We start from the raw sequence: 82,354 nt of genomic DNA on the forward strand, positions 1-82,354 counted from the left end.
GGGGGGGGGGGGGGGGGGGGGGGGGGCGGGGGGGGGGCGCGGGGGCGGCCCCCCCCCCCCCCCCCCCCGGACCGGCCGAGGTGCTGATCGGCGGCAGGTACGCGGTCACCGGGGCGATCCGGCAGGCGAACAAGGGCGGCGTCTACCGGGCCCGGGACCTGCGTACCGGCGCCACGGTCCTGATCAAGGAGGCCCGGCCCTACGTCGGCACCGACGCGTACGACCGGGACGTCCGGGACCTGCTCGGACACGAGGCGCGGGTGTTGCGGCACCTGCTTCCGCTGGGCGTGACGCCCCGGCCACTGCGCGAGTTCGTGCAGGGTGATCACCGGTTCCTCGTCGAGGAACTGCTCCCGGGGCGGTCGCTCCGCGCCGACGTGCCGGACCTTCCGGTGGCCGGTCCGGGCCGGCCCGGCTGGCCGCAGCTGCTCGGTCGGCTGGCCCGGCTGGTCGGGGCGGTGCACCCGGTCGGCGTGGTGCTCCGGGACCTGGCGCCGGAGAACGTGCTGCTGTTGCCGGACGGGGAACTCCGGCTGGTCGACCTGGAGTCGGCCGCGTTGCGCACCGGGGGACCGGACGACTGGTCGTACCTCGACCTGCGGTACTCCGGCGCGGCCGGGTTCGTCGCGCCGGAGCAGTGGCGGGGCGCGGCACCGGATCCGGCGGCCGACCTGTTCAGCCTCGGCGTGGTGGCGCTGTGGCTGGCTGGCCGGATCTCCCCGGCCGGCATCGACGTGGCGGGCGTCGGGCTCGCCGCGACCGGGGGCGCCGGGTACGACGTGGCGAGCGCTGACGTGACAGGCGCCCGCTCGTCGGCCGGGTTCGCCGGCGCGTCGCCCGGGTCCGCCGGACCGCCGGTGCGGTCGGTGGAGGAGTGGGTGGCGGCGCTGCTGGAGCCGTCCTTCGGCGGGCCACCGGTTCCGGCACCGCTGCGCCGGATCGCCACCGGCCTGCTGCGTACGGAGCCCGCCGACCGGATCGGGCTGGGCGAGGTGGTCGGGCTCTGCACCGAGGCGTCCGACGACTGCGGTGGACGGCGAGGCGCCGAAGCTGCGACCGCCGCCCGTCGACCGGACGAGCCTGCCAGCTCGGGCGCCGGCTCCCGCCCCGACTCCGGTCCCAGTTCTGGCCTCGGCTCCGGCCCGAAAACCGGACTCGACACCGGGACCGGCCCCGAGCTCGGTCCCAGGACCGGTCCCGGACTCGGGAGCGGCACCGGTCCTGGGACCGGCACTGGTGCCCTGAGTGGCGCTGGTGATGGGAGTGGCGCTGGTCCTGGGATCGGCACCGGTGCCGGGAGTGGCACCGGTCGCGGTGCAGAGGCCCTTACCCTGCCCGGGGCTTCGCCGCCGGAGGCGGCGGCCACGCTGTCGGAGCCGGCCTGGTGGGGCCTGGTCGAGGAGAGCGTCCACCGACTACACCCGGCACCGGATCCACTGTCCGGTCTCGACTTCGGGGTCCGGCCGGGCACCCGGTCGAGCCCGCATGCCCGGCTGGCCGGTGCCGGCCGGCCCGGTCGGAGGCCGGGGCCAAGCTGGGCGGGTCCCGGGTCCGACCGACAGCTCGCCCCAGACCGGGGATGCGGCGGCCTCGCCCGATCGGTCGCGGCGCTGACCCGGCTCGTCGTCGTCGACGGGCGGGCGGCCGGCGAACCCGCTCGACAGGCCGGCGCGGCACCAGTGCTGGACCTCCTGCTGGACCGGCTGCTGCACTCGCTCGACGGCGAACCGCACCGGCTGCCCGGACTCTCCGCCGGATCCGCCGCAGCCGTCTGGGCGCTCTGTGACGCCGGGCGGCGGCTCGGCCGGCCGTACCTGGTGGACCGGGCCGCGGAGCTGGCGGTCCGGTTGCCGGTGCGCTGGCCGGAGCCGGGGCTCGGGTACGGTCTCGCCGGGCTCGGCACCGGCCTGCTGCACCTCTGGCAGCACACCTATCTGCCCGCGCTGCGGGACCGGATCACGGCGGTGGCCGGGCACCTGCTCGACACCATCGACCCGGGCGGCGCGATGGTGTGGACGGTCGACCCGTCCTTCGACTCGGTACGCGCCGGACTGCGGTCGTACGGCCTCGAGCACGGCACCGCCGGAATCGGCGCGTTCCTGCTCGCCACCGGAGAGTCGCTCGGTCGGCGGGACCTGACCGCCGCCGCGATCCGTTGCGCGGAGACCCTGCTGAATGCCGCCGAGTCTGTCGGCGGGACCGTGCACTGGCCGAGCCCACCCGTCGGCACCGGGCCCGAGCGGCCGCGCTGCCCCGACGACCCGGCCGGGATCGGCTCCTTCCTGTGCCGCGCGTACCTGCACACCGGCGACGCCGGGTACCGGGAGGCGGCGGTGGCCGCTGCCCGGGTGGTCGTCACGAGCCGATGGACCCGGCATCGTGGCGGCGGGATCGGACCGTGCGCTGGGATCGTGTCCGGGGTCGGCTCGGGGCCGGCCGGTGACGGGGAGTTCCTGCTCGACCTGACCCGGGCCACCGGCGACGCCCGGTACGCCGGCTGGGCCGAGGCCCTCGCCGCGAGGTGGTGGGCGACCGGCGCCGGCCCGGCCGGGGACGCCGATCGGCCGGGTTGCGGCGATCCCGATCCGGCCGGCCGACTCGCCTTCCTGCTCCGGCTCCGCCTCGGCGGTTCGCGGCTGTTCCACCCCGACCCGTCCGGGCAGTCGGGTTACCACGGGACGGACCGGCCCGTCATGACCCCGGCCGTAACGGCCGGGATCGGAGCCTGGCGGACCGGATCAGGTCGATCCGTCGCGCCCTCTGCCGGCGGCCCCGCCTGCCGATGCTGAGATCTCGATCGCTGACGACCCGGGCTGTGTCGACGGCCGGGATTCGGCTGACCGCCCCGGATGTGCCGTCGGCGCAGATCGTCCGGTACTGGACCCGCTTCGCGCACACCGGCAACCCGAACGGACCGGGCAGCCCCGGCTGGGCGCCGTACGACCGGTCGAGGTACGTCCAGTCACTCGCCCCGGGACAGGGCGGGATCCGGCGGAAGGACCTGGCCCGGGAACACCACTACGACTTCTGGCGGTCGCTGGGCTGACGCCCGGCGCGGTGCCGGAAGGCCACCGGCCGGCCGGCGTGGCAGTGGCTCGGGCTGGTCGGCGGGACAGAGGATCGGGGTCGCCCGGGGCGCGACCCCGATCCGTCGGATCACCCCGCGCAACGTCCCCGTCCTGCGGAGCGGAGCGGACTCGTCGGTGCCGCGCCGGGCCCCGACGCGCTCGCCGGCCGGGTGCGCCGCCGGACCGGGGCGCTGCCCGGCCAACCACTGGACGGTCGCACAGGCGGCCGCCCGGTCCGGATCGCCCAGCTCGTCGAAGAGCCGCCGGGCGGTCCGGGCCGCCGTCCAGGCCGCGGCGGACTCGGCCCGGGAGAGCAGCAGCAGGGCGTTGCCGAGCGACAACAGGGCCTGCGCACGGTCGGCAACACCGCGACCGCGCAGCGCGGCGCGCCCGTGCTCGACCGCGCGCTGCCACAGCTCGGTCAGCCCGCGCTGGTGCAGGAAGTTGGTCGGTGCCACGGCGAGCCGCCAGGCCAGCTCGGTGTCGCCGAGTGCGGCGGCGTGCTCGGCGGCGCCGACCACCAAATGCCGTTCGGCGCCGAGCCAGCCGAGTGGGTCGGCGTCGACGGCACGCAGAAGGTCGTCGTCCGGGCCGAAGCCCTCCGGCAGGCCGAGCGCGCCGGCCGGGAAGACGTGGTCGGGCACCTGCCGGTCGGCGCGCAGCGCCAGATCCAGCAGCCACCAGTACGCCCGGCGGTGCGCCGTCGCCCGGGTCGGTGGAGGATCGTCGAGGCTGACCCGCTCCCCGGCGTACAGCCGGACCAGCTCGGGCATCCGGTAGCGGGGCAGCCCCGGGCGGGGGTCCGGCGCGGGACGCAGCAGCCCGGTGTCGGTCAGGTCGGCGAGAGCCTGCTCGGCCGTGCTCCGATCGGTGTCCAGCAGCGGAACGGCGAGCCAGCCGGGGAACTCCGCCACCGGAAGTGTGCCGAGGCGCCGGAGCAGGGTCGCGGGGTACGCCGCCAGCCGCTGGTACACCCCGGCCAGCCCTCGCCGTACGTCCCGGTCGCCGTCGGCGAGCCGGTCGAGCCGGCGCGCGCCGTCGGTGAGCCGTTCGACGGCCTGGGCCAGCGACCGGTCGGCCCGGACCGCGAGTCGGCTTCCGGTGACCCGGATCGCCGACGGTAGCCGGTCACAGAGTTCGACCAGCCGGTGTGCGGCCGACAGGTCGCTGGCCACCCGTTCCGGCAGCATGCCGGTGAGCAGTCGGACCGCCGGCTCGACCGGCAGCGCGTCGAGGGCGACCGGGTGGGCGCCGTCCAGCCCGGCCAGCGGGCGCCGGGCGGTGACCAGCGCCGCCGAGGCCGGTCCGGTGGGCAGCAGCGGGCGTACCTGGACCTCGTCGACGGCACCGTCGAGCAGGACCAGGATCCGGCGTCGCGCCACCACCGACCGGTAGCGGTCACGCCGCTCGGTACGCCCGACCGGAATCGAGCCCTCGGGTACGCCGAGCGCGCACAAAAACGCGCCGAGTACCTCGTACGGGTCCACCGGTACGCCCCGGTCGTCGACGAGTTGGGCGTACAGGCAGCCGTCGGGGTGAGCGGGGCCGACGTCCCAGCCGGCCCGGACCGCCAGCGCCGTCTTGCCGATCCCGGGCAGGCCGGAGAGGACCACCACGGCCGGTCCGGTCCGGCCGGTGCCATCGCCGAGGGCGCGTCGGATCCGGGTCAGCTCTGCCTGCCGCCCGACGAAGTCGGCCACCGCGGGCGGCAGTTGCCACGGTGTGGCCGGCAGCTCTCCGTCCGACTGGCCGACCGCCGCCGCACCGAGCAGGTACGCCCGCACGACGGGCGACCCGGTAACCGCCGGCGCGGCCGCCGACGGTGTGGGCACCGCCGTTGCTCGGGCCGCCGCTGCGGTGCCAGGCCGCGCGGTGGCGACGGGTGGTGTGGTCACGGATGTGGCGGCGACCGGTGGTGCGGTGCCAGCGCGGGTGGCGGCGACCGGGGGCGTGGTCACGGTGGGTGCGGGCCGGGGTGGGAGAGTTCCGGTCGGGCCGGAGGTGTCGCCGGTGCAGTCGGCGGGCTGGCCCGGCGTACCGTCCCGGCCGCTGGGCCGGCGGCGGGCCGGGCCACCCGGTTGCCCGCCTGGCCGGCGACTTGGCGTCCCGCCCGGCCTGCGTCCCGGTCGTCCGGCCAACCGGCGGCGGGCCGGCGGCCCACCCGGTCGCCGGCCCGGCCGGTTCGGCTCGGTGCCGACCGGGTCGACGGCGGTTGCCGACGGATCTCCCGGCACCGCCTGCGTACCGCCCGGAACCGGAACCGGCACTGGCAGCGGAACCAGCGCCGGGTCGGCGCCCGGGGCGACCGGCAGTGCCGCCGCAGCGCCGGACAGGTCGGGCGTCGTGGCCGGGAGATCGAGCGCGGGATCGCGGTTGAGGATCCGGCGGTGCAACGCCGCCAGTCGCGGGCTGGGCTCGATGCCGACCTCGTCGGCGAGCCGCTGCCGGAATTCCTGGTAGGCCGCGAGCGCCTCGGTCACCCGACCGGAGCGGTAGAGCGCGAGTACCAGATTCTCCCGGAAGCGCTCGTTGAACGGATCGGCGACGGCCAGCCCGACCAGCTCGGCGAGCAGGTCGGCATGCCGGCCGAGGGCGAGTTCGAGTTCGATGCAGCGGGCCCGGACCGCGGCCCGCCGCTCGGTGAGCAGGGTGGCCGCCGTCCCGACCAGTTGGCCGGGCACCCCGGCCAACGCGGGCCCACGCCAGAGTTCCAGCGCGGACCTGAACCGCCCGACGGCTTCGGCGGGCCGGCCGGCCGAAGCCACCCGCTCCGCCTCGGCGACGTGCTGCTCGAACAGCAGCGCGTCGAGTTCGTGGCTCGTCGCGGCGAGCCGGTAGCCGGCGGTCTCGGTGAACACCACCGGTCGCTCCACGCCGGCCTGGTCGAGCAGCCCGCGCAGTTGGGACACCACGATGCGCAGTTGGGCGCGGGCCGTCGGCGGCGCGTGCCAGCCCCACACCGCCTCGACCAGCCGCTCGGTCGGCACCGTCCGGTTGGCCTCCAGGAGCAGGGTCGCGAGCAGGGTCGAGACCCGGGCGCTCCGGATCCGGAGTGGAGCACCGGCAACCTCGACCGACAGGGGACCCAGGATTCTGAACCGCATACTCGTCTCCGCCGCGTCGCCGCGCGACAGCCGTACGGCTGCCTGGGGCCGAGCCTTGTGCAACGTCCGGGGCCGAACCAGGGACAGCTGACCCGGCCGCCCGGGAGGATCGCCCGACACGCCGGGCCGGACTCGGGGCACCCGCCGCTCGGTGGAGCGGCCGCCGGCCGATCGGTGCACCTCTTCGAGCTGGACGGCGCCGCGCGTTTGCCCGGGTGCCGGCGATCCCGATCGGCTCGGCGAACCCCTTCTCCGGCTGAGGTGACGACGGACCGCGAGGTGGCGGAGACGTTCAGTTGAGGACCAGATTGACCAGTACGGTCAGTGCGATCGAGCCGAGGATGGAGATCAGGATCATCAGCAGGCAGCCCAGTCCACCGCCGAGCGGGCGGACCTCGACGCGGCCGAATCGCATCCCGATCACAGCTCCCGGAGCCGGGGCAGCAGCTCGTGCTCGGCCCAGTCCAGGAACATCGGCTGGCTGTCGACGCCGACCTGCACGAACGCCACGTCGGTGAAACCGGCGTCGACGTACTTCCGGAATGCCTCGACGTGCGAGTCCAGTTCCGGTCCGCAGGGTACGAGTTCCGCGATGTCCTCGGGGCGGATGGCTTCGCTGGCGCTGACGAAGGACTCCGGCCCGGGCAGCTCGGCCTTGACCGTCCAGTTCAGGGCGGCCCAGCGCCACTGGTCGTGCACCGTCTTGCGGCAGTCGTCGGCGTCCGGCCCGTAGCAGACCGCCGCCTGCCCGTAACGGGGCTTGCCGGCGCCGCCGCGCTCGTCGTACATCCTGACCACTGCGGCATCCGGGTTGTCGCAGACCAGCGCGTCGGCGTACTCGCCTGCCAGCTCGACCGAGTGCGGCCCGGAGGCCGCGAGGGCGATCGGGACGGGGGTGGCCGGCCGGTCCCAGAGGTACGCCTCGGGCACCTCGAAGTGGTTGCCGGAGTAGGAGAGGTTGTCACCGTCGAGCAGCGGCCGGATGATCTGCAACGCCTCCTCCAGCATCTCGTGCCGCTGGTGCACGTACGGCCAGGCGCCCGCCACGTGCTCGTTGAGGTTCTCCCCGGCACCGAGCGAGAGGGTGAACCGGCCGTCCGACATCACCCCGATCGTCGCCGCCTTCTGCGCGACCACCGCCGGGTGGTAGCGCCGGATCGGGCAGGTGACGTAGGTCATCAGCCCGACCCGGGAGGTGGCGTGCGCGACCGCGCCGAGCACCGCCCAGGCGTAGGGGGAGTGACCCTGCGAGGCGAGCCAGGGGTAGTAGTGGTCGGAGATGACCAGGTAGTCGAAACCGGCCTGTTCCGCCCGGACCGCCTGGTCGACCAGTTCCTTCGGTCCGGTCTGTTCACACATCAGCGTGTAGCCCACCCCGACCATGCCGGCCTCCTCCGTCGTCCGATTCCGGTTGTCTACCCCGCCTGGCGCGGGTAAACCCCCGTCGTCCGGGACGAAGGGGCAGTGATGTCCTTGACTATCTGTCAGGGGTGGAGGTAAGTTCCCTTAACCGGTTAAGAATTGCCGGTGCATCATCCTTGTGGTGGGGATGACGGCGCCCGTGGCGGTCGGTCATCGCACCGCCCGGGCGCCGCCCGTCCGTTCGGTCCTTCCCCGCGGGTCAGGGCCGTATTAATGTCCGACCATGGTGATCTCTCGACGGGTCGGTGCCGCGCTGGTGACGGCGACCGTCACGTTCTCGCTCGGTGTCACCCCCGCGTCCGCCACCGGCCGCGGTCACAGCGGCGCCGGGACGCCGGGCGCTCCGGGTGCCGGCGACGGCTACTTCCCGGCCGCCGGCAACGGCGGGTACGACGTCCTCCACTACGGACTCGAGATCCGCTACGAGCCGACCAGCCGGGCTTTCGCCGGGATCGCCACGGTCAGCGCCCGGGCCACCGACCGGCTCTCTCGGTTCAACCTGGACCTGCGCGGCTTCGAGGTGCGTTCGGTGACCGTCGACGGCCGGCCGGCCCGGTACGACCGGGACGGCCAGGAGCTGCGGATCTCGCCGAAGTACGGCCTGTCCCGCGGCGAGCGGTTCACCGTGCTGGTCCGGTACGACGGCACCACCGGCCGGCCGACCGACATCGAGGGCGCGCTCTACGGCTGGGTCTCCACCCCGGACGGCTCCTTCGTGGCGAACGAGCCCGACGGCGCCCCTACCTGGTATCCGGTCAACGACCACCCGACCGACAAGGCCAGCTACGACTTCCGGATCACGGTTCCGGCCGGCAAGACCGCGGTCGCCAACGGCGAACTCGTCGCGCAGCGGACCAGGAACGGCTGGACGACCTTCGTCTGGCGGGCCCGGGACCCGATGGCCAGCTACCTCTCCACCGCCTCGGTCGGCGACTACGACCTGCGGCGCAGCACCGGTCCGGGTGGACTGCCGATCATCGACGCGGTCGACCGGGACCTCGGCCCGGACGCCGCCGACGGGCTGGCCCGGACCAGGGAGATGATCGAGTACTTCTCCGACCTGTTCGGCCGGTACCCGTTCACCTCCTACGGGGCGATCGTCGACGACGACTCCGACGCCGGGTACGCGCTGGAGACGCAGACCCGGCCGATCTACTCCGGACCGCCCGGCGAGGGTACGGTGGCGCACGAGCTGGCCCACCAGTGGTACGGCAACAGCGTCAGCCCGGCCCGCTGGCAGGAGATCTGGCTGAACGAGGGGTTCGCCAGCTACGCCGAGTGGCTCTGGGAGGAGCACACCGGCGGGCGTACCGCCCAGGCACGGTTCGACACCAACTACGCCCGTCCGGAGACGGCGAGCTTCTGGAACCCGCCGCCCGGTGATCCGGGCGCCACGAACCTCTTCGCCGGTTCGGTATACACCAAGGGCGCGATGACGCTGCACGCGCTGCGTACGAAGATCGGCGACCGGGCCTTCTTCACCCTGCTCCGCACCTGGTACGCGGCGAACCGCGACGACACGGCGACCACCGCCGACCTCGTCCGGCTGGCCGAGAAGGTGAGCGGGCGGCAGCTCGACGCCTTCTTCCAGACCTGGCTCTACACCCCGGGCAAGCCCACCGCCTGGTGACCGGCGGCTGTCCACCCCTCCGCCCGGCACCGGGGGAGTGTTACTTAACCGGTTGCGTTAACCGGTTCATCAGCCTACCCTGATCGGTGCCGCCGCAGGGAGTCGGGCGGTAACTGTCGGGCTGCAGTTACCGATCCCCTCACTTCTGTCCCCGTCCCGGGGCCCTCCCTGAGGTAGGTCATGAAAAGACGAATCTTCGCCGTCGGATCGGCGTTGCTCGCGCTCGTCGCCGCCGCGGCCGTCTCGCTGTTCGTGGTGGCCCCGCCGGCACAGGCGGCGGCCGGCTTCACGGTCAGCGGCGGCCGGCTCATCGACGCCCGCGGCAACGAGTTCATCATGCGCGGCGTCAGCCACCCGCACACCTGGTACGCCAGCCAAACCGGTTCATTCGCCAACATCAAATCCCTGGGTGCGAACACCGTACGGGTGGTGCTGAGCAGCGGTGCCCGGTGGACCCAGAACAGCGCCAGCGACGTCGCCAACGTCATCTCGCTGTGCAAGGCCAACCGGCTGATCTGCGTACTGGAGGTGCACGACACCACCGGGTACGGCGAGGAGGGCGCGGCGATCACCCTCGACCAGGCGGTCAGCTACTGGATCAGCGTCCAGAGCGCGCTGGCCGGCCAGGAGAACTACGTCATCCTCAACATCGGCAACGAGCCGTTCGGGAACAACGAGAGCGTCAGCGCCACCTGGCCGACCGCCACCCGCAACGCGATCACCCGGCTGCGCAACGCCGGCTTCGACCACACCATCATGGTCGACGCGCCGATGTGGGGTCAGGACTGGCGCTTCATCATGCGGGACAACGCGCAGAGCGTCTTCAACTCCGACCCGGACCGCAACACCGTCTTCTCGATCCACATGTACGGCGTCTTCGACACCGCCGCCGAGATCACCGACTACCTCGGCCGGTTCCGCCGCGCCAACCTGCCGATCGTGGTGGGGGAGTTCGGGCACAACCACTCGGACGGCAACCCGGACGAGGACACCATCATGTCGTACGCCCAGCAGAACGGGATCGGCTACATCGGCTGGTCGTGGAGCGGCAACGGGGGCGGCGTCGAATACCTCGACATGGTCACCAACTTCGACCCGAGCCAGTTGACCTCGTGGGGGCAGCGGATCTTCAACGGGGCGAACGGGATCCGGCAGACCGCCCGGGAGGCGACGGTCTACAGCGGCGGCAACCCGACGACTCCGCCGGCGACCCGTCCGCCGACCGGCAGCCCGACCACCCGCCCGCCGACGACCCCGCCCACGACCACCCCGCCGGCCGGTACCCGGGGCTGCACCGCCACGTACGCCATCGCCGGGCAGTGGCAGGGCGGCTTCCAGGGCGACGTCCGGGTCACCGCCGGCAGCGCCGCGATCAGCGGCTGGACCGTCACCTGGACCTTCGCCAACGGGCAGCAGGTCAACCAGTCGTGGAACGCGACCGTCACCAGCAGCGGGTCGACCGTGACCGCGCGGAACGTCTCGCACAACGGCAGCCTCGCCGCCGGGGCCAGTACCGCGTTCGGGTTCATCGGGACCTGGAACGGCAGCAACAGCGCACCGGCGCTGAGCTGCACCGCCGGCTGACCGCGCGGTTCCCGGGTGGCCGGGCCCGCGCGCTGCGGACCCGGCCACCGCCGCTGCGGATATTGCGGGCTCAGACCGACACGCGCTGGAGCCGTTCGCAGACGATCGTCACGGTCTCCATCAGCACCTCGCCGGCACCCGCCTTCACCGCGCCGATCTCCAGCTTCGACGGCCAGGCGTGCTCCAGGTGGTAGCGGGCCACCGGCGTGCCGTCGGTGGCGTACATGACCAGGGAGCCGTTCCGGGCGGCCCCCGGGTCGCCGGAGATCGCCAGCGCCTGCCAGTTCCACAGTTCCAGCGAGCTGTTCTTGCCGCGTTTCAGGACCAGGGTCGCCGGCTTCGCCTTACCGGGAAGTCTCCTCGTCCCGGCCTCCCGGCCGGTCGACTCCAGCTCGGCCGGGAGCACCTCGCTGCTGATCCCGGAAAGCTCCGGGAAGGCCGCGATCTCGACGCCGTCGATCTGGAGCGAGTACCGTGCGGCGCTCAGCGCCTTGTCGGGCTGTGCGGATTTCGGGGTGATCGACATCGGCCTCTCCCGTCGGATGGTTGGTACCGATGCCGGGTGACCGGCCGGGCTGGCGCGGTCACCGGCGGATGCAGGATACGCCGCAACCACGCGTCGACCAGTCGGCAACTACTCAGCGCATCCGAGCCAGATGGCGGCGTGCGCGGCGGGGATCGTCAGGTTGAGCGCCGTCCGCACGTCCGGTGCGTCCGGACGGGACGGTCAGCTCCGGCCGGGCAGCCGGGGCAGTACCTCGCTGGCCACCTCGGCGAGGATCGCCTCGTCCCCGGCGTACCAGCTCGACTCGCGCGGCCAGTGCGTGACGACGTCGGTGAAGCCCAGCTCGGCGGCCCGGCCGACGGCCTCGGTGAAGTGTCCGACACTGGACAGTGAGAAGACCGGCGCGGAGTCCAGCGAGAGATAGCGGTCCAGACTGCCGGGATCACGTCCGGCGGCGGCGAGGATCCCGTCCATCCGGCCGGCGAGGTCGGCGACGGATCGCCACCACGCCGCCAGGTCGTCGCCGTCCCGGACGCCGGTGGTCACCCAGCCCTGGCCGTACCGGGCGGCGAGCCGCAGCGAGCGTGGCCCGTTCGCGGCGACGACGAACGGCACCCGGGGCTGCTGGACGCAGCCGGGATTGCTCCGCGCGTCGACCGCCGCGTAGTAGTCGCCCCGCCAGTTCACCCCGTCCTCCCGGAGCAGCAGGTCGAGCAGTTCGGTGAACTCGGTGAACCGGTCGACCCGGAGCCGTGGCGAGAGCGTCTCCGCACCGAGTACGGCCGAGTCGAACCCGATCCCGCCGGCGCCGAGCCCGAGCAGCAGCCGGCCGTCCGAGACGTCGTCCAGCGCGGTGATCTGGCGGGTGAAGTGCACCGGGTGCCGGAAGTTGGGCGAGGCGACCAGGGTGCCCAACCGGATCCGGGAGGTGACCATCGCGGCCGAGGTCAGCGTGCCCATCGCGTCGAACCACGGCCCGTCGACCAGGTCACGCCAGCCGAGGTGGTCGTACGTCCAGGCGTGGTCGAAGCCCCACTCCTCGGCCTGGCGCCACCGGCGCTCGGCCACGGACCACCGCTGGTCGGGAAGGATCACGATGCCCACGCGCATGATCCCAGAGCTTACGTCCCCGTGCCGCCGCCTGGGCCGCCCGCGTGGTGCGGCGGCACATGGGGGTGGACGGCGGGCGTCGGCCGAGTCGGATTCGTGTCCGGGCAGGTCACCCGAACTGATGACGGGCGAACGCTCCCAGCCACCTCACAGCTACGGTGAATACTGTCACCGGAGTGGCGTGTTGATCCATCGTGGAAAAATGCGCGCTGACACCCGCGGCACCTATCCGCCGTAAACAGGAGTATCTCTATGGTCTTCAAGAAGATGTTGAGCGCCCTCGGCGTCGGCGGTCCGAGCGTGGACACCGTGCTGACGAACCCGAACACCCGGCCGGGCCTGGTGCTCGACGGGCAGGTGAACCTGCGCGGCGGGGATTCCGCGGCCGACATCGAGCAGGTCACCGTCGCACTGGTCACCCGGGTCGAGATGGAGGCCGGGGACAGCGAGTACGCCGGCACCATGGAGTTCTACCGGCTCCCGGTCAGCGGTGCGATGCGCCTGGAAGCCAAGCAGGAAATCTCGATCCCGTTCCAGCTCCCGATGCCCTGGGAGACCCCGATCACCGATGTCTACGGTCAACGGCTGCGCGGTATGACGATGGGGCTGCGTACCGAGCTGGCGGTGGCCCGGGCGGTGGACAAGGGCGACCTGGACGCCCTCGCGGTGCACCCGCTGCCGGTGCACGAGAAGATCCTGGAGGCGTTCGCCCAACTCGGCTTCCAGTTCAAGAGCGCGGACCTGGAGCGCGGACACATCTACGGCGTGCAGCAGACGCTGCCGTTCTACCAGGAGATCGAGTTCTTCGCCGCCCCGCAGTACGCGCACGCGATCCGTGAGGTCGAGCTGACCTTCGTCACCAACCAGCACGGCGTGGACGTCATCATCGAGTGCGACAAGCGCGGCGGGATGTTCAGCGGCGGGCACGACACCGTCGGCCGCTACACCGCCGAGCACGCCGGGGTCGACCAGGTCGACTGGCGGCAGCGGGTCGAAGGCTGGCTGGCCCAGACGGTGCAGAGCTACGGTCGGCACGGCGGGATGGGACAACATCACGGACATCCCGGCAAGCAGGGGCACCACGGCGGGCACGGCATGGGCGGCATGGTCGCCGGTGCCGGGCTCGGTCTGGCCGGGGGCATGATCGCTGGCGAGATGCTGGAGGACGCCTTCGAGGGCGACTTCGGCGAGTAGCGGGCAAAAGGCCGCGGTCCCCGCCGTCTCCGGCGGGGACCGCGACCCCCGTGGCAGGTCGCCACTGCTCGGGACACTCCGCTGCGCCCGACGTGTCAGGCGCCCGCAGCGTCGTTACCTGTTCGCCCGATCGGCCCGTCGCCAGGCGCTACCAAGCTTCGCCAGACCACGGCTACCCAGGTAGGCGATGGTCAGCAGGGTGATGAAGAACCACGCGTTGTCCGCGCGGAACACGTCCACACCAACCGAGTTCCGGCCGACCAACTCGGAGGCGAGCAGAACGCCACCCACCGCGGCCAGGTAGATATAGAACTCGGTCGTCTTGTATGCCGGCTTGGTCTCGCTACCCGGGTTGCGCCGTGCCGGCTCGTCCATCCGGCGCTGCATCTCCGACAGGGTCTGCTGTATCTGCTGGTTGGAGATGTTCTGGGCACCCATCTCCCGGGTCGGTGCCGACTGCATGTCCGTCGCCTGCTGGCCCATCGGCTGCCTGGACGGGGTCTGCGTGCTCATCTTTTCCTCCTCGGATTCGATGAGATCTCTTGCGACCGCCCCCGGTCACGGCACCGCCGCGCCGGTGGCACCCGTTGGCTACCCGACCGGCCCTGCCACAAACAGCCGCTGACCAGCCAACTACCGGCCCCGGGCCGCTCGGGGCGGCCGGTGCGTTTGCCGACCCGGGCACCGGGGACACCCCGGACAACGACAACTCGGCGAGGTGGTGGACGTGCGCGGCGAGGACGAACGGCGGGAGTCGGCACGGCGGACCGAAGACCGGATGGGGCGCGGCAAATACGGGCCCGGCGCGATGGAGGAGGTCACCCTCCCGGTCGACGAGGGGCGCGAGGCGCACGAACGCGACATCGAGGACCCGGCGGACCGGGCGCGGGATCCGGACGTACTGCGCAACGGCGGTCCGACCCGGAACCGGGGGGTGAGCACCACCACCGGTACCGACCGGCGGGCCGGACCGGCGAACGTACGCCGGCAACCCCGCCGACCGGGCGGAAAGGTGGCACCCACCACCACCGGGGACGCCACGACCGGCGGGACCAACCCGTCGGCGGCCGGGTCGACCAGCGACGCCTCCGGACAGGCGCGGCAGATCGGCAACTTCACCGACAAGTGAACGGCGGGCGGCCCGCAACGGCGAGCGGGCCCGACCTTTCTCAACCTCCCCTTGCGGTCGGTGGACCGCAAGGTCGGGCGCGGTGCGTGCGCGCCGCGCGGTTCAGGTCGAAAAAGGTTCAGTGACCCGGCCGCCGCGCCGGGCTCAGTCGACCCGGAGGATGCCCAGCCGCTGGGTCGCCCGGGTGAGCGCGACGTAGAGGTCGCTGCGCCCACGGGGAGACTCGGCGACGATCCGGTCCGGGTCGACCACCAGGACCGAGTCGAACTCCAGCCCCTTGGTCTGGGCGACGGTCAGCAGCACCACCTGGCTGGTCAGCTCCGGGTCGTCGCCGAGCGCCACCCCGGGCTCCGCCTCGGTGGCCGCCCGACCCAACTCGTCGACCAGCCCGGCCGGCACGATCACCCCGACCCGGCCCGTACCGACACCGGCCGCCTCGGCCCGGATCGCCTCGACCAGCCGCCCGGCCAGCTCGGCGGCATGCACCCGGGAGTCCCAGGGCTGCTCGCCGGTGTCGCGTACCGCCCGGGGAGGGGTCAGCGTCGGGTCGATCTCGGCGAGCACCTTGGCGGCGACCGCCAGGATCTCCGACGGCGTACGGTAGCTGACCGTCAGCTCCTCCAGCCGCCACCGGTCGCCGACGTACGGCTCCAGCACCGGCCACCACGACGAGGCGCCGGCCAGCGCCCCGGTCTGGGCGACGTCGCCGACCAGCGTCATCGAGCGGCTCGGGCAGCGGCGCATCAGCACCCGCCAGGCCATCGGGGAGAGCTCCTGCGCCTCGTCCACGATCACGTGCCCGAAGGCCCAGCTCCGGTCCGCCGCCGCCCGCTCGGCGGTGCTCAACTGGTCCCCGTCGGTCTGCCGCTCGGCCAGCCGGTCGGCGACGAGCAGGTCGGTGACGTCCAGCATCCCGTCCTCGGCTTCGGGCTCGTCCTCGAAGTCGATCGACTTGGAACCGGCGGCGATCTCCAACACGCCCTCGGCGTACTCGATCTCGGCCTGGCGCTGCCGGGCGGCGCGGGCCTGGGCCGCCCGGTCGTCCTCACCCAGCAGCTCCGCCGCCTCGTCCAGCAGCGGTACGTCGGCCGGGCTCCAGCCGCCCCACGGCTCGCGCCGCAGCGCCGCGCGCTCGGCCTCGTCGAGGTTCGCCGCCGCGACCGCGAGCCGCTGTTCCGAGGCGAACAGCCCGGCCACCACCTGCTGCGGGGTGAGGACCGGCCAGAGCCAGTCCAGCACTGCCTGCACCTCGGGCTCGGCCCGCAGCTCGCGCCGGAACTCGGCGAGGTCGGCCTCGTCGAGCAGGTTCTCCCCGCCCAGCGGGTCGGCGCCGAGCCGCTCGGCGAGCTGGTCGGCGAGGGCGTGGATGATCTCGATGTCGAAGAGCGGCCGGGCCAGGTTGTGTGGCCGGTCGGTGCGGCGGACCCGCTCCCGGGCGGCGGCGACGGTGGCCGGATCCAGCACCAGGCTGTCCCGCTCGATGCTGATCTCGATCGGCTCGTCCGGTACCCGCTGCCGGTCCCGGATCGCGGCGGCCAGCACCTTGACCATGTCGAGCCGGCCCTTGAGCTCGGCGACCTCCGCCGGCTCGGCGCGGGTCGCGGTGATGCCGGGGAAGAGTTCGCCGACGGTACGCAGCAGCACGCCGGTCTCGGCGAGCGTCGGCAGCACCTGCGAGATGTAGCGCAGGAAGGTCGGGTTCGGGCCGACCAGCAGCACGCCCCGGGTGGAGAGGATCTGCCGGTGCGTGTAGAGCAGGTACGCCGCCCGGTGCAGCGCCACCGCCGTCTTCCCGGTGCCGGGGCCGCCCTGCACCACGAGCACCCCGTCGAGGTCGGTCCGGATCACCCGGTCCTGCTCGGCCTGGATGGTCCGGACGATGTCGGTCATCCTGCCGGTACGGCTGGCGTTGACCGCCGCCAGCAGCGCCGCCTCGCCGGTCAGCCCGCCCCGGTCGCCGGCCTGCCCGGCGGTGTTCAGGTCCAGCACCTCGTCGTCGAGGCCGACCACCTCGCGGTCCCGGGTCCGGATGTGCCGGCGCCGGCGTACCCCGTCCGGGGCGGCCGCGGTGGCGAGATAGAACGGCCGGGCCGCCGGAGCGCGCCAGTCCAGCAGCACCGGTTCGTAATCGCCGTCTCCGTCGAATATGCCGATCCGGCCGATGTAGCGGCGGGTACCGTCGTCGAGGTCCAGCCGACCGAAACAGAGGCCCTGCTCGACCGCGCCGAGCCGGTCGATCTGCTCGGCGTACATCCGTACGGTGCCGTCGCGCTGTGAGCGCTCCTGCTGGGTGCCGCCGGCGTTGCCCAGTGCGGTGCGCAGTCGCCGGGTGGCCTGGGTGCGCAGTTCGTCGAGGCGCCCGTAGAGCATGGAGACGTACCGCTGCTCGCCGGGAAGGTCGTCCTCGGTGGGCTCGGTGGGCCGGGGCCGCCCGCCCGGCACCGACCCGTCGGCGCGGGAGGGCGCGGCAGGTCCGATCGACTCGTCGACCGGCTCGTCGAGACGCTGGTCGGCCGAAACACCGGATTGCTTTGACAAACCGTCTCCCCGTTGTTAGAATTTGCGCAGGACGGCATTGTGCCGTTCTTTTTTATTTCTGAACTGAGAAACGATAGCGCGTTTCTTCGCCGGCATCCATCAGCCGCACGATCCTCCGGATTACACGCTCTTCGGCGGCGTCGTTCAGGCGGGCGGGAGCCGATCGAGCGGCCCGAGGAAGCTGGCCGGACGTCAGTCGCCCACGACGCCGGTCCGGCTCAGCCGGTCACGTCGCGGCCGCCGAACCGCGCCCATGCTGCGGTGAGGAACACCACCACGTACCCGGCCGCCGAGAGCAGGCCGGGGCGGAGCGCGTCGACCGAGACCGGATCCCGGAGCAGCTCGACGAAGGCCGGCCAGTGGTGGGTCAGCAGGTAAGGGTGCAGCCAGTCGAGCTGCGGGATGCTGTCCAGGACGAAGCTGGTCACCGCGAGCATCGTGGTGGCGATCGTGGCACCCATCGGCTGCTCGGTGAGGGTGGAGACGAAGAGCCCGACCGCGCCCAGTGCGCAGAGCCCGATCGTCAGATAGGCACAGACGCCGAGCAGCCGCAGCAACCCCTCGGCCAGGCTCACCTGGCTGCCGGAGAGCAGCGTCACCGGCCCGCCCCCGAACAGCGCCAGCCCGGCGGCCAGGCCGACCGCCGCGACCAGCAGGGTCACCGTGGCCGCGAAGACGACGACGGCGCCGTACTTGACGGTGAGCAGCCGGGTACGCCCGACCGGTACGGTCAGCAGATAGCGCAGGGTGCCGAGGTTGGCCTCGCCGGCCACGCTGTCCCCGGAGATCGCCGCCACCGCGATCGGCAGGAACAGCCCGAGTTCCGCGCCGAGGGCGGCCAGCGCCACGAAGAACCCGTTCCCGCTGATCGCCGAGAAGAAGCCCGGATCGCGTCCGGCCTCGGTGGGACCGTCGGTGACCCGCATCGCGATCGCGATGATCAATGGTACGGCGGCCAGCGCCGCCATCCCGGCCTGGTTGCGCCGACGACCGAAGACCAGCCGCAGTTCGGAGCGGAAGAATCTGGCCCGGACCGGCGGCCCGGACTCCCCGGCCAGCATCGGCGCGTCAACCGCTGACATCGAAGCCCTCCCCGGTCAGCGAGACGAAGAGTTCCTCCAGGTCCGGGGCATCCACCGCGAAGCCGCGTACCGGTACGGCGGCGTGCACCAGGGCGGCCACCACCTTCTCCGGCGGCACCGGCCCGAGCACGGCGCTGACCTCCCGGGACGCCTCGGTGATCTCGGTGAGGCCCAGTTCGCGCAGCACCTGGGCGGCCGCGACCGGACGGTCGGTCGTCACCCGGGCCCGGGGTGTGGCCGCGGCCCGCAACTCGGCCAGCGGTGCCTGGGCGACCAGGCGCCCCTGGTGCATCACACCCACGTCGGTGCAGACCTGCTCCACCTCGGCGAGCAGGTGGGTGGAGAGCAGCACGGTAGCGCCCTCGGCGGCCAGCGTGCCGACCAGCGCCCGGACCTCCCGGGTGCCCTGCGGGTCGAGCCCGTTGGTCGGTTCGTCCAGGATCAACAGATCCCGGGGGACCAGCAGGGTCGCGGCCAGCGCCAACCGCTGCCGCATGCCCAGCGAGTACGCGCGGTAGCGCTTGCTCGCCGCCGCTGTCAGCCCGACCCGGTCCAGCGCGGCGCCGATCCGTGCCGTGGAGGTGCCCGGATCGGCGGTCCGGTCCGCCGCGTCCAGCCGGCGCAGGTTCTCGGCGCCCGACAGGTACGGGTGGAAGGCCGGTCCCTCCACCAGTGCCCCGACCCGGGGCAGTACCTCTGCCGCCCCGTCGGGCATCCGCCGGCCGAGCAGCGTGTGCCCGCCCGAGGTCGGCCGGACCAGGCCGAGCAGCATCCGGATGGTGGTGGTCTTGCCGGAGCCGTTCGGGCCGAGGAAGCCGTAGACGGCGCCACGCGGAACCGCCAGGTCGACGGCGTGCACCGCGACCTGGCGGCTGAACCGCTTGGTCAGTCCCGCGCTCTGGACCGCTAACTCCGGCACCGGCCGGCTCCTAACTCCGGCACCGGCCGGCTCCTCCGCTCCAGATCACCACGGTGCCGGACCGGCGCCCTCGAAGCACCGCGCCGGACGAGTGCCCTCCCGGTACGGCGCAGGACGGGTGCGCTAGCGCCACGGCGCCGGACGAGTGCCCTCCCGCCGGCACCGCGCCGGACGAGGGCGCCGCCCGGAAGCCGCTCACCTGGTGCTCTGCGCGACTTCGTAGAGCCGTTCCGGCTTCACCGCGCCGACGAACACCCGGCCGTCGTCGGTGAGCAGGGCGCTGAAGAGCTTGCCGGTGACGAGCCGGCCGCTGCCCCACTCGCCGCTCACCTCGGGCAGTCCACCCAGCAGGCCCCGGAGCAGTTCGGCCTCCGCACCGTCGGTCTCCGCCCCTGCGGTCCCGGCGAGCTGCGGAACCTTCGCGACCAGTACGCTCGTCCATCCGCTGCCGACCACCGTCGGCCGCTCCAGCCCGGTCGGCAGCGCCGGCCGGCCCTCCGGACGGGTCGCCTCGGTCACCACCGCGCCAGGCGGCGGGTTGAAGACGAACTGGGCCGGGTCCGGGCGCTCGAAGTCGACCTGGGTGAACGCCACCTCGAAGGCCGGCTTGCTGGTGCCCTCCGGTACGACCTGGAAGCGCAGCGGTACGTGCTCGGCGGCGTCGATCGCGATCGTGATCTGGCCCACCAGCGAGGTGGCGTCACGGGGTTCGAGCACCAGTTCGTACGCGTCCCGGCCGGCGATCGAGGCCGACCGTCCGACGCTGACCTCGGTACTCGGATCCACGGCCGCCAACGCCTGCTCGGCGGCCTCCTGCGGCGTGATCGGCAGGTGGTCGGGCCGGGTGGTCGGGCCGGAGCCGTCCAGGGTGGCGTGCTCGGCCTTGTTGGCCTGGCTGTCCCAGATCCAGACGTCCTTGCCGTTGCGGATCACGTCGGTCTCGCCGAGCGTGCCGAGCAGCGCGACCCGGGTCTGGTCCGGGCCGGCGTGCCAGACCCGCAGGGTGTGCGTACCGGAGACCAGCGAGGTCAGCTCGGCGCTGCCTCGTCCGCCGATGCCGGGCAGGCTCGGCAGTCCGAGGTCGGCGCGCTTGATCACCGTGCCGGAGAGACCGTCCAGGCGGGCGGTCTGCAGGTCGACGAGGAGTTGGGCGGCACTGCGCTCGGGCAGGTTCGGCTCGGCGGCCGAGGCGAAGGTGCCGACCGCCGCACCTCCACCGAGAATTGCCAGGGCCGCCCCGGTCGGGACCAGCCACCGCAGCGCGGGCCGGGATTGTAAAACCGACATGTTCGTACCTCCTGGTGTCCATCCTGCGCCCTATGCGCTGTGAAACCACTGAGAACCGGTGTCGTCGTACCCGGCCGGGTGTGGTTACCGGGGTCGGGGATGGCACGCTTGTCCGGTGCGGTTGCTGGTGGTGGAGGACGAGGCCCGACTGGCCACGGCGTTGCAGCGCGGCCTCCAGGCCGAGGGCTTCGTCGTCGACGTGGCCGGCAGCGGGCCGGAGGGGCTCGACCTGGCCCGGCACGGCGGATACGACGCGATGGTCCTGGACGTGATGCTGCCCGGGCTCTCCGGCTACCGGGTGGTGCGCCAGTTGCGGGCCGAGAAGCACTGGTTGCCCGTGCTCATGCTCTCCGCCAAGGACGGCGAGTACGACCAGGCCGACGGGCTGGACTGCGGGGCCGACGACTACCTGACCAAGCCCTTCTCCTACGTGGTGCTGCTGGCCCGGCTGCGTGCCCTGCTCCGCCGGGGTGCGCCGCGCCGGCCGGTGGTGCTGGTCGCCGGTGACCTGAGTCTGGATCCGGCCCGCCGCCGGGTCACCCGGGACGGGGTCGAGGTGGAACTCACCGCCCGGGAGTACGCCCTGCTGGAATACCTGCTCCGCCGGGCCGGCGAGGTGGTCTCCAAGACGGAACTGCTGGACCACGTCTGGGACGCGAGTCTGCGTACCGCGCCGAACGCCGTCGAGGTCTACGTCGGCTACCTGCGCCGCAAGATCGGCCGGGACCGGCTGGAGACGATCCGGGGGGCCGGCTACCGGCTGGTGACATGACCCGGGCCGAGCGAGGTCACCGCAGGGCCGGGATGCCGGCCGGAGCGGTCGGCCGGCCGGGGCGGGCAGCGGTCGGGACCGGTGGACCGCCGTGATCCGACTCAAGGGGCGGTTCGGCCGGCGTGGCTGGCGACGGCCGTGGCTGAGGCTGAGCCTGCGGGCCCGACTCACCATCATCAGCGCGGCGGGTCTCGCCGCCGGTCTCGCCGTCGGCGGGCTGGTGCTGATCGGCGCGCTCGGCTACGCGCTCCAGCGCACCGTCGACACCGAGGCGCTGAAGACCGCCGAGGCGGTGGCCCGGCTCGCCGGCCAGAACGCGTTGCCGGACCCGCTTCCGGTGGCCGGGGGCCAGGTACGCGTACAGGTGCTCGACGGGCAGGGCCGGATCCGGGCCGCGTCGATCGACGCCGACCGGCTGGTCCCGATGCTCTACCCCGACGAGCTGCGGCGGTTCCAGGCCGGGGAGCGGGACCGGTTCTACCTGCCCGGCCGGCGGCTCGGCCTGGACGGCCCGATCCGGGTGGTGGCGGTACCCGCCGGGCCGGCCGCCGACCCGCAGACGGTGCTGGTAGCCAAGTCCACCGCGGACGTACGGCACAGCGTGACCGTGGTCCGCAGCATCCTGCTGGTCAGCTTTCCGCTGCTCCTGGTCGCGCTGGCCGCGGTTGCCTGGCGGGTGGTCGGCGCCACGCTGCGCCCGGTCGAGACGCTGCGGGCGGGTGCCGAGGAGATCACCGGCGGGGCCCGGCCGGGCCGGTTGCCGCTGCCCGCCTCGCACGACGAGATCCACCGGCTGGCGGTGACCCTGAACGGGATGCTGGGCCGGCTGGAGTCGGCCCGGGCCCGGCAGCGCGCCTTCGTCGCCGACGCCGCGCACGAGCTGCGCAGCCCGCTGGCCAACATGCGGACCCAGCTAGAGGTCGCGCAGCGGCTCGGCCCGGCGACGGAGTGGCCCGCGGTCGCCGACGACCTGCTCGCCGACACCCAGCGGCTCAGCCGGCTCGTCGACGATCTGCTGCTGCTCGCCCGCTTCGACGAGGCGGCCGCCCGGCCACCCCGGGCTGCCGAGCCGGTCGAGCTGGGGGAGTTGCTGACCGCGGTCGCCGAGCGGTACCCGACGCCGCCGTTGCGGGTGGTGACACCGAGATTTCCGCTCTGGGTGCTGGCCGAGCCGGACGCACTGACCCGGATCCTGGGCAACCTGCTGGACAACGCGCTCCGGTACACCACCAGTGAGGTGGTGCTGGAGGCCGGGCCCGGCGGTTGGACCGGTCCGGCGTACCACCTGCTGACCGTGACCGACGACGGGCCCGGGATCCCGGCCGGGGACCGGGACCGGGTCTTCGACCGGTTCACCCGGCTGGACGACGCCCGGGCCCGGGACGCGGGCGGCGCCGGCCTCGGCCTGGCCATCGTCCGGGAACTGGTACGCCGCCAGGGCGGCACGGTGACCCTCGGCGACGCCGGACCCGGACTGCGGGTCGAGGTACGCCTGCCGGCCGAGCGCCCGGTCCCGGACGGCCACGACGAGCGGGTACCGCCGCAGCCGCTGGCCGGAGGTCAGCGCGCCGACGGCGACCTGCCGGGCCGGTCGGTGCAGACCGGATCGGCCTCGCCGACGACGCTCTCGGAATAGACGACCGCGACCGAGAAGCAGTAGTTGCCCTGCGTCTGGAGGCCGTACACCACGTATCCGGTGGAGCCGGCCGGCAGTTCCTGGAACGGCCGGAGTTCCTGACCGGCCCGCCCGCCGGCCAGCACCACCGGACCCTCGGCACCGTTCGGATAACTCCAACCCAGCGTCACGCTGCTCCGGTTGTCGGCCAGGGTCACCGCGCCGGGCGGGGTGCCGGGGGAGGCGGGCGGCGGTGTACTCGGCGGCGCGGCCGGAGCGCTGGTCGCCGGCCCAGGCGCCGCTGACTCCGGCTCGTCGTCCCCGGTCAGCCCGAACCCCAGCACCACGGCGGCGGTGCCGAGCAGGACCAGCACCACCAGGCCGGCGACGACCGCAGTCGACAGCCGCCGACCAGCGGGCGGCGGCCGGTGGATCCGCACCGGCAACCGGGACGACCGCCGCTCCGGCAGGTGCCGGACCTCGGGTACGCCCCCGGTGCCGCCGAGGTCGACGGCGTGACCGTCCGGGAGTTCCGGGTGCGGCCGCTCGGCGACCGGGGTGGAGCCGGAGCGGCTCTCCGGCTGCCACGGCTCGGCGGCGGCCGGCGTGGGGTGCCGCCCGGCCTCCGGGTCGTCGTCGCCGTCCGGCGTGCGGCGGACCACGTCCGGCGGCCACCAGCCGTGCTCCGGATCGTCGTCCGCATCGCCGGTCGGCCCGGCACCGGTGGCGAATCCGGATCCGGACCGGTTCGCCGCGTTCCGGGGTGGCGGGGCCGGCGGCCCGGCCGGCGGTGGGGTGCCCCACCGGGGCGGGGGTTCGACGAGCGGTGCGGGTGGCAGCCGGGGCGGCGGCACCTGCGGGGCGTCGGTGCCGGCTCCGGCGGACCGGGGTGGCGGTGGAGGCGGAAAGCGCAGCGGTGGCAACTCGTCGCGGGGTGGCAGCTCGGCGTCCGGCGGGTGCTCCCCGCCGTCCGGAAACCCGGCAGGATCGTCCTGGTACGGCTGGTCGTGCTGCCCGGGCCGCTGACCGGGCGCGGTCGGGTACGGCGACACCGCTCCGAGCGGCGGCGACGCCGGTCCGGCGGGCTGCGCCGGTCCGGCGGGCTGCGCCGGTGCGGCGGCGGGTGGCGGCGGTACCGCCGGATACGACGAGGCCGCGTGCTGCGGGCCGCCGTGTGGCGGATATTCGCCGTGCTGCGGACGACGTGCGTGCTGTCCGTACCCGGTGTGCTCCGAGTGCTCGGTGTACGGTGCCGGCTCGGCGTGCCGAGGCTCCGGGTGCCACGGCACGGCGTACTCCGGGGCGCCCGTCCGCCCGGTCGGCGCGTGCGGTTCGTCCTCGGACTCCGGCCCGGAATCGGCGCAGACGTGGTCGGGATCGGCTGCCGCCCGGGCGAGCGCCGCGACCTGGGCCGCCAGCGGATGGTCGGCCGGTAGGTGCTCCCGGCACAACTCCCGGGCCAGGGCCAGGTGCTCGTGCGCCCGGGTGAAGAGTCCACAGTCGCGCTGCATCGCGCCCAGCCGGGCGAGCATCCGGATCCCGCCCGGGTGCCCGTCGCCGTAGACCTCCCGGTGCAGTTCCCAGGCGTCCTCCAGCCGGTTCCGGGCCAGCGTGCACTCGCCCTGGGCGTACTCGACGGTGGCCAGGTCGGCGTGTGCGGCGAGTACCCGCAGCGACTCCGGGCCGTCGTTGGCGGTGAGCTCGATGATCACGTCCCGGTACAGCCGGGCGGCCCGGGCGTGGCTGCCGACCCGGTGCAGTACGGCGGCGAGGGTGGCTGCGGTCGCCACGGTCCGTTGGTCGGCGGCGCCGTAGAGCCGGGTGGTCGCGGAGTAGGCGAACGCGGCCCAGCCCCGAGCGGCGTGCGGGTCGCCGAGCGCCACCAGCACCCGGGCCTGGAGGCCGGCCGCCTCGGCCAACTCGGCGGAGGCGTGTCCGGGGCTCGGGTCGGCGGCGTCCAGCGGCGGGCCGAGCAGGTTCCGGGCCCCGGCCAGGTCACCGGCTGCCACGAGCGCGTTCGCCTGCTGGGTGAGTTCACCGAAGCCGGAAGCCACGCCCCATCGTGCTCGCCCGGCGACGTTCAGTACAAGAGGGCAGGTGGGGGCAGTTTCGTCGTCATCTCGGGCATCCGAGGCGGCGACTACGGTGGAGCCATGGCGATCCACCGGCTCAACCACGCCGTACTCTTCGTTCGCGACCTCGCCCGCAGCGTCGCCTTCTACCGGGACGTCCTCGGCTTCCGTCAGGTGCCGATGACACCGGAGGGGTTCGACGGCGCTGCCTTCCTCCAGGCGCCCGACTCCACCAACGACCACGACCTCGGCCTGTTCGAGGTGGGTGCCGCCGCCGGCCCGTCCGGTGCCGGCCGTACCACGGTCGGGCTCTACCACCTGGCCTGGGAGGTGGACACCCTGGACGAGCTGTCGGCGATCGCCGGCCGGCTCTCCGAGGCGGGCGCGTTGGCCGGCAGCTCCGACCACGGCAGCACCAAGAGCCTCTACGGCAGGGACCCGGACGGGCTGGAGTTCGAGGTGGTGTGGCTGGTCCCGGGCGACCGGCTCGACGAGCAGACCCTCGCCGCGCGCCGCCGGATCTCCCGGCTCGACCTCGACCGGGAGAAGCAGCGGTACGGCGGGCAGACCCGGGGCGGCGTCGGCGTCTCCGTCCCGTCCTGACCGGTACCGGCCGGCGGGGGCCGGGCAGGGCGGTCAGCGGCACCGCACCGTCGAGGTTCCGTGCTGACCGGCATCGGCCGGCGGCGGCCAGGCCGGGACGACCGCCGAGGTGACACGGGCGGGTCGGGCAGGGTACAACCGCAGCATGTCCACCGACCCGATCGGCGCCGTCAAGCGGGAACTGCTGGTACGCCAGCTCGACTCCTGGGTGCCGGCCGCGCTGCACCGGTCCCGGCGGGCCACCTTCGCACAGGCGTACCCCGGAGCGGACGGTGGTGCCGCGGACGCCGCGCTGCGGGTCTTCGGCGAGTTCGCCGACCTGCTGCGCGGGCGGCGAATGGCGGCGCTGACCCTCGGCAGGGCCGGTGACCAGGACCTCGCGGCACGCCATGCGGCGGCCCAGTCGGAGCTGCCCGCCGGGCTGGCCGCGCACCTGGTGCCGGGCGGTGTCGAGCGGTTGCCGGTGGCGCTGCGAGCGGCCGCCGCGAACGGCGCTCCGGTCTTCGCCTACCTGGACGGCACCGGCGGTCCCGAGCCGGATCCGGAGGTCCTCGCGGCGGTGGCCGGCGGCCGGCCGGCCGAGCTGTTGCTGGTGCTCGATCCGCCGGTCTGGTCCGGGGCGGACCACCGGCGTCGACTGGCCGGGGCCGGGCTGCCGCTGGTGACCGAGGTGGAGTTGGTCGCCGACGCCGGCGCCGAGGTGCTGGTCTTCGCCACTGCCGCCGGCAAGCGGCTGGACGCCTTCAAGAACGCGCTGTGGGCGGTGGACGAGTACGCCGGGGTGCGCTACCGGGATCCCGGCGACCCGGAGGGGCACCTGCTGGACATCTCGCTGAGTCCGCATCCGGGGCCGCTGCGACGGGAACTCCTGGCCCGGCTCGCGTCGGTCGGCGCCGCGTCCGTCACCGAGCTGCGCCAGTTCACCGCCGAGCGGACGGTCTATCGTCCGGCGGACACCAACCGGGTGCTCACCGCGTTGCTGGCAGCCGGGCTGGTGAGCCGGGAACCCGAGGCGGGCCGGCTCGGCGGCGACGTCACCATCACCGTCACACCGTCAGGCTGAGCACGTAACAGGGACGCCGACGGCCTGGCCGGCATCCCTGTCCGTCACCGCTGCCTCAGGACCGTGACTTGTCCTGCTTCCAGGACAGCGGGCCGGGCAGGTCGACCCGGTGCGCGCGGGCCCGCGAGTTCCACGACCAGCGACCGATCCTGATACTCCACGACGAGAAGCCGTTCTCGGTGAAGTTGAGGATCAACGGACCGATCTTCCTGCGCTTACGGAACATCAGACCCACGGCCATGCTCCCTTCGGGACAACTGCTCTCTTCCGGGGGTTGCCAGGAAGTTCCCTTCACGGGTGTCCGGCAAACGTGCGCCGGCACCGCTGGCAGCCGCCGACGTTCCGCAAGGGACGGTCCGGGACGGCCGGCGCCGCCCGGCCCTCGGCGCGGCTGCCAGGCGTCCGGCCGGGTGGTCAGCTTGCGTACGTGCGCCGGCATCCGGCCGCCGGGACGGCCACCCAGAGCCGGGGCAGGTCCTGCTCGGCGGCGAGCGCCTGGGCGGACATCAGCGCCGGGTACGCCGCCGCGAGACCGAGTCCGGCCCGTACCGCGTAGTCACCGCGCGCCGAGATCTGCACGCCTCCATCACCCACCGTCGGGATGGCCGGCCGATGACGGCGGGCCGACGACGGCGGGAGCGATGGCGGGCGGCGGAGGCGGTCAGCCCTGGACGGCGGGGCTCCGGCCGGGCAGGCCGGCCCGGAAGGCGCCGGGACTGCGTCCGACCTCCCGCTGGAAGAACCGGCCGAAGTTGGTCGGCTCCGGAAAGCCGAGCCGGCGGCCGACCTCGGCCACCGACAGGTCGGTCGCGGCGAGCAGCCGCCGGGCCTCCAGCGCCACCCGCTCGTCGATCACCTGCTTGGCGCTGCGGCCGGTGGCCGCCAGACAGGCCCGGGTCAGGGTACGCACCGAGCAGTCGAGCCGGCCGGCGTAGTCCTCGACCCGCCGGGTCTGCCCGTACGAGCGCTCGACCTCGTGCCGCAGCCGCCAGAAGGTGCCGGTCGGGTCCGTACCGTCCGGGGCGCCGCCGTTGCGGGTGTGTGGAGGGGCCGGCACCGCAGCGGGGTCGGCCGGGTCGCGCGGCAGCAGGGCCAGCCGCAGCAGCAGTACGGCGAGCTGGTGCCGCAGCAGGTCGGTGGCGAGGGCGCCGCCCCGGTGCCGCTGGCAGTCCACCACCAGTTGACTGACCTCGTTGATCACCGCGTCCTCGTCCTCACCGGCGAGCTGCCAGAAGCCGGCGGCGAAGGGCGGGCCGATCGGCGAGACGTCCAGATCGCGCATGGTCTGCGGCGTCCAGCAGACCAGCACCGCGTCGAGTCCGCCCTGCCCACCGTGCTGGACGACCTGCCCGGGCCGCACCCAGAGCAGCGATCCCGGCCGGCACGGGTACGTCCGGAAGTCGATGTCCTGCGTGCCGTGTCCGACGGTGACCAGGATGAGCAGGTGCCGATCGACCAGCAGCGGTCCTTGACGGGACCGATCGAAGAAGTAGTCGCGCAGGGTGAGGGTGCGGATACCGGCCCAGCCGGGCTGGGCCGGCGCTGCGCCCGGATCACCTGGAAGCTGACCGAATCGGACCATCACCTGCGACGTTAGCCGCCGTCGGCCCGCAGCGCACCCCTCGGGCGGCCCGGGTCCGGAACCCGACCGCGCCGCCATCCGGGCAGGTGGCGGCGGTGGCCGGGCCGACGGGGGGCGGAGATCGGACAGCCAGACATCGACGTTGACCGTGGAGTCGGCCGGTCGGTAGCCTGTCCCCGGTCCGGGCTACGACCACCGCGTGATCGGTGCGCCGAGCACCCCACTGACGGTGCGGCACCGCAACCTGGACCGTTCGCCCACGGATGCCCGGATCCGCCCGGCGATCGAGCGGGACAATCCCCGGCCGGGTGCCGGTCGACCTGTCCCGGGTGACCATGGCCGGTACCGAGCCGTGATCGCCGGTACCGAGCCGTGATCGCCGGTACCGAGCCGTGATCGCCGGTACCGAGCCGTGATCGCCGGTACCGAGCCGTAGTGCCGCCGTACCGGCCGGAGTTGTCCGGTCGGTACGGTCAAGGCTAAGTTACCGCACAGTAAACCGATCCGGTCGGTCCGCATCCCGGCGCCGATCGACCCACAATCTGCAGGGGTGTGCATGCCAGGTCTGTTCTCGGTCGAGGGCAAGGCGGTGCTGGTCACCGGTGGCACCCGGGGAATCGGGCTGATGATCGCCCGGGGATTTGTCGAGGCGGGCGCCCAGGTGATCATCTCGTCCCGCAAGGCGGAGGTCTGTGCCGAGGTCGCCGAGCAGCTTTCCGGGTTCGGTCGCTGCGAGGCGATCCCGGCGGACATCTCCAGCGCGGCCGGGGCGGGTCGGCTCGCCGAGCAGGTCCTGCAACGGGTGCCGGCCCTGGACGTACTGGTCAACAACGCCGGTGCGACCTGGGGGGCACCGCTGGAGGCGTACCCGGAGAGCGCCTTCGACAAGCTCTGGGCGGTGAACGTCAAGGCGGTCTTCCGGTTGACCACCGCCCTGCTGCCCGCCTTGCGTGCCTCGGCCAGCGCAGACGACCCGGCCCGGGTGATCAACATCGGTTCGATCGACGGCATCCGGGTGCCGTGGATGGAGGTGTACGCCTACTCGGCCACCAAGGCGGCGGTGCACATGCTGACCCGGAGCCTGGCCCATCAGCTCGCCCCGGAGCACATCACGGTGAACGCGATCGCCCCCGGTCCGTTCGAGAGCAAGATGATGGCGTTCGCGTTGGACGACCCGGCGACCCGGGCGACGATCGAGCACCAGGTGCCGCTCGGCCGGATCGGCCGGCCCGACGACATGGCCGGGGCGGCGATCTACCTCGCCTCGCGGGCCGGGGCATACCTCACCGGAGCGGTCATACCGGTCGACGGCGGAATCACCACGCACGGCTGACCAGACCGACGTCGGGCATCGCGAACGCCGCGCGGACCTCGGCAGGGTCCGCGCGGCGTGGCCTTCCAGCGGCGACGTGCCCCGCGCACGCAGTCGCGGGAAACGCTCAGCGACCGGCCAGCAGTCGGTTGACCGCCGTATCGACGTCGAGGTGGTCTCCTTCCCGGCCCCGGGGGACCACCACGTACGTCCGGCGCAGGAACCTGACCAGGACGCTACGTGGCACCTCGAACAGTGCGTTACCGTCCGGTGATGAGAGCGCGAGCGCGACGAAGTCGCCCCGGGGTGTGGCCCAGGGCCAGACCCGGACGTCGCCGATCCCGGCCGGCTCGTCGAGGCCGGTGACGAGCAGCTCCCGGGCGAAGGACCAGCTGACCGCTTCGCCACCGGCAGATTCCGCATGGAACAGGACATGGACCGCATACGGGTCGGCTGGGTCGTAGCGCAGGCTGGCACGCACGGGCAGGGCCGTGGCGTCAGGTGCAACGAGCCTTAACGACGTCTCGACCTCGACCGTGGTCGGTCGGATGACACTCATGGACGTTCTCCCCCCGGCACCGCTGCGGGACGTATGTGTCCCGCCTTTCCCATCCTCAGGTGCTACTCATGGTTACGCTCCGCCATACGCTGATATCACCCAGTAGTGGGAAGAGGCTTCCTAGCCGCCGATCGAAATCGAATCTTTATGTAGGATGTCCAGTTCTGCCCAGGTACTCGATCCCACCCGACGCCGGATGGTTCAGCCGTCGACTCACTCCGGTAACGTCCAGTCGTCCTGTTGAGTGACGGGCCGGGCCACACTGGGGGTTGAAATGGCTACGAATCCATCCTCAATGGAGAAAGCGGCTCTGCCGAGCGCGTCGAGGGTGAACGGGGCCGGACCCGGGGTCCGCTCCGGCGTCGCGGGGGCGGTCGAAGAGCGGAGGTACGACGTGCCCGACGACGAGCGCGTCCCACGGGGGGACCGGTCCGGATCTGCGACGGAGTCCTTCACGGGCGCCGGCGCGGAAGTGCCGCTCGAGCCGTTCGTGACACAGAACCGGCGGCAACGGGTACGCCGGACGCTGGAGATCATCCGAGCCAATCCGACCGGTCGGATCGCGTTGAAGGTGTTCGTGGCGGTTGCCGGTGCGATCGTCGTCACACTCGGTCTCGCATTGATTCCGCTTCCGGGGCCGGGTTGGCTGATCGTCATCGGCGGGCTGGGTATCTGGGCGGTGGAGTTCCATTGGGCCAAACGGCTGCTCAACTTCACCCGTCGGCACGTACAGGGCTGGGCACGTTGGGTACGTGAACAGTCCCTCCTGGTCCGGATCATGCTCGGTTCGGTCGGGCTGGTGTTCGTGGCGGTGGTGTTCTGGCTGTCGGTACGGGCCAGTCTCGGCATCGACCTGATCGCCAGGTTCATGCACTACATCGCGACGCACTGACCCCGAAGTCGCGCGGACTCCGGCGGATCAGGTACAGTCGTCCGCGCTGAGGGCGATTAGCTCAGCGGGAGAGCGCTTCGTTCACACCGAAGAGGTCACTGGTTCGATCCCAGTATCGCCCACCACGCTTGGCAGTGCGCGAACCGCGTTTCTGCTGTCCGAAAGGGCTGGTCCGTCGAGGACCAGCCCTTCGTCGTTGCTGGTGACGGGGAGTGTGGAGGCGGACCGGACGGTGTCGCCGGCGATGATCAGGCTGACTCGCCCGTCAGGGCGTTCTCGATCTAGCTCGAGGTCGACGCCAGCCGGAACTCCGAGATGCACCCTGGCGCGGTGGTCCAGGGTGAGATAACGGAGGGTGGACCGACACGCCGGCTAGCCGGGAGGCCAGACAACCATGACCGACGCCACCGCACTCGTCACCGTCTTCGCGGAGCGCGACGCCGAAACCCTCGGCCTCACCGTCCGGGTGCTCGCGGACGGCCGGATCCAGATCGTCACCGGGGACCGCGAGTGGACACTGCACCGGGACGACTCGTACACCATCGCCTCCACGGTCATGTCGGCGATGGAGGGCTCGCGATGACCGACGACCTGCTCGGATGGCTCCGCAGCACGCGAGGTGAGTAGCGTTAACCTTGGCTATGACACGTGCCCGGCCGACCGGCCACCATCACGGTAACCTGCGCAGCGCCCTGCTACGGGCCGCTCTGGAACTGGTGGCGGAGCGGGGAGCCCGAGGATTCACCCTGGCCGAGGCGAGCCGCCGGGCCGGCGTCAGCGTGGCGGCACCGTACAAGCACTTCGCGGACAGGGAGGCACTCTTGGCCGAGCTGGCGCGCACAGGCTACGAGCAGCAGTACGAGTGCTTCTCCGCCGCCATGGCCGCCGAGGAAGACCCGACCGAGCAGCTCGCCGCGTTCGCTGCCGCGTACGTGCGATTCGCCGCGAACAGCAAGGCGCTGTTCGACATCACGTTCGCCGCCGGGTTGAACAAGCAGCTCCATCCGGATCTGGGACGGGCCGGTGACCGGGTTCTGCACCTGCTCAGCCAGCCCGCCGGGCGGCTCGTCCCCGACCCTGACGAGGCGCTCGACCTCATCCACGCGGTCGGTGCCACGGCACACGGCTTCGCCGCTTTCCTCGCCGAGGGCGTCTTCGGCGACCCTGACGAGGCGCTGGAGTCCACCACCCGCCGAGCCCGCTGTGCGGCCCGCAAGCTGGTGACCGGCCGAGCCGACCGGCCAGACACCTCGACACAGACCCCTTGAGAACTCTGTCGCGTTCGGCGGAGGCGTGATCAACTACCGCCGCGGTGTCCACCCGGGACACCCGGCGGGGGCGCCTGCTACGTCACGGGCATCAGGGCCACCAGCGGCGGCCGGCGCAGCGTGCACTGTCGGTGGACGGCGCGCTCGGCAATGCCCCGGAGGGCTTCATCCGGCGGCGACATGCGACCGACGAGCTGGTCGAGAACGCGCTGTGCGGGCCGGGCGGCGCAGGTACCATTCGGCCACGGCAAGGTTGATCAGCCAACCGGCGAGCACCAGCCCGGCGCGGACGTTCCCGTCCGGCTGTTCGCCGGTCGCCGCGACGTACGGCGCATGCGTGAACGCCTGCGTGCCGGCGCCGAGGCCGATCGCGTAGCCTCGCGCCATCCACGCCCGGTGCCGGGTGAAGTCGCGGCGCAGGGCGGCGGCGAGGCCGAGCAGGATCGAGGCGGCCATGGCCGAGCCGAAGACGAGCCGCATGCCGGCGAGCACGTCGTTGTCGTGGGCCGGCAGGTCGTACGCGAACGCCATCCACAGGCCGGTGAGGGCGACCGTCAGCCCACAGGGAACGAGCAGCCGGCCGGCGAGGCGGTGCCAGCGGCGGCGGCGCAGGCCGGGTACGAACTGGAAGGCGCCGAGGATCGTGTAGACCACCGCGCCGACGATGTGCAGTACCACCGGCAGCGGGTCGGCGACGAAGCGGGCGTTCGCCGGGGTGACCTCCGGGCCGGTGCTCAGCTCGGTCACCCGTGCCGCGCCGGCGATTATCGGTATCAGGGCCAGCAGGATCAACGCGGCCGGCAGCCGCCACTCACGCCTCGTCATGCCATCGATGGTGGCCGCCGCACCCGCCCCGGCTCATCGGCAGATGGGCCGCGATCGGGCCGGCCCATGGTCGTACGGCGTCGTCGTACTTTCAGCGGTCGCCGTCCACTCGTCGTCGGCCCCTGGCGACGCGCGGGACGGTGATTCAGCCTGCGGGAAGATGCTCGCCGTAGCCTGTGGCGAGCCTTGGGGTGGTCGTGCGTCGCGCGCTCCGCCGGGTCGGCGCGGGTACCCGAGGCAGTCGACCACCACCGAGGCGACGAGGCGCGACGCGAGCAGCAGGGTGTGGCCGTGGACCGGGGGCGCCGTCAACCCCGCGCCCGGTTGCGGTTGGTCTCGTACGCCCACATCGCGATCTCGACCCGGTTACGCACGCCGAGCTTGGTCATCAGGCTGGTGACGTGTGACTTGACGGTGCTCAGCGTGATGTAGAGCTCGTCGGCGATCTCCTTGTTGGTGCGCCCCCGCGCGACCGCGACCAGCACCTGCTCCTCCCGGTCGGTGAGCGCCTCGATCGGCTGCTTCGGCGGCGCGGCGGGACCGGCGTCGGCGAACGCCTTCAACAGCCGCGTGGTGACGCTCGGTGCGATGAGCGCGTCCCCGTTGGCAGCCGCGTGCACGGCCTGGGTGAGTAGATCGGGGCCGGCCTCCTTGAGCAGGAAACCGCGGGCGCCCGCGCGCAGTGCCGCGTACACGTAGTCGTCGAGATCGAAGGTCGTGATGACGACCACCGCGAGCGGCTCCGCGACGGATGGCCCGGCGAGCGCCCGGGTGGCCTCGATGCCGTCCATGCCGGGCATCCGGATGTCGAAGAGGCAGACGTCGGGGCGGAGCCGCCGGGCCAGCTCGACGGCCCGGCGACCGTCGCCGGCCTCGCCGACGACCTCGATGCCGGGCTGCGCGTTCAGAATCATGGTGAGGCCGGTGCGGACGATCTCCTGGTCGTCCGCGACGAGCACGCGCACCGTCACGCGCCAACGCCCGCGCGCGGGAGCACGGCCGTCACGGTCCACCCGCGCTCGGGGTCGGGGCCGGCCTCGCAGGTGCCGCCAAGCAGGTCGGCGCGTTCCATCATGCCCATCAGACCGAACCCGGGCGAGCCGGCCGGGCGGGCGACGCCGGTCTCGCCGTCGTCGCTGACCCGCAGGCGCACGGAGGTGTCGTCGGCCGCGACGCTGATCTCGATGCGGGTGGCGTGCCGGGCGTGGCGGCGGGCGTTGGTGACCGACTCCTGGGCCAGGCGGTAGAGCGCGGAGTCGACCGTGGGTGGGAGGTTGTCAAGGTCGCCCCGGAGCTCCACGTCGACGTCCGGCCCGGCGCGGAATCGGCCGGCGAGCCGCTCGATGTCGGCGACCCGCGGGCTGGGCGCCAGCTCGGCGGGCTGGTCGCGGCGCAGGACGCGGACCATCGCGCGCATCTCGGCGAGCGCGCGGGACGCCTCGGCCTCGATCACGCGGAGCGCCTCGACGGCGGCGCCCGGCTGGCTGGCCGAGGCGGCGATGCCGGCCTGGGCGCGGATCGCCATCGCCGAGACGTGGTGGGCCACGGTGTCGTGCAGGTCGCGGGCGAGGCGCTCGCGCTCCAGGAGCTTGACCCGGTCGAGCTCGCGCAGCCGGGCGGTGGCGCGGAAGCGGACCGCGGCGCCGAGCGTGGCGGCGGCGAACATCACCGCGAAGCCGGCGACCACCTCACCGCCGCCGATCGAGCCGGCCATCCCGGCGGCGGCAACCTTGGCCGCCACGAACGCCGAACCGATCACGGCGTCCCGGCCGGAGCCCCAGCGGATCAGCGCGTAGCAGAGCAGGACGAGGAAGCTCGTCGTGTACATGTGGCAGGGGTCGCCGGGCAGCACGAACGGGGCGGCCGCCGTGAAGCCGAACGCGATCGCCACCATCGCGAGCGGCTGGGTGCGCCGCCACAGCAGCGTGGGCAGCAGCGAGAGCGCGATGACGACGCAGCCGACCCGCCACGGCAGGTCGGGCCGGAAGATCCCCTCCAGCACGATCGCCGGCCCGAAGACGGTGAGCAACGCCCAGTCGCGCCACACGCGGGCCGGGGCATGTGGGGCACGCGGCTCGGCCAGCACGGCGCGCAGACGAGGGTGCACCGGACCATCGTACGAACGGTGGTGCGGCTTCCAGATCAGCCCAAAGTACGACCGATTCGTCCCGCCGGAGTGTTTCGGGGTGGGTGCTCCCGCGGGAGGGCCGCGAAGCGAGGTCAGCCACTGACCGGGGCGGTGGAGTCATGTCATCGATCACATTGACATTCACCAGTGCATATTGCCGTCCGGGCACTGCTCGGTCGGATGCGGTCGCTACCTTCCCACCGCCCTGCAAGGCGTACTGGCCGACCCAACCGAAGACAAGCGCGCCGAGCTGCCGGACTGGTTGAACTTCGCGGGCACCCGTGACCAGTACCTCACCGGGCTGCCTGAACACCTGCGCACGCTGCACCCTCCCGAGTCGTGGCACCTCGACTGGGAGCGCATGAGCCGACCCGGCAACATCGATGCGCAGTTCGTGCTGTACGGCGACCACGCCAGCCACGTCGCCCGCTTCGATGAGATCGCCGAGTACGACCGGGCTCACCAGCCGCCGGCGCTCGTGCTGTGGGGACGGCGCGACCCGTACTTCGACGTTGACGAGGTCCTCGCCTACCACCGTGCCCCCGAGCGCATGGACGCGCACATCTACGACGGCGGGCACTTTTGTTGGAGACGCACGCGGCCGAGTGCGCCAAGCTCATGCGGGCGTTCGTGCTCGACACCGCTTGAGCTGATCCGCCGCTTCTCGTGGACGGTCAGCAGCGCTCCGCCCAGTGTCGCGCGCGGTCACGCGGGTCGTCAGCGGTCGACCCGGGGCAAGCGGTGAGCGGTGAGCACCAGCTCCCATTCGACCTCACCGCCGGCCGGTACCACCGCGGCGTTCCCGCCGGGCGCGGCGTCGAGGTCCGCCTCGGCCAGGTCGAAGACCCGGCCGAGCATCGGCTCGACCCCGATGCTCCGGTACGGCGCCGCAGCCGGCCAGCCCCGCAGGTTGCGCCAGAGCGCGGTGGCGCGGGGCTGGTCCGGACAGTGCAGGCGCAGCCGGAGCACATCGGCGCCGTCCACCACCCGTACGTCGTCGGCACCGACCAGGACGGCGCCGAGCGCGGTGCCGTCGTCCGGACCGAACCGGTCCAGCGGCAACCCGGCCGGGTCGGGCCAGGCGCCGGTGTGCCACCGGTCCCCGGTCCGCCACGTCTCCGGTTGCAGCAGGTCGGCGGCCTCCGGATAGAGCCGGGTGGGGGTGCCCGGCGGGGCGACCAGCCGAGCCGACGGTGACAGGTCGAGCAGGGCGTGCGCGGCCCAGACGAACCGGTAGCCCGGCTCGGCGACCAGTCGGTAGCGGGCCTGTACCGCGCCCTCCTCCTCGGTGATCCAGCGGGCGAGGGTGAATTCGGCACAGTCGACGACCGCGCTGCCCGGACCGGTCGTCCGCCAGGGGCGGGACCAGGCGTCGCCGTGGTCCGGGGTGCCGCGTACGGTCGGCACGCACTCCTCCAGGCCGCCCGCGTCGACGAACGCGTCGCCCGGGGCGACCCGGTCCCGGCCGGTCGCGCCGCCCCGCCAGAGCCACTCGCGCCCGCCACCGGCCAGGCTGGTCCACCGTCCACCGTGCCGGTGGTCGACGGCGACCCGCAGCGGTACGGCGACCGGTGCGGAGCCGCCCGTCCCGCTCAGCATTCCGTCCCGCCGGCTGGTCCTCCCACTGCGCGGGCTCGCCGCGCTTCGTCCCGGCTCACCATTCCGCGAAGGAGCCGTCGTCGTGCCGCCAGACCGGGTTGCGCCAGGCGTGCCCCTGCCGGGCCGCGGCGCGTACGGCCTGCTCGTCGACGGTGATGCCGAGCCCGGGCGCCTCCGGCCGGCGCAGGTGCCCGTCGACGAACCGGAACGGCTCCCGGTCCAGCACGTAGTCGAGCAGTTCCGAGCCGGAGTGGTAGTGGATGCCGATGCTCTGCTCCTGGATCAGGAAGTTCGGTGTGGCGAAGGCGACCTGGAGGCTGGCGGCGAGCGAGATCGGCCCGAGCGGGCAGTGCGGGGCCAGCACCGCGCCGAACGTCTCGGCCAGCGCGGCGATCCGGCGTACCTCGGAGATGCCGCCGGCGTGCGAGAGGTCGGGCTGCACCACCGCCACGCCCGCGCGCAGCGGCCCGAGGAACTCGTGCCGAGCGAAGAGCCGCTCGCCGGTCGCGATCGGCACCGGCGACGCGCTGACGAGATCGCCGAGTTGGTGGTTGTGCTCGGGGAGTACCGGTTCCTCCACGAAGAGCGGCCGCAGCGGGGCGAGTTCCGGCAGGATGCGGCGGGCTGCCGCCGGGCTCGCCCGGCCGTGGAAGTCCAGCGCGATGTCCCGGTCGTCGCCGAGCACCTCCCGGACGGCGGTGACCCGGCGCACCACGGCCGCCACCTCGGTGGCGCTGGGGATGGCGGCGAGCAGGCCGGAGGCGTTCATCTTGATCGCCGTCATGCCGGCCTCGACCTGTGCGGCGGCGGAGTCGGCGAGTTCGGCCGGCTCGTCGCCGCCGATCCAGGAGTAGATCCGGACCCGCTCCCGGACCGGACCGCCGAGCAGCGCGTGCACCGGTGCGCCGTACGCCTGGCCGGCGATGTCCCAGAGTGCCTGGTCGAGGCCGGCGACCGCGCTGGAGAGTACCGGACCGCCCCGGTAGAAGCCGCCCTTGGTGAGTACCTGCCAGTGCTGCTCGATCCGCAGCGGATCCTCCCCGAGCAGATACTCGGAGAGCACCTCGACGGCGGCCCGGACCACTTCGGCCCGGCCCTCCACCACCGGCTCACCCCAGCCGACCAGCCCCTCGTCGGTCTCCACCCGGCAGAAGAGCCACCGGGGTGGGACGAGGAAGGTCTCGATTCGGACGATCTTCACTGGACGCCTCTCTGTAATCGCTCAGCCCGTGCTCGCGCACCGTCGGGCAGTGCTGCTCACTCGCTGTCGCCTCGGTGTTCGCCCGGCTCGGCTCCGCGCTCGCTCCGCTCCTCGGGCCGTGGCCGGCCCTGCGATGCTCACTCGCTGTCGCCTCGGTGTTCGCCCGGCTCGGCTCCGCGCTCGCTCCGCTCCTCGGGCCGTGGCCGGCCCTGCGATGCTCACTCGCTGTCGCCTCGGTGCCGGCGTACCTTCTGGACGTCCCGGATGGCCTTGTCCAGCAGGTCGCGCATGGCCTGCTCGGCGGCGGTCGCGTCGGTGCGCCGGATCGCGTCCACCACCGCGCGGTGGCTGGGCACCGGGTCGTCCTCGGGTGCCACACCGTGCACCAGGCGGTCCCGTTCGGCCAGTCCGGTCTCCATCACCACCTCCATGCGCTGCACCAGCTCGTTGTGGGTGGCGGCCAGCAGCGCGCGGTGGAAGCCCAGGTCGGCGCGGACGGCGGTGACCGGGTCGGTGGCGGCGGACATCTCGGCCAGCGCCTCGTCGAGGGCGGCCAGGTCGGCGCCGGTGGCGCGGTCGGCGGCGAGTCGCGCGGCGGCCGGCTCGACGATGGTACGCACCTCGTGTAGCTGGTCGAGCAGGTGCTGCCCGGCGCCCTCGGCGAACTGCCAGCGGATCACGTCACCGTCGAGCAGGTGCCAGTCCGCCCGGGGGCGTACGAAGGTGCCCCGCTTCTGCCGGGCGTCCACGATGCCCTTGGCGGTGAGGACCTTGAGCGCCTCGCGCAGCGCGGTGAGGCTGACGTCGAGCTCCTGCTGGAGTGCGGCCAGGTTCAGAGTGGCGCCCTCGGCGATCTCACCGGCGAGGATGCGCCGGGCGATGACCTCGACGGTCTGACCGTGGACACCGCGACGTGCGTACTGTGCCAATGCTCTCCGCGCCTTCTCGTTCGTCCGATGGTGGTCTGTGTCAGGCCGAGGCTTTCACCGCGGTCCAACCGCCGTCCACCACCAGGGTGGTGCCGGTGACGTAGCCGGCGTCCGGCGAGGCGAGGAAGGCGATGGTCGCCGCCACCTCGTCCGGGGTACCGAACCGGCCGGCCACAGTCTCCGCGACGCTGCGCTGCCGGTCCACTTCGGACACCCTGTCCCAGGCGGCGGTGAGGATCGGGCCGGGCAGGACGGTGTTGACCCGCACCTCGGGGCCGTACTCGACGGCGAGCTGGCGGCCGAGCGCGACCAGCCCGCCCTTGGCGGCGGCGTACGCGGGGTGGCCGGGCAGCCCGACCATCGCGTGCACCGAGGAGACGAGGACGGCAGCGCCCCGGCCGGCGCGCAGGTCGTCCAGGCATGCCTTGAGGCCGAGGAAGGCGCCGGTGAGGCTCACCGCGAGCTGCCGGTCCCAGGACTGCCGGCTGGTCTCGTGCGCCGGGGCGACCTCGCTGAAGTAGGCGTTGCTGACCAGGATGTCCACCGGGCCGAACTGATCACGGAGTGTGGTCGTCGTGCCGGCCCAGTCGGTCTCGTCGGAGACGTCGGCGACGATCGGACAGGCCCGGCCGCCGGCTGCGGCGATCTCCTGGGCGACCTGCTCCGGCGCCCGGAGGTCGACCAGACCGACCGCCGCGCCCTCGGCGGCGAGCCGCCGGGCGGTGGCCGCACCGATGCCGCCGTAGGCCCCAGTGACCAGGGCAACCTTGCCATCCAGTCGACGCATTCGCTGGCTCACCACCCGTCGCCGCCGCAGATCAAAACATTAATTAGGAAGAAATCTTGACAGGCGCGACCCCTGGATGCAACCTTCTGGATCACACCGTTTACCTGAGCGATACACCCGCGACCCGGCCCCCGGGTCGATGAGGAAGGGATACTCCCCGTGAGCGACTTCGACCCCGGTCGTCGCCGGTTCCTCGGCCACCTCGGACTCGCCGGCCTCGGCGCGCTCGGTGCCGGCAGCCTGCTCGGCTGTGCCAGCTCGGCCAGCACCTCGTCCGGTGGCGGCGGGAGCGACGGCCCGGTCACCGTGCAGTCCAACCTCTCCTCGCCGCAGGCGAAGGTCGCGATGGAGAAGATCATCGAGACCTTCAACAAGCAGGGCAAGGGCAGCGCGACGCTGAACACCGTCGCGGCCGAGACCTACCGTACCCAGCTTCCGACGTACCTGACCTCGGCGAACCCGCCGGACCTCTACACCTGGTACGCGGGCTCGGTCGCCAACGACTACGCCAGCAAGGGCCTGCTGCTGGACGTCTCCGACGTCTGGCAGGGCCTTACCGACTATCCCGAGCCGCTGCGCACCATCTCCACGGACGCCTCCGGCAAGAAGGTCTTCGTGCCGATGACCAACTACTGGTGGGGCTTCTTCTACCGCAAGTCCAACTTCGCGAAGTGGGGCGTGCAGGAGCCGAAGACGTGGACCGAGTTCGTCGCGCTCTGCCAGACGTTGCAGGGCAAGGGCGTCCCGCCGATCGGCATCGGACTCGGCGACACTCCGTGGGTGGCGTCGGCCTGGTTCGACTACCTCAACATCCGGATCAACGGGGCGCCGTTCCACCGCGAACTGCTCGCCGGCAAGCAGCGCTTCGACGACCCGTTGGTCAAGGCGGTCTTCACCCGGTGGCGCGAGGTGCTGCCGTACTTCGACCCGAAGGGCAAGGCGTACCCGTTCCAGGAGGCCACCGCCGCGCTGCTGGCGGGCAAGACCGGCATGTTCCTGATCGGCACCTTCTTCGCCGACGCCGCCCCGAAGGACGCCCTCGGCGACCTCGACTTCTTCCGGTTCCCGATCATCGACCCGGCGGTGCCGGTCGCCGAGGAGGGCCCGACCGACGGCTTCTTCGCCAGTGCCAGGACCGGCAACCCGACCGACACCAGGGCGCTGCTGAGCTACCTGGCCTCGGCCGAGGCCCAGGAGGAGTACATCAGGCACAGCTCCGGGATCGTGCTGCCGGCCAACCCGAAGGCCAAGGCCGCCGACTCCCCGCTGGTCGCCAAGGGCAAGGCGATGCTGGACAGCGCCCAGGAGCTGACCCAGTTCTTCAACCGCGACTCCAGCGACGCGCTCCAGCCGACCGCCGACACCGCGCTGACCAAGTTCATCGACAAGCCCGACCAGATCGACGCGATCCTGCGCGAGTGGCAGGCGGGAGCGGAAAAGGTCTTCAAGGGCTGATGACCGCACTCGCCCCGACCGAGAGCCCACGGCAGCGGCGGGCACCGGACCGGAAGTCGTCCCGGCGGCGCCCGGCCCGGCGCCTGTCGCCGCTGCTGGTGGCCTTCGTGCTCGTACCCTTCGCGGTGGAGAGCATCTGGGTCTTCTGGCCGGCCCTACAGGGCTTCTACTTCTCGCTCACCCGCTGGGACGGTCTCGAACCGCCACAGTTCATCGGCCTGGACAACTACACCGAGCTGGCCGGCGACTCGGTCTTCCGGGGCGCCCTGCTCAACACCGTGATCTGGCTGGTGCTCTTCGGCGGGCTCTCGGTCGTCGGCGGGTTCGGCATGGCGCTGCTGTTGCAGAAGGAGCGGCGCGGCATCGGCTTCTACCGGGCCGCACTCTTCACCCCGGTGGTCTTCTCGCTGGTGGTGACCGGGCTGGTCTGGCGGGTCTTCTACCAGCCCGACGGGCTCGCCGATCAGTTGCTCCGGGCGGTCGGCCTGGAGCAACTGATCCGACCCTGGCTGGCCGACCCGCAGACCGCGCTCTACGCGGTCATCCTGCCCGCACTGTGGCGGCAGATCGGGTACGTCATGGTGCTCTACCTGGCCGGTCTCAAGGCCATCGACCCGGCGCTGCACGAGGCGGCCCGGGTGGACGGTGCCAACGGCTGGCAGCGGCTCTGGAACGTCACCGTCCCGCAGCTACGCGGGGTCAACGCGGTGGTGCTGTCGGTCATCGTGATCGACTCGCTCCGCTCGTTCGACATCGTCTGGGCGCTGACCAGAGGCGGGCCGTACCACTCCTCCGAACTGCTCAGCACCTACATGTACTCGACCGCGTTCCAGAGCCTGCGGCTCGGCTACGGCTCGGCGATCGCCGTCGTGATCTTCGTACTCGCGCTGGCGGTCATCCTCGGCTACCTCGTCCGCGCCTTCCGGGAGGACGACTGATGATTCGCAAGCTCCGGACCGGCGGCTTCCACCTCGGGATGAGCCTGGTGGCGCTGCTCTGGCTCGGCCCGATCCTCTGGGTCGTCAGCATGTCGGTCCGCTCCTTCGACGACATCGCCGCGAACGGGGTGGGCAGCCTGCCGCGCTCGTTCACCCTGGACACCTACCGCCAGGCGTGGACCGACGGCGGGGAGATGCGGGCGCTGGTCAACAGCCTGCTGGTGACCGTACCGTCGGTACTGCTCAGCCTGGCGCTGGCCGCGGTCGCGGCCTTCGCGCTGGCCCGGTTCCGGATCCCCGGCCGGCGCACCATCCTGCTGCTGATGCTCGCCGGCAACCTGCTGCCGCCGCAGATCCTGCTCATCCCGGTGAACAAGTTCAGCGAGCTGATCGGCCTCTACGACACCCTCTGGGCGCTGATCGCGGTCCAGGTCGGCTTCGGGCTCGGCTTCTACACGTTCGTGCTGCACGGCTTCATGCGTGACCTGCCGGGCGAGATCCAGGAGGCGGCGCTGATCGACGGCGCCGGAGTCGGGCAGATCTTCGCCCGGGTGATCCTGCCGTTGACCCGGCCGGCGCTGGCCGCCCTCGGCGCGCTCTCCTTCACCTGGATCTTCAACGACCTGCTCTGGGCCATCACGGTGCTGCGTACCGACGACCGGATGCCGGTCACTCCGGCCCTGCTGGGCCTACAGGGTCAGTTCGTCTCGTCGTGGAACGTGATCGCCGCCGGCACGGTGATCGCGGCGGTGCCGACCGTGCTGGTCTTCCTCCGCTTCCAGCGGCACTTCGTGTCCGGCCTCGCGATCGGAGCCGTCAAGTGAACGTTTTTCGACCTGAACAGCGCGGCGCCTCCGCCCGGCCTTCCAGCCGGGGTGCCGACGGACCGCAAGAGGAGGTCGAGAAGGGTTCGTTGAACGCTTCCCGACCCCGGCGCTGGACGCTGCGCGGCGCGCGGAGCGAATACACCGTGGCGGTGCCCGAGCACGGGCGCTGGCTCGAACTGGTGGCGTGGGGGCCGCACGATGTCGGCGAAGGGCCGTCGCCGGTGGAATACGCCGGCCCGGTGCCGTTCCTCACCGCCGGGGACGCCGCGCCGATCGAGTACGCCACCGACGCCGCCCGGCCGTTCACCGGGGCCGACCTGGTGGTGGAGACCACCGGCGGGGACCGCCGGATCGGCTTCGACTATCTCGGCGCCGAAACCGGTGCCGAGACCCGGACCGGGACCGGGGCCGGTGCCGAAACCGGGACCGGTGCCGACGGCGGGCCGAGCCGGCTGGTGGTGACCTTCGCCGACCCGGTCACCGGGCTGCACGCCGCCCTGCACTACGAGATCCCGGACGGCACCGACGTGCTGCGCCGGTGGGTCGAGCTGACCAACACCGGGCCGGAGCCGCTGCGGCTGCACCGGGCCGACTCGGCCGGCTTCTGCGTACCCACGCCGCACGGGGCACGGTTGAGTTACCAGTGGGGGCAGTGGGCGCAGGAGTTCCAGCTCGACCACGTCGACCTCGGGCACGGCGAGTTCACCGTCGGCAGCGCGCAGGGCGTACCGGGGCACGCGTACGTCCCGTGGCTCGTCGTCCGGGACCAGGCCGAGCCGACCGGCTCCGCCTGGGCGGTGGCGGTGGACTGGACCGGCTCGTGGGAGATCACCGCGACCCGGGACACCGGCGGGCTGACCCGGGTACGCGCCGGCCGGCGCCTCGTCGACGGCCCGCTCGACCTGCCCGCCGGGGCGCGGATCAGTCTGCCGGCGGTCACCGGCGCCTACAGCCCGGATGGGCTCGGCGGGCTGGCCCGGGTCTGGCACGACTACCAGCGCCGGCTCGCCGCCGACCGGCTCACGCCCCGGCCGGTGCTCTACAACTCGTGGGAGGCGACCTACTTCACGGTCGACGCGGATAACCAGCTCGCGCTGGCCCGGATCGCCGCGGACCTCGGTGTCGAGACCTTCGTGGTCGACGACGGCTGGTTCGTCGGCCGGGACGACGACACCGCCGGCCTGGGGGACTGGACCCCGGACCCGGCGAAGTTCCCGGCCGGCTTCGACGCCTTCGTCACCGAGATCCGCGGTCTCGGGATGAACTTCGGGCTCTGGGTGGAGCCGGAGTGCGTCAACCCGCGCTCGACGCTCTACGCCGAACACCCGGACTGGGTCTACCAGGTGCAGGGCCGGCCGCTGACCCCGATCCGCAACCAGTACCTGCTGGACCTCGGCCGTCCGGAGGTGGCCGAGTTCGTGCACTCCACCGTGGACGGGCTGCTCCGCCGGTACGACATCGGCTATCTGAAGTGGGACTTCAACCGGCCGCGTACCGAAGCGGGCCGGAGCTTGCCGGCAGCCGCCGGTGCGGCCGGGCAGGTCGACCTCGACGGCGCGCACGTGGCCAACCTGCACCGGATCTACGAGCGGCTGCGCCGCGACCACCCGCACGTACTGCTGGAAGCCTGTGCCGGCGGCGGGGCGCGGACCGACCTCGGCATGGCGGCCCGGGCCGACGTCTTCTGGCCGAGCGACAACACCGGCCCGCTGGACCGGCTCGCCATCCAGTACGGCTTCCTGCACGCCAACGCCCCGCACCTGCTCAGCTCCTGGGTGACCGACTCGCCCGGACTCTTCGACCCGCGCCCCCGGTCGTTGGCCTTCCGGTTCGTGCTGGCGATGGCCGGGGTGCTCGGCATCGGCGCCGACATCCGGCACTGGACGCCGGAGCAGCGCCGCGAGGCGGCCGGCTGGATCGCCCGGTACAAGGAGATCCGGGACGTCGTCACGCACGGCACCGTGCACCTGATCGGCGGCCCGGACCAGCCCCGCTGCGCCGTGCAGTACACCGCGCCCGACGAGCAGACGGTCGTGGTGCTCGCCTGGCACACCGGCCGGCTCGACGGCGTCGGCCTGCTGCCGTCCCGCCCGGTCCGGCTCCCGCTGGCCGGTCTCGACCCGGCCGCCGCCTACCGACACGACGAACGGCGCTACTCCGGCAGTCACCTGACCACCGTCGGGCTGCCGGTCCGGTGGACGCCCGACCACGACGCGGAACTCGTCGTCCTCCGGCGCGCCTGATCCACCACCCCCGTTCCCCGACAGTGAAGGAAACGATGTGAGACGACATGCGCTCGTCGGCGTACTCGCCCTCGCCGGCGGTCTGCTGGTCGCGCCCGTCCCCGCCCAGGCACAGGGCCCCGTCGCCGAGCCCGCCGGCACCGCTTTGACGGACTCCCGGGAGGTGCTCAGCCCGACCCCCTACCAGGGCTGGAACACCTACTACGGGCTCGGCGGGGAATTCTCCGAGGAGTCGGTGAAACAGGTCGCCGACGCCCTGGTCGACCGGGGTTTCGCCGAGGCCGGCTACGACATCGTCTGGCTCGACGGCGGCTGGCAGGACCCGGAGCCGCGTACCGCGGCCGGTGACCTCCAGGCCGACCGGACCCGGTTCCCCAACGGGCTGGGGCCGCTGGTCGACTACATCCACGGCTTGGGGCTGCGGGCCGGCATCTACACCGACGCCGGGCCGTACATCCCGGGCAAGTGCGGGCTCGGCAGCCACGGCTACTACCAGCGGGACGCGGACCAGTTCGCCGCCTGGGAGTTCGACGCGGTCAAGGTGGACTACCTCTGCGGGATCGCCGCCGACCTGGACCCGAAGACCGTCTTCACCGAGTTCGCCGCCGCGCTGCGCGACAACGCCAGCAAGCGGCCGATCATCTTCAACCTCTGCAACCCGGTGACCTCACCGGACTGGGGCAACTACCCGGAGGAGCAGCAGTCCACGTACTCCTGGAGCTACGCGCCGGCGATCGCGCAGTCCTGGCGGACGTACACCGACGTGGGCTTCGTCGGTGAGGTCAAGTACAAGGACGTGCTGCGCAACTACGACGCGAACGCGCGGCACCCGGAGGTCGCCGGGCCGGGGCACTTCAACGACCCGGACTACCTCGGGCCGGAACTCGGGATGACCGACGAGGAGTTCCGGACCCAGATGACCCTCTGGACCGTGGCCGCCGCGCCGCTGGTGATCGCCAGCGACGTACGCAAGATCAGTCAGACCTCGGTGGAGATCCTCACCGACCCCGAGGTGCTGGCGATCAACCAGGACCCGGCCGGGGTGCAGGCGGTCCGGGTCGGCCCGGCCGGCACCACCGAGACCTGGGTGAAGCGGCTCGCCGACGGTGACCGGGCGGTGGTGCTGCTCAACCGGGGCGACAGCCCGAAGACCCTGACCACCACGGCGAAGGCGCTCGGCCTGACCGGCAACCGGTTCACTGTCGAGAACGCCTGGACGAACCAGGTCACCGAGAGCGCCGGCACGATCAGCGCGGCGGTCCCGGCGCACGGCGCGGCGCTGTTCCGGGTCGGGACGCACCGGGGGCTGCCCGGCGTACCGCACGTCACCGCCGGCCTGCCGCAGGTGACCGAGGTCGGCGGCGTCGCCACGCCGGACGGGTCGGCGCCGGTCGCCGCCGGTGGGGACCAGGCCCGGGTCGAGGTCGCCGTCCGCAACGACGGCCTGCTGCCGGTGCTGGTGCCGCAGGTGACCCTGGCGGCACCCGCCGGCTGGACGGTCCGGCCGCAGGGCCGGGCGGCGGTGCCGGTGCTGGGCGGTGGGCAGAGCAGGACCTTCGGCTTCACGCTGACCCTGCCGGCCGGCGCTGCCCCCGGTGCCGCCAGCCTGACCGCCACCACCTCCTACCAGGTGCCCGGGCACGGCCGGCTGCGGCAGGCGACGGTCGGTACCCTGACGGTCGCACCGGCGCCGCCGGACGGTGAGGTGGTGCTCTCGCACCACGACTGGATCAGCGCCACCAGCGGTTGGATGAGCCCGACGGTCGACGCCAGCGTCGGGGGCGGCTCCCCGATCAGCGTGGTCGGCCAGGTGTACCCGACCGGGATCGGCGTCGCCTCGCCCTCCACGGTCCGCTACTACCTCGGTGGCCGGTGTACCCGGCTCTCCGTACTGGTCGGACTGGACGACGCGGTCCGCAACGTCGGACCCGAGGGCGCGACGGTGACCTTCCAGGTGGTCGGCGACGGCCAGGTCCGTTACGACAGCGGAGTGCTGACCCGGGACGATCCGCGTCAGGTCGACGTCGACCTGAGCGGGGTACGGGTCCTCGACCTGGTGGTCGGCGACGCGGGCGACGGCGGCTACAACGACCGCGCCGACTGGGCGGGCCTGACCGCCACCTGCTGACGCCGACTGCGGACGGTCCGCGCCCGGGTGGCACCCGCATCCGGGGGCGGACCGTCCAGTCGGTGAACTGCACCGAGACACCGCTACCACCTAAGTGAAGACGTGCCCCGGCTGCGGGGAGGAGCCGAAAACCGCGTTCGTTCCGAGCCGGGCCAAGCGCGACGGGCTACCGGCGTACTTGCCGGGACCGCAACCAGGCGCGGCAGCAGGTATACCGCGACAGGTATACCGCGAGACGCACCGGGAGAGCATCCGGGAACGCCAGCGATCGAGCTGCGGGCCGCCGGAATGAGTCTAGGGGAGATCGCCCGGAGAGCTGGACGTAAGCAAGAACGCCGTATGGGGAGTGGTGCGCCGCGCGGCCTAGCTGCACCGTTTACCCGGACAGCACCCGGGCCGCCGTTGTGGCGCCCCGGGGTGCTTTCATCTTCGTTTTACCCTCGACTACCGCGTGGGACTGCTGCTAGCGGCGGCGAGGGAGTCGTCGAGCCACTGCGCGGTGAGCTCGTCCGGGTTGACGTATGCCGGGGTGGGCACGGGCAGCCCGAACCGGTCCAGGGCGGCGGCGAAGCCGTCCTACCGGTCGGCCTGCGGTTCGTACCGGGAGCTTTCGCCGAGGTACCCGAACGACCGGTGGCCGAGGGCGACCAGGTCGTCGACGATCCGGCCGGTCGCGGCGCGGTAGTCGCCACCGACGTAACAGATCTCGACGCCGGGGACCTCCCGGTGTCCGATGTAGACGAACTGGTGGCCGTCGGCGGCGAGCCGGGCGAGGTCGTCGAGGTGTGCCCGGTGGCCGAGGATCAGGCTGCCGGCCGCCTGGCCGAGTCCGTTCACCCCGTTGCGGTAGATCCGGCAGATCTTCGAACGGCCCGGCTACGCGCACTCGAACTCACTGTAGCGATCGCGCCGCTCTCAGTGATGAATCTCAAGCATGTCCATGCATCCATTGATCTACCCGCCTTCTGATGTCGAGACTGGACGGACCGGCCGATTAGCGAGCACGGGGGGCGACGTCCAGCCTTCCGTGGACGCGCTATCCCTGATTGGAGAGTCATGTCTCAATCAATCAGCCGACGCCTGAAGAGACGCTGGATCCTGCCCGTCCTGGCGGCAGTCGCCACGGTGTCCGGCACACTGCTTATCCCTGCTGCGGCCTCAGCGGGGCCAAGAGAGGGGCTGTCCGAGCCGACCATTGCCACTCGATCTGTCGGGAAGAGTCCCGATCAACTTCGCAGGTTCTGGACGCCTGAGCGTATGGAGCAAGCGGCCGCGAACCCTGCCCCCGCTCCCAACATTCGGCCGGGAGGTCAACCGGATACCGGAAGGGGAACCGCACGGGCACGGAAAGAGGACCCATCGACGGCTTGGGCCGCTCCGGTGGCACCTAAGAGCTTCGCAGGTGCCCAGCCATCCCCGTTCGTCTCGACGATGGCCACGGTCAGTGTCTCTCAACGGGTTTCCAATGTGACCACCTGGCCGACGAGCGCAGTGGGCCGCCTGTACTTCTCCAATCAAGCGGAGACGGAATGGTATAGTTGCAGCGCGACTTCCATCATTGCCGACAGCCCCAACGCCGTATGGACGGCAGCGCACTGCCTTCACTCCGCTTCGGGCGGCGATGCGGGATGGTATAGGAATCACATATTCGTGCCGGCCGTCAGTGGCTCGACGCTTCCGTACGGATATTTCCCCGGCGTCAACCTCATCGCCCACAACGAGTTCATCAGCGGCGACCCGACAGAAGACAAGACGCTGACATGGGGGTCGTGATCGTTACGCCCGGAACGGGACAATCGCTGAGCCTTAAGGACACCGTGGGAGCCTGGGGCTACCGGTTCCTCGGAGAGACAGATTTCAGCAACGTCCGCTCGTACGGGTACCCTTCAGATGGCTACAACAGGCCCGACTCCGACTTCGCGCAGGGCGATTACATGATGTATTGCGAGGGCAACACGGCGGATGCCGCCGATGGGGATCCCCTGGACAATCGGCTCGAGCTGGCCTGCGATATGGGCCATGGAGCAAGTGGGGGGCCTATGGCGATCAACATCGGAACAAACCCTCAGATCGTCGGCACCAACTCCCATCGTAATGTTGACAGCAACGGCAACTTCATCGACATCGGGCTGCTCTCATCCAACCATGGACTTGTGGCCACGGTAATAATCAGGCACGTCAACGATAATTGGTGATACCGTTTCGCGGGGTCCGTCGCTCGCTGGCGGACCCCGCGAAACGGATTGCAATGCCGCCGATGGCGCGATTCGATGACGGCCCCATTGGTCCCCATTTACTGAAGGGTGGTCAATACTGACTTTTGAATTCCGGCGTCGGGGGCACTTCCCTGCTCTTTTCAACGAACTCGACGCTTGAGTCATCCTGCCAGTGCCGGAATTCATATCAATGATCTAGTCGACCGCGCGCACCTTCCCGTCAGCGCTGACCGTGATCTGGCCCTGCGGTCTAATTCCGCCACACTCCCCCGGGGAATCGACCATCTTCGGATCGAGCGTCAGCGTCTCATTGACAATCCGACTTCCTGTCAGATCGGCTAGGGCCACGGTCACATCGACGGGGCCGGGCGGCATGTCGGGGAGACGGACAAAGCCCGCTTCCTCGCCTGTGGGCTCTTCACGTGCAGCACAGACGGTATCAGGTCCGCTTTCGATGCAACCGTCGTCGACGGTCCGGGAACTCTTTCGTAGAGCGACCGGTTGCGTCTGGCAGGAACCGTCCCAGCACACGGTCATCTCCGCTGTGTCAACCCGCTCCGCGATCGTCGCGTCGACGGTGATACCGATCCCCTTCGGGGTATCAATTAAATCGCAGGTCTTCTCTCCGGTCCGGGTGCAACCGGCCAGCGCCGTCAGTGTCAATGTTGCGACCAACAGGGGCCTAATCCTCGGCATGAGCACTCCAATCGGGTGGACACCGTGGATACGACGATGGGCTTGCCGCCTCGATATCGTCCCAGAGCGGCTTCGTCTCCATCAACGGGGGTCTGTGAGCCTGGCACCTGACCCGCTTCCGGGTGTGGGCCGACGCCACCCGAGACGCAACGGGCCGTGCATCGGATCGCCACGCCTAGTGAGTTGATCTCAACAAGGATCCAGGCTCGGGTTGGATGACACGGGCATCGCGTCCATAACGGATGATGCGGAGACAGAGCGTGGGGCCCTACGGTAGACAGGTTCTTGCGGCGGAATCTGGCCTACCAGGAAGGATCTCTCCGTGGCCATCGCCAACGGGAGAGCGGTGACGCGGCGCCGGGATCGGCCCGGGCCATCACAGACGGGGCACCCGCTGGTGCCGTTGTCATGGATCTCCCCCTGCCCCCGGCACGCCGGCTCCGGCCCCGGGCCGCTGTATGGGGAGAACCAAACAGCGACCCGGGGTTTCCATCGCGGACCGCCGAGAGCGCGGTCCCGTTCCGCCCGCACCCGTGCCGGAGGAGGAGAGCGCGGACGGAACCAGGAAGGTTGGGACCGACCCCGGAGTGCTTGGAAGGCAGGGCCGCTTCCAACGGGCTTCTAAGGTGGCTAACGGCGCCGGGGTACCCAGTAGATGATCTGACCGACGATCAGTGCGGGGTGTCGGTCGGGCAGTGCTTCCAGGGCGCGGGTGAGGTGCGCGGCGAGGTACATCATCAGCCCGACCCGGTTGCCCTGGAAGGAGATCAACAGCGCCAGGCGGGCATCCTGGCACGGCCAGTCGTGATCGCAGTCTCGACAGGCGTACCTGTCCGTGGGCAGGTGCAGCCCGGCCGGGGTCTCAGGCACCTGCCGTGCGGCCTGGCGCTCACGCACCCGCCGTCGGGCGACGTGCCGTTCCCAGCGCGCCCACGGCCCAATCACGATCTACACCCGCTCGGCGTGCCTGGCCCGGTGGTGCTGTGCCGGCGTCAGGTACCCAGCACGGCCGTTACGCAGCGCGGGATAGCACCCGGCCCGCCCGTTCCATCCGTCGTAGCGCCGCCGGTGCGCCTGCCCGTGCGGGTCGGGCCAGCCGGGCCAGGTCGGCTGGGGCGGCCCGTCCGGCCCATCCGGTCCGTCCGGTGGCGGATCGGTCTGGACCGCCCGGGACTGCCGTTCGACGGCGATCCCGCTTGCCGCTTCCCGGACCGCTTCGCGGAAGTCGTAAGGGCTGATGGGCTGCACCCTCGGCGGTTGGTACGGACTCGGTATCAGCTCGATGGAGTCGGGGCAGATCCATCGGTGTCCGCATCGGCAGTACAGCCAGAGGCGCCACCACGCCCGGCGATGGCTCGGTTTGATCCCACGTACCCGTCTCAATGTCCTTCCCTCCCGTTTCGGCTAACAGACAGGGCGGGGGCAGCGTCCGTTCGGGTATCAGACGCCGCACCCGCTGTCTGGAGAGACGTGGAGAATGTAAGGAGTAGGGACTGTGGCCGGAAGCGAATATCTGATCAAGGAGCTGCGGCGCGTCCGTGAAGCCTTCGGCCTCACTCAGGAGGCGTGGGGGCAGCGGATCAAGTTCTCCGCACAGCACGTCAGCTCGATAGAGCGCGGGACGCGAGCCGCCCACCCGCGCTACCTGGAAGCCGTAGATCGGGCGTTCGGTACGGCCTTTATCGAGTTCTATCGCGAGTTCATCGTCGGCGAGGCCGCGCCAGTCTGGTTGAGGTCGTTCATTGAATACGAAGCCCGCGCCAGTCTCGTCCGAGCCTTTCAGCCGATCGTCATTCCTGGCTTGCTCCAGACGGAAGCGTACGCGCGGGCGGTACTGCTTGGCCACGGGCGCCGTGGGGAAAACATGGACGCCGCTTTACTGACTCGACTTCATCGGCAGGACATTTTGCACCGCGAACCCGAACCCTGTCAGTTCGTCGCCGTTCTTGATGAATCGGTGCTACGTCGGCGGATCGGGTCACCGGACGTGATGCGCGACCAGTTGAAGGCGGTCGTTGCAGCCTGCGACAGCCCAACCATCGGAGTACAAGTCGTGCCGGCGGATGTCGGAGCGTATCCAGGGCTTGACGGACCGTTCGCGCTGGCAAGCGTCGAGGGGCGCCCGATCGGCTACCTTGAGGGCCATCTGAAGGGGCGCGTGATCGAGGCACCGGATCAAGCGGCGGACCTGGAGGGGGTTTGGGAAAGCATCCGGGGGTACGCTCTGCCCGTACAGCAGAGCCTAGACCTGATCATGAGGACGGCGGAAGAATGGACATAGGCGGCATCCCTCGGTGGCACAAGTCGACCCATAGTGACAGCTCCGGATGCGTCGAGGTAGCCGACAACCTCCCCGGCCGGGTGCTGGTGCGGGACACCAAGGACCGTGACGGGGGAACCCTGACCTTCGAGCCGACCGCCTGGCAGGCGTTCGTCAGCCTGGCGAAGCAGCACGCCTGACGGTTCGCGCCTCTCGCGCCCTATAACTCGGTCGAGCACCGGGCCGAGCTGGCGACGCTCCGGCAGGGCGGCACCGACTGTCCGGGCATGCGGGGTGTAGACGATCAAGACGCTCGGCCGCTCCGTCATGCCGCCGAGGCCACATACGGAGCTGCCCCAAGAGGCCACATACGGAGCTGCCCCAACGGGCCGGCCATAGACGGGCTCATCCGGCCAGCAGTGCCCGCCCCCGCCGGTCGAGTTCGGTATTGTCGATCTTGCCGTTGGGTAGCCGGGGCAGTGCCGCCACCAGCTCGATCCGGGCCGGCAGCGCGGCCGCCGGCAGGAGCGCGAGCAAGTGTTCCCGCAGCCGCCGCCGGTCGAGCGGGTCGGCCGCCGGCACGACGAACCCGACCAGCCGGTGCCGCCCGCCCCGGCCGCCGGGTTCCGGATCGGAGACCACCCCGACCCCGGCCGCGGTCACCCCGTCCGCCGTACCCAGCGCGTGCGCGATCTCGGCGCGCTCTACCCGTACCCCACCGAGCTTGAGCTGGAAGTCGGCCCGGCCGTGGAAGTCGAGTGCGCCGTCGGCCCGGACCGACACCAGGTCACCGGTCCGGTACACCCGCTCACCGCCCAGCACACCGAACGCCTCCCGATCGCCGCTCTCGGCACGGCCGTCGGGGTCGCCGTCGCCTGGCTGGCCGACACGGTTGCCGTCCGGGTCGCCGTCGCCGGTATGGTCCGTCGGGCCGTCGGCCGGCTCGCGGGAGACCGCCAGCCCGGGACCGCCGATACACAGCTCACCGATCTCGCCGGCGGGGACCGGCCCGCCGTCCTCGCCGCAGACGTAGACCCGGGTGCCCGGAATCGGGCCGCCGATCGGCACGGACCGGCCCTCGGCGTCCGCCGGCCGGCAGGCGTGCACGGTGCTCCACACCGTGCACTCGGTCGGGCCGTACTCGTTGTAGAGGCGGGCCTGCGGCAGCGCCGCCAGGTGCCGGCCGACCAGCTCGGGCGGACAGGACTCCCCGGCCACGATGACGGTACGTAGCGAGCCGAGCTGCCGGGCCAGCCCGCCGCGCAGCGCGACGCCGTACAGCGACGGGACCATCAGCAGGTGCGAGGCGGCGTACCGGCTCGCCGCCTCGCCGACCGCGACCAGGTCGGTGGGGCGGTCGCTGGGTACGACCAGGGTGCCGCCGCAGGCCAGCGTCCAGTAGATCCCGGCGACCGAGCTGTCGAACGAGATCGAGGAGCAGAGCAGGTACGCCGTCACCGGCTCCGGGTAGTAGCCGAGCCGGGCGGCGGTGGAGTAGGCCAGCGCGGCCGCGGAGATCGTCACCCCCTTCGGGCGCCCGGTCGAGCCACTGGTGAAACAGGTGTAGGCGAGCGTTCCCCGCCTCGCCGCCCGGGTGGTGGACGGGGTGGGAAGCGCGTCCAGCACGAGCGTGTCGTGCCGGTCCGGCAGCGGCGGCAGGCCGGGCTGCGCCAGCACGACCCGGGCACCGGAGGACTCGGCGAGCTGGTGCTGCCGCCGGACCGGAAAGGCGGCGTCGACCGCGACGTACCGGGCGCCGGCCCGGAGCACCCCGAGCATGCCGACCACCGCCCACCGGGACAACCGGGTGTGCACCAGCACCGGCTCGTCCCGGCGTACGCCCCGGTCCCGCAGCGCCGCCGCGACCGCGTCGGACCACTCCCGCAGCTCCGGATAGTCGAGCCCGCCGTCCCGGTCGACGACCGCCGGCCCGGCACCGGCCAGCCGCGGTTCGAGCAGGTCGAGGACGTGTGCCGGGTACGTCAGCGCCGGGCCGGTCAGGTCTGGCCGCCGGGACCCGGTCAGGTCTGGCCGCCGGGATGTCACCGGACCGCCGCCAGGATCCGCAGGGACTGCTGGAAGGTGGCCGCCCGCTGCCGCACCCAGCTCTCGCCGAACAGCTCGGTGTCGTAGGCGACCAGCCCGGTCAACGAGTCGTCCGAGTACATCGTCCAGAGCAGTGGCCCGGGGATGACCGCCGGTGCCCGGCGGTCCGTGGCGACCGGGGTCAGCCGCAGTGCCGGCGGCTCGGGCGGCGGCGGCACGGGGGTACGCGGGATGAGCTGGAAGAGCGGCAGCACCCGGTCCCGGCGGGGCAGCATCTCGAACAGCTCGGGTACGGCGCGCAGCACGGTCAGCAGCGGGATGTCGTTCGCGTACGCCTGCCGGCAGCTCCCGTCCACCCGTCGACGCAGCTCGGCCAGGTCCGGCCCGCCGGACCGGTCCACCCGGATCAGCAGCGTGTTCAGCAGGAACCCGACCGTCTCCCACTCGCTCGGGATCCGGCCGGCGGTGATCACCGGTACCAGTGCGTCACCCGGGCTCGACCCGTCCTGCGGGTACATCGCGGCGGTGAAGGCCGTGAGCAGCAGGCTGAACGGGGTGGTCCGGGCACGTCGCGCCGCCTCGGTGACCGCCCGCCGCAACTCGTCGTCGACCGTGAAGTGCACGGTGGCAATCGTCCCGGAACTGCCCGGCCGCCCCGGCGTCTCGGCCGGTACGCCCAGCCCGGTCGCCCCGGCCAGCCGCTCCCGCCAGTACGGCTGCACCTGCCTGATCCGGGCCTGCCACTTCGCCGACCGGTCGTCCTCGGCGATCGCGGTGTACTGCATGACCGGCTCGCTCCACGGCGCCCGCCCGGCCAGCCGGGCGGTGTACGCCACCGCGACGTCCCGGCCCAGCACGGTCATCGACCAGGCGTCCGCCGCCACGTGCTGGGCGACCAGCACCAGCAGCGCCCGCTCCGGGCCACGCCGGCCGAGGTGTGCCCAGAGCAGCGGCGCGGAGTCGTCGGGATGGTCCCGCTCGCAGACCTCGGTGACGAACTCGGCGGGCGGCGTCACCGGGTCGAGGTCGCGGACGGCGAGCCGGGCCGGCATCGGTGGCAGCACCCGCTGGTACCGCCGCCCGTCGGTGTGCCGGACCAGCACGGTACGCAGCGCGCCGTGCCGGGCCACCACGTCGTCCAGCGCGGCCCGCAGTACGGGCACCTCGACCGGCCCGTCCACCTCGAACGCGGCGTGCACCAGGAACCGCGGATTCAGCACCTGACCGGGCAGCCATCCGTCGATCTCGGTCAGCAGCTCCAGCGCGTACGTCAGTGGCGCTTCCTCGACCACCGTCATCACCGCTCCCTCCGTGGCTGCCCGGCCACGGGCAGCCGCTTGATCCCCGTTAGGAATGTCGACCGGACCCGGACCGGCTCGCCGACGACCGCCACCGACCGGAACATCCGGAACAGTTCGGCGAAGAGCAGCCGGAGCGTGAGCCGGGCAGGTGCGAACCGATGCAGTAGTGCCGGCCGCTGCCGAACGCGAGGTGCCGGTTGGGCCGGCGGCGGATGTCGAAGACGTCGGGATCGGCGAAGACCGCCGGATCGCGGTTGGCGGCACCGAGCCAGGCCACCACCGCGGCGCCGGCCGGGATGCTGCGGCCGTGCAACGACACCGGCCGGCGGGCGACCCGCATGAAGTGGCTCGCCGGGGACGCCCAGCGCAGCGCCTCCTCCACCCCCGGGTCGAGCAGGTCGGGGCGGTCCGCCCAGCCGGCGTACCGGTCGGTGCCGGCCAGCTCGACCAGCGCGGCGGCCGGTACGTGCGGCAGCGTGACGCTGGCCCCGAGCAGCAGGCTGTAGCAGTTGGAGACCACCGCGCCCGGCCGGGCCCGCTCGCCGTCGGTCCGCATGCCGAGCAGCAGGCTGACCAGGTCGTCGCCGGGCGAGCGGGTCCGCTGCCGGACCACCTCGGAGAAGTAGCCGAAGAGTGCCCGGTGCGCCTGGTCGAGCGTGCGCGCGCTGCCGGCCGGCAGTTGGTAGTCGGGATCGTCCTCGGCGGTGCACATCATCGCCAGCCGGGACAGCTCCGGCCAGTCCCCGGCCGGCAGGCCGAGCAGCGGGCCGATCGCCACCAGCGGCAGGCCGGTCAGCGCGGCGGCCAGGTCGAACGGCTCGCCGCCGGCACCCGGGGCGAGCAGTTCGGTCACGCCGGCCCGGATCCGCCCGGCATGCGCCTCCACCGGTCGGGCGTTCATCGCGCGGTACAGCGGGGCCCGCATCCGGTCGTGCCGGGGCGGGTCGGTGGCCGCCAACTGCTGCCCGCCGGCCGGGTCGCCCCGGCCGAGCAGGTTGAGCAGGGTGCCCTGCTCGGAGCTGAACGACTCGTGCTCGGCGAGCACCCGGGCCACGTCCGGATACCGGGTCACCGCCCAGAAACCGAGGTCGGCCGGGAGCCCGGGCCGGGACACCGGCTGCCAGTGCACCGGGCTGCGCTCCCGGAGGATCCGCCAGACCGCGTGCGGGTCGCCCTCCGCGTGCAGGCCCGGGTCCGCCAGGTCGATCGTGGACAGCTCGTCAACCATGCCCGTCGCTCCCGCGCAGCGGGCCGAGGGCTTCGGCGAGGGCGGCGACGGTGGGCAGCAGGAACAGGGTGCCGGTGGTCGCCTCCACGCCGAGTTCGGTGTCGATGTCGAGTTGCAGGTCGGCGGCGAGCAGCGAGTCGCCGCCGAGTTCGAAGAAGTCGTCGTGCACCCCGATCGGCGCGACGCCCAGCTTGGCGCTCCACATCCGGATCAACCGCCGCTCCAACTCGGTGCGCGGCGGCACGTACTCCGACGCCATCTCCAGGTCGTCCCGGGAAACCGTCACGGTCACCGTGCCACCTCCATCGCGGCGCGGGCGCTCCGGACGCTGATCTGCGGGGCGGTGACCAGCAGCCAGAGCGCCCGCTGGAAGTCGTCGGCCAGCCGGACCACGCTGGCCTCGTCGAACATCCGGGGGTTGTACATCACCCGGACCACGAACGAGGTGTACGGCTCCATCACCCAGAGGAAGTCCACCGGCATCACCGGCTGCTCCGCGACGACCTCGGGCGGCAGCTTCATCCGCTGGTAGCGCACGGTCGCGCGGTCGTCGGCGAAGTCCGGGATCGGCTGGCAGAGCTGGATCGGCGTCGGCACCACGGTGCTGCTGTCGAAGGCCGAGGCGGCGACGTTCGGCAGCGCCTCCAGCACCCGGATCAGGGGTACGTCGTTGGTCTGCGCGGCGATCCCCGCCCGGTGCACCCGGGCGAGCACGGTCGCGAGGGTCTGCTCGGCGGGCACGCCGAGCCGCAGTACGTGGCCGTTGACGAAGAAGCCGACGGTGTCCCACTGCTGCCGGCTCCGGCCGGCCCCGAGCACCGGGATCGCGATCTCGCTGCCGCCGGTCCGCCCGGTGAGACTGAGCGCGTACGCGGTCAGCAGCATCGTGAAGAAGGAGGTCCGGGCGGTCCGGGCGGCCCGGCGTACCTCCTGCACCGTGCGGTCGGACAGCTCGAAGGTGTGCAGGGCGCGTACCCCGCCGGTGCCGTCGACCGGGCGGGGGCGGTCGGCCGGAACGCCCACCGCCGGCAGGTCGCCGAGGGTCCGTTGCCAGTACGGCAGCGCCGACCGGATCTGCTTCTCCCGCTCGGCCGAGCCGTCGGCGAGGGCACACTCGACGTACTGCGGCAGCGGCGTGCGGTCCGGGGGCTCACCGCGCAGCCGGCGCTCGTACCCGGCCATCACGTCCCGGATGGCGACCTGCATCGTCCAGCCGTCGGCCGCCGTACGGTGGATCACCAGCACCAGCGCCGAGGCGTCCCCGAACCGGGCCAGGTACGCCGCGAGCAGCGGTACCCGGTCGCTGGGCTGCCCGTCGGCGAGGGCCCGGGCGGTGATCCGGGCCACCTCCGCGTCCCGGTCGTCCGGCGCGGTCCCGTGCCGGTCCAGGACGGTGAGCGGCACCGGGGCGGGTGGGCGTACCCGCTGGAACGGAAAGCCCTGCTCGCGCACCACCACGGTACGCAGCGCGCCCTGGCGTCGTACCATGTCGTCGAGCGCCTGACGCAGCACGTCGACGTCGACCGGTCCGGTGAGCCGGTGCGCACACCAGTTGACGAAGTTCGGGCCGAACACGCTGCCGCCCTCGTGCACCGCGAACGCGGCCAGCAGCTGCTGCGCGTACGACAGCGGCGCCTGGACGCCGGTGAGCCCGTCGTGTTCGGTCGGGGGAGCAGCCACCACGTCTGACCCGGTCATGCCGGATCCGCCTTCAGCACCATCGGTTTCCCATCGTCGAGACCTCCTTGCTCCGGAACCTGCGCAGCGGTTGTCAGGCCCTCGGTCCGCGCCTGGTAGTCCACCGAGGCGACGAAGGCCCGTTCGATCAGGGCGGTGGTCGGCGCGGGCGGCCCGCCCGGGATCGTGCCGAGGCCGGTCGGAAACCGGCCGGCGCCGTCGAAGAGGCTGGCCAGGGCCATCAGGTTGGCGAACCGGCGGCGCTGCTTCGCCGGCAGCGGGTCGATGAAGACCGGCCGGATGACCCGTTCCACCATGGCCGGCGGCGCGAACCGGGGCAGCGACACCCGCAGGCCGAGTTCGCCGCACCGGGCGACGACCAGGTCCACCAGCCGCTGCACGGTCGGCGCCGCGGCCCCCGCCGTTATCCAGTACTCGGCGACCGGTCCGGTGCGGTCCGCCGGCGCCGGCCCGCCGGACACTGGCCCCGGGCCGCCGGACGTCGATGCCGGGTAGCCGGACGCCGGGTCGCCGGACGGTGGCGCCGGGGCGGTGGACGGTGGCGCCGCGGCGCCGGACGTCGGTGCCAGGCCGGTGGACGGGGTCGGGGGCAGGGCGAGGGCGACCAGCGCCTCGGCCACCAGGTCCCGGGGCAGCACGTCGATGGTGGCGCCCGGGCTGAACGGCAGCACCGGCAGCAGGCTCCGCATGATCGCCGAGGTGGTGCTGTGCAGGCCCTGGAACCGGCTGGTCTCACCACCGGCCGAGTCGCCGATCACCACCGAGATCCGGGCGATCGCGGCCGGCAGGCCGCTGCGGCGTACGACCTCCTCGGCGGCGAGCTTGCTGGCCAGGTACCGCCGGGGGTCCACCGTGCCGCCCGGTTCCTCGGCCCGGGCCGGCCGGGCCAACTCGTGCCGGGCCACGAACGCGGTCGAGGAGAACACCAGCCTCGCCCCGGCATCGGCGGCGAACCGGACGATCTGTTCGGTGCCCCGGACGTTCTGGGTCCGCATCGTGTCGTCGTCCGCGCTGAAGTCGGTGACACCGGCGCAGTGCAGTACCACGTCGACGCTGGCGGCCAGCTCCGCGTACCGGCCACGGTGCAGGCCGAGCCAGGGCCGGGTGACGTCGCCGCGTACCGCCCGGCCGGGCACCTCCGCCCGGTAGGTCAGGGCGGTCACCCGGTGACCGGCCAGCCGGTGCAGCAGGGCGGCACCGATCACCCCGGACGCGCCGGTGAGCAGGATCGAAGTCATCCGGTACCTCCCGGGGGTGGTCGTGGGATCGCGCCACCGCGCGGATCGGCACCCCCTGCTGCCGCGCGGCGTACGGCCGGAAAGCCCGCCCACGGGCTACCGCCCCGACCGCGCCCCGTCCGCTTCAGTCAGCAAAGGACGGTGCGGCCGGAGACGCCAGGTCTGGCCCCGTTCGAGGGTGTGCGGATCCGCTCCGAACGGGTCCGAACGGGCGGATCGGGGCTCCGGTGCCCGGTGTACGCCCGCCCGCTCGTCCGCCCCCGGACCCCCGACCGTCGACAAGCCTGGCCCGTACCACGGCGATCCCGGCCGGACGACGGCCGTCCGTGCCGGAGCCAGCGCCGGCTCGACGACGGCCCTCCGGAAGGGAGTCAGCGCAGCGGTGCGGGCCGGATGTCCGGCGGTGCCGGTTCGACCAGGAACACCTGACCGGCGTGCCGCGGATCGCAGGGTAACTGGAGCAGTTCGGCCCACTCGGCGTCGACGTCGTCGACGGTGACACAGAGCCCGCTGTGCACGAGACGGAGCCGGAAGCCCTGCCCGGGTGACCCGACCGGGTCCAGGTGGAACTGCTCCCCGGCCCCTTCCTGGCCGCAGTAGTCGTCCTCGACCCGGGCGCCCACCTCCCGGCTGCCCTCCCGGATGCCCATGCAGCCGGGCCCAAACTCCGGATGGTCGGTCCGGATCAGATAGCTGGTGGCGCCGCCGGTGGCGGTGATCGGAGCGCTCAGGCTGCGTACCGGAAACGCCCCGGCGCAGCTCGCCTGGAAGACCTGCCCGTCACCGTCCCCGGCGCGTTCGGAGAGGCAGAGCCCGGAGTGCGCCACCCGGATCCGGGTCGCGCCCTGCCCACCGGCGACCTGCGTGCCCAGGTCGCCGCCGGTCGGAGCGGATTGGCTGGTCACGGTCGGGTCCGGCCGGGCGGTGTCGTCCCGGTCGGCCGGTTGCGACAGCCACCAGCCGGCGAGGACGGCCGCGATCGCGACCACCGCACCGGTCGCGGCGGCCAGCAGCAGCAGGCCGGGGCGGGGTCGCCGATCGGCTGGCTCCAGCGGTTCGGCCGGCTTCGGTGGTTCGGCCGCCGCCGGCGGTGTCGCGGCGGTGTCCACGAGACGTCGGCGCGCCGCCAGCCACCGCTCCACCGACTCCGGGGATTCGCCGCAGGCCCGGGTCAGGGCCCGGACCAACTCCTCCCGGGGCAGGGTGTTGCGGCCCAGCATGGTGGCGAGGGTGCTCGCCGGCAGGTTGTCACCGGCGGCCCGGGCCGACCGCTCGATCCGCCGGAAGCTCAACCCCGATCGGTCGCGCAACTGCCGGAGCAGCCCGACGAGGTCGGCCGGCGTCCGGGCGCGGCCGGGATCGAGGTCGTCGGTGCCATCGGGCATCAGAAGGTACCTCCGGCGGACGTGCCACGGGCCGCCGGCAGGACGGGCAGCCGGTGCGGATGGGTGCGGACCGGAGCCTCGGCACGGCACCGATCGCCGATCGTCGACATGTTAGCGCGGGTCGCCTCCACGCCCAGGGGCCACCGTCCCGCCCAGGCACGACTCCGCGCGTTGTGGCCCGGACCGGTGAGCGGCCATACTGACAGCCTTCCGCCGGTGCCGAGACCGATACGCGTTTCCGGCGTGGCGGTGCGGCAGCGTGCCGGGAAGGTCGGCGGCGAGCACAGGAGGTGGCGGCATCAGCGCCCGCAGGGTTCTCTTCGTCGGCGGCAGCGGGATCATCAGCTCCGCCTGTTCCCGGCTCGCCGTCGAGCACGGCATCGAGCTCACGGTGCTCAACCGGGGCACCACCACCCGACGACCGCTGCCGGCCGGGGTCACCGTGCTCCGGGCCGACATCCGCGATCCGGACGCGGTCCGGGCCGCCCTGGGCAGGCGGGAGTTCGACGCGGTGGTCGACTGGATCGCCTTCACCCCGGCACACGTACGGACCAGTGTGGAGCTGTTCCGGGACCGGACCGGCCAGTACGTCTTCATCAGCTCGGCGTCGGCCTACCAGACCCCGCCGGCCCGGCTGCCGATCGTGGAGTCGACACCGCTGCGGAACCCGTACTGGCGGTACTCGCGGGACAAGATCGCATGTGAGGACCTGCTCGTCCGGGCGTACCGCGAGGACGGCTTCCCGGCCACGATCGTGCGCCCGTCGCACACCTACGACCGGACCCTGGTGCCGTTCGACGGCGGCTGGACCGTGGTCGACCGGATGCGCCGGGGCAGGGAGATCGTCGTACACGGCGACGGCACATCACTGTGGACGCTCACCCACCACACGGACTTCGCCCGGGGATTCGTGCCGCTACTCGGGCATCCCGCCGCGATCGGTGACGTCTTCCACATCACCTCCGACGAGGCGCTCACCTGGAACCAGATCGCCGAGGCGCTGGCGGCGGCGGCCGGCGTACCGGCCCGGATCGTGCACGTGCCGTCGGACGCGATCGCGGCGGCGGATCCCGAGTGGGGTGCCGCGCTGCTCGGCGACAAGACGCACTCGATGGTCTTCGACAACACCAAGCTGCGCCGGCTGGTACCGGACTTCGTGGCGACCGTGCCGTTCGCGCAGGGCGCCCGGGAGATCGTCGACTGGCACGACGCCGACCCGGCGCGGCAGCGGGTCGACGCCCGGCTGGACGCGCTGCACGACCGTCTGGTCGAGACGTACCGGATCCGCGACCTGGTCCCGGCCGGCTCGGAGGACTAACGCCCGGGCACGGTGGCCAGCCGGATCCGGACCAGCAGGTCGTGCAGGGCCGGCTCCGCGGTCGGTCGTTCGGGGAGCCGGGACGCCTGCCCCGCCTCGTCCAGCGCGGCGTGCAGGGCCGTGAGGTCGGCGTCCAGCAGGTCGGCTCCGGGCGCGTCGGAGACCCCGGCGAGCAGGTCGTGCTCGCCGGCCGCCTTGGCCGCGACCAGCGTGCCGAGGTAGTCCGGCGCCTCCGGCAGCTCCGCCGCCAGGGTAGGCAGGTGGGCCACCAGCCGACCGGTCCGGATCAGGTGGATGCCGGTGAGCAGGGTCCGGAACGTGTAGAGCAGCGGCTTCAGCTCTCCGGTGCGGTCGAACAGCCGGCGCTGGGTGTGCGCGAAGCCCCGATAGTGGTGCGCGTGGTGCCGGGTGAGGCAGTCCGGCGCCAGCGCGACCAGTTCGGCGTGCGCCTCCCCGGTCAGCACGACGAGCGGGGAGAGGAGCTGCTCCAGTACGTAGCCGTTGCGCCGCAGCAGCAGGTGGCCGAACTTCGCCGCGTCGTGGGTGACCAGGTCGATCTCGACCCCGTCCCGGATCCAGCTCCGGCCCACCGTGGCCGGCCCGTGCCGCAGCCCGACCACTTCGGCGGCCGGCAGCAGGTGCACGCCGCGCAGGTCGACGTCGGAGTCCCGGGACGGAAAGCCGTACAGGTGCGCACCGGAGACGGTGGCGAAGAGCAGCGGATAGGGCTGGTCGGCCAGCACGTCGCGCAGCGCGGCCGGCTCCAGCCGGGTCAGGTCGGGCGCGGGTCCGCTCCGGCCGGTGCCTACCGTGTCGTCGGTCGTCCGGGTGCCTTCCGTGCCGTCGGTCGTCCGGGTGCCTTCCGAGCGTGTCATCCGAGTGCCTCCCGGGCGCTGCGGGCGCGTACCGAGTAGAGCCAGGCGTCCACCCGGGCCGTGTCGGGCACCGCCGGCAGCGGAGTGTGTGTCACGGCGTCGTCCAGGTCGGCGTGCAGGGCCAGCCGCCAGCGTTCCACCTCGGCCCACCCGACCTCGCCCCGGCGTACGGCCAGCAGCCGTTCGCGGTGCGGCCCCACGTCCAGTTCCAGCCGGCCGTGCCGGAGCAGGTCACCGGCGGCGATCAGCAGCCGGAGCAGGTGCATGACGTGCTTCCACCGGGGCTCGCCACGCTGCCGCAGATCCGCCTCCAGCTTCTTGAACTGACTCAGCACGTAGCCGGAATAGGTCTGGTAGGTGAGCTGGGACAGGAATGCCGGCCGCAGCTCCAGGAGTTCCTCGCCGACCGGGGTGACGGTGAGCACGGTGTGGGAGTGCAGCACCTCCAGCAGGTTCGGGTTCGCCTTCAGGGCCAGCTCGCAGAAGCGCTCCACCTCCCAGGAGAAGCGTTCCGGCTCGGGGCCGTCCAGGTGGCTGGGCGGCTTGGCCAGCGACCAGAAGGCGGTCGCGGGAGCGGCGTAGACACCACGGACGTCGGTATCCGATTCGTCGGTGGCCAGTCCGAAGGCGCGGGAGCCGACCACCGCGGCGTAGATGGTGTGCCGGGCGACCAGGCCGGGGCCATCGACCGCCGCCGTCCCCGCGTCGACCGCCAGGTTCTGCTGGTACGCCTTGCGCAGCGCGAGCTGCCCGCGCGGGCTGCGCAGCCGCCGCCCGTCGGTGAGCTGGACCAGGTAGCAGTCGTCGGCCGGGTCGTAGCCGAGCACCCGGCCGGTGGCGCCGCGCTGCACCCGTATTCCCGCCAGGTCGGCGGCGGTCTGCCGGAGCACCACCTGGGTCCCGTCGGGTAACCGGGGAGCAGTCGATCGCCTGGACATGGCGGACATCGTGCCGTACCGGAGATCCCGGCCGCATCCCAGATCACGCCGGCACCGCCGGCACCAGCCGTGCCAGGCGGGGCGCGGCGGGCCCCTCGAACAACTCCTGTCGTACCCGGCGGCGACAATCGGGTGATGTTCCTCGCCACGCGGCCCGGCCGGGTCGGACTATGTCGGTCCCCGGTCTGCCCAGTGGGTACGCTCGCTACCGGCGTGGGGCCCGCCCCGGCGCCCAGCCCGCCGACCAGCGGCACACGACCGGCGACTCTGGGAGTTCACCTCGTTGACTGCACAGCCTGAAATCCTGTATGGGGCCGATGACCTCACCCACCTCGAGGGTCTGGACGCGGTCCGGAAGCGGCCCGGCATGTACATCGGGTCGACCGACGGCCGTGGCGTGGGTCACCTGTTCAACGAGATCGTGGACAACTCCACCGACGAGGGCGTCGCCGGTCACGCGACCCGGGTCGAGGTCACCCTGCACGCCGACGGCTCGGTGCAGGTCGACGACGACGGCCGGGGGATCCCGACCGACGTGCATGCCAAGTCCGGGCTCTCCGGCGTCGAGCTGGTGCTGACCCGGCTGCACGCGGGCGGCAAGTTCGGCAACTCCGGCTACAAGACCTCCGGCGGCCTGCACGGGGTGGGCGCCTCGGCGGTCAACGCCCTCTCCCGGCGGTTCGACGTCACGGTGCGCCGGGACGGCAAGATCCACCAGATGTCGTTCCAGCACGGCGTACCGGGAATATTCGACGGGGCCGGCGCCGCGGCGACCTTCGCCGCGCACCCGGGGCTGCGCCTGCTGGGCAAGATGAAGCGGGGCGAGTCGACCGGCACGTCGATCCGCTACTGGCACGACGCGCGCTACTTCGAGACCGGGGCCACCCTCGACGTCGAGGCGGTCCGCACCAAGCTCCGGCACACCGCGTTCCTGGTGCCCGGCGTGACCTACGTGCTGCGGGACGCCACCGGCGGGGCGATCAGCGCCGAGACGTTCCACTTCCCGAACGGCCTGGCCGACATGGTCGACTACCTGGCGCCGGCCGCCGACAAGCCGGTCTCCGGCACCCTGCTGGTCACCGGCGAGGGCACCTACCGGGAGAACGCCGCCGACGCCAACGGCGTGATGCGCAGCAACGTCGAACGCCGGGCCGAGGTCGAGGTGGCGTTCCGCTGGGGCACCGGCTACGAGCGGACCGTCGAGTGCTTCACCAACACCATCCGCAACGTGCACGGCGGCACCCACCGCCGGGGCTTCGAGCGGGGCGCCACCCGAGCCCTGGTCGACGCGATCCGCAACGCCCGTGGCCTGCTCAAGCCGAAGGAGGACGCCCCGGTCCTGGACGACATCCTCGAGGGCCTCACCGCCGTCGTGCACGTCCGGATCCCGGAGCCGCAGTTCACCTCGCAGACCAAGGACGAGCTTTCCACCGCCCCGGTGACCAAGGTGGTGCAGACCGTCGTCGAGCAGCACATCAAGGCCTGGCTGGAGGACCGCAAGACCAAGGCCGAGGCGCGTACGGTGCTCCAGAAGATCGTCGACGCGGCCCGGGTCCGGCTGACCCAGAAGCAGCAGAAGGACGCCGCCCGGCGCAAGACCGCGCTGGAGGGCGCGGCGATGCCGCCGAAGCTGGTCGACTGCCGCTCCACCGGGGTCGAGCGCAGCGAGTTGTTCATCGTCGAGGGGGACAGCGCGCTCGGCACCGCCCGGCTGGCCCGCTCGTCGGAGTACCAGGCGTTGCTGCCGATCCGGGGCAAGATCCTCAATGTCCAGAAGGCGAGCCTCCAACAGGTGCTGGACAACGCCGAGTGCTCGGCGATCATCCAGGTACTCGGTGCGGGCTCCGGGCGCACCTTCGACCTGGCCTCGCTCCGGTACGGCCGCATCCTGATCATGGCCGACGCGGACGTGGACGGCTCGCACATCCGTACCCTGCTGATCACGCTCTTCGCCAAGTACATGCGGCCGGTGATCGAGGCGGGCCGGCTCTACGCCGCCGTGCCACCGCTGCACAAGATCAGCACCAAGGGGAAGAACCCGGAGACCCACTACACCTACACCCAGGCGGAGATGGTCGCCACCGTCGGCCGGCTGGAGAAGGCCAAGAAGCAGGTGGTCACCCCGATTCCCCGGTTCAAGGGTCTCGGCGAGATGGACGCCGACGAGCTCTGGGACACCACCATGAACCCGGCCAGCCGGATGGTCCGGCGGATCACCATGGACGACGCCGAGGCGGCCGAGCAGGTCCTCGAACTGCTGATGGGCGAGAAGGTCGAGCCCCGGAAGAACTGGCTGATCGACTCGGCGAACCGGGTCGACCAGGAGGCGATCGACGCCTGATCCGCCGGGCGGACAGGCACGCGGAACCGACAGCGGCCGGGGCACCGGCCGGGCGAGGGAAGAGAGCGCTCTAAGTCATGGCACGCCGTACGGGTAAGGGACCCAAGGTCGACCTGTCCTCCTTCGACCAGGCGGGGGCCCGGGTCCTCGACAACCCACTGGCCACCGAGGTCGAGGACTCCTACCTGGAGTACGCCTTCTCGGTGATCCACTCCCGCGCGCTCCCGGACGCGCGGGACGGCCTCAAGCCGGTGCACCGGCGGATCCTCTACTCGATGAGCGAGCAGGGGCACCGCCCCGATCGGGCGCACGTGAAGTCGGCCCGGGTCATCGGCGACGTGATGGGCAAGTTTCATCCTCACGGTGACGGGGCCATCTACGACGCGATGGTCCGGCTGGCCCAGGACTTCTCGCTGAACGCCCCACTCATCGACGGGCATGGAAACTTCGGGTCCCCGGACGACGGACCGGCGGCGGCGAGGTACACCGAGGCCCGGATGTCCCGCGAGGCGATGCTGCTGGTCGGCGAGCTGGGCGAGGGCACGGTCGACTTCAAGCCCAACTACGACGGCTCCCTGGCCGAGCCGACGGTGCTGCCGGCCGCGTTCCCGAACCTGCTGGTCAACGGCACCTCCGGGATCGCGGTCGGGATGGCGACCAACATGATCCCGCACAACCTCGGCGAGGTGGTCGCGGCGGCGCGTTGGCTGATCGACCACCCGGACGCCGACCTGGACAAGCTGATGGAGTTCGTGCCCGGTCCCGACCTGCCCACCGGTGGCCTGCTGCTGGGGCTGGACGAGGTGCGCAAGGCGTACGAGACGGGCCGGGGCGTGGTGCGGATGCGGGCCCGGGTGGAGACGGGTCCGCTGGAGGGGAGCCGGGGCCGGCAGGCGATCACCGTGGTCGAGCTGCCGTACGGGGTCGGCGCCGAGAAGATCATCGAGGCGATCACCGACGAGGTACGCGGCAAGCTGATCACCTCCGGCCCGCGCAAGGGGCAGCGGCAGGCGGCCCGGCTCCAGGGCATCGCCGACGTCAAGGACCTCACCGACCGGGAGAACGGCACCCGGCTGGTGATCGAGTGCAAGGTCGGGGTCAACCCGCAGGCGCTGCTGGCCGACCTCTACCGGCTCACCCCGCTGGAGCAGTCCTTCGGGGTCAACAACCTCGTCCTGGTGGACGGCCAGCCGCAGACCCTCGGGCTCAAGCGCCTGCTGGAGGTCTTCCTGGCCCACCGCTACGAGGTGGTGACCCGGCGTACGACGTTCCGCCGGCAGAAGCGGGCCGACCGGCTGCACCTGGTCGACGGACTGCTGATGGCGCTGCTCGACATCGACGAGGTGGTCCGGTTGATCCGGGCCAGCGAGAACGCCCAGGCGGCCAAGGACGGGCTGATGAGCCAGTTCGGGCTCTCCGAGATCCAGGCGACCTACATCCTGGACACCCCGCTGCGCCGGCTGACCAAGTTCGACCGGATCGAGCTGGAGGTGGAGCGGGAGCGGCTGCGTGACGAGATCGCCGCGCTGACCGAGATCCTGGAGGACGACCGGGTGCTCCGCAAGGTCGTCTCCGACGAGCTGGCCGCGGTGGTGGACGAGTTCGCCGCGAAGCGTCGTACCACGCTGATCGACGGGGACCTCAAGGAGGTGCTGGCGGCCTCGGCGCCGGCCGGGCCGCTGGAGGTCGCCGACGACCCGTGCCAGGTGATCCTCTCCGCCACCGGGCTGGTCGCCCGGACCGCCGCCGAGTCGGAGGAGGCCGCCGAGGGGCGGCGCCGCAACGGCCGGACAAAGCACGACGCGGTACGCGCGGTCGTGCACACCACCGCGCGGGGCCAGGTGCTGCTGGTGACCAGCGCGGGGCGGGCGTTCAAGACCGACGTACTGCCGCTGCCGGTGCTGCCGGAGCAGGCCGGCACGGTCTCGCTCTCCGGCGGGATGTCCACCGCCGAGCTGGTGCCGCTGGAGCCGGGGGAGTCGGTCGTCGGGTTGGCGCCGCTCGGCGAGCGCGGTGCCGGTTCGCCCGGCCTGGCGCTCGGCACCCGGCAGGGTGTGGTCAAGGTCTGCGCTCCCGACTGGCCGGTCCGGTCCGACGAGTTCGAGGTGATCGGGCTGCGCGACGGTGACGAGGTGGTCGGGGCGACCTGGCTCACCGACGGCGCGGAGACGCTCGCCTTCGTCACCTCGGACGCCTCGCTGCTGCGCTTCCCGGCCACGCTGGTCCGGCCGCAGGGTGTCAAGGGCGGCGGCATGGCCGGGATCAACCTCGGCTCCGGTGCCGAGGTGGTCTTCTTCGGCGCGGTCCGCACCGACGAGGCGGAGCACGGCGAGCCGATGGTGGTCACCTCCAGCGGCAGCGGTGTGAAGGTGACCCCGTTCGCGCTCTATCCGGCGAAGGGCCGGGCCACCGGCGGGGTACGCGCCCAGCGCTTCCTCAAGGGCGAGTCCAAGCTGGTCGTCGCCTGGATCGGGCCGCGACCGGTGGGCATCAGCAAGCGTGGCGAGCCGATGGCGCTGCCCGAGCCGGACCAGCGCCGGGACGGGTCCGGGGCGGCGATGTTCGGCCCGGACAAGGTGGGCCACCTGATCGAACGCGGCTGAGCCGTGACACTTCCGTCCCGGGTCTCGCCACAGCGAGGCCCGGGACGGGCACGTGTGCCGACGCGGGCAGGTGTGCCGACGGCCGATCCGCCATCCGGCGTACCGCCGGGCTTCACATGATCTTCAAGAGCTGGGCGACCGCCCTCTCCACACTGGCCGACGACATCGTCGGTGGTGAGGGCAGGTGCGGCAGCGATGAACGTCTTTCCGATCAGCAGGCGGCGGTTCCTGACGGTCGCCGGTGGCGCCGCCACGGTGGTGGCGGTGAGCCAACTCGTCGCCGAGCTGCCCGAGGCGTACGCGGCGGAGCTGGATGCCGCCCCGTTCACCCTCGGGGTCGCTTCCGGTGAGCCTCGGCACGACAGCGTGGTGCTCTGGACCCGGCTCGCCCCGGACCCGCTGGACGCGGTCGACGGCGGGATGCCGGCCGAGCCGGTGCGGGTGCGCTGGGAGGTGGCCCGGGACCCCGGGTTCCGGCACCTGGTCCGGACCGGTGAGGTGACCGCACTGCCCGAGTCCGCGCACGCGGTGCACGTGGTGGTGCCGCACCTGAGCCCGGACCGCTGGTACTGGTATCGCTTCCGGGTCGGCGAGGCAACCAGCCGGGTCGGGCGTACCCGGACGTTGCCGGCACCCGGCGCGAAGGTCGACCACCTGCGGTTCGCCTTCGCCTCCTGCCAGTCCTGGGCCGGCGGCCCGTACCCGGCCTACCGGGACATGGCCGAGCAGGAGCTGGACTTCGTGGTGCACCTCGGCGACTACATCTACGAGACCACCGACGGCAGCCTGACCGAGTTCCGCCGGCTGCACGCCCTCTACAAGACCTCGCCCGACCTGCGGGCCGCGCACGCCCGGTTCCCGTTCATCCTCACCTGGGACGACCACGAGGTGCAGAACAACTACGCCGGGCCGGTCGCCGGGGCGGCCGGGGACGGGCGGCCGTTCCTGGAACGCCGGGCGAACGGCTACCAGGCGTACCACGAGCACCTGCCGCTCCGCCCCGAGCAGCGGCCGGACGGGCCGGACATGCTGCTCTACCGCCGGTTCGACTTCGGCCGGCTGGCCCGGTTCAGCGTGCTGGACACCCGGCAGTACCGTAGCGACCAGGCCCTCGGCGACGGCCGCAAGGAGCCGACCGGCGAGGTCTTCGACCCGACCCGGACGATGACCGGCCCGGAGCAGGAGCGCTGGCTGCTGGACGGGCTGCGCCGGTCGAAGGCGCGCTGGAACGTGATCGCCCAGCAGACCATCATGGCCGCCTTCGACTACGACCTCGGACCCGGGCGGATCGTCAACCTGGACCAGTGGGACGGCTATCCGCCGGCCCGCTCCCGGATCCTCGACTTCGTCGCCCGGCACCGGATCTCGAACCCGGTCGTCCTCAGTGGAGACTGGCACACCCACTGGGTCAACGACCTGAAGTCCGACTTCGCCGACGCCCGGTCCCGGACCGTCGCCACCGAGTTCGTCGGCACGTCGATCTCCTCCGGTGCCGGCTGGGACGCGGACGTCCGGGCCGGGCTGGCCGCCAACCCGCACGTGCGGTTCTACAACGGCAGCTACCGGGGGTACGTGATCTGCGACGTCACCGAGCGGCGCTGGCGGGCCGACCTGCGGATCGTGCTGGACGCCCGTGACCCGGCCTCGCCGGCGTACACGATCGCGGCGTTCGAGGTGCGCGACGGGGTGCCGGGGGCGCGCCGGATCGACGCCGGGGACGGGATCGTCGGCCGGGTCGCCGACCAGGTCACCGGCGACCCACTGCCGAACGTCGAGGTGGCGGTCTTCCGCGCCGACGGCAGCCGGCTGGTGGCCAGCACGACCGATCCGTCCGGCGAGGTGCTGGCCTTCGCGCCGCCCGGCGACTACACCGTCAGTGTCAACGGGGTCGGCTACGAGCCGCTGACCCGGCAGGTCGCCGTCCGGGCCGGTACGCCGAGCCGGCTCGACCTGCGGCTGACCCGGGCGGCGACCCGGGCCGGAACGGGTCGGACGGTACCCGGGCCGCAGTCCTCGGCCGGCGTGACCGACCCGGTGCTCGGTAACGACCTGGTGGCGCTGGCCGTCTCGGCCGGTACGGACGACCCGCAGCTTGCCGGGGTGACGGTCGGCAAGCCGTTGGACTTCGCCGCCGTCGGCCACCTCGACCAGCTCGACTGGATCAACCTGCCGTACGCCTCGGCGGCCCAGCCGCGCGGCGGCAACGCCTGGCAGCAGCGCACCGTCCGGTCCACCGCCGTCGAGGTGCTGGACGGGCCGGTGGCGGCGGTCCGGGCCACCGGGGTCAGCACCGCCGTGCCGGACATCGCGGTGGTGACGACGTACAGCATCCGGCCGGGTGAGCCGTGGGTGGCGGTGGAGAGCGTCTTCCGCAACGGCGGGAGTGTGGCACGCACGTTCTGGATCGGGGACGCCCTCGACCACGACGGTGCCGGGCAGCGCAGCGGGGTACCGGGGCACGGCACCATCACCAGCGGCACCCCGGCCGACTATCCGCCGGCCGCGCCCTGGATCGGGATGACCGGCTCGGACCGGCAGACCTACGGGCTCTGCTACGAGGAGACCGGGTTCGTCGCGTACGCCGCGTACAACTGGGTGATGAGTCAGCGGCAGGTGACGCTGGAGCCGGGCGCGACGTTCACGCTGCGGCGGCGGATCGTGGCGCTGGACAACGGCGGGGCGGCCGACCCGTTCGCCGTACTCGAAAGGGTTTGACGGTCCTTTTCGCCGAATTCGGTTGTGAACCACCGGTCTGGCGGGAATGGGGGGAGTACCCCTGTCCCGGCACTTGAGCAGACCGATGGAGGTTGTCGTGGCCACCACCAGCGACAGCAGCGATAGCGCTCCGACGAAGGCTGATGTCGAGAACAAGACCGATGTGGACAAGGCGCTACTGGGCGGAAGCACCTATCGGAGCCTCGGGGAGCAGCGGCTCTCCCCGGCCGAGGAGCGCTTCGAGCGGGGCCGCCGGACCACCGGCCTCTGGCTCGCCCCGCTCGTCTCGGTGGTCTTCCTGGCGCTGCCGCTCGACATGCCCGGCAACCAGCAGACCCTGGCCGGCATCCTGCTCGGCGTCATCGTGCTCTGGGTCACCGAGCCCGTGCCGATTCCGGTCGGTGGGCTGCTCGGCGTCGCCGCCGTCGTCGTGCTCGGGGTGGCACCCGCCGACGACGTACTCGGGCCGTTCGGTTCGTCGACGGTCTTCACCTTCATCGGTGCGTTCATCCTGGCCCAGGCGATGCTCAAGCACGGGCTGGCGCGGCGGTTCGCGTTCCGGATGCTGTCGCTGCCCGGGGTCGGCCGGACCACCGGCCGGGTGGTCGTCACGTTCGGTCTGATCACCGCCCTGCTCTCCGCCTTCGTCTCGAACACCGCGACGGTGGCGATGCTGCTGCCGACCGCGCTGGGCATCCTCGCGGTGATCGCGAAGCTGCTGCAAGAGCGGGGTATCGCCCGGGCGGACTTCGACCCCACCCGGCTGCGGGTCGGCATCGCGCTGATGCTCATGCTCGCCTACGGCGCCAGCGTCGGCGGCCTGCTCACCCCGGTCGGCACCCCGCCGAACCTGATCGGACGGGACCTGATCGCGGAGGCGACCGGGGAGCGGATCTCGTTCACCGAGTGGATGGCGGTCGCCTTCCCGATCTGCGCGCTGATGTTCGTCGCCCTCGCCACGGTGCTGCTGCTGTTGAACAAGCCGGAGATCCGCCGGATCGACGGCGTCGCCGAGTACGTCGCCAGCGAGCGCGCCCAACTCGGCCGGCTCTCCAGGGCCGAGCGCAACACCCTGGTCGCCTTCACCGTCACGGTGGTGCTGTGGATCACCCCGGGCGTGGTGGCACTGGTCTGGGGCAGCGACTCCAGCCAGTACGAGTGGATCGGCGGGCGGCTCGACGAGGGAATCGTGGCGGTGTTCGGCGCCGCGCTGCTGTTCCTGCTCCCCACCGACTGGAAGAGCCGGTCGTTCACCCTCACCTGGTCGGACGCGGCCCGGATCGACTGGGGCACCATCCTGCTCTTCGGCACCGGCATCATCTTCGGCGCGCTGCTGGAGAGCAGCGGCCTGGCCAAGACGATCGGCGACGGCAGCGCCGACCTGTTCGGGCTGAGCAGCGCGGTCGCGATCACCGCGTTCGCCGTCCTGCTGGCCATCGTCATCTCCGAGACGACCAGCAACACCGCCTCGGCCGCCGTGGTGGTGCCGATCATCATCCCGGTGGCGGTGGCCGCCGGGATCAACCCGTTCGTACCGGCGCTGGCGGCCACCTTCGCCGCCTCGTTCGGCTTCATGCTGCCGGTCTCCACCCCGCAGAACGCGATCGTCTACGGCTCGGGCGTCGTACCGATCACCCGGATGATCCGCTCCGGGTTCTCCTTCGACATCCTGGGCGCGATCCTGATCATGCTGCTCCTGCCGCTGATGGTCGCGCTCGTCGGGTTGGGGGCGTGATGGCGGCCCCGGGGTCCGGCCCGGAGGTGCGGCGCATCGCGGTGATTCCCGGCGACGGCATCGGCGTCGAGGTGACCGAGGCGGCCCGACAGGTGCTCGACGCGGTGGCCCGGCGGCACCGGATCGCGCTGGCGTACGACGAATTCGACTGGTCCTGCCGGCGCTGTCTCACCGAGGGCGCCATGATGCCGGCCGACGGCCTCGACCGGCTGCGCTCGGCGGACGCGATCCTGCTCGGCGCGGTGGGCTGGCCGGGCGTACCGGACCACGTCTCGCTGTGGGGGCTGCTGATCCCGATCCGCCGGACGTTCCGGCAGTACGTCAACCTGCGCCCGATCCGGGTCTTCCCCGGAGTGCCCAGCCCGGTCCGGGACGCCCGGCCGGGCGCGGTCGACCTGGTGGTGGTCCGGGAGAACGTGGAGGGCGAGTACAGCGAGATCGGTGGTCGGTTCAACCGGGGATTTCCGGACGAGATGGCGGTGCAGGAGGCGGTCTTCACCCGGGCCGGGGTGACCCGGATCGTCGACTACGCGTTCGGGCTGGCCCGGACCCGCCGGTCGTACGTCACCTCGGCCACCAAGTCGAACGGGATCGTGCACACCATGCCGTTCTGGGACGAGGTGGTGGCCGAGCGGGCCGCCGAGCATCCCGACGTGCGGTGGGACGCCGAGCACATCGACGCGCTCGCCGCCAAGCTGGTGCTGCAACCCGACCGGTTCGACGTCATCGTCGGGTCCAACCTCTTCGGTGACATCCTCAGCGACCTCGCCGCGGCGGTGGCCGGCAGCATCGGGATCGCACCGTCGGCGAACCTGGATCCGACCGGTACCTTCCCGTCGATGTTCGAACCGGTGCACGGCTCGGCGCCGGACATCGCCGGTCAGGGCATCGCCAACCCGCTCGGCGCGGTCTGGTCGGCCGCGTTGATGCTCGACCACCTGGGATATCCGGCGGCTTCGGCCGAGGTGGTCACCGCGATCGAGGCGTGCCTGTCGGATCCGGCCACCCGGACCCGGGACCTGGCCGGCACCGCCACCACCAGGGAGGTGGTGAGCGCCCTGCTCGCCCGGCTCGACTGAGCCGGCGGTAGCTGCTCAGCAGACATGGCCCATGCCCAGAAAGGTGTCCACGACTTGGCACAGGGCCATATCGATGGGATCTGACTCGGCTTCAGTAGGGATGGTGTCCTACTGGCGGGTGTCTCGCTGTTCCCGCGCTCCCGGTGGTGGACTGGCCTGCTGCTGGTGGTCAGCCACGGACGGGCGGCACGCCGGTTACGCTGAGGCTCCCGCCATCCCTGGTGGGGACCCATTGATCATCGCCGTGGGCTGGACCGGTAGCGTCCCGGACCGTTCGGTGCCGATCGATGCTCTCGTGGGCCCCACGCAGTTGCCGTAGCTGGGCACCCAATTGGAGCCCGCCGTGCCGTCGGACCACCGCCCCACTTGCGTGACCGCCCCACTTGCGTCACCGCCCCTTCGGTGCGGAAGAATGCCCTCATGACCGAGGACCGGGAGTTCCCCTCAAGCTCCAAACTGGACACCACGGTTCCGCACTCGGCGCGGATCTGGAACTACTGGCTCGGCGGCAAGGATCACTTCGCGGTCGACCGGGCCGCCGGCGATGAGGTGATCGCACACATCCCGGACATCCCCATCGGGGCCAAGGCCGAGCGCGCGTTCCTCAAGCGCGTGGTCAGGTTTCTCGTCGAGGATGCCGGCATCCGTCAGTTCCTCGACGTCGGCACCGGGCTCCCCTCGGCGGACAACACCCACGAGGTCGCGCAGTCCCTCGACCCGCACTGCCGGGTGGTCTACATCGACAACGACCCGCTCGTCATGGCGCATGCACGTGCGCTCCTGACCAGCGCGCCGGGAGGCAGCTGCGACTACGTCGAAGCCGATCTACGGCAGCCGGACACGATACTCGCGTCCGCGCGGCAGACGCTCGACTTCTCGCAGCCGATCGGGCTCATGCTCCTCGGCGTCGTGAACCACCTCATGGACGACGACGTGGCGTACGGCTCCGTCGCGCAGCTGGTGCAGGCGATGCCCACCGGTAGCTACCTGGTGCTCACCCACTCCACCGCGGAAATCCACGGCGAGCCGATGCTGCGCGTGATGCGGGAAACCACCGAGCGCGGCGGCACGCCAATCCGCGCCAGGACGAAGACGGAACTCGAACGCTTCTTCGACGGCTTGGATCTGCTGGAGCCCGGTGTCGTTACATGCTCGCGCTGGCGCCCCGACCCGGAGTCCGACGAGCCGGAGGTCTACCTGTTCGGCGGCGTCGGCCGCATCGGCTGAGCTGAGCCTCTCGACGCCGGTCAGCCACGAGGGCAACCTATTCGCGGGCACGGGGGGTGTCCCTACTGCCCACCTGCACAAGCTGGGCGTCGACACGTTCGGCATCGACCTGTCACCCGCGATGATCGACCTGGCCCGGCGTGAGCACCCCGACCTGCGGTTCGAAGTGGGCTCGATGACGGACCTGCAACTCGCCGACGCTTCGATCGCCGCACTCCTCGCGTTCTGGTCGTTGATCCACATCCGCGACAACGTGGTCCCCACGGTGTTCGGCCACTTCCATCGGGTGTTGCGTCCCGGCGGACCGCTAATGCTCGGCTTTCACGTTGGCGACGAGTCGCGGTTGAAGACGCAGGGCTACGGCGGCCACCCGATGAAGGTCTACGTCCACCGCCGCCAGCCTGACCAAGTGGCCGCGTGGCTACGCGACGCCGGATTCACGGTCAAGGCCCAAATGGTTCTCGACCTCGACCAGAGCGTCCCAGGCGCGATCATCTTCGCATACCGCCAGCCCTAACCTCGGCTGCGATCCGGCCGGCGCCCGCGACATTCAATGAGACGACGTGCCACATCCGGCGCCACCACGCCACCTTCGATGAGACTTCACCCGAAGCCGTCTCACCGATGTTGTCGTCCTCCGGGTCAGCGCCCTTGCGCCGCGCCAACTCGGCTGGGACGGGACACTCGGCTTCAGTAACGACGGGATCGAACTCGGCTTCAGTAGTGGCGCCGGCGAGGGTACGCCGCGGCGAGCACGAAGCCCGCCAGCCCGATCCCGCCGCCAGCCCAGCCGAGCCATCCGGGGACCCTGCCGAGCGCCACGGAGCTGTCGGGCCGCGCGCCGAATCCGACGCTGGTGGCCCGGTCGCCCAGGATCCGCGCGTCCAGTGCGATCGGCTCGCTGGGCTCGGCGGAATACAGGACAGCGTCGTCTCGGAGCCGCTGGAGTTCCTCCCTCGACAAACGGATCGTGACGGGCGTTTCGGTGCCGTCGGAGGCCCAGGAGCCGTCGCACTCACGACTCTGCGTGCAGAAGAGCCTGGGGTTCATCTCGACCTGCCCCGGCTCGCCGTACCTCCAGACGTATTCGGGCCCGCCGCGCTCGAACCATCCCATGCACGCCAGCACGCCGACGGTCAGACCTATCCCGGCCAGGAGCAGCGCCCATCCGGGTGCGTCGCGGAAAGAAGCGATCCGGCCCTCAAGGTTGGCGATGACGAGTACGGGGATCACGAACACCCCGGCGAATCCCAGCATGGCGGCCAGCAGGATCATGCCGGCCAGCCGGGTCCCCGGGTCATCGAGAAGGACCCACACGATCAAGGATGCCGCCGCGACGAGCGGCAGGGTCCAGAGCGCCAGCCTCCGTTTTGACACGCCTCCATCTTGGCACCCAATCCCGTACGCGTCGCTCCTGTGTCGGGCAGGGGTACGAGGCACAGCCTCCGGTGCGCGGCCTCGCAGCAGCTCCAGCTCAATTGGTAACGCGGGCGACAACCGGCAGGGAGACGGGGTCAGCGCAGCGGTTCCGGCTCGGTGACGTCGGCGACCCGGCCGTCCAGGGCGGCGACGGCCGCGTCGGCCTCCAGCGCCACGGCGGTGCCCCGCTCGCCGGTGCCGAGCGTGATAGTGCGGCCCCGGATCCGTTCGTCCGCCACCACCGGCCACGCCGTGCGGGAGCCGAACGGGGTGATGGTGCCGCGCTCGTAGCCGGTCGCCGCCTTGGCCTCGTCGGCGTCCGGCAGGGCGAGCCGGTTGACCCCGAGCAGGGTACGCAGCTTCGGCCAGGAGATCACCCGGTCGCCGGGGACCAGGACGAAGACGAAGTCCTGCGCGCCCCGGCGTACCACGATGGTCTTCACCACGTCCGGGACCTCGACGCCGATCGCCTCAGCGGCCTCGGCGACGCTGCGGACCGGCCCGTGCCGGATCACCCGGTGCGGGATACCAGCCGAGGTGAGGGCGGCGATCGCGGACATGGCGTCACCGTACCCGCCGGCCGGGCGGTGTCGCGGCGGCTCCGGCGACGCGGGCCGCGACGAGCAGCAGAGCGGCGACCGTTCATGCAGGCGGGCGACCAGCGCCCTTGGGGCGAGATCAAGCCGGGAGTTGCGGCCCGGCGCACAAAGGCCCGCCCCGGACCGCTGCGGGGGGAGAGGGCAGCGACTTGGCGATGGACTGCGCGCGGCGTACGCGGATAGTCAGGTGGAAGCGCACATCGTCGAGCGGGCCGAGGACGTTGCTACCCTGGCGGGTAGATGGGAGAGAATCCGCAGTCACGCCCTCCCAAGCTCTGCCTCACTGGCACTGATCAAGGAAGCAGCCCAGCATGGATGTCCTGACCGGCGCCCACTGGCGCAAGAGCACCCGCAGTGGCAACAACGGCGGCGCATGTGTCGAGGTCGCCGACAACCTTTCCGGCGTCGTCCTGGTCCGCGACACCAAGGACCGTGACGGCGGCACTCTGGCCTTCGCCCCGGCGGCGTGGCGCGTGTTCGTCGGCGAGGTAGCCCGCCGGCCGTAGCCGCGCCAGAGGCACGTCAGTGCCCCGCACCCCGGACAGCCCGGGCGCGGGGCGCTGCGCCTTTGTCAGCCGACCGCGATTGCGTACCTACCAGGAGCACCGGAAGGAACAGCCCACATGTCGATCGAGGCCAGCAGCGGAGAGCCGGAGAACAGTGGCGGGGTCGGCTCCGCCGGCCCGGAGCTGACCGGTCGGGAGATCCGGCTCGCCGCCCGGCCGCACGGTGAACCCGGCCCGGAGAACTTCGCACTGGTCAGCACCACTGTGCCCGCTCCCGGACCGGGCCAGATCCTGGTGCGGAACACCTGGATGTCGGTCGACCCGTACATGCGGGGGCGGATGGACAACCGGAAGTCGTACATGCCGCCGTTCCGGGTCGGTGCCGCCCTGGACGGCGGGGCGATCGGCGAGGTCGTCGCCTCCGCAGCCCCGGCGGTACCGGTCGGGACGACCGTGTCGCATGTCCTCGGCTGGCGCGAGTACGCCGTACTCGACGCCGCCGCCGCGACCGTGGTCGACACCTCGGTCGCGCCGGCCGAGGCGTACCTCGGGGTGCTCGGCATGCCCGGGGTGACCGCGTACGTCGCGCTCACCGACACCGCTCCGGTCCGGCCCGGGGACGTGGTCTTCGTCTCCGCCGCCGCCGGTGCGGTGGGCTCGGTCGCCGGGCAGCTCGCCCGCAAGCTCGGCGCGGCCCGGGTGATCGGCTCGGCCGGCGGTCCGGAGAAGGCGAGGCGGCTGGTGGAGGAGTTCGGCTACGACGTGGCGATCGACTACCGGGCCGGTTCGATCGGTACGCAGTTGGCGGCGGCGGCGCCCGACGGGATCGACGTCTATCTGGACAACGTCGGCACCGACCATCTGGAGGCCGCCCTGGCCGCGCTGCACGTCGGTGGCCGGGTCGCGCTGGTCGGCGCGATCAGCGTCTACAACGCGACCGCGCCGGTGCCCGGCCCGACCAACCTGGTGCTGGCGCTGACCAAGCGGCTCAGCCTGCGCGGCATGCTGGTGACCGACCACCTGGACCGGTTCGCCGAGTACCTCCCGCTGGCGGCGGGCTGGCTGGCCGACGGCACGCTGCGGACCGCGACCACGGTCCGGGACGGGATCGAGGCGGCCCCGGGCGCCTTCCTGGAGATGCTCCGGGGCGGCAACGTCGGCAAGATGCTGGTGCGGCTCGCCGACCAGGTCCGTTAGCGACCGACCGCGCCGCGTCCCAATGCGGGGTCCGGGAGGCGGCGCGGTGCTGGCTGGACCGGACGTCCTCGACCCGTCCCCACCGGGGTCCACGATGGTCGGTGCGGGCGGAGGGTGAGGTAACCGGACGGACATGTCCGAACCGGTCGCTCGACCCCTCCGGCCTGCCCGGGCCGGTCCTGCCGGCGCCGGTCCGGAAACAAATCGGCAACCTTCTCTGTTCCGTCGCGGAAACACACCCCTTACAGACTCGGCGTCCCACGGATCTTCCTAGGGGGACGGCATGAGCGAAAGCGGTGGGCGATTCAGGCAGCTCGGGCTCCGTGGCCGTGCCGACGGGCGCGGCGAGGAGACGGCATGAACCAGCAGGACCAGTCCACAGTCAGCCGGCGGGGCTTTCTCCGCGCGGTCGGGGTCAGCGGCGGGGCGGGCGCGATGCTCGCCACGATGGGCGCGCTCGGGCTCGCCCCGACCGCCGCCTCGGCGGCACCGCCGTTCCGGGCACCGGCCCGCTCCGACTTCAGCCTGACCGGCCGGTCAGGCGCCCGAGTGGTGGTGCTCGGCGGCGGCGTCGCCGGCCTCGCCGTCGCGTACGAGCTGGGCAAGGCGGGGTACGACTGCACGGTGCTGGAGGCGCGCGCCCGGGCCGGTGGCCGGAACCTGACCGTCCGGGGCGGCGACGTGGAGACCGACCTCGACGGGCGTACCCAGCGGGCCAGGTTTTCCGACGGGGTCTACTTCAACGCCGGCCCGGGCCGGATCGCGCAGTGGATGGTCACCATGGACTACTGCCGCGAGCTTGGCGTACCGGTGGAGGTGTTCACCAACGCGAACGCGGACGCCTGGATCTACAACGAGTCGGCCGGGATGACCGCGCCGGTCCGCTACCGCACCGCCAAGGCGGACGTCTACGGGTACGTCTCCGAGCTGCTGGCCAAGGCGACCGACCAGGGAGCGCTGGACGACCGGCTGACCGGCGACGACAAGCAGCGGCTGCTCTCGTTCCTACAGAGCTACGGCGCGATCGGTGGGCGCACCAGCGGGTGGGCGTACACCGGTACCGGCCGGCGGGGTTACGCCAGCTATCCCGGCGCGGGCAACGACGCGGGCGTACCGCTGGGTGCCCCGCCGCCGCTGTCCGACGTCTTCGCCAGCAACGTCGGCCGGTACTTCTCCTTTGAACTGGGCTACGACCAGGCGATGCTGATGTTCCAGCCGGTCGGCGGGATGGACCAGATTCCCCGGGCCCTGGCGAAGGCGGTCGGCACGCACCGGATCCAGCTCGGCGCCGAGGTGACCGGGGTGACCGACCGGGACGGCAAGGTCGAGGTGACCTACCGGCGGGGTGGCCGGGAGCGTCTGGTCCGGGCCGACTTCTGCGTGGCGACACTGCCGCCGCACCTGATGGCCCGGATGCCGCACAACCTCGGCACCGACGTGACGGCGGCGCTCGGCAGTTTCCCGACCACCGCCTCCGGCAAGATCGGTCTGGAGTACCGGAGCCGCTGGTGGGAGCTTGACCAGCGAATCTACGGCGGTATCACGGAGACCGACCTCGACCTGTCGCACATCTGGTATCCGTCGCACGGCTTCCACGGCCGGCGGGGCCTGATCGTCGGCTACTACAACACCGGGGCGAACGCCCGGGCGTACAGCGCGCTGACCCCGGCGCAACGGCAGGAGCGGGCGGTCATGCAGGGCGTGAAGATCCACGGCGAGAAGTACCGCTCCGAGCTGGTGACGGCGTACTCGCACGCCTGGGACCGGACCCGCTACCTGGAGGGTGCCTGGACCTCGCCGCCGCACGGCACCGCCGGCTACGACCTGCTGCTCCGGCCGGCCGGTCGGGTCTACTTCGCCGGTGACTGGCTGAGCCACGAGGTGGCCTGGCAGCACGGTGCGTTCGTCTCGGCCCGCTCGGTGGTCACCGCGCTGCACCAGCGGGTGATGGCGGGCTGACGCCGTCACGTGGTTCAGCGGTTGGTCGACAGAGACGCCGCTGGCCGGGTCCCCGATGGTGGGGACCCGGCCAGCGGGTGTGTTCATGCTTGTTCGTTCGTTAGCTGTTGTTCCAGGTGTTGGCGACCAGGTCAGCAGCCTGGTCCTCCCACTGCGCGTACGCGTCCGGGTACGCCGACACCTGCACCTTCTGCGCCGCGGCAGTCAGCGGCAGGTCATGCCAACCGTCAACCTGACGCAGTCCCTTCAGGAACGCGGTGGTCGAGTACTCCGGATCGGTGATCTGCTCCGGCGTTCCCCAACCCGACGACGGACGCTGCTGGAACAGCCCCTGCGAATCGTGGTCGTTACGGTCACCCAGATGACCCAGGTTCTCCAGCTTCGACTCCTGAAGGCTGGTACCGA

69 protein-coding genes, 1 tRNA gene and 3 pseudogenes are annotated in these 82,354 nt (G+C 72.1%); 35 read left to right on the forward strand and 38 right to left on the reverse strand.

Translation table 11 applies throughout. From position 1 onward, the window contains the following. Positions 1-80: 80 nt before the first annotated feature. Positions 81-2,789, forward strand: coding sequence for a protein kinase domain-containing protein (locus tag R6Y94_RS40660; protein ID WP_318402222.1), 2,709 nt, complete (start codon positions 81-83; stop codon positions 2,787-2,789). A gap of 173 nt (positions 2,790-2,962) precedes the next feature. Here the strand turns inward: R6Y94_RS40660 and R6Y94_RS40665 are convergent, their stop codons facing one another. The 3 genes from R6Y94_RS40665 to R6Y94_RS40675 form a co-directional block, all read right to left on the reverse strand. After that, entirely contained in the window at positions 2,963-6,172 is a 3,210-nt protein-coding gene (locus tag R6Y94_RS40665; RefSeq protein ID WP_318402224.1) for a BTAD domain-containing putative transcriptional regulator, read from the reverse strand. Between the two features lie 292 nt (positions 6,173-6,464). Then, a complete protein-coding gene (locus tag R6Y94_RS40670) occupies positions 6,465-6,587 on the reverse strand; it encodes a hypothetical protein (protein WP_255527944.1) in 123 nt (40 codons plus the stop codon). Between the two features lie 5 nt (positions 6,588-6,592). Beyond that, positions 6,593-7,555 carry a TIGR03557 family F420-dependent LLM class oxidoreductase gene (locus R6Y94_RS40675; RefSeq protein ID WP_318402226.1) on the reverse strand — a complete coding sequence of 321 codons (963 nt, stop codon included), beginning with the start codon at positions 7,553-7,555 and terminating at the stop codon, positions 6,593-6,595. Positions 7,556-7,817: 262 nt separating this feature from the next. Between R6Y94_RS40675 and R6Y94_RS40680 the strand changes: the two genes are divergently transcribed. Together R6Y94_RS40680 and R6Y94_RS40685 are read left to right on the forward strand one after the other, a co-directional pair. Beyond that, on the forward strand, positions 7,818-9,224 hold the full coding sequence (locus R6Y94_RS40680; protein ID WP_318402228.1) for a M1 family metallopeptidase: 1,407 nt from the start codon (positions 7,818-7,820) through the stop codon (positions 9,222-9,224). A 180-nt stretch (positions 9,225-9,404) separates the two neighbouring features. Continuing rightward, positions 9,405-10,808: a cellulase family glycosylhydrolase gene (locus R6Y94_RS40685; protein WP_318402230.1), complete on the forward strand. Its 1,404-nt coding sequence runs from the start codon at positions 9,405-9,407 to the stop codon at positions 10,806-10,808. 70 nt (positions 10,809-10,878) lie between these two features. Here the strand turns inward: R6Y94_RS40685 and R6Y94_RS40690 are convergent, their stop codons facing one another. Next, complete coding sequence (locus R6Y94_RS40690) at positions 10,879-11,334, reverse strand: phage tail protein (RefSeq protein ID WP_318402232.1); 456 nt, start codon at positions 11,332-11,334, stop codon at positions 10,879-10,881. A gap of 201 nt (positions 11,335-11,535) precedes the next feature. Further along, positions 11,536-12,423, reverse strand: coding sequence for an LLM class flavin-dependent oxidoreductase (locus R6Y94_RS40695; protein ID WP_318402234.1), 888 nt, complete (start codon positions 12,421-12,423; stop codon positions 11,536-11,538). Between the two features lie 252 nt (positions 12,424-12,675). On the opposite strand from R6Y94_RS40695, the gene R6Y94_RS40700 reads away from it, so the two are divergent. Beyond that, positions 12,676-13,617: a sporulation protein gene (locus R6Y94_RS40700; RefSeq protein WP_318402236.1), complete on the forward strand. Its 942-nt coding sequence runs from the start codon at positions 12,676-12,678 to the stop codon at positions 13,615-13,617. A 114-nt stretch (positions 13,618-13,731) separates the two neighbouring features. Here the strand turns inward: R6Y94_RS40700 and R6Y94_RS40705 are convergent, their stop codons facing one another. Next, positions 13,732-14,130 (reverse strand): hypothetical protein, encoded by a 399-nt coding sequence (locus R6Y94_RS40705; RefSeq protein ID WP_318402238.1) that lies wholly within the window; start codon positions 14,128-14,130, stop codon positions 13,732-13,734. Positions 14,131-14,344: 214 nt separating this feature from the next. On the opposite strand from R6Y94_RS40705, the gene R6Y94_RS40710 reads away from it, so the two are divergent. Continuing rightward, positions 14,345-14,746: a hypothetical protein gene (locus R6Y94_RS40710; RefSeq protein ID WP_318402239.1), complete on the forward strand. Its 402-nt coding sequence runs from the start codon at positions 14,345-14,347 to the stop codon at positions 14,744-14,746. Between the two features lie 144 nt (positions 14,747-14,890). Here R6Y94_RS40710 and R6Y94_RS40715 read toward each other — a convergent pair whose 3' ends face one another. From R6Y94_RS40715 to R6Y94_RS40730, 4 genes are all read right to left on the reverse strand, one after another. Next, a complete protein-coding gene (locus R6Y94_RS40715; RefSeq protein ID WP_318402340.1) occupies positions 14,891-17,116 on the reverse strand; it encodes a HelD family protein in 2,226 nt (741 codons plus the stop codon). Between the two features lie 386 nt (positions 17,117-17,502). Next, positions 17,503-18,366 (reverse strand): ABC transporter permease, encoded by an 864-nt coding sequence (locus R6Y94_RS40720; protein WP_318402241.1) that lies wholly within the window; start codon positions 18,364-18,366, stop codon positions 17,503-17,505. Continuing rightward, positions 18,353-19,285, reverse strand: a complete 933-nt coding sequence (locus R6Y94_RS40725) for an ABC transporter ATP-binding protein (protein ID WP_318402243.1) — start codon at positions 19,283-19,285, stop codon at positions 18,353-18,355. The genes R6Y94_RS40720 and R6Y94_RS40725 overlap by 14 nt, the downstream gene beginning before the upstream one ends. Before the next feature lie 195 nt (positions 19,286-19,480). Continuing rightward, on the reverse strand, positions 19,481-20,572 hold the full coding sequence (locus R6Y94_RS40730) for a LolA family protein (RefSeq protein WP_318402245.1): 1,092 nt from the start codon (positions 20,570-20,572) through the stop codon (positions 19,481-19,483). 115 nt (positions 20,573-20,687) lie between these two features. Between R6Y94_RS40730 and R6Y94_RS40735 the strand changes: the two genes are divergently transcribed. Both R6Y94_RS40735 and R6Y94_RS40740 read left to right on the forward strand, forming a co-directional pair. Further along, complete coding sequence (locus R6Y94_RS40735) at positions 20,688-21,344, forward strand: response regulator transcription factor (protein WP_318402247.1); 657 nt, start codon at positions 20,688-20,690, stop codon at positions 21,342-21,344. 142 nt (positions 21,345-21,486) lie between these two features. Beyond that, positions 21,487-22,980 carry a HAMP domain-containing sensor histidine kinase gene (locus R6Y94_RS40740; protein ID WP_318402341.1) on the forward strand — a complete coding sequence of 498 codons (1,494 nt, stop codon included), beginning with the start codon at positions 21,487-21,489 and terminating at the stop codon, positions 22,978-22,980. Between the two features lie 929 nt (positions 22,981-23,909). Here the strand turns inward: R6Y94_RS40740 and R6Y94_RS45480 are convergent. Then, positions 23,910-25,013, reverse strand: a pseudogene (locus R6Y94_RS45480) (tetratricopeptide repeat protein); the annotation flags it as partial. Between the two features lie 99 nt (positions 25,014-25,112). Between R6Y94_RS45480 and R6Y94_RS40750 the strand changes: the two are divergent. After that, positions 25,113-25,634: a VOC family protein gene (locus tag R6Y94_RS40750; protein ID WP_318402251.1), complete on the forward strand. Its 522-nt coding sequence runs from the start codon at positions 25,113-25,115 to the stop codon at positions 25,632-25,634. Between the two features lie 145 nt (positions 25,635-25,779). Continuing rightward, on the forward strand, positions 25,780-26,697 hold the full coding sequence (locus tag R6Y94_RS40755) for a hypothetical protein (RefSeq protein WP_318402252.1): 918 nt from the start codon (positions 25,780-25,782) through the stop codon (positions 26,695-26,697). A 55-nt stretch (positions 26,698-26,752) separates the two neighbouring features. Here the strand turns inward: R6Y94_RS40755 and R6Y94_RS40760 are convergent, their stop codons facing one another. The 3 genes from R6Y94_RS40760 to R6Y94_RS40770 form a co-directional block, all read right to left on the reverse strand. Further along, on the reverse strand, positions 26,753-26,932 hold the full coding sequence (locus R6Y94_RS40760) for a DUF4236 domain-containing protein (RefSeq protein ID WP_318402254.1): 180 nt from the start codon (positions 26,930-26,932) through the stop codon (positions 26,753-26,755). Between the two features lie 179 nt (positions 26,933-27,111). After that, a complete protein-coding gene (locus R6Y94_RS40765) occupies positions 27,112-27,291 on the reverse strand; it encodes a hypothetical protein (protein WP_318402255.1) in 180 nt (59 codons plus the stop codon). A 67-nt stretch (positions 27,292-27,358) separates the two neighbouring features. Continuing rightward, positions 27,359-28,279, reverse strand: a complete 921-nt coding sequence (locus R6Y94_RS40770) for an AraC family transcriptional regulator (protein WP_318402257.1) — start codon at positions 28,277-28,279, stop codon at positions 27,359-27,361. A 556-nt stretch (positions 28,280-28,835) separates the two neighbouring features. Between R6Y94_RS40770 and R6Y94_RS40775 the strand changes: the two genes are divergently transcribed. Beyond that, the gene (locus tag R6Y94_RS40775; protein WP_318402259.1) at positions 28,836-29,612 is read left to right on the forward strand and encodes a glucose 1-dehydrogenase; all 777 of its coding nucleotides are present in this window, start codon (positions 28,836-28,838) and stop codon (positions 29,610-29,612) included. 106 nt (positions 29,613-29,718) lie between these two features. On the opposite strand, the gene R6Y94_RS40780 is transcribed toward R6Y94_RS40775, so the two are convergent. Further along, a complete protein-coding gene (locus tag R6Y94_RS40780) occupies positions 29,719-30,150 on the reverse strand; it encodes an SsgA family sporulation/cell division regulator (RefSeq protein WP_101365276.1) in 432 nt (143 codons plus the stop codon). A gap of 310 nt (positions 30,151-30,460) precedes the next feature. Here R6Y94_RS40780 and R6Y94_RS40785 point away from each other — a divergent pair, with 310 nt between their 5' ends. The 4 genes from R6Y94_RS40785 (at position 30,461) to R6Y94_RS40800 (ending at position 32,310) form a co-directional block, all read left to right on the forward strand. Then, positions 30,461-31,042, forward strand: coding sequence for a TIGR02611 family protein (locus R6Y94_RS40785; RefSeq protein ID WP_412102991.1), 582 nt, complete (start codon positions 30,461-30,463; stop codon positions 31,040-31,042). Between the two features lie 50 nt (positions 31,043-31,092). Continuing rightward, a tRNA-Val gene (locus R6Y94_RS40790) sits at positions 31,093-31,167 on the forward strand. A gap of 269 nt (positions 31,168-31,436) precedes the next feature. Next, complete coding sequence (locus tag R6Y94_RS40795; RefSeq protein ID WP_318402260.1) at positions 31,437-31,625, forward strand: hypothetical protein; 189 nt, start codon at positions 31,437-31,439, stop codon at positions 31,623-31,625. Between the two features lie 58 nt (positions 31,626-31,683). Then, entirely contained in the window at positions 31,684-32,310 is a 627-nt protein-coding gene (locus R6Y94_RS40800) for a TetR/AcrR family transcriptional regulator (RefSeq protein ID WP_318402262.1), read from the forward strand. 165 nt (positions 32,311-32,475) lie between these two features. On the opposite strand, the gene R6Y94_RS40805 is transcribed toward R6Y94_RS40800, so the two are convergent. From R6Y94_RS40805 to R6Y94_RS40815, 3 genes are all read right to left on the reverse strand, one after another. Then, a complete protein-coding gene (locus R6Y94_RS40805) occupies positions 32,476-33,135 on the reverse strand; it encodes a DUF2306 domain-containing protein (protein WP_318402264.1) in 660 nt (219 codons plus the stop codon). Positions 33,136-33,443: 308 nt separating this feature from the next. Then, positions 33,444-34,106: a response regulator transcription factor gene (locus R6Y94_RS40810; RefSeq protein WP_318402266.1), complete on the reverse strand. Its 663-nt coding sequence runs from the start codon at positions 34,104-34,106 to the stop codon at positions 33,444-33,446. Continuing rightward, on the reverse strand, positions 34,103-35,242 hold the full coding sequence (locus tag R6Y94_RS40815; RefSeq protein ID WP_318402268.1) for a sensor histidine kinase: 1,140 nt from the start codon (positions 35,240-35,242) through the stop codon (positions 34,103-34,105). Before R6Y94_RS40815 ends, R6Y94_RS40810 begins: the two co-directional genes overlap by 4 nt. A 175-nt stretch (positions 35,243-35,417) precedes the next feature. Between R6Y94_RS40815 and R6Y94_RS40820 the strand changes: the two genes are divergently transcribed. Continuing rightward, entirely contained in the window at positions 35,418-36,008 is a 591-nt protein-coding gene (locus R6Y94_RS40820; protein ID WP_318402270.1) for a hypothetical protein, read from the forward strand. Here the strand turns inward: R6Y94_RS40820 and R6Y94_RS40825 are convergent. From R6Y94_RS40825 to R6Y94_RS40840, 4 genes are all read right to left on the reverse strand, one after another. Next, the gene (locus tag R6Y94_RS40825; RefSeq protein ID WP_318402271.1) at positions 35,981-36,862 is read right to left on the reverse strand and encodes a hypothetical protein; all 882 of its coding nucleotides are present in this window, start codon (positions 36,860-36,862) and stop codon (positions 35,981-35,983) included. The genes R6Y94_RS40820 and R6Y94_RS40825 overlap by 28 nt on opposite strands. 55 nt (positions 36,863-36,917) lie before the next feature. Further along, on the reverse strand, positions 36,918-38,063 hold the full coding sequence (dgoD, locus tag R6Y94_RS40830) for a galactonate dehydratase (RefSeq protein ID WP_318402273.1): 1,146 nt from the start codon (positions 38,061-38,063) through the stop codon (positions 36,918-36,920). A gap of 218 nt (positions 38,064-38,281) precedes the next feature. Further along, on the reverse strand, positions 38,282-38,992 hold the full coding sequence (locus tag R6Y94_RS40835) for a FadR/GntR family transcriptional regulator (RefSeq protein ID WP_318402275.1): 711 nt from the start codon (positions 38,990-38,992) through the stop codon (positions 38,282-38,284). 40 nt (positions 38,993-39,032) lie between these two features. Further along, positions 39,033-39,779, reverse strand: a complete 747-nt coding sequence (locus R6Y94_RS40840; RefSeq protein ID WP_318402277.1) for an SDR family NAD(P)-dependent oxidoreductase — start codon at positions 39,777-39,779, stop codon at positions 39,033-39,035. A gap of 159 nt (positions 39,780-39,938) precedes the next feature. Between R6Y94_RS40840 and R6Y94_RS40845 the strand changes: the two genes are divergently transcribed. From R6Y94_RS40845 to R6Y94_RS40865, 5 genes are all read left to right on the forward strand, one after another. Further along, positions 39,939-41,234 (forward strand): ABC transporter substrate-binding protein, encoded by a 1,296-nt coding sequence (locus R6Y94_RS40845; RefSeq protein WP_318402278.1) that lies wholly within the window; start codon positions 39,939-39,941, stop codon positions 41,232-41,234. Then, positions 41,234-42,172, forward strand: coding sequence for a sugar ABC transporter permease (locus R6Y94_RS40850; RefSeq protein WP_318402280.1), 939 nt, complete (start codon positions 41,234-41,236; stop codon positions 42,170-42,172). Before R6Y94_RS40845 ends, R6Y94_RS40850 begins: the two co-directional genes overlap by 1 nt. Next, positions 42,172-42,996 carry a carbohydrate ABC transporter permease gene (locus R6Y94_RS40855; RefSeq protein WP_318402282.1) on the forward strand — a complete coding sequence of 275 codons (825 nt, stop codon included), beginning with the start codon at positions 42,172-42,174 and terminating at the stop codon, positions 42,994-42,996. The genes R6Y94_RS40850 and R6Y94_RS40855 overlap by 1 nt, the downstream gene beginning before the upstream one ends. Positions 42,997-43,085: 89 nt before the next feature. Next, the gene (locus tag R6Y94_RS40860; protein ID WP_318402284.1) at positions 43,086-45,242 is read left to right on the forward strand and encodes an alpha-galactosidase; all 2,157 of its coding nucleotides are present in this window, start codon (positions 43,086-43,088) and stop codon (positions 45,240-45,242) included. A gap of 37 nt (positions 45,243-45,279) precedes the next feature. Further along, a complete protein-coding gene (locus tag R6Y94_RS40865) occupies positions 45,280-47,370 on the forward strand; it encodes an NPCBM/NEW2 domain-containing protein (protein ID WP_318402286.1) in 2,091 nt (696 codons plus the stop codon). A 576-nt stretch (positions 47,371-47,946) separates the two neighbouring features. On the opposite strand, the gene R6Y94_RS40870 is transcribed toward R6Y94_RS40865, so the two are convergent. Beyond that, positions 47,947-48,207 (reverse strand): hypothetical protein, encoded by a 261-nt coding sequence (locus R6Y94_RS40870; RefSeq protein ID WP_318402288.1) that lies wholly within the window; start codon positions 48,205-48,207, stop codon positions 47,947-47,949. Between the two features lie 594 nt (positions 48,208-48,801). Here R6Y94_RS40870 and R6Y94_RS40875 point away from each other — a divergent pair. Next, complete coding sequence (locus tag R6Y94_RS40875) at positions 48,802-49,143, forward strand: hypothetical protein (protein ID WP_318402290.1); 342 nt, start codon at positions 48,802-48,804, stop codon at positions 49,141-49,143. Next, the gene (locus R6Y94_RS40880; protein WP_318402291.1) at positions 49,140-49,565 is read left to right on the forward strand and encodes a hypothetical protein; all 426 of its coding nucleotides are present in this window, start codon (positions 49,140-49,142) and stop codon (positions 49,563-49,565) included. Before R6Y94_RS40875 ends, R6Y94_RS40880 begins: the two co-directional genes overlap by 4 nt. Positions 49,566-49,781: 216 nt before the next feature. Here the strand turns inward: R6Y94_RS40880 and R6Y94_RS40885 are convergent, their stop codons facing one another. The 3 genes from R6Y94_RS40885 to R6Y94_RS40895 form a co-directional block, all read right to left on the reverse strand. After that, positions 49,782-50,261, reverse strand: coding sequence for a hypothetical protein (locus tag R6Y94_RS40885; RefSeq protein ID WP_318402293.1), 480 nt, complete (start codon positions 50,259-50,261; stop codon positions 49,782-49,784). Between the two features lie 651 nt (positions 50,262-50,912). After that, a complete protein-coding gene (locus R6Y94_RS40890) occupies positions 50,913-51,227 on the reverse strand; it encodes a flavin reductase (RefSeq protein ID WP_318402295.1) in 315 nt (104 codons plus the stop codon). A 3-nt stretch (positions 51,228-51,230) separates the two neighbouring features. Continuing rightward, entirely contained in the window at positions 51,231-51,530 is a 300-nt protein-coding gene (locus tag R6Y94_RS40895; RefSeq protein WP_318402297.1) for a hypothetical protein, read from the reverse strand. 247 nt (positions 51,531-51,777) lie between these two features. Between R6Y94_RS40895 and R6Y94_RS40900 the strand changes: the two genes are divergently transcribed. Together R6Y94_RS40900 and R6Y94_RS40905 are read left to right on the forward strand one after the other, a co-directional pair. Next, on the forward strand, positions 51,778-52,563 hold the full coding sequence (locus R6Y94_RS40900; protein WP_318402299.1) for a helix-turn-helix transcriptional regulator: 786 nt from the start codon (positions 51,778-51,780) through the stop codon (positions 52,561-52,563). After that, positions 52,554-52,742: a DUF397 domain-containing protein gene (locus R6Y94_RS40905; RefSeq protein WP_318402301.1), complete on the forward strand. Its 189-nt coding sequence runs from the start codon at positions 52,554-52,556 to the stop codon at positions 52,740-52,742. The genes R6Y94_RS40900 and R6Y94_RS40905 overlap by 10 nt, the downstream gene beginning before the upstream one ends. A gap of 205 nt (positions 52,743-52,947) precedes the next feature. Here the strand turns inward: R6Y94_RS40905 and R6Y94_RS40910 are convergent, their stop codons facing one another. The 7 genes and pseudogenes from R6Y94_RS40910 to R6Y94_RS45485 all read right to left on the reverse strand — a co-directional run. Then, a complete protein-coding gene (locus R6Y94_RS40910; protein ID WP_318402303.1) occupies positions 52,948-54,588 on the reverse strand; it encodes an amino acid adenylation domain-containing protein in 1,641 nt (546 codons plus the stop codon). After that, positions 54,585-55,886, reverse strand: coding sequence for a condensation domain-containing protein (locus R6Y94_RS40915; RefSeq protein ID WP_318402305.1), 1,302 nt, complete (start codon positions 55,884-55,886; stop codon positions 54,585-54,587). Before R6Y94_RS40915 ends, R6Y94_RS40910 begins: the two co-directional genes overlap by 4 nt. A 49-nt stretch (positions 55,887-55,935) precedes the next feature. Further along, positions 55,936-57,117, reverse strand: coding sequence for a cytochrome P450 (locus R6Y94_RS40920; protein WP_318402307.1), 1,182 nt, complete (start codon positions 57,115-57,117; stop codon positions 55,936-55,938). Beyond that, positions 57,110-57,409 carry a phosphopantetheine-binding protein gene (locus tag R6Y94_RS40925; RefSeq protein WP_318402309.1) on the reverse strand — a complete coding sequence of 100 codons (300 nt, stop codon included), beginning with the start codon at positions 57,407-57,409 and terminating at the stop codon, positions 57,110-57,112. Before R6Y94_RS40925 ends, R6Y94_RS40920 begins: the two co-directional genes overlap by 8 nt. Next, positions 57,406-58,815, reverse strand: coding sequence for a condensation domain-containing protein (locus R6Y94_RS40930; RefSeq protein WP_318402310.1), 1,410 nt, complete (start codon positions 58,813-58,815; stop codon positions 57,406-57,408). Before R6Y94_RS40930 ends, R6Y94_RS40925 begins: the two co-directional genes overlap by 4 nt. Further along, positions 58,812-60,053, reverse strand: coding sequence for an SDR family oxidoreductase (locus R6Y94_RS40935; protein ID WP_318402312.1), 1,242 nt, complete (start codon positions 60,051-60,053; stop codon positions 58,812-58,814). The genes R6Y94_RS40930 and R6Y94_RS40935 overlap by 4 nt, the downstream gene beginning before the upstream one ends. 1,142 nt (positions 60,054-61,195) lie before the next feature. Beyond that, positions 61,196-61,438: pseudogene (locus R6Y94_RS45485) on the reverse strand (helix-turn-helix domain-containing protein); the annotation flags it as partial. A gap of 259 nt (positions 61,439-61,697) precedes the next feature. Between R6Y94_RS45485 and R6Y94_RS40945 the strand changes: the two are divergent. Beyond that, positions 61,698-62,756 (forward strand): SDR family oxidoreductase, encoded by a 1,059-nt coding sequence (locus R6Y94_RS40945; protein ID WP_318402316.1) that lies wholly within the window; start codon positions 61,698-61,700, stop codon positions 62,754-62,756. Here R6Y94_RS40945 and R6Y94_RS40950 read toward each other — a convergent pair. Together R6Y94_RS40950 and R6Y94_RS40955 are read right to left on the reverse strand one after the other, a co-directional pair. Next, positions 62,753-63,631, reverse strand: coding sequence for a DNA polymerase beta superfamily protein (locus R6Y94_RS40950; RefSeq protein WP_318402318.1), 879 nt, complete (start codon positions 63,629-63,631; stop codon positions 62,753-62,755). The two genes, R6Y94_RS40945 and R6Y94_RS40950, sit on opposite strands and share 4 nt — an antisense overlap. Continuing rightward, complete coding sequence (locus R6Y94_RS40955; RefSeq protein ID WP_318402320.1) at positions 63,628-64,569, reverse strand: DNA polymerase beta superfamily protein; 942 nt, start codon at positions 64,567-64,569, stop codon at positions 63,628-63,630. Before R6Y94_RS40955 ends, R6Y94_RS40950 begins: the two co-directional genes overlap by 4 nt. Before the next feature lie 283 nt (positions 64,570-64,852). On the opposite strand from R6Y94_RS40955, the gene R6Y94_RS40960 reads away from it, so the two are divergent. From R6Y94_RS40960 to R6Y94_RS40990, 7 genes are all read left to right on the forward strand, one after another. Beyond that, complete coding sequence (locus R6Y94_RS40960; RefSeq protein WP_318402322.1) at positions 64,853-66,910, forward strand: DNA topoisomerase IV subunit B; 2,058 nt, start codon at positions 64,853-64,855, stop codon at positions 66,908-66,910. A 77-nt stretch (positions 66,911-66,987) separates the two neighbouring features. Beyond that, entirely contained in the window at positions 66,988-69,513 is a 2,526-nt protein-coding gene (locus R6Y94_RS40965; protein WP_318402323.1) for a DNA topoisomerase IV subunit A, read from the forward strand. A 195-nt stretch (positions 69,514-69,708) separates the two neighbouring features. Next, the gene (locus R6Y94_RS40970; RefSeq protein ID WP_318402324.1) at positions 69,709-72,228 is read left to right on the forward strand and encodes an alkaline phosphatase D family protein; all 2,520 of its coding nucleotides are present in this window, start codon (positions 69,709-69,711) and stop codon (positions 72,226-72,228) included. Positions 72,229-72,325: 97 nt separating this feature from the next. Beyond that, entirely contained in the window at positions 72,326-73,963 is a 1,638-nt protein-coding gene (locus R6Y94_RS40975; protein WP_318402325.1) for a DASS family sodium-coupled anion symporter, read from the forward strand. Continuing rightward, positions 73,963-75,042: a tartrate dehydrogenase gene (locus tag R6Y94_RS40980; protein WP_318402327.1), complete on the forward strand. Its 1,080-nt coding sequence runs from the start codon at positions 73,963-73,965 to the stop codon at positions 75,040-75,042. The genes R6Y94_RS40975 and R6Y94_RS40980 overlap by 1 nt, the downstream gene beginning before the upstream one ends. 420 nt (positions 75,043-75,462) lie before the next feature. Then, the gene (locus R6Y94_RS40985; RefSeq protein ID WP_318402329.1) at positions 75,463-76,269 is read left to right on the forward strand and encodes an SAM-dependent methyltransferase; all 807 of its coding nucleotides are present in this window, start codon (positions 75,463-75,465) and stop codon (positions 76,267-76,269) included. Further along, positions 76,181-76,786, forward strand: a complete 606-nt coding sequence (locus R6Y94_RS40990) for a class I SAM-dependent methyltransferase (RefSeq protein ID WP_412102990.1) — start codon at positions 76,181-76,183, stop codon at positions 76,784-76,786. Before R6Y94_RS40985 ends, R6Y94_RS40990 begins: the two co-directional genes overlap by 89 nt. A 200-nt stretch (positions 76,787-76,986) precedes the next feature. Here the strand turns inward: R6Y94_RS40990 and R6Y94_RS40995 are convergent, their stop codons facing one another. Continuing rightward, complete coding sequence (locus R6Y94_RS40995) at positions 76,987-77,646, reverse strand: hypothetical protein (RefSeq protein WP_318402331.1); 660 nt, start codon at positions 77,644-77,646, stop codon at positions 76,987-76,989. Between the two features lie 137 nt (positions 77,647-77,783). Next, a complete protein-coding gene (locus tag R6Y94_RS41000; RefSeq protein ID WP_318402333.1) occupies positions 77,784-78,248 on the reverse strand; it encodes a YbaK/EbsC family protein in 465 nt (154 codons plus the stop codon). Between the two features lie 350 nt (positions 78,249-78,598). Here R6Y94_RS41000 and R6Y94_RS41005 point away from each other — a divergent pair, with 350 nt between their 5' ends. The 3 genes from R6Y94_RS41005 (at position 78,599) to R6Y94_RS41015 (ending at position 81,949) form a co-directional block, all read left to right on the forward strand. After that, complete coding sequence (locus R6Y94_RS41005; protein WP_318402334.1) at positions 78,599-78,793, forward strand: DUF397 domain-containing protein; 195 nt, start codon at positions 78,599-78,601, stop codon at positions 78,791-78,793. A 117-nt stretch (positions 78,794-78,910) separates the two neighbouring features. Beyond that, complete coding sequence (locus R6Y94_RS41010; RefSeq protein ID WP_318402336.1) at positions 78,911-79,990, forward strand: NADP-dependent oxidoreductase; 1,080 nt, start codon at positions 78,911-78,913, stop codon at positions 79,988-79,990. 357 nt (positions 79,991-80,347) lie between these two features. Further along, the gene (locus R6Y94_RS41015) at positions 80,348-81,949 is read left to right on the forward strand and encodes a flavin monoamine oxidase family protein (RefSeq protein ID WP_318402338.1); all 1,602 of its coding nucleotides are present in this window, start codon (positions 80,348-80,350) and stop codon (positions 81,947-81,949) included. 100 nt (positions 81,950-82,049) lie between these two features. Here the strand turns inward: R6Y94_RS41015 and R6Y94_RS41020 are convergent. Then, a pseudogene (locus R6Y94_RS41020) lies at positions 82,050-82,354 on the reverse strand (hypothetical protein); the annotation flags it as partial.

It is taken from the genome of Plantactinospora sp. KLBMP9567 (assembly GCF_033446045.1).
Taxonomy (GTDB): Bacteria; Actinomycetota; Actinomycetes; order Mycobacteriales; family Micromonosporaceae; genus Plantactinospora.

Bases quoted from the DNA above. Each gene is read 5' to 3' on its own strand.
- R6Y94_RS40665 (WP_318402224.1), bottom strand. From the start codon at position 6,172: ATGCGGTTCAGAATCCTGGGTCCCCTGTCGGTCGAGGTTGCCGGTGCT.
- R6Y94_RS40670 (WP_255527944.1), bottom strand. From the start codon at position 6,587: ATGCGATTCGGCCGCGTCGAGGTCCGCCCGCTCGGCGGTGGACTGGGC.
- R6Y94_RS40675 (WP_318402226.1), bottom strand. From the start codon at position 7,555: ATGGTCGGGGTGGGCTACACGCTGATGTGTGAACAGACCGGACCGAAG.
- R6Y94_RS40680 (WP_318402228.1), top strand. From the start codon at position 7,818: ATGGTGATCTCTCGACGGGTCGGTGCCGCGCTGGTGACGGCGACCGTC.
- R6Y94_RS40685 (WP_318402230.1), top strand. From the start codon at position 9,405: ATGAAAAGACGAATCTTCGCCGTCGGATCGGCGTTGCTCGCGCTCGTC.
- R6Y94_RS40690 (WP_318402232.1), bottom strand. From the start codon at position 11,334: ATGTCGATCACCCCGAAATCCGCACAGCCCGACAAGGCGCTGAGCGCC.
- R6Y94_RS40695 (WP_318402234.1), bottom strand. From the start codon at position 12,423: ATGCGCGTGGGCATCGTGATCCTTCCCGACCAGCGGTGGTCCGTGGCC.
- R6Y94_RS40700 (WP_318402236.1), top strand. From the start codon at position 12,676: ATGGTCTTCAAGAAGATGTTGAGCGCCCTCGGCGTCGGCGGTCCGAGC.
- R6Y94_RS40705 (WP_318402238.1), bottom strand. From the start codon at position 14,130: ATGAGCACGCAGACCCCGTCCAGGCAGCCGATGGGCCAGCAGGCGACG.
- R6Y94_RS40715 (WP_318402340.1), bottom strand. From the start codon at position 17,116: ATGCTCTACGGGCGCCTCGACGAACTGCGCACCCAGGCCACCCGGCGA.
- R6Y94_RS40720 (WP_318402241.1), bottom strand. From the start codon at position 18,366: ATGTCAGCGGTTGACGCGCCGATGCTGGCCGGGGAGTCCGGGCCGCCG.
- R6Y94_RS40730 (WP_318402245.1), bottom strand. From the start codon at position 20,572: ATGTCGGTTTTACAATCCCGGCCCGCGCTGCGGTGGCTGGTCCCGACC.
- R6Y94_RS40750 (WP_318402251.1), top strand. From the start codon at position 25,113: ATGGCGATCCACCGGCTCAACCACGCCGTACTCTTCGTTCGCGACCTC.
- R6Y94_RS40755 (WP_318402252.1), top strand. From the start codon at position 25,780: ATGTCCACCGACCCGATCGGCGCCGTCAAGCGGGAACTGCTGGTACGC.
- R6Y94_RS40770 (WP_318402257.1), bottom strand. From the start codon at position 28,279: ATGGTCCGATTCGGTCAGCTTCCAGGTGATCCGGGCGCAGCGCCGGCC.
- R6Y94_RS40775 (WP_318402259.1), top strand. From the start codon at position 28,836: ATGCCAGGTCTGTTCTCGGTCGAGGGCAAGGCGGTGCTGGTCACCGGT.
- R6Y94_RS40780 (WP_101365276.1), bottom strand. From the start codon at position 30,150: ATGAGTGTCATCCGACCGACCACGGTCGAGGTCGAGACGTCGTTAAGG.
- R6Y94_RS40795 (WP_318402260.1), top strand. From the start codon at position 31,437: ATGACCGACGCCACCGCACTCGTCACCGTCTTCGCGGAGCGCGACGCC.
- R6Y94_RS40800 (WP_318402262.1), top strand. From the start codon at position 31,684: ATGACACGTGCCCGGCCGACCGGCCACCATCACGGTAACCTGCGCAGC.
- R6Y94_RS40805 (WP_318402264.1), bottom strand. From the start codon at position 33,135: ATGACGAGGCGTGAGTGGCGGCTGCCGGCCGCGTTGATCCTGCTGGCC.
- R6Y94_RS40825 (WP_318402271.1), bottom strand. From the start codon at position 36,862: ATGCTGAGCGGGACGGGCGGCTCCGCACCGGTCGCCGTACCGCTGCGG.
- R6Y94_RS40840 (WP_318402277.1), bottom strand. From the start codon at position 39,779: ATGCGTCGACTGGATGGCAAGGTTGCCCTGGTCACTGGGGCCTACGGC.
- R6Y94_RS40850 (WP_318402280.1), top strand. From the start codon at position 41,234: ATGACCGCACTCGCCCCGACCGAGAGCCCACGGCAGCGGCGGGCACCG.
- R6Y94_RS40855 (WP_318402282.1), top strand. From the start codon at position 42,172: ATGATTCGCAAGCTCCGGACCGGCGGCTTCCACCTCGGGATGAGCCTG.
- R6Y94_RS40875 (WP_318402290.1), top strand. From the start codon at position 48,802: ATGGCCACGGTCAGTGTCTCTCAACGGGTTTCCAATGTGACCACCTGG.
- R6Y94_RS40905 (WP_318402301.1), top strand. From the start codon at position 52,554: ATGGACATAGGCGGCATCCCTCGGTGGCACAAGTCGACCCATAGTGAC.
- R6Y94_RS40915 (WP_318402305.1), bottom strand. From the start codon at position 55,886: ATGACGGTGGTCGAGGAAGCGCCACTGACGTACGCGCTGGAGCTGCTG.
- R6Y94_RS40920 (WP_318402307.1), bottom strand. From the start codon at position 57,117: ATGGTTGACGAGCTGTCCACGATCGACCTGGCGGACCCGGGCCTGCAC.
- R6Y94_RS40930 (WP_318402310.1), bottom strand. From the start codon at position 58,815: ATGACCGGGTCAGACGTGGTGGCTGCTCCCCCGACCGAACACGACGGG.
- R6Y94_RS40935 (WP_318402312.1), bottom strand. From the start codon at position 60,053: ATGACTTCGATCCTGCTCACCGGCGCGTCCGGGGTGATCGGTGCCGCC.
- R6Y94_RS40950 (WP_318402318.1), bottom strand. From the start codon at position 63,631: ATGACACGCTCGGAAGGCACCCGGACGACCGACGGCACGGAAGGCACC.
- R6Y94_RS40955 (WP_318402320.1), bottom strand. From the start codon at position 64,569: ATGTCCAGGCGATCGACTGCTCCCCGGTTACCCGACGGGACCCAGGTG.
- R6Y94_RS40965 (WP_318402323.1), top strand. From the start codon at position 66,988: ATGGCACGCCGTACGGGTAAGGGACCCAAGGTCGACCTGTCCTCCTTC.
- R6Y94_RS40970 (WP_318402324.1), top strand. From the start codon at position 69,709: ATGAACGTCTTTCCGATCAGCAGGCGGCGGTTCCTGACGGTCGCCGGT.
- R6Y94_RS40980 (WP_318402327.1), top strand. From the start codon at position 73,963: ATGGCGGCCCCGGGGTCCGGCCCGGAGGTGCGGCGCATCGCGGTGATT.
- R6Y94_RS40985 (WP_318402329.1), top strand. From the start codon at position 75,463: ATGACCGAGGACCGGGAGTTCCCCTCAAGCTCCAAACTGGACACCACG.
- R6Y94_RS41000 (WP_318402333.1), bottom strand. From the start codon at position 78,248: ATGTCCGCGATCGCCGCCCTCACCTCGGCTGGTATCCCGCACCGGGTG.
- R6Y94_RS41005 (WP_318402334.1), top strand. From the start codon at position 78,599: ATGGATGTCCTGACCGGCGCCCACTGGCGCAAGAGCACCCGCAGTGGC.
- R6Y94_RS41010 (WP_318402336.1), top strand. From the start codon at position 78,911: ATGTCGATCGAGGCCAGCAGCGGAGAGCCGGAGAACAGTGGCGGGGTC.
- R6Y94_RS41015 (WP_318402338.1), top strand. From the start codon at position 80,348: ATGAACCAGCAGGACCAGTCCACAGTCAGCCGGCGGGGCTTTCTCCGC.